The 114461-nt window shown below is 64.0% G+C and carries 102 protein-coding genes and 2 pseudogenes (1 of these 104 running past the window's edge); 39 read left to right on the forward strand and 65 right to left on the reverse strand.

The features are described 5' to 3' along the window. Nucleotides 1–180: 180 nt before the first annotated feature. Nucleotides 181–414, forward strand: coding sequence for a helix-turn-helix transcriptional regulator (locus ACP7B7_RS15995; protein WP_426077372.1), 234 nt, complete (start codon nt 181–183; stop codon nt 412–414). Nucleotides 415–432: 18 nt separating this feature from the next. Here the strand turns inward: ACP7B7_RS15995 and ACP7B7_RS16000 are convergent, their stop codons facing one another. The 8 genes from ACP7B7_RS16000 to ACP7B7_RS16035 form a co-directional block, all read right to left on the reverse strand. After that, entirely contained in the window at nt 433–2400 is a 1968-nt protein-coding gene (locus tag ACP7B7_RS16000) for a MacB family efflux pump subunit (RefSeq protein WP_308924427.1), read from the reverse strand. Beyond that, nucleotides 2397–3602, reverse strand: a complete 1206-nt coding sequence (locus ACP7B7_RS16005; protein WP_308924426.1) for an efflux RND transporter periplasmic adaptor subunit — start codon at nt 3600–3602, stop codon at nt 2397–2399. The genes ACP7B7_RS16000 and ACP7B7_RS16005 overlap by 4 nt, the downstream gene beginning before the upstream one ends. Nucleotides 3603–3622: 20 nt before the next feature. Beyond that, nucleotides 3623–3964 carry a DUF3325 domain-containing protein gene (locus ACP7B7_RS16010; protein WP_308924425.1) on the reverse strand — a complete coding sequence of 114 codons (342 nt, stop codon included), beginning with the start codon at nt 3962–3964 and terminating at the stop codon, nt 3623–3625. Continuing rightward, complete coding sequence (locus ACP7B7_RS16015; RefSeq protein ID WP_308924424.1) at nt 3961–5655, reverse strand: PepSY-associated TM helix domain-containing protein; 1695 nt, start codon at nt 5653–5655, stop codon at nt 3961–3963. The genes ACP7B7_RS16010 and ACP7B7_RS16015 overlap by 4 nt, the downstream gene beginning before the upstream one ends. After that, nucleotides 5652–5930, reverse strand: coding sequence for a DUF3649 domain-containing protein (locus ACP7B7_RS16020; RefSeq protein ID WP_308924423.1), 279 nt, complete (start codon nt 5928–5930; stop codon nt 5652–5654). Before ACP7B7_RS16020 ends, ACP7B7_RS16015 begins: the two co-directional genes overlap by 4 nt. 199 nt (nt 5931–6129) lie before the next feature. Beyond that, a complete protein-coding gene (locus ACP7B7_RS16025) occupies nt 6130–7125 on the reverse strand; it encodes a FecR domain-containing protein (RefSeq protein ID WP_426077293.1) in 996 nt (331 codons plus the stop codon). Beyond that, nucleotides 7122–7631 (reverse strand): sigma-70 family RNA polymerase sigma factor, encoded by a 510-nt coding sequence (locus ACP7B7_RS16030; protein ID WP_426077294.1) that lies wholly within the window; start codon nt 7629–7631, stop codon nt 7122–7124. Before ACP7B7_RS16030 ends, ACP7B7_RS16025 begins: the two co-directional genes overlap by 4 nt. Nucleotides 7632–7657: 26 nt before the next feature. After that, nucleotides 7658–7822 carry a hypothetical protein gene (locus ACP7B7_RS16035; RefSeq protein ID WP_426077295.1) on the reverse strand — a complete coding sequence of 55 codons (165 nt, stop codon included), beginning with the start codon at nt 7820–7822 and terminating at the stop codon, nt 7658–7660. Here ACP7B7_RS16035 and ffh point away from each other — a divergent pair. Both ffh and ACP7B7_RS16045 read left to right on the forward strand, forming a co-directional pair. Further along, nucleotides 7821–9188 carry a signal recognition particle protein gene (ffh, locus tag ACP7B7_RS16040; protein WP_308924421.1) on the forward strand — a complete coding sequence of 456 codons (1368 nt, stop codon included), beginning with the start codon at nt 7821–7823 and terminating at the stop codon, nt 9186–9188. The two genes, ACP7B7_RS16035 and ffh, sit on opposite strands and share 2 nt — an antisense overlap. A 321-nt stretch (nt 9189–9509) precedes the next feature. Further along, complete coding sequence (locus ACP7B7_RS16045) at nt 9510–9935, forward strand: SWIB/MDM2 domain-containing protein (RefSeq protein WP_308924420.1); 426 nt, start codon at nt 9510–9512, stop codon at nt 9933–9935. Nucleotides 9936–10253: 318 nt separating this feature from the next. Here the strand turns inward: ACP7B7_RS16045 and ACP7B7_RS16050 are convergent, their stop codons facing one another. Beyond that, nucleotides 10254–10853 carry a lytic transglycosylase domain-containing protein gene (locus ACP7B7_RS16050; protein WP_426077373.1) on the reverse strand — a complete coding sequence of 200 codons (600 nt, stop codon included), beginning with the start codon at nt 10851–10853 and terminating at the stop codon, nt 10254–10256. A 14-nt stretch (nt 10854–10867) separates the two neighbouring features. Then, nucleotides 10868–12604, reverse strand: a complete 1737-nt coding sequence (locus ACP7B7_RS16055) for a proline--tRNA ligase (protein ID WP_426077296.1) — start codon at nt 12602–12604, stop codon at nt 10868–10870. Between the two features lie 204 nt (nt 12605–12808). Here ACP7B7_RS16055 and ACP7B7_RS16060 point away from each other — a divergent pair, with 204 nt between their 5' ends. Continuing rightward, nucleotides 12809–13441 (forward strand): RNA pyrophosphohydrolase, encoded by a 633-nt coding sequence (locus ACP7B7_RS16060; protein WP_426077297.1) that lies wholly within the window; start codon nt 12809–12811, stop codon nt 13439–13441. Between the two features lie 90 nt (nt 13442–13531). On the opposite strand, the gene mqo is transcribed toward ACP7B7_RS16060, so the two are convergent. From mqo to ACP7B7_RS16075, 3 genes are all read right to left on the reverse strand, one after another. Next, the gene (gene mqo / locus ACP7B7_RS16065; protein ID WP_426077298.1) at nt 13532–15139 is read right to left on the reverse strand and encodes a malate dehydrogenase (quinone); all 1608 of its coding nucleotides are present in this window, start codon (nt 15137–15139) and stop codon (nt 13532–13534) included. Between the two features lie 439 nt (nt 15140–15578). Continuing rightward, nucleotides 15579–15980 carry a VOC family protein gene (locus ACP7B7_RS16070; protein ID WP_426077299.1) on the reverse strand — a complete coding sequence of 134 codons (402 nt, stop codon included), beginning with the start codon at nt 15978–15980 and terminating at the stop codon, nt 15579–15581. Nucleotides 15981–15995: 15 nt separating this feature from the next. Continuing rightward, the gene (locus ACP7B7_RS16075) at nt 15996–16748 is read right to left on the reverse strand and encodes an SDR family NAD(P)-dependent oxidoreductase (RefSeq protein WP_426077300.1); all 753 of its coding nucleotides are present in this window, start codon (nt 16746–16748) and stop codon (nt 15996–15998) included. A 149-nt stretch (nt 16749–16897) separates the two neighbouring features. Between ACP7B7_RS16075 and ACP7B7_RS16080 the strand changes: the two genes are divergently transcribed. From ACP7B7_RS16080 to ACP7B7_RS16105, 6 genes are all read left to right on the forward strand, one after another. Further along, on the forward strand, nt 16898–17797 hold the full coding sequence (locus tag ACP7B7_RS16080; RefSeq protein WP_426077301.1) for an AraC family transcriptional regulator N-terminal domain-containing protein: 900 nt from the start codon (nt 16898–16900) through the stop codon (nt 17795–17797). A gap of 65 nt (nt 17798–17862) precedes the next feature. Then, nucleotides 17863–18330, forward strand: coding sequence for a DUF1203 domain-containing protein (locus ACP7B7_RS16085; RefSeq protein WP_308924413.1), 468 nt, complete (start codon nt 17863–17865; stop codon nt 18328–18330). Nucleotides 18331–18403: 73 nt separating this feature from the next. Beyond that, nucleotides 18404–18826, forward strand: coding sequence for a DUF1841 family protein (locus ACP7B7_RS16090; protein WP_065309705.1), 423 nt, complete (start codon nt 18404–18406; stop codon nt 18824–18826). Nucleotides 18827–18872: 46 nt separating this feature from the next. Continuing rightward, complete coding sequence (locus ACP7B7_RS16095; RefSeq protein ID WP_308924412.1) at nt 18873–19991, forward strand: saccharopine dehydrogenase family protein; 1119 nt, start codon at nt 18873–18875, stop codon at nt 19989–19991. After that, complete coding sequence (locus ACP7B7_RS16100; protein ID WP_308924411.1) at nt 19988–20458, forward strand: DUF2269 family protein; 471 nt, start codon at nt 19988–19990, stop codon at nt 20456–20458. Before ACP7B7_RS16095 ends, ACP7B7_RS16100 begins: the two co-directional genes overlap by 4 nt. Then, nucleotides 20455–20838, forward strand: coding sequence for a DoxX-like family protein (locus ACP7B7_RS16105; RefSeq protein ID WP_308924410.1), 384 nt, complete (start codon nt 20455–20457; stop codon nt 20836–20838). The genes ACP7B7_RS16100 and ACP7B7_RS16105 overlap by 4 nt, the downstream gene beginning before the upstream one ends. A 26-nt stretch (nt 20839–20864) precedes the next feature. Here the strand turns inward: ACP7B7_RS16105 and ACP7B7_RS16110 are convergent, their stop codons facing one another. The 3 genes from ACP7B7_RS16110 to nirK are packed head-to-tail and all read right to left on the reverse strand — an operon-like array spanning nt 20865 to nt 25320. Beyond that, complete coding sequence (locus tag ACP7B7_RS16110) at nt 20865–23138, reverse strand: nitric-oxide reductase large subunit (protein WP_426077374.1); 2274 nt, start codon at nt 23136–23138, stop codon at nt 20865–20867. Nucleotides 23139–23153: 15 nt separating this feature from the next. Continuing rightward, on the reverse strand, nt 23154–23831 hold the full coding sequence (ytfE, locus tag ACP7B7_RS16115; RefSeq protein WP_308924409.1) for an iron-sulfur cluster repair protein YtfE: 678 nt from the start codon (nt 23829–23831) through the stop codon (nt 23154–23156). Nucleotides 23832–23853: 22 nt separating this feature from the next. Continuing rightward, complete coding sequence (gene nirK / locus ACP7B7_RS16120) at nt 23854–25320, reverse strand: copper-containing nitrite reductase (RefSeq protein ID WP_426077303.1); 1467 nt, start codon at nt 25318–25320, stop codon at nt 23854–23856. Between the two features lie 150 nt (nt 25321–25470). Between nirK and norR the strand changes: the two genes are divergently transcribed. Beyond that, entirely contained in the window at nt 25471–27015 is a 1545-nt protein-coding gene (gene norR / locus ACP7B7_RS16125; RefSeq protein WP_426077304.1) for a nitric oxide reductase transcriptional regulator NorR, read from the forward strand. Here norR and ACP7B7_RS16130 read toward each other — a convergent pair. Together ACP7B7_RS16130 and ACP7B7_RS16135 are read right to left on the reverse strand one after the other, a co-directional pair. Then, nucleotides 27012–27353 (reverse strand): c-type cytochrome, encoded by a 342-nt coding sequence (locus ACP7B7_RS16130; protein ID WP_426077305.1) that lies wholly within the window; start codon nt 27351–27353, stop codon nt 27012–27014. The two genes, norR and ACP7B7_RS16130, sit on opposite strands and share 4 nt — an antisense overlap. Nucleotides 27354–27364: 11 nt before the next feature. Beyond that, nucleotides 27365–27694 (reverse strand): c-type cytochrome, encoded by a 330-nt coding sequence (locus ACP7B7_RS16135; protein WP_426077375.1) that lies wholly within the window; start codon nt 27692–27694, stop codon nt 27365–27367. 220 nt (nt 27695–27914) lie between these two features. Here ACP7B7_RS16135 and ACP7B7_RS16140 point away from each other — a divergent pair, with 220 nt between their 5' ends. The 8 genes and pseudogenes from ACP7B7_RS16140 to ACP7B7_RS16175 all read left to right on the forward strand — a co-directional run bounded on the left by ACP7B7_RS16140 (nt 27915) and on the right by ACP7B7_RS16175 (nt 37311). Beyond that, nucleotides 27915–28784, forward strand: coding sequence for an AAA family ATPase (locus ACP7B7_RS16140; RefSeq protein WP_308924404.1), 870 nt, complete (start codon nt 27915–27917; stop codon nt 28782–28784). A 9-nt stretch (nt 28785–28793) separates the two neighbouring features. Continuing rightward, complete coding sequence (locus ACP7B7_RS16145; RefSeq protein WP_426077307.1) at nt 28794–29417, forward strand: GNAT family N-acetyltransferase; 624 nt, start codon at nt 28794–28796, stop codon at nt 29415–29417. Continuing rightward, on the forward strand, nt 29411–30580 hold the full coding sequence (locus tag ACP7B7_RS16150) for a vWA domain-containing protein (protein ID WP_426077308.1): 1170 nt from the start codon (nt 29411–29413) through the stop codon (nt 30578–30580). Before ACP7B7_RS16145 ends, ACP7B7_RS16150 begins: the two co-directional genes overlap by 7 nt. Before the next feature lie 304 nt (nt 30581–30884). After that, nucleotides 30885–32072, forward strand: a complete 1188-nt coding sequence (locus ACP7B7_RS16155) for a cation:proton antiporter (protein WP_426077309.1) — start codon at nt 30885–30887, stop codon at nt 32070–32072. Next, nucleotides 32073–33203: a YbdK family carboxylate-amine ligase gene (locus tag ACP7B7_RS16160; protein ID WP_308924400.1), complete on the forward strand. Its 1131-nt coding sequence runs from the start codon at nt 32073–32075 to the stop codon at nt 33201–33203. It abuts the gene before it with no gap. Nucleotides 33204–33418: 215 nt separating this feature from the next. Next, nucleotides 33419–33895 (forward strand): annotated as a pseudogene (locus ACP7B7_RS16165) (sigma-70 family RNA polymerase sigma factor); the annotation flags it as partial. A 195-nt stretch (nt 33896–34090) separates the two neighbouring features. Next, a complete protein-coding gene (locus ACP7B7_RS16170; protein WP_426077376.1) occupies nt 34091–34735 on the forward strand; it encodes a FecR family protein in 645 nt (214 codons plus the stop codon). A gap of 92 nt (nt 34736–34827) precedes the next feature. Next, nucleotides 34828–37311, forward strand: a complete 2484-nt coding sequence (locus ACP7B7_RS16175; protein WP_426077310.1) for a TonB-dependent siderophore receptor — start codon at nt 34828–34830, stop codon at nt 37309–37311. On the opposite strand, the gene ACP7B7_RS16180 is transcribed toward ACP7B7_RS16175, so the two are convergent. From ACP7B7_RS16180 to ACP7B7_RS16205, 6 genes are read right to left on the reverse strand one after another with little or no spacing between them, the layout of a single operon-like run. Then, nucleotides 37308–37772 (reverse strand): Fur family transcriptional regulator, encoded by a 465-nt coding sequence (locus tag ACP7B7_RS16180; protein ID WP_308924398.1) that lies wholly within the window; start codon nt 37770–37772, stop codon nt 37308–37310. The two genes, ACP7B7_RS16175 and ACP7B7_RS16180, sit on opposite strands and share 4 nt — an antisense overlap. 11 nt (nt 37773–37783) lie before the next feature. Continuing rightward, nucleotides 37784–38542, reverse strand: a complete 759-nt coding sequence (locus tag ACP7B7_RS16185) for an ABC transporter ATP-binding protein (RefSeq protein ID WP_426077312.1) — start codon at nt 38540–38542, stop codon at nt 37784–37786. Then, entirely contained in the window at nt 38539–39501 is a 963-nt protein-coding gene (locus ACP7B7_RS16190; protein WP_426077313.1) for an iron chelate uptake ABC transporter family permease subunit, read from the reverse strand. The genes ACP7B7_RS16185 and ACP7B7_RS16190 overlap by 4 nt, the downstream gene beginning before the upstream one ends. Then, nucleotides 39501–40496 carry an ABC transporter permease gene (locus ACP7B7_RS16195; RefSeq protein ID WP_426077314.1) on the reverse strand — a complete coding sequence of 332 codons (996 nt, stop codon included), beginning with the start codon at nt 40494–40496 and terminating at the stop codon, nt 39501–39503. Before ACP7B7_RS16195 ends, ACP7B7_RS16190 begins: the two co-directional genes overlap by 1 nt. A gap of 14 nt (nt 40497–40510) precedes the next feature. After that, on the reverse strand, nt 40511–41479 hold the full coding sequence (locus ACP7B7_RS16200; protein ID WP_426077315.1) for a siderophore ABC transporter substrate-binding protein: 969 nt from the start codon (nt 41477–41479) through the stop codon (nt 40511–40513). Nucleotides 41480–41502: 23 nt separating this feature from the next. Further along, nucleotides 41503–43533 carry a TonB-dependent receptor domain-containing protein gene (locus ACP7B7_RS16205; RefSeq protein ID WP_426077316.1) on the reverse strand — a complete coding sequence of 677 codons (2031 nt, stop codon included), beginning with the start codon at nt 43531–43533 and terminating at the stop codon, nt 41503–41505. A 115-nt stretch (nt 43534–43648) separates the two neighbouring features. On the opposite strand from ACP7B7_RS16205, the gene ACP7B7_RS16210 reads away from it, so the two are divergent. Together ACP7B7_RS16210 and ACP7B7_RS16215 are read left to right on the forward strand one after the other, a co-directional pair. Then, nucleotides 43649–44386 (forward strand): response regulator, encoded by a 738-nt coding sequence (locus ACP7B7_RS16210; RefSeq protein WP_308924393.1) that lies wholly within the window; start codon nt 43649–43651, stop codon nt 44384–44386. Beyond that, nucleotides 44383–45816, forward strand: coding sequence for a HAMP domain-containing sensor histidine kinase (locus ACP7B7_RS16215; protein ID WP_426077317.1), 1434 nt, complete (start codon nt 44383–44385; stop codon nt 45814–45816). The genes ACP7B7_RS16210 and ACP7B7_RS16215 overlap by 4 nt, the downstream gene beginning before the upstream one ends. A gap of 1 nt (nt 45817) precedes the next feature. Here the strand turns inward: ACP7B7_RS16215 and ACP7B7_RS16220 are convergent, their stop codons facing one another. Both ACP7B7_RS16220 and ACP7B7_RS16225 read right to left on the reverse strand, forming a co-directional pair. Then, nucleotides 45818–46879: an alginate lyase family protein gene (locus tag ACP7B7_RS16220; RefSeq protein ID WP_426077318.1), complete on the reverse strand. Its 1062-nt coding sequence runs from the start codon at nt 46877–46879 to the stop codon at nt 45818–45820. Beyond that, nucleotides 46876–47877 carry a gamma-glutamyl-gamma-aminobutyrate hydrolase family protein gene (locus ACP7B7_RS16225; RefSeq protein ID WP_426077319.1) on the reverse strand — a complete coding sequence of 334 codons (1002 nt, stop codon included), beginning with the start codon at nt 47875–47877 and terminating at the stop codon, nt 46876–46878. The genes ACP7B7_RS16220 and ACP7B7_RS16225 overlap by 4 nt, the downstream gene beginning before the upstream one ends. Before the next feature lie 255 nt (nt 47878–48132). On the opposite strand from ACP7B7_RS16225, the gene ACP7B7_RS16230 reads away from it, so the two are divergent. Both ACP7B7_RS16230 and dapA read left to right on the forward strand, forming a co-directional pair. Continuing rightward, nucleotides 48133–48405 (forward strand): hypothetical protein, encoded by a 273-nt coding sequence (locus ACP7B7_RS16230; protein WP_426077320.1) that lies wholly within the window; start codon nt 48133–48135, stop codon nt 48403–48405. Next, complete coding sequence (gene dapA, locus ACP7B7_RS16235) at nt 48402–49361, forward strand: 4-hydroxy-tetrahydrodipicolinate synthase (protein ID WP_308924388.1); 960 nt, start codon at nt 48402–48404, stop codon at nt 49359–49361. Before ACP7B7_RS16230 ends, dapA begins: the two co-directional genes overlap by 4 nt. On the opposite strand, the gene ACP7B7_RS16240 is transcribed toward dapA, so the two are convergent. The 7 genes from ACP7B7_RS16240 to kdpF all read right to left on the reverse strand — a co-directional run bounded on the left by ACP7B7_RS16240 (nt 49345) and on the right by kdpF (nt 58260). Continuing rightward, a complete protein-coding gene (locus ACP7B7_RS16240; protein WP_308924387.1) occupies nt 49345–50088 on the reverse strand; it encodes a TorF family putative porin in 744 nt (247 codons plus the stop codon). The two genes, dapA and ACP7B7_RS16240, sit on opposite strands and share 17 nt — an antisense overlap. 132 nt (nt 50089–50220) lie before the next feature. After that, the gene (kdpE, locus tag ACP7B7_RS16245; RefSeq protein WP_426077321.1) at nt 50221–50940 is read right to left on the reverse strand and encodes a two-component system response regulator KdpE; all 720 of its coding nucleotides are present in this window, start codon (nt 50938–50940) and stop codon (nt 50221–50223) included. Next, complete coding sequence (locus ACP7B7_RS16250) at nt 50937–53663, reverse strand: DUF4118 domain-containing protein (protein ID WP_426077322.1); 2727 nt, start codon at nt 53661–53663, stop codon at nt 50937–50939. Before ACP7B7_RS16250 ends, kdpE begins: the two co-directional genes overlap by 4 nt. A 41-nt stretch (nt 53664–53704) precedes the next feature. Further along, the gene (gene kdpC, locus ACP7B7_RS16255; protein WP_308924384.1) at nt 53705–54280 is read right to left on the reverse strand and encodes a potassium-transporting ATPase subunit KdpC; all 576 of its coding nucleotides are present in this window, start codon (nt 54278–54280) and stop codon (nt 53705–53707) included. Between the two features lie 10 nt (nt 54281–54290). After that, nucleotides 54291–56357, reverse strand: a complete 2067-nt coding sequence (gene kdpB / locus ACP7B7_RS16260) for a potassium-transporting ATPase subunit KdpB (RefSeq protein ID WP_308924383.1) — start codon at nt 56355–56357, stop codon at nt 54291–54293. Beyond that, nucleotides 56354–58171: a potassium-transporting ATPase subunit KdpA gene (kdpA, locus tag ACP7B7_RS16265; protein WP_426077323.1), complete on the reverse strand. Its 1818-nt coding sequence runs from the start codon at nt 58169–58171 to the stop codon at nt 56354–56356. The genes kdpB and kdpA overlap by 4 nt, the downstream gene beginning before the upstream one ends. After that, nucleotides 58171–58260, reverse strand: a complete 90-nt coding sequence (gene kdpF / locus ACP7B7_RS16270; protein WP_034746483.1) for a K(+)-transporting ATPase subunit F — start codon at nt 58258–58260, stop codon at nt 58171–58173. Before kdpF ends, kdpA begins: the two co-directional genes overlap by 1 nt. Nucleotides 58261–58710: 450 nt before the next feature. Between kdpF and ACP7B7_RS16275 the strand changes: the two genes are divergently transcribed. The 6 genes from ACP7B7_RS16275 (at nt 58711) to ACP7B7_RS16300 (ending at nt 68981) form a co-directional block, all read left to right on the forward strand. Then, complete coding sequence (locus tag ACP7B7_RS16275; RefSeq protein WP_308924381.1) at nt 58711–60708, forward strand: DNA topoisomerase IV subunit B; 1998 nt, start codon at nt 58711–58713, stop codon at nt 60706–60708. After that, on the forward strand, nt 60708–62417 hold the full coding sequence (locus ACP7B7_RS16280) for a molecular chaperone HscC (RefSeq protein ID WP_426077324.1): 1710 nt from the start codon (nt 60708–60710) through the stop codon (nt 62415–62417). Before ACP7B7_RS16275 ends, ACP7B7_RS16280 begins: the two co-directional genes overlap by 1 nt. Further along, nucleotides 62417–64162, forward strand: coding sequence for a hypothetical protein (locus ACP7B7_RS16285; protein WP_426077325.1), 1746 nt, complete (start codon nt 62417–62419; stop codon nt 64160–64162). The genes ACP7B7_RS16280 and ACP7B7_RS16285 overlap by 1 nt, the downstream gene beginning before the upstream one ends. Nucleotides 64163–64315: 153 nt before the next feature. Then, nucleotides 64316–66142, forward strand: coding sequence for a J domain-containing protein (locus tag ACP7B7_RS16290; RefSeq protein ID WP_308924378.1), 1827 nt, complete (start codon nt 64316–64318; stop codon nt 66140–66142). Nucleotides 66143–66204: 62 nt separating this feature from the next. After that, nucleotides 66205–68559, forward strand: coding sequence for a DNA topoisomerase IV subunit A (parC, locus tag ACP7B7_RS16295; RefSeq protein ID WP_308924377.1), 2355 nt, complete (start codon nt 66205–66207; stop codon nt 68557–68559). A gap of 206 nt (nt 68560–68765) precedes the next feature. Then, complete coding sequence (locus ACP7B7_RS16300) at nt 68766–68981, forward strand: helix-turn-helix domain-containing protein (RefSeq protein ID WP_308924376.1); 216 nt, start codon at nt 68766–68768, stop codon at nt 68979–68981. Between the two features lie 19 nt (nt 68982–69000). Here ACP7B7_RS16300 and ACP7B7_RS16305 read toward each other — a convergent pair whose 3' ends face one another. From ACP7B7_RS16305 to ACP7B7_RS16350, 10 genes are all read right to left on the reverse strand, one after another. Next, a complete protein-coding gene (locus ACP7B7_RS16305) occupies nt 69001–69336 on the reverse strand; it encodes a hypothetical protein (protein ID WP_426077326.1) in 336 nt (111 codons plus the stop codon). Between the two features lie 13 nt (nt 69337–69349). Continuing rightward, complete coding sequence (locus ACP7B7_RS16310) at nt 69350–71332, reverse strand: M43 family zinc metalloprotease (protein WP_426077327.1); 1983 nt, start codon at nt 71330–71332, stop codon at nt 69350–69352. A gap of 179 nt (nt 71333–71511) precedes the next feature. Continuing rightward, entirely contained in the window at nt 71512–72036 is a 525-nt protein-coding gene (locus ACP7B7_RS16315; protein ID WP_426077328.1) for a hypothetical protein, read from the reverse strand. A 131-nt stretch (nt 72037–72167) separates the two neighbouring features. Next, entirely contained in the window at nt 72168–73385 is a 1218-nt protein-coding gene (locus ACP7B7_RS16320; protein WP_426077329.1) for an acetate/propionate family kinase, read from the reverse strand. Continuing rightward, complete coding sequence (locus ACP7B7_RS16325; protein ID WP_426077330.1) at nt 73382–74791, reverse strand: bifunctional enoyl-CoA hydratase/phosphate acetyltransferase; 1410 nt, start codon at nt 74789–74791, stop codon at nt 73382–73384. Before ACP7B7_RS16325 ends, ACP7B7_RS16320 begins: the two co-directional genes overlap by 4 nt. A 9-nt stretch (nt 74792–74800) precedes the next feature. Beyond that, nucleotides 74801–77026, reverse strand: a complete 2226-nt coding sequence (locus ACP7B7_RS16330) for a DUF3141 domain-containing protein (protein WP_426077331.1) — start codon at nt 77024–77026, stop codon at nt 74801–74803. A gap of 84 nt (nt 77027–77110) precedes the next feature. Beyond that, nucleotides 77111–77887: an enoyl-ACP reductase FabI gene (fabI, locus tag ACP7B7_RS16335; RefSeq protein ID WP_426077332.1), complete on the reverse strand. Its 777-nt coding sequence runs from the start codon at nt 77885–77887 to the stop codon at nt 77111–77113. A 2-nt stretch (nt 77888–77889) separates the two neighbouring features. Further along, nucleotides 77890–78081, reverse strand: a complete 192-nt coding sequence (locus ACP7B7_RS16340; protein ID WP_426077333.1) for a hypothetical protein — start codon at nt 78079–78081, stop codon at nt 77890–77892. Nucleotides 78082–78288: 207 nt separating this feature from the next. Next, nucleotides 78289–78939 (reverse strand): hypothetical protein, encoded by a 651-nt coding sequence (locus ACP7B7_RS16345; RefSeq protein WP_426077334.1) that lies wholly within the window; start codon nt 78937–78939, stop codon nt 78289–78291. Between the two features lie 6 nt (nt 78940–78945). Next, a complete protein-coding gene (locus ACP7B7_RS16350) occupies nt 78946–80367 on the reverse strand; it encodes a M64 family metallopeptidase (RefSeq protein WP_426077335.1) in 1422 nt (473 codons plus the stop codon). 154 nt (nt 80368–80521) lie between these two features. Here ACP7B7_RS16350 and ACP7B7_RS16355 point away from each other — a divergent pair, with 154 nt between their 5' ends. Further along, nucleotides 80522–82528 carry an ATP-binding protein gene (locus ACP7B7_RS16355; protein WP_426077336.1) on the forward strand — a complete coding sequence of 669 codons (2007 nt, stop codon included), beginning with the start codon at nt 80522–80524 and terminating at the stop codon, nt 82526–82528. Between the two features lie 3 nt (nt 82529–82531). Here ACP7B7_RS16355 and ACP7B7_RS16360 read toward each other — a convergent pair whose 3' ends face one another. From ACP7B7_RS16360 to ACP7B7_RS16370, 3 genes are all read right to left on the reverse strand, one after another. Beyond that, a complete protein-coding gene (locus tag ACP7B7_RS16360; RefSeq protein ID WP_308924366.1) occupies nt 82532–83797 on the reverse strand; it encodes a cyanophycinase in 1266 nt (421 codons plus the stop codon). Between the two features lie 62 nt (nt 83798–83859). Then, on the reverse strand, nt 83860–86640 hold the full coding sequence (locus ACP7B7_RS16365) for a TonB-dependent receptor (RefSeq protein ID WP_426077337.1): 2781 nt from the start codon (nt 86638–86640) through the stop codon (nt 83860–83862). After that, nucleotides 86631–87668, reverse strand: a complete 1038-nt coding sequence (locus ACP7B7_RS16370) for a MurR/RpiR family transcriptional regulator (RefSeq protein WP_426077338.1) — start codon at nt 87666–87668, stop codon at nt 86631–86633. Before ACP7B7_RS16370 ends, ACP7B7_RS16365 begins: the two co-directional genes overlap by 10 nt. 200 nt (nt 87669–87868) lie before the next feature. Between ACP7B7_RS16370 and ACP7B7_RS16375 the strand changes: the two genes are divergently transcribed. The 4 genes from ACP7B7_RS16375 (at nt 87869) to ACP7B7_RS16390 (ending at nt 91827) form a co-directional block, all read left to right on the forward strand. Beyond that, complete coding sequence (locus ACP7B7_RS16375) at nt 87869–89005, forward strand: succinylglutamate desuccinylase/aspartoacylase family protein (RefSeq protein WP_426077339.1); 1137 nt, start codon at nt 87869–87871, stop codon at nt 89003–89005. A gap of 13 nt (nt 89006–89018) precedes the next feature. Beyond that, nucleotides 89019–90410, forward strand: a complete 1392-nt coding sequence (locus ACP7B7_RS16380; RefSeq protein WP_308924362.1) for a YfcC family protein — start codon at nt 89019–89021, stop codon at nt 90408–90410. 109 nt (nt 90411–90519) lie between these two features. Then, nucleotides 90520–91254: a hypothetical protein gene (locus tag ACP7B7_RS16385; RefSeq protein ID WP_426077340.1), complete on the forward strand. Its 735-nt coding sequence runs from the start codon at nt 90520–90522 to the stop codon at nt 91252–91254. Nucleotides 91255–91440: 186 nt separating this feature from the next. Then, nucleotides 91441–91827 carry a hypothetical protein gene (locus ACP7B7_RS16390; RefSeq protein WP_308924360.1) on the forward strand — a complete coding sequence of 129 codons (387 nt, stop codon included), beginning with the start codon at nt 91441–91443 and terminating at the stop codon, nt 91825–91827. 132 nt (nt 91828–91959) lie between these two features. Here the strand turns inward: ACP7B7_RS16390 and ACP7B7_RS16395 are convergent, their stop codons facing one another. The 7 genes from ACP7B7_RS16395 to ACP7B7_RS16425 all read right to left on the reverse strand — a co-directional run bounded on the left by ACP7B7_RS16395 (nt 91960) and on the right by ACP7B7_RS16425 (nt 98192). Beyond that, nucleotides 91960–94008: a M13 family metallopeptidase gene (locus tag ACP7B7_RS16395; RefSeq protein WP_308924359.1), complete on the reverse strand. Its 2049-nt coding sequence runs from the start codon at nt 94006–94008 to the stop codon at nt 91960–91962. A gap of 287 nt (nt 94009–94295) precedes the next feature. Continuing rightward, entirely contained in the window at nt 94296–94493 is a 198-nt protein-coding gene (locus ACP7B7_RS16400; protein WP_308924356.1) for a hypothetical protein, read from the reverse strand. Nucleotides 94494–94784: 291 nt separating this feature from the next. After that, the gene (locus ACP7B7_RS16405; protein ID WP_426077341.1) at nt 94785–95732 is read right to left on the reverse strand and encodes a GSU2403 family nucleotidyltransferase fold protein; all 948 of its coding nucleotides are present in this window, start codon (nt 95730–95732) and stop codon (nt 94785–94787) included. Between the two features lie 118 nt (nt 95733–95850). Further along, a complete protein-coding gene (locus ACP7B7_RS16410; protein WP_308924357.1) occupies nt 95851–96318 on the reverse strand; it encodes a GNAT family N-acetyltransferase in 468 nt (155 codons plus the stop codon). 128 nt (nt 96319–96446) lie between these two features. Beyond that, nucleotides 96447–96644 carry a hypothetical protein gene (locus ACP7B7_RS16415; RefSeq protein WP_308924356.1) on the reverse strand — a complete coding sequence of 66 codons (198 nt, stop codon included), beginning with the start codon at nt 96642–96644 and terminating at the stop codon, nt 96447–96449. A 151-nt stretch (nt 96645–96795) separates the two neighbouring features. Beyond that, complete coding sequence (locus ACP7B7_RS16420) at nt 96796–97683, reverse strand: RNA polymerase sigma-70 factor (RefSeq protein ID WP_308924355.1); 888 nt, start codon at nt 97681–97683, stop codon at nt 96796–96798. 44 nt (nt 97684–97727) lie between these two features. Continuing rightward, nucleotides 97728–98192: a carboxymuconolactone decarboxylase family protein gene (locus ACP7B7_RS16425; RefSeq protein ID WP_308924354.1), complete on the reverse strand. Its 465-nt coding sequence runs from the start codon at nt 98190–98192 to the stop codon at nt 97728–97730. Nucleotides 98193–98396: 204 nt separating this feature from the next. On the opposite strand from ACP7B7_RS16425, the gene ACP7B7_RS16430 reads away from it, so the two are divergent. The 3 genes and pseudogenes from ACP7B7_RS16430 to ACP7B7_RS16440 form a co-directional block, all read left to right on the forward strand. Beyond that, nucleotides 98397–99290, forward strand: a complete 894-nt coding sequence (locus ACP7B7_RS16430) for an alpha/beta fold hydrolase (protein WP_308924353.1) — start codon at nt 98397–98399, stop codon at nt 99288–99290. A gap of 39 nt (nt 99291–99329) precedes the next feature. Further along, the gene (locus tag ACP7B7_RS16435; protein ID WP_308924352.1) at nt 99330–99746 is read left to right on the forward strand and encodes a BlaI/MecI/CopY family transcriptional regulator; all 417 of its coding nucleotides are present in this window, start codon (nt 99330–99332) and stop codon (nt 99744–99746) included. Continuing rightward, nucleotides 99746–101254, forward strand: a pseudogene (locus tag ACP7B7_RS16440) (M56 family metallopeptidase); the annotation flags it as partial. The gene ACP7B7_RS16435 and the pseudogene ACP7B7_RS16440, both read left to right, overlap by 1 nt. A gap of 37 nt (nt 101255–101291) precedes the next feature. On the opposite strand, the gene ACP7B7_RS16445 reads toward ACP7B7_RS16440, so the two are convergent. Both ACP7B7_RS16445 and ACP7B7_RS16450 read right to left on the reverse strand, forming a co-directional pair. Further along, nucleotides 101292–102344, reverse strand: a complete 1053-nt coding sequence (locus ACP7B7_RS16445) for a DUF5694 domain-containing protein (protein WP_426077342.1) — start codon at nt 102342–102344, stop codon at nt 101292–101294. Between the two features lie 131 nt (nt 102345–102475). Next, a complete protein-coding gene (locus ACP7B7_RS16450; RefSeq protein ID WP_308924350.1) occupies nt 102476–102658 on the reverse strand; it encodes a hypothetical protein in 183 nt (60 codons plus the stop codon). Nucleotides 102659–102934: 276 nt separating this feature from the next. Here ACP7B7_RS16450 and argH point away from each other — a divergent pair, with 276 nt between their 5' ends. Both argH and ACP7B7_RS16460 read left to right on the forward strand, forming a co-directional pair. After that, nucleotides 102935–104332 carry an argininosuccinate lyase gene (argH, locus tag ACP7B7_RS16455; RefSeq protein ID WP_308924349.1) on the forward strand — a complete coding sequence of 466 codons (1398 nt, stop codon included), beginning with the start codon at nt 102935–102937 and terminating at the stop codon, nt 104330–104332. An 84-nt stretch (nt 104333–104416) separates the two neighbouring features. Beyond that, nucleotides 104417–105676, forward strand: a complete 1260-nt coding sequence (locus ACP7B7_RS16460; protein WP_426077343.1) for a M24 family metallopeptidase — start codon at nt 104417–104419, stop codon at nt 105674–105676. A gap of 1 nt (nt 105677) precedes the next feature. Here ACP7B7_RS16460 and ACP7B7_RS16465 read toward each other — a convergent pair whose 3' ends face one another. The 10 genes from ACP7B7_RS16465 to pcaF all read right to left on the reverse strand — a co-directional run. Beyond that, entirely contained in the window at nt 105678–105995 is a 318-nt protein-coding gene (locus tag ACP7B7_RS16465) for a type II toxin-antitoxin system RelE/ParE family toxin (RefSeq protein WP_308924348.1), read from the reverse strand. 6 nt (nt 105996–106001) lie between these two features. Next, nucleotides 106002–106256 carry a type II toxin-antitoxin system ParD family antitoxin gene (locus ACP7B7_RS16470; protein WP_308924347.1) on the reverse strand — a complete coding sequence of 85 codons (255 nt, stop codon included), beginning with the start codon at nt 106254–106256 and terminating at the stop codon, nt 106002–106004. A gap of 61 nt (nt 106257–106317) precedes the next feature. Beyond that, the gene (paaZ, locus tag ACP7B7_RS16475) at nt 106318–108369 is read right to left on the reverse strand and encodes a phenylacetic acid degradation bifunctional protein PaaZ (protein ID WP_308924346.1); all 2052 of its coding nucleotides are present in this window, start codon (nt 108367–108369) and stop codon (nt 106318–106320) included. Nucleotides 108370–108389: 20 nt separating this feature from the next. Continuing rightward, complete coding sequence (gene paaY, locus ACP7B7_RS16480; RefSeq protein WP_308924345.1) at nt 108390–109004, reverse strand: phenylacetic acid degradation protein PaaY; 615 nt, start codon at nt 109002–109004, stop codon at nt 108390–108392. A 129-nt stretch (nt 109005–109133) separates the two neighbouring features. Beyond that, entirely contained in the window at nt 109134–109865 is a 732-nt protein-coding gene (locus ACP7B7_RS16485) for an ABC transporter ATP-binding protein (RefSeq protein ID WP_426077344.1), read from the reverse strand. Next, the gene (locus ACP7B7_RS16490) at nt 109862–110617 is read right to left on the reverse strand and encodes an ABC transporter ATP-binding protein (RefSeq protein WP_426077345.1); all 756 of its coding nucleotides are present in this window, start codon (nt 110615–110617) and stop codon (nt 109862–109864) included. The genes ACP7B7_RS16485 and ACP7B7_RS16490 overlap by 4 nt, the downstream gene beginning before the upstream one ends. A 1-nt stretch (nt 110618) precedes the next feature. Continuing rightward, a complete protein-coding gene (locus tag ACP7B7_RS16495; protein ID WP_426077346.1) occupies nt 110619–111623 on the reverse strand; it encodes a branched-chain amino acid ABC transporter permease in 1005 nt (334 codons plus the stop codon). Next, nucleotides 111620–112498, reverse strand: a complete 879-nt coding sequence (locus ACP7B7_RS16500; RefSeq protein ID WP_426077347.1) for a branched-chain amino acid ABC transporter permease — start codon at nt 112496–112498, stop codon at nt 111620–111622. The genes ACP7B7_RS16495 and ACP7B7_RS16500 overlap by 4 nt, the downstream gene beginning before the upstream one ends. Nucleotides 112499–112570: 72 nt before the next feature. Then, complete coding sequence (locus ACP7B7_RS16505) at nt 112571–113722, reverse strand: ABC transporter substrate-binding protein (RefSeq protein WP_426077348.1); 1152 nt, start codon at nt 113720–113722, stop codon at nt 112571–112573. Nucleotides 113723–113801: 79 nt separating this feature from the next. Further along, nucleotides 113802–114461, reverse strand: the 3' portion of a protein-coding gene (pcaF, locus tag ACP7B7_RS16510) for a 3-oxoadipyl-CoA thiolase (RefSeq protein ID WP_426077349.1). 546 nt of this gene lie beyond the right edge of the window; the window shows 660 of its 1206 coding nt (coding positions 547–1206); its start codon lies off the right edge, out of view; it ends in the stop codon at nt 113802–113804.

Below are 114461 nucleotides of genomic sequence, written 5' to 3' on the forward strand. Positions count from 1 at the left end.
ATGCGACCTTGGACAGCAACGCGCTTCAATAGTGCCCGCGGGAGAGGTAAGCAGAATGTGCCGCCCTAGAAAAAAACGACCACGCTTGATCAGCAACTGCGCGCAAAATACGGGCGCGTGCTGGACCGGATCGCAAGCGAGTTCGATCAAGCACTGACCATCGTGCAACTGGCGGCGTCCGTGGACCGGACACCGCTGGCTTTTTTAAGAGAATTTACCAGGATGACAGGGATGACCCCGCACGCCTACATCGTCGAGACGCGCGTGCAGGCAGCGCGCGCCAGCATGCGGCGTGACAAGGCGCCGCTGGCCATCATCGCCGCCGATTGCGGATTTACCCATCAGTCGCACATGGGTGTCGCTTTCCGCAAGGTGCTGGGGCAGACGCCGGGGCGCTACCGCGCAATGCTGTAGAGCATCGCGACGGCGCCGTTACTGCCCCGCCAGCGCCACCACCGGATCGAGTCCCGACGCCTTGCGCGCCGGCATAAAGCCGAACACCAGTCCCGTCACCACGGCGCAGGCAAAGGCGCCGCCGATGGCGCTCAGCGAAAAGATCACCGGCACTTCCCACACCAGCAGCAGCCCCGCGAAGGCGATGCCGACCACGATGCCGGCCACGCCGCCCACCACCGACACCAGCACCGCCTCGGTCAGGAACTGGCGCAGGATGTCGCGCCGGCGCGCGCCGGTGGCCATGCGGATGCCGATTTCGCGCGTGCGCTCGCGCACCGTCATCAGCATCACGTTCATCACGCCGATGCCGCCCACCACCAGCGACACAGCGGCGATCAGGCTGAGCATCATGGTCATGTTGTCCTGCGTTTTCGCTTCCGCCGCGATCGAGGCGGCCGCGTTGCTGATGCCGTAGTCGCGGATGCGGTGGCGCTCGAACAGCACGGCGTCGACCGCCGCCTCGACTTCCGTCACGCGTTTGACGTCCGCCGCCGCCAGCACCGTGTAGGTCGGCTCGCGCTGGCCAAAGACGCGGATGCCGGCCGTGGAAAACGGCAGCAGCAGCACGTCGTCCTCGTCTTTTTCGCCCGTCAGCGCGCCCTTGGAACTCATCACGCCGATCACCTGGAACGGCACGTTGCCGATCAGGATGGTCTGCCCGACCGGATTGGGCACGTCCGGCATCAGTTTTTCAGCCAGGCGCGCGCCCAGCACGGCGACTGTCGCCATCTCGCGCTCGTCCTGTTCGGTAAAGAAGCCGCCCCTGGCCACTGGCCAGGTCTGGATCTGCGGCAGCGCCGGCCCGGTGCCGCGCACATAGGTCTGCACGTCGATATTGCCATGGCGGATCACCTTGTTGCCGGTGACATTCGGCAGCACGTGCGAAATACCCGGCACGTCCTTCAGCGCTTCCAGGTCGCCCAGGGTGATGCTGCGCCCCGGAATGCGCGAGCTTTCGCCGCGCGAGGCCATGTACAGCAGGTTGGAGCCGAACGCGCCCAGCTGCGCCATCACCTGCTGGCGCGTGCCAAGGCCTATGGCCAGCATGACGATCACGGAGGCGACACCGATCACGATGCCGAGCAGGGTCAGCCCGGTGCGGAAGCGGTTGATCCACAGGACGCGCCAGGCGGCGCGCGCGGCGTCCAGCAGTTCGGTGCCCAACGAAGCCCCCGTGTCATGCGCGGCGCGCGACATGTCGAGCGGCGGCAGCGCGGCGGCCGTGGCGGGAATGGCCACCGCGCCCGAGTCTTCGATAAGCTCGCCGTCGCGGATCTCGATCACGCGGCGCGCCTGGGCCGCCACCTTGCGGTCATGGGTAATCAGGATGATGGTGTGGCCGGCGTCGGCCAGCTCGCCCAGCAGAGCCATCACTTCGGCGCCGCTGGTGGTATCCAGGGCGCCGGTCGGTTCATCGGCCAGGATAATGCGCCCGCCGTTCATCAGCGCGCGCGCGATCGACACGCGCTGCTGCTGCCCGCCGGACAATTGATTCGGGCGATGGTCAAACCGCTCGCCCAGTCCCAGGCGTTGCAGCAGCGCGGCGGAACGTGCGTGGCGGGCGGCGGCCGGCATGCCCGCATACAGGGCCGGCACTTCGACGTTTTCGCGCGCCGATTCGGTGGCGATCAGGTGATAACCCTGGAACACGAAGCCGAACGCTTCGCGCCGCAGCCAGGCCAGTTCGTCGGGATTCAAACTGGCCACGTCCTGGCCGGCAAAGTGGTACGTGCCGTCGCTGGGGCGGTCCAGACAACCGAGCAAGTGCATCAGGGTCGACTTGCCGGAGCCGGACGCGCCGACGATGGCGACGAATTCGCCGGCGCCGATGGACAAGGTGACGCCGCGCAGCACCTCGACGGCCGGCGCGCCGTCATGGCCGCCATAGCGCTTGCGGATGCCGTGCAGCTCGATCAAAGGCGCAGTGTTGTCAACCCCGCTCATAACTGGAACCTGCTCGGGCCATTGCCGGCCGGCTGCTCGCCCGTCACCAGCAGTTCGCCTTCCTTCAGGCCTTTCAGCACTTCGGCGCTGAGGCGGTTGCGCACGCCCACCGTCACTTCGCGCTCGCCGACCTTGCCGTCCGCCCCCATCACGCGCGCCGTAAACTCCCCGCTCTTCGCTCCTTCGGCGCTGGACGGTTTCAGGGCCGGCAGCGGCACGGCCAGCACATTATTGGCCGCCGCCGTGACGAACACCACCTGCGCCGTCATCTGCGGCATCAGTTCGCCGTCGGCGTTGTCGACGTCGAACAGCACGGTATACAGGATCACCTTGCTGGTCGACGGCGCCAGGGCCGTGCCGGCGCTGGTGCCGCCCGGCACCGGCGGCGCCGGCAGCACCTGCCGCACCTTGCCGCTCCAGCGCCGCTGGTCGCCGCCGAGCGTGGTGAAATACACCGGCATCTCGGCGCGCACGCGGCGCACGTCGGCCTCCGACACTTCGGTCCATACGGTCATGGCGGAGAGGTCCGCGATGCGCAGGATATTCGGCGTCTGGTAGGTCGCGTTCAGGGTCTGCCCTTCTTTCGCGTCCAGGCCCACCACGCTACCGGCCATCGGCGCGTAGATGCGGGTATAGCCCAGGCGCGCCTCATCGGCCTTCAGGCTGGCCTGGGTCTGGTCTATCTGCGCCTTCAGGTGGTCGATCTTGGCGGCGGCCGAGGCCAAGGTGGCTTCGGCCAGCTCCAGCTCGGCCAGCGGGGTGGAATCGAACTTGGCCATCTGCGTCTGGCGCACATGCTGCCGGCCGGCCAGGCGGTGCTGCGCCTGTTGATCCGCCAGTTGCGCGCGCAGGCCGGCCAGCGCGGCGCGGCCCGCGTCCACGGTGGCCTGCTGCACGCTGGGGTCGATCTCGGCCAGCAGCTGGCCTTTTTCCACCACCGTGCCCGGTTGCACGTGCAGGCGCGTGATCTGGCCCGATACCTGGGCGCCCACGTCGACATAGGTCTGCGGCTGCAGGGTGCCGATGGCCGTCACGCTGGCCTCGATGCTGCCGCGCTTGACGGGGGTGGTCTCGAAGATGGTGGCCGGGCCACGCGTGGCCCACAGGGCGCCGGCGCCAAGCAGCGCCAGCAGGGCCACGGCGCCAAGAATGGCCGCGCGGCGGGAAGTATGAAACGGTGTCGCCTTGGGTGAAACGTGCATCGGTCTGTCCTTGAAGAAGATTACTGCAGCAGGGTTACCAGACCTGCCAGCGCGGCGACGGCTGCCAGCAGGGAACTACGAAACAGCACTGTGGGGGCATAGGGCAGCAGCAGGGCCACGCCCAGCGCGCCGGCCGATAAAAAGCCCAGCCAGGCGACCACGCCGACCGACGCGCTCCAGCCGGCCACGCAAGGCCAGATGGCCAGCGCCAGCAGCAGGCTGCCGGCCAGTTGCAGCGCGCGCCGCACCGAAGGCGCCGCGTCGCGGCCGAACACCTGGCCGTGGTGGCGGTCCATCGCCAGCGACAGGCTGGCCATGCCCGCATACGACAGGCCCAGTGCGCACAGGATGGTATTGATCATGCGTTGTTCTCCATGGTGGTTGATGTGTTGGCACTGGCCGGCAGGTTTTTCCTGGCGGTGGCAGCGGGTTTTTCCTTGCGCGTGGCGACTTTCCAGGCGCCCCAGGCCGCAAGCAGGCCAAAGGCGATGGCGCACAGTTCCACGCCGGCGCTTTCCAGGTCGCCGCGCGCGAGCTGCGCCGCCAGATTGTCGCCCGTGCTCAGCACATTGAGTACCGGCAGCAGCAGGCATAAAGCGGCCAGCACGCCTAGTTGTTCGATCCAGGCGCGTTTTTCCTGGCGCAGGCAGGCGTGCAGCAGGGTCAATAGCCAGACGCCGAAAAAGGCTTTTACTTCCCAGCCGGCGCGCTGTTCCAGCCCGACCGGGATCAGGCGATTCGCCCACAGGAAGCCGATGCAGGCGATCGCCAGGCCGGCGATCGCGGCGATATTCAGGCAGGCCACCAGGCGGTACACGCGCGGCGTGGCGGCGCCGAATTCGCCGAGCGACTTCTGGCGCCGCTTGACCAGGAACAGGACCGCGCCGGTGCCCATCATGGCGGTGCCGGCCAGGCCGCACAGGAAATACAGCCAGCGCATCGGGATGCCGCCAAAACCCACCATATGCAGGTTGGACATGACATTGCGCGTCAGCGCCGCACCACCCGTGTCCGAACCACCAGGCTGGCGCACGGCGGTTTCCAGGCCGGTCGCCAGCGCATAACAGGCGCGGCCCGTATTGGCGCTGATGCGCTCGAGCAGTTCGCTGTCCTCGTTCCAGCCATACATGCACACGCGCATGGAGGCGTCGTTCGGATTGTCCAGCACCACGGCGCGGATTTCCTGGCCGATGGCCTGCTCGGCGCGCAGCGCGAACTGCTCCAGGTCTGGTATGGCCAGCGGCTGGCCGGTGCGCGCCGGTTTGCCGACATCGTTCCAGTCGGCCAGGAACGATTTCTTGGCATGATCCGCGCCGTACTGCGCCACCACCGGCGCCGGCACATAGTCGTCGGCATAAAACACCAGGCCCGTATAGGCGATCATGAACTGGAACGGCAGGGTCAGCACCGCCACCGCATTGTGCGCGTCGAGCCAGGAACGCTGGCCCTTGGCCGGGCGGAAGGTAAAGAAGTCCTTGAAAATGCGCTTGTGCGTGATCACGCCGCTGACCAGCGCCACCAGCATGATCATGGTGGTGATGCCGACGATCCACACGCCGATGCGGCCAGCGTGCAGCTCGTAGTGAAAATCGACGAAATGGTGGCCGCCCTGAGTGGCGCGCTGCACGCCCGCGTGACCATGCTGGATCTCCTTGCCCGTCAACGGATCGAGATCGGCCGAACCATAGCCGCCCTGCGGCTGGAACCAGTAGGCCGACAGGCCCTGCCCGGGGCGCTGCACCGGCCAGATTTCCCACATGTCGGCCTTCGGATGGCTCTTGGCCATGAAGTCGAGCGCCAGCGCCAGGCGCTGCGCGCGGTCGGTCACCTTGGCCGGCGGCGGCTCGCTGGCGTGCGCCGCTTCTTCCAAAGCGTGCTCTGGCTGCATCCAGTGGCCGATCGGTTCCTCGAACACCGACAGGGTGCCGGTCAGGAAGATGGCGAACAGCAGCCACGAAATCCACAGGCCGCTCCAGGTATGCAGCCAGGCCATGGCCTGGCGCAAGCCGCCCGACTGCGGCGACTTGACGGCTTTTTCCAGCCTGGTACTCATGCGGCACCCCGCGACAGCAGCATGCCGATGCCGGCGCACAGTATCGCCGGCAGCAGCATGCCGAGCCAGGCGCGCCGCAGGTCCTGCACCGAAAACACCCAGATCACGGCGCAGGTATACACGGCAAAGGCGCTCAGGGTGGCCGTCTGCACGGCTTCCACGCGCGACAAGGGCAGCATGGCCGACAGCAGCACCGCCACGCCGGAAGTCAAGGCATAGCCGCCGAAGATGGCGGCCAGCACGCGCGACAACAACAGCATGTGGACCGGCTTCATGGCTGTGGTACTCCATGGATTGTTTGTTTCTGTTGCATCACTGCGTCTCTCCGTCAAATGGATAATGGCGGCGGCCGTCCCGGATCGTCCTGTCGGCAAGCCTGTAATTTTGATGAAAACTGCATCCCTCAAAGACAGGTGCCGCGAGAATCCGAAACGGGCAGTCCTGCCGCAAAATATTTTTTTGAGGGGGACGCCGCTATGGCGCCGGCTCGACCGAAACCCAGTAGCGCGTGCGGCTGCGCACCTGCACCGGCAGCGAATTGGGCAGCATGTTGAGGATGCGCTCCGTATCGAACAGCGGAAACACGCCCGACAGGCGCAGCCGGACCACTTCCGGCGCGCAGTGGATCAGGCCGGGGCGGTAGCGCGACAGGTCGGCCAGGAATTCGCCCAGGGTCACGTCGTCGACGATCATCTGCCCGCGCGACCAGGCGTCCGCATAGGCCTCGACGGCCTGCGGCGCAGCGGCGTACTGGCGCGTAAACGTCGCGCTGCGCCCGGCGGGCAGCAGCAAGGGAGCGCCAGCGCCATCGAGCGGCCGGATCTCGACCGCGCTTTCAAACACGGCCACGCGGCTCTCGCCATCGAGCTGGCGCACGGAAAAGCGGGTACCGAGCGCGCGCACCAGGCCTTCGCGGGTGGCCACCACCAGCGGCGCATCGTTGCCAACCCGATCGCTGCCGGCGCCATGGCCGCTGACGATCATGATTTCGCCGGCCAGCAGTTCGATCCGTCGCTGCCGGCCATCGAAGCGCAGGTTGACGGCCGACGCCGTATTCAGGCTGACCATGCCACCGTCGGCCAGCGCAATGTCGCGCCGCTCGCCGGTGGCCGTGCGATAGTCGGCAAGCAGGGTGCGCGCGCCATCGCGGGCGCCGCCCTGCGCGGCCAGCAGGCCGGCGCCGCCGGCCACGCCCAGCCAGGCCAGCAACTGGCGGCGCTTGCCGCTGGCCGGGCGCCTGGCCGCGCCAGCCAGCGCCTGCACGGCGGCGCCCTTGTGCACGCTGCCAAAGCGCTGCGAAAACGCTTCGATATGGGCCCAGGCCCGCGCATGCTCAGGATCCATCTCGCGCCAGCGCAGCCAGTCGCGGCGCTCCTGCTCGCCCGCCTCGTCCGACATCAGCACGGTCAGCCAGTCGGCCGCCTGCTGCGCCACGGCCTCGCTGATGGCTGGCACCTTTGCCCCGCTCACGACGGCAGCGCAAAAAACACGTGCCGGTTGGCGCGCGTCAGATACTGTTTCACCGAGCTGGCTGAAACATTGAGGCGTTCGGCGATCTCGGCGTAGCTCAGGCCTTCGAGCTGGGCCAGCAGGAACGCCGTGCGCACGGGAATCGGCAAGCCGTCGAGGGCCGCATCGATTTCCTGCAGGGCCTCCAGCGCCAGCAGCCGCTCTTCGGGCGCGGGCGCCACGGCCGGCGGCAAACAGGCCAGCGCCGCCAGGTAGGCGTCTTCCAGCACCTGGCGCCGATAGCGGTGCGCCACCAGGCGGCGCGCGATGGTGGCCAGGAACGGCCGCGCCTCGCGGATCTGCGGCGCCGTGCCGCTGGTCAATACGCTGACAAAGGTATCCTGCGCCAGGTCGGCCGCCTCGCCAGCATTGCCCAGCTTATGCCGCAGCCAGCCCTGCAGCCAGCCGTGATGGCTGCTGTAGAGCGCGTGCAGTTCCTGTTGCTGGGCAAAATCGGCGGCCGCCATACTATCCATGTAAATAAGAATTATTCTCATTTTAACCTTGAAATAGCCCTGCATGCAATCATGGCATTGCCATAAATGCCAACGAAACGATCTCTGCGCCAGACCGTCACCGCCACGCGATAGAGTAAAATGGCGGCCATCGTCCGGCCACGCGCCGCCCACTCCCAAGCTTTCCACTGCAGGTTGATCATGCTAGATAATCTTACCCAACGGCTTGCCAAAGTCGTCAAGACCATGCGCGGCGAGGCGCGCCTGACCGAAGCCAATACCGCCGAAATGCTGCGCGAAGTGCGCCTGGCGCTGCTCGAGGCCGACGTCGCGCTGCCCGCCGTGCGCGAATTCATCGCCCGCGTCAAGGAAAAATCCATGGGCGAGGAAGTCATTTCCTCGCTGTCGCCGGGCCAGGCCCTGGTCGGCGTGGTGCAGCGCGAGCTGGCCGCCATCATGGGCGCCGACCTCGGCCCCGAAGCGTCGCAGATCAGTTTTGCGCAGCAGCCGCCCGCCATCATCCTGATGGCCGGTCTGCAGGGTGTGGGTAAAACCACCACCGTCGGCAAGCTGGCGAAATACCTGAAGGAAGAAAAGAAGAAGAAAGTGCTGACCGTCTCGGCCGACGTGTACCGTCCCGCCGCAATCGCCCAGTTGCAATCGGTGACCAGCCAGGTCGGCGCCGACTTCTTCCCGTCCACCGCCACCGACAAGCCGGTCGATATCGCCCTGGCCGCGCTGGACTGGGCGAAAAAGCACTATCACGATGTGCTGATCATCGATACGGCCGGCCGTCTCGGTATCGACGAAGAGATGATGCGCGAAATCGCCGCCGTCCACGCGGCCGTGAAACCGATTGAAACCCTGTTCGTGGTCGACGCCATGCTGGGCCAGGACGCCATCAACACGGCCAAGGCCTTCAACGACGCGCTGCCGCTGACCGGCATCGTGCTGACCAAGCTCGATGGCGATGCGCGCGGCGGTGCGGCCCTGTCGGTACGCCATATCACGGGCAAGCCGATCAAGTTTGCCGGCGTCTCGGAAAAACTGGACGGCCTGGAAGCGTTCGACCCGACCCGCATGGCCAACCGCATCCTGGGCATGGGCGACATCCTGGCGCTGGTCGAAGAAGCGCGCAAGGGCGTCGACAGCAAGGCGGCGGCCGACCTGGCGCAGAAGATGAAGGTCGGCGGCAAGTTCGACATGAACGACTTCAAGGCGCAACTGGGTCAAATGAAGAAAATGGGCGGCATGGCCAACCTGATGGACAAGCTGCCAGCCCAGTTCCAGCAGGCCGCCGGCGGCAAGAACATGGACCAGGCGGACAAGCAGGTGCGCCGCATGTGCGGCATCATCGACTCGATGACGCCGCAGGAGCGCGCCAAGCCTGAACTGATCAAGGCCACCCGCAAGCGCCGCATCGCGGCCGGCGCCGGCGTGCAGGTGCAGGAAGTCAATCGCATGCTGAACCAGTTCGAGCAGATGCAGACGATGATGAAAAAACTGTCGGGCGGCGGCATGATGAAGATGATGCGCAGTATGAAAGGCATGATGCCCGGTCTGAAGTAAGGTATCGAGCCTTCCGGACCGACGGTCCGGAAGGTGTTTTGCGACCGCCAAAAGCAGCAAAACAGTATGTTAAATAATGCCGGGCAGCATTTTCCTCAGCCCGGCATTGTGCCCTCCCCGCATAGCCAGCAACCATGCCGTTTTCAGGCAAAAACACCCTTCCACGCCCTTCCACGCTGCGCCCGGGCGACAGAGGGAGGATTTCGCTGCTTTTTCCTCGTGAAAACGTGAAAATCGCTTGCATACTGTGTAAATCCCCACCAATATTAGCCGTGCGATTAATTGCGCAATTTCCCATGTGTTTGTTAAGGAGGCTCGAAGATGGCAACAGCCAAAAAAACCCCAGTAGCAGCGCCAGCCAAGGCAGCAGCAGCCAAACCTGCAGCCGCCAAGAAAGCAGCACCCGCAGCCAAAGCCGCACCAGCGGCAAAACCCGCAGCCAAGCCGGCTGCGAAACCGGCAGCGGCGAAGAAAGCGGCAGCACCGGCAACACCACGCAAGCCAAACGCAGCCTTCATGAAAGAAATGACGCCGTCCACCGAACTGGCAGCCGTCGTTGGCGCAGCACCTTTGCCGCGCACTGAAGTGACCAAGAAGGTCTGGGATTACATCAAAAAACTCGACCTGCAAGATCCGGCCAACCGCCGCATGATCAATGCCGACGACAAACTGAAAGCCGTTTTTGGCGGCAAGGCCCAAGTCTCCATGTTTGAAATGACGAAGCTCATCTCCGATCATTTGAAATAATCAGCTACCCGCCGGCACTTTCGCCGAGCGAGTGCCCCGCCGCTTTACTGCGAGCGGGGTATTTTTTTGGGGTCAGACCCTGATGCCGTCAAGTTAGCGCCCCTGCTTCACAAGCACACCAGCAAAAGGTCAACAGCCCAGGCGCCCGCACAGGTGCATCGGGCCAAGCGGGCCTGAAAAATGTCGAGGGCAAGGCGCAGCGACGAAGACAGTACGCATGTACGGCGAGGAGCTGCAACGCCGCCATCGGCATTTTCTCGGGCTCGCGTCTCCGGCCCGCCATTTTTAAGCTTTGCGTCTTCCAATACGTCAGACAGCCTATCTGAGCTCCCACTGCACCCACGCCGCCCGCACCGCATTCGGATACTCGGGCCGCCCGCGGCTGCCGTTATACCGCCCCAGCGCCAGATACAAATCGCCTTTTTCCATGTCCAGGTACATGCGCAAAATCGCGCAGCCATAGCGCAGATTGGTCTGCATGTGAAACAGCTTGCTGCGGTCATGGTCGCCGATCACGCCGGTCCAGAAGGGCATGACCTGCATGTAGCCGCGCGCGCCGGCCAGGGACACCGCGTACTTGCGGTAGCTTGACTCCACCTGGATCAGGCCCAGCACCAGCGCCGGCTCCAGGCCCGCGCGGCGCGACTCGTACCAGACGGTTTCCAAAAATTCCGTGCGCAGCTGGGCGTCCGGCAGTTTGCGCTGCAGGCGCTGCGACATCTGCGCCAGCCATTGCCGGTAGCGCTGTAACTGTTCGGGATTGGAAAAAGTGGGTTGCGGCGGACGCTCGTCGCGGATGGCATGCGACAGCGCCAGGCGGACCGAGTCGGCCAGCGCCTCTTCCTTCTGGTTGCCGGCCTGCGCAAGCGGGGCGCAGGCCAGGCAGGCGGCCAGCGCGAGCGCGCCGGCCGTTTTCAGTACAGGCACGCGGATCACTGCGCCATTTTGGCCTGGATAAAGGCGACGATGTCGCTTGGTGCCACGCCGGTGGCTTCCGCATCGCGGCGGCCCTGGTATTCCAGCTTGCCTTCTTTCAGGCCACGCTCGCCGATCACGATGCGGTGCGGCACGCCGATCAGCTCCCAGTCGGCGAACATGGCGCCAGGGCGCTGGCCACGGTCATCGAGGATGACGTCGACGCCAGCGCCTTGCAGGGCTGCGTAGATCTGTTCCGTCTGTTCCTTGACCAGTTCACTGCGGTCCATGCCCATCGGGCACAGCACCACTTCGAATGGCGCAATCGAGGCCGGCCAGATAATGCCCTTGTCATCGAAGTTCTGTTCGATGGCGGCGCCCAGGATGCGCGTGATGCCGATGCCGTAGCAGCCCATCTGCAGCGGTGCAGGCTTGCCATTTTCGTCGAGGAAGGTGGCTTTCATGCTTTCCGAGTAGGCCGTGCCCAGCTGGAACACGTGACCGACTTCGATGCCGCGCTCGATCGCCAGTACGCCCTTGCCGTCCGGCGAGGCGTCGCCGGCGACCACGTTGCGCAGGTCGGCAACAATGCTTGGCTCCGGCAGGTCGCGGCCCCAGTTGGCGCCCGTGTAGTGGAAATCGGCTTCATTCGCGCCGCAGACAAAATCGCTCATCTGGGCGACGGTGCGGTCGGCCACCACGGTGACCGGCAGTTTGGTGCCGATCGGGCCCAGGTAGCCAGGGATCGAGCCATACACTTCCAGCAGCTCTTCTTCCGTCGTGAAGCGGTGCCCGGCCAGGCCGGCGACCTTGCCGACCTTGATCTCGTTCAGTTCATGGTCGCCGCGCAGCAGCAGCACGAAATGCTGTTTCGTGACCTTGCCGTCTTTTTCCGTTTCGGCCGTCAGGGCGATGGTTTTCACGGTCTGCGCCAGGTCCAGGCCCAGCAAGGCGGCCACGGTCTCGCACTTGACGGTGCCCGGGGTCGCCGTTTTCGTCAGTGCCTGGGTGGCGGCCGGGCGCTCGCCCGTCAACGGCAGCGCTTCGGCCGCTTCCATGTTGGCCGCGTAGTCGGAGGTCGGGCAGTACACCAGCGCGTCTTCGCCGGTATGGGCGATCACGTGGAATTCATGCGAACCGGAGCCGCCGATGGCGCCGTTGTCGGCCGCCACCGCGCGGAACTTCAGGCCGAAGCGCGTGAAGATGCGCGTATAGGCGTCGAACATGACCTTGTACGAGGCCTGCATGCCGGCCAGGTCGCGGTCGAACGAGTAGGCGTCCTTCATGGTGAATTCGCGGCCACGCATCAGGCCGAAGCGCGGACGGCGCTCGTCGCGGAACTTGGTCTGGATATGATAAAAATTGAGTGGCAGCTGGCGGTAGGACTTGATTTCCGTGCGCACCACGTCGGTGATGACTTCTTCCGAGGTCGGCTGGATCGCGTATTCGCGGCCATGGCGGTCTTTCACGCGCATCAGTTCGGCGCCCATCTTGTCCCAGCGGCCCGTCTCCTGCCACAGTTCGGCCGGCTGCACGAGCGGCATCAGCAGCTCGATGGCGGCGGCCTGGTTCATCTCCTCGCGCACGATGGCTTCCACTTTGCGGATCACGCGCAGGCCCATCGGCATGTAGGTATAGATGCCGGAACCGAGGCGTTTGATCATGCCTGCACGCATCATCAATTGGTGGCTGACGATTTCCGCGTCAGAAGGGGCATCTTTGAGTGTCGAGATAAAAAAACGGGAGGCGCGCATAACGGTGAATTCTTTTTAAAAAGAGAGGGTTATAATCAACCTAATTTTAAAGGATTAGCTGGCTGATGCGTCCATACTTTATACAAATGCGCTCAATTGGTGCGATTCCAGCCCTTTTCGCACCCCGAAAAGACCACTGGCACGCGGAGTTGTGGGCATTTATGTAAAAAAAGACGCGCTGTCGCAGAAAGTTTGAGGTGTTTTATGCTCGACCGTGAAGGGTTTCGGCCCAACGTCGGCATCATCCTGCTAAACGCCCAGAACGAGGTGTGGTGGGGCAAGCGGGTGCGCGAGCACTCATGGCAGTTTCCGCAAGGCGGTATCAAATATGGCGAAACACCGGAACAAGCCATGTTTCGCGAACTTGAAGAGGAAATCGGACTCAGACAGGAACACGTCAAAATTGTCGGCCGCACCCGCGACTGGCTGCGCTATGAAGTGCCGGATCACTTCATCAAGCGCGAGATTCGTGGCCATTACCGTGGCCAGAAGCAGATTTGGTTTCTGCTGAGAATGTGCGCGCGCGATAACGACGTCAATCTGCGCCTGACCGACCATCCCGAGTTCGACGCCTGGCGCTGGCATGAGTACTGGGTCCCGCTCGATGTCGTGATTGAATTCAAGCGTGATGTCTACCAGCGCGCCTTGCAGGAGCTGTCGCGCTTCCTGACCTGGCCCGTGCATGGCAACACGCAGCAGCCGCACCGCCATACCTCGCGCTATTTGCGCCAGCCCCATGCGCCCCGTGCGCAAGAGGCAGGGGCACCGGCCAAGGCCTGCGAGGACGGTAATAGTGACAACTGCACGCCGGAATTGATTCTGCCCGGCAAAACCTAGCCCGGACATCACTCCACGCAAAAAAGGGGCAGCCTGTGAAGGCTGCCCCTTTTTTATTGCCGGCCAAACTGCGACCGGCCAGTTTCTGACTTAGTTTGCTGCGGCGACCGCTGGCGCGGCAGCAGCGTTTGGTACGTCCAGCGTAAACGCTTTCAGGCCCAGGATGTCGCTGCTGTAATGGCGGATCTTGTTCGCCAGCGCCGGGTCGCTGTTGAGCTTCTGGCCATACGACGGCACCATTTCCAGCATCTTGGCTTGCCATTGCGGCGTGGCCAGGCGGTCCTTGAAGGCCGTTTGCAGCACCTTGATCATGATCGGCGGCGCGGTCGAGGCGCCTGGCGAGGCACCCAGCAGGGCCACGATGCTGCCATCGGCGGCGCCGACGACTTCGGTGCCGAACTGCAGCAAGCCACCTTTTACAGGATCATCCTTGACGATCTGCACGCGCTGGCCGGCGTTCTGCAGGGTCCAGTCTTCCATCTTGGCGTTTGGCAGGTATTCGCGCAAGGTGGCCAGGCGGTCTTCCGGCGAGTTCATCACTTGCTGCACCAGGTATTTGGTCAGCGGGATATTGTCGTAGCCGGCCTGGAACATCGGCTTGATGTTGCCGGTGCCGATAGACGCCGGCAGGTCGATCCACGAACCGTTTTTCAGGAACTTGGTCGAGAAGGTGGCGAACGGGCCAAACAGCAGCGCTTTCTTGCCATCGATAATGCGGGTGTCCAGGTGCGGCACCGACATCGGCGGCGAACCGACCGAGGCTTTGCCGTAGACCTTGGCCGCATGGGCTTCGACCAGGGCCGGATTGGTGGTCACCAGCCATTGGCCGCCGACCGGCACGCCGCCGAAGCCCTTGGCTTCAGGAATACCCGATTTTTCCAGCAATGGCAGCGAACCGCCGCCGGCGCCGATAAACACGAACTTGGCGCGCACATTCTTTTCAGTGCCATCGGCCAGGTTCTTGACGGTGACGTTCCACACGCCATCGGCGCCGCGCTTGATGTCTTCCACCTGGTGACGCAGGTGCAGGGTCATGCCATGGCTGTCGGTCAGGTATTTCACCAGGCCACGTGTCAGGTTGCCGAAATTGACGTCGGTACCGATGTCCATGCGGGTTGCCGCCACTTTCTGGTTCTTGTCACGGCCTTGCATGACCAGCGGCGCCCACTGTTCGATCTGGTTGAAATCTTCCGAGAACAGCATGCCCTTGAACAGGTTTTCCTTTTGCAGCGCGGCATAGCGCTTCTTCAGGAAAGCGATATTGTCGTCGCCCCACACAAAGCTCATGTGCGGCACATTGTTGATGAAGGTCTGCGGCGCGCCCAGGTGCTTGCTGGCGACCTGGTAGGCCCAGAACTGCTTCGACACTTCGAACTGCTCGTTGATGGCAACGGCTTTCCTGGTTTCGATGCTGCCGTCGGCCGCTTCCGGGGTGTAGTTCAGTTCGGCGAATGCCGAGTGGCCGGTGCCCGCATTGTTCATCGCGTCCGAGCTCTCGGCCGACACGGAATCCAGGCGTTCGACCATTTCCATCGTCAGCGACGGATCGAGTTCCTTGAGCATGCTGCCCAGGGTGGCGCTCATGGTGCCGGCGCCCACCAGCAGCACGTCGAGCGGCTTGTCCGTCGACGCCGGCGGCGTCTTGTCACATGCCGCCAGGATCAGGCACGACATCAAAACTAATAGCGATTTACGCATGGGTTACTCCGTTATGAATGGGTTGGCTCTTCCAGGCCACCAGGCGGCAAGCGCAAGACCATCGGAAAACAGCTATCCCTCCAGCGTCAACAGCGGCCGGATAGTCAGATATCGATGGTGATGAAGCAAGCATGCTGCCGCCGCGCCGCAGGTGGCGGCAGCGATCGGGTGGCGATGGTGCGGACAAGGAAAACACGGCGCCGCTGCTGTTTCGGCCCTCGCGCGGGGCCAAAATCACAACAAATAGACGGCGATGTCCATAGCAAATATCAAGAACAGCGATTTTATCACCGTTATTTGCCCTTGCCGGGCCGCCAGGATCGTGGATAACACTTACTTTGAGGTATTAATTTGGGAGTAACAGGACGTTAACAAAGCGAGGTTGAAGAGGCACCGGCAGCGTGTAAACCGCTGCCGGGGAGGGGCGAAAATGCGCAGGCTATTGCGGATGCTGCCAGCTTTTATAGACGATTTCAATGCTGTAGCCATCGGGGTCGAAGAAACTGGCGGCATGGTAGCGCGGGTCGTAATACAGGCGCGCGCCTGGTGCGCCATTGTCGGTGGCGCCCGCTTTCATCGCCGCCGCGTACGCCGCATCGACCTCGGCGCAGCTGTTGGCCACGAAGCCGACATGGGCCGCGCGCGCATCGACCATACCCTGCCGCAGCCAGAAAAAGATGCGGCCGTTGGCGCCGAAACCTTTCAGGTCGGGATGGCCGGGCGGGCCATCCTTGCCGTCGTAGTCGACGCGGGCCGTGATGCCGAGCGGCTGGAACACGGCGCTGTAGAACGCGATGGAACGGTCGAAATCCGCAACACTGATAAAGACATGGTCGAGCATGGCACAGCTCCTTTTTTAAATGTTATAGCCACCGCCGACTTCGATCGTCTGCGCATTGACCCAGCCATTATCGCTTGACAGCAGGCTGGCGATCACCTTGCCCACGTCGTCGGCCGCGCCGATCCGGCCCAGCGCCGTCTGGCCGGCCAGCATGGTGACAAATTCCGGGCTCTGGTCAAACGCCCCGCTGGTCATGTCGGTGCGGATCGCGCCCGGCGAAATGGCGTTGGCGCGGATGCCGCGCGCACCGAATTCCTTCGCCATATACCGCGTCAGCACTTCCAGCCCACCCTTGAAGGCCGCATACGGCGCGGCGCCGGGCGTGGCCACGCGGGTGGTGGCACTGGTCATGTTGACAATATGGCCGCCGTCGGCCAGCAGCGGCAACAAGGCCTGGGTCAGGAAGAACGGCCCTTTCAGGTGCACGTTCAGCAGGCCGTCGAACTCGGCTTCGGTGACGGACTCGATGGCGTTGAAGTTGCCATAGCCGGCATTGTTGACCAGGCCATCGAAGCTGTCGCGGCCCCAGGTCGCGTGCAGTGCGGTAGCCAGCTGGTCGCGAAAGCCGGCGAATGACGCGATATTGCTGACGTCCAGCGCCAGCGCCACGGCCTTGCCGCCCGCAGCGACAATCTGCCGCACCACGGCGTCGGCGCCGGCCGCATGGCTGTTATAGGTCACGACCACGCCCATGCCCTTGCTGGCGCACTGCAGTGCGGTGCTGGCGCCGATGCCGCGGCTGCCGCCGGTAATCACGATGATGTTCATTTGGAGCTCCTTGAGGTGTGAGGTAGTGCCACCATCGTAGGCTTCAGCAGAAGGTCTTGCGTGCCGCTTCCTGCCGCAAACCTGCCCGATCCTGCTTTTCGCTGGTTTCTGTGCTTGTGCACTTGTCCGGTTTGCGATTAGATGGCGCCATGGATACCCAATTGAACGAACTCAGGACCCTGGCCGCCAGGGCGCAGAACCGGCTGACGGAAACCGGCATCCCGCGCGTGGCCATGGTGCAGGGCGCCATCCCCGAACATGAGCTGGCGGCCGTGTATCAACCGATGGTCAACCTGATCCTGCAAGGCAGCAAGTCGATGACGGTCGGCGAAAAAGTGCTGCACTACTGTCCCGCGAATTATTTCGTGATGTCGGTCGATTTGCCGGCCATCGGCACCATCTGGCCGGCCGCCACGGGCGAACCCTACCTGGCCGTGGCGCTGACGCTCGATCCCGCCATCATTGCCGGCCTGCTGGCTGATCTGGCCGAGAACTTGCCTGAACCTGCCCGGACGGAACGCGCGGTGGCCGGATTTTCGGTGGCGGCCGTGACCGAAGAACTGATGGACGCCTGGGTGCGCATGCTGCGCCTGATGGACAAGCCCTTGGATATCGCCGCGCTGGCGCCCGCCTATGAGCGCGAAATCCTGTACCGCGTGCTGCAAGGGCCGCATGGCGCCATGCTGCGCGAGATCGCCACGCCCGACACGGCGATGGCCCGCGTGAGCCGCGCGATTACCGTGATCCGGCGCGACTTCGACCAGCCGCTGCCGGTGGAAACACTGGCCGAACAGGCCATGATGAGCGTGTCGGCCTTCCACCGCCACTTCAAGGCCGTCACCGCCATGAGCCCCTTGCAGTACCAGAAACGCATCCGGCTGCTGCGCGCGCGCACCCTGCTGACGGCCGCCGGCAAGAGCGTCACGGCCGCCGCGTTCGATGTGGGCTATGAAAGCGCGACCCAGTTCAGCCGCGAATATGCGCGGGAGTTTGGCCTGCCGCCGGCGCGCGACGCGGCGCGCATCGTGGCCGGCTTCCGGATTGCATAGCAAGAAGCGGATGGCCGGCATGCCGGGAAAGTGGTCTGATGCGGCTTTCCCCACAGGAGTCCAGCATGCATTTCCGCATCTCCGGCCTGTCGCCGCTGCCATTTCAACACTTGTATGGCCTGCCCGAGGCCGAACTGAAACAACTGGGTGTCATACGGTATCTGGTCGATGCAAAGCCTGGCTTTCCCGACCGTATCACCATGGAGGATGCCGAGCCGGGGCAGACGGTACTGCTGCTCAATCACGTCTGCCAGAGCGCCGACACGCCCTACCGCGCCTCGCACGCGATTTTTATCCGCGAAGGGGCGACGCAGGCCTACGATGCCATCGACCAGGTGCCGGACTCGCTGCGCATCCGCCTGCTGTCGCTGCGCGCCTATGATGACCAGGGCATGATGCTCGACGCCGATGTGGTGGAGGGAATGGCCATCGAAGCCGTGATAGCACGGCTGTTTGACGATCCGGCTGTGCGCTATCTCCACGTGCATAACGCCAGGCGCGGTTGCTACGCGGGCCGCATCGACCGGGCATGAAGGAGGGGCGCAAGTAGGCATTCCAGGTACGCGGTACAATATCGCCTGCCCTTTTCAGCCTCAAGCCAAAACGATGTTCAATCCCTCTTCCGACGATGTGCGCCGCTTCTTTTGCGACACCCTGCGCAAGCACCGCGCCCGTGAAATCCTGTCGCCGATGGAAGCGATCGCGATCGACTGGATCCTCGAGCATCCCGAATATGAAAACGAATTGAGTGACGTCGAAGCGGCGCTGGCGCGCGACTATTCGGTCGAAGGCGGCCAGGCCAATCCGTTTCTGCACCTGTCCATGCATTTGTCGATCACGGAACAGGTGCAGGTCGACCAGCCGCGCGGCATCCGCACGGCCGTGCAGCAGCTGGCCCAGCGCCTCGATTCGGCCCACGCGGCCCAGCACGAAGTGATGGAATGCCTGGGCCAGATGATCTGGGCCTCGCAGCGTTCCGGCCTGCCGCCCGATACGGACGCGTATATCGACTGCGTGCGGCGCCGCTGACCAGGTAGTATCATGTTGCCAAGAAACTCATCCACTGAAGGATATCTTGGCCCATCACACCATACTGGTACTCGGCGGTTACGGTTTTTTCGGCACGCGCATTTGCGCGGCGCTGGCCGGCAACCAGGCTATCCATCTGCTGGTGGCCGGGCGCGACGTGGCCCGTGCCACGGCATTGACGGCGCAACTGGGCTTGCCGCAGCAGCAGGCGCTGGCGCTCGATGCCGCTGTGCCTGATCTGGCGCGGCGCCTGGCCGCACTGGGCGTCGATACGCTGATCCATACCGCCGGCCCGTTCCAGGGCCAGGATTACCGCGTCGCCCGTGCCGCGATCGAGGCCGGCGCCAACTATATCGACCTGGCGGACGGCCGCGATTTTGTCGCCGGCATCGCCAGCCTCGACGACCTGGCGCGCCAGCGCGGCGTCTTCGTCACCAGCGGCGCCAGCTCGCTGCCGGCCCTGTCCTCGGCCGTGGTCGACCGCTACCTGCCACGCTTTCGCCAGCTCACATCGATCCGCCACGGCATCGCCTCGGGCGCCCGCGCACCGGGCATCGCCACCATGACCGGCATCTTCTCGTACTGCGGCAAACCGTTCCAGCGCCTGGTTGGCGGCAGCCAGCAGACCACGCACGGCTGGCTCGACCTGCACCGCCACCGCTTTGCCGCGCCCGTGGGACGGCGCTTGCTGGGCAGCTGCGACGTGCCCGACCTGGCGCTGTTCCCGCAACGCTATCCGGGCCTGGACACCGTCACGTTTCACGCCGGTTTTGCCGGTGCGCCCGGCCATCTGCTTGTCTGGGCCGCCGCGCAACTGGTGCGCCTGGGCCTGTTGCGCAGCCTGCTGCCGCTGGTCAGGCCGCTGCACGCCATCAGCCACCGGGTGGAGCCGCTGGTCAGCGACAAGGGCGCGATGTTCGTGACGCTGCAAGGCACGGGCCTCGATGGCCTGCCGTTGATACTGACATGGCAATTGCTGGCGGCGCAAAACCACGGCCCGCATATCCCGTGCGGCGCGGCGATCGCGCTGGCGAACCGCCTGGCCGGCGCCGGCAGCGATGATGCGCCGCTGCCGCGCGGTGCCATGCCCTGCGTCGGCCTGCTCACGGTGGAAAATTACCTGGCCGCGCTGCAAGGCTACGACGTGACCGAGGTGCCGGCATGAGCTGGTACCTGTTCGTCAAATGGCTGCACATCCTCAGCGCCACGATCCTGTTTGGCACCGGCATCGGCATCGCTTTCTTCAAGTGGATCAACGACCGGGGCGGCGAGGTGCGGGCGATCCGCCTGTCGGCCGAAAAGACCGTGCTGGCCGACTGGCTGTTCACCACGCCGGCCGTCATCATCCAGCCGCTGTCCGGACTGGCGCTGGCGCACCTGGCCGGCTATCCCATCCTGTCCGGCTGGGTCTTCGCCTCGATGCTGCTGTATACGCTGGCCGGCGCCTGCTGGCTGCCCGTGGTGTGGCTGCAGATCCGCATGCGCGACCTGGCCCGCCTGGCGGACGACGCGGGCACGCCTCTGCCGCGCCTGTACTGGACCTATGCGCGCTGCTGGTTCTGGCTCGGCGTGCCGGCATTTGCCGCGCTGATGCTGGTCTACTGGCTGATGGTGGCCAAGCCCGCGCCATGACGCCGGCGCACCTGCAGCGGCTGTACTGGGCCATGCGCCTCGGCATGGCCTTTATCTGGCTATGGACGGCGTTTGTGTCCTGGTATCTGTATCCGCATGCCGAATCGCTCGCTTGGCTGCGCCGCAGCGGCATCACGCTGCATACGGAACAGGTGTTTGCCGCCTCCTGCCTGGCCGACCTGGCCATGGGCATCGCCTCGCTGGTCCATGCCAGGGCCTGGCTCTGGTGGACGCAGTGCGCGCAGGTGGCGGGCTATACGCTGGTGATCGCCGTCTTCCTGCCGGAATTTTTGATCCACCCTTTCGGGCCGCTGACGAAAAACATTCCTCTGGTCGCCGGCCTGGTCTTCCTGGCCCTGCAGGAGAAAAGCCACGGCTAGCGTGGCTTCGGCAGATGGATAACTAGTCAAGCTGGCCTTACCGCCTGCGGCAGCGCGGGCGCCTTCGCCTTGCCCAGCAACCCCAGCACCACCTGCAGCGCCATGGCCACCGCGCCGACGATAAACACCACGTCGCCAAACGTACGCACCCAGCGCAGATTCTGCAGCAAGGGCTGCTGCATGAATGCCTCGCTGCGTGCATACCACAGGCCTTCGGTCACGCTGGCGTGGAACTGGATGATGCCGATCGGCAGCAGGCTGGTAAAGATCATCAGCACCAGGCCCGCGTTCAGGCCCCAGAAGGCCGTCCTCATCAGCCCCTTGCTGTAGCGATAGTCAGGCCGCAGATAGCGCAGCACCAGCAGGGTAAAGCCCAGCGCCAGGAAACCGTACACGCCGAACAGCGCCGCATGGGCGTGCACCGGAGTGGTGTTCAGGCCCTGGATGTAGTACAGCGCCATCGGCGGATTGATCATGAAGCCGAACACGCCCGCGCCCAGCATGTTCCAGAAGGCCACCGCGACAAAGCACATCAATGGCCAGCGCAGGTTTTCCATCCAGGCTGCACGATCCTTGAGGCGCCAGTTTTCCCACGCTTCGTGACCGAGCACGATCAGCGGCACCACTTCGAGCGCACTGAAGCTGGCGCCGATGGCCATCACCGGCGTGGTGGTGCCGGCAAAGTACAGGTGGTGGAAGGTACCCGGTATGCCACCGAGCATGAACAGCGAGGCCGAGGCCAGGCTGGCCGCCGTGGCCATGCGCACCGACACCAGGCCCAGGGTGGAAAAGATAAAGGCCAGCGCCGTGGTGGCGAACACTTCGAAGAAACCCTCGACCCACAGGTGCACCACCCACCAGCGCCAGTACTCCATCACCGACAAATGCGTGCGCTCGCCGTAGAACAGGCCGGCGCCATAAAACAGGCCGATCGCGCCCACCGAAGCGGTCAGCAGCGCCAGCAGGTTCTTGTCACCGCCCTTGACCAGCAGCGCCGGCACCACGCCGCGCAGCATCAGGGCCAGCCACAGCAGGATGCCGACGTATTTGCCGATCTGCCACAAACGGCCCAGGTCCACGTATTCATACCCCTGGTGGCCCAGCCAGAAATTCCATTCGGGCGGCATCACCTGCGCGATCGCCAGGTAGTTGCCAATGAACGAACCGACGACGACGACCACCAGCGCCCAGAACAGCACATCGACCCCAAGCCGCTGCCAAGCCGGATCCTTGCCGCCATTGATCAGCGGCGCCAGGAACAGGCCGGCGGCCAGGAAGCCGGTGGCGATCCAGAACAGCGCAGCCTGGATATGCCAGGTGCGTGTCAGCGCGTACGGGAACCAGCGCGAAACGTCGATGCCATAAAAGGTTTGTCCCTCCACCGTATAGTGGGCCGTGAAGCCGCCGATGAATACCTGGAAGATGAACAACGCCACCACCAGGAACAGGTATTTGCCCAGTCCCCGCTGCGAAGCCGTCAGGGCAAACGTCGTCAAGGGGTCGCGCGCTCCGGGCGCCGGCAAGGGCTCGTCATGGTCGCGCAAGAAGGCCCAGCCCCATACCAGGAAGCCGACGCCGGCCAGCAGCACCACCACGCTGGCGACCGACCACACCACGTTCTCGCCGCTGGGGTGGTTGCCGATCAGCGGTTCGTGCGGCCAGTTGTTGGTATAGGTGACGTCAAGGCCGGGGCGCTCGGTGGCGGCGGCCCACGCGGTCCAGAAAAAGAACTGCGTCATCTGCTGGCGCCGTTCGGCGCTGGGCAGGGTGTTTTCCTTCATGGCGTAGTGTTCGCGGCTGGTGCGCAGCGCGGGCGCGTCCGAGAACAGCTGGTCATAGTAGCTGGCGGTGACGCGGATCGCCTCGACCCGGCGCGCCGACAGATGCAGCGCCTGCGCCGCATCGACGCCATTGCCGCGGTATTCGAGCCTGAGCGCTTCGCGCAGCGCCGCCTGCGCCGGGCCATCCAGCGCCGCGTAGGCCTTGCCGTGCCGGTCCTGCGCGGCCAGTTCCAGCCAGGCCATCAGTTCGCGGTGCAGCCAGTCGGCCGTCCAGTCGGGCGCCTGGTAGGCGCCGTGGCCCCAGATGGAGCCGAGCTGCATGCCGCCCACCGATTGCCAGGCCGTCTGGCCGTCGAGGATGCCTTCGCGGTCGAACAGCAGCTTGCCGCCCGGCGCGGTGACCTGCGCAGGAATCGGCGGCGCCTGCCGGTACACTTCGGCGCCATAGTATCCCAGCAGCGAAAAGGTCACGATCAGCACGCCGATCAAGGTGAACCAGAGTTTTTTATATTGCCCCATCATCGTCTTTCTTCGTCAATGCACCATGGCCGGCGCAAAGCGCTCGAACAGGATATTGTTTTCAGTGTGGATATGCGCCATCAGGTCTTCGCGGAAGGTCCGCAATCCCGTGTACAGCGCGCGCCAGGTGGTGCAGGCGCCGGCTGGCGCCACGATGCCGTTCGTCAGCTGCTCGATCGCGCGCAGGGCCACGCCATGGTCGTCGTGCTCCATGCGCATCACGCTGATCGGCCCGCCCGCCATCGCCCCATGGCCACCGGCGATCATCGGGAACAGCACGTTTTCTTCCTTGCGCATATGGCTTTCCAGCTCCTGCGCCATGCTTGACAATTGATCGGCCAGGCCATGCGGACAGTCGGCCCGGTCGCCATGCACCTGCTCGACCTTGCGCGCCAGCCGTATCAGCTCAGGCAGCTGCTCGCGGTGCACGGCGTGGTAGCGCGCCAGCACATGCGCCACCAGTTCAGCGGCAGAGGCATCCTGCCATTCGCCTTCGCCGGACGCGTCGCCGCGTTCCAGCAGCACTTGCAGTTCGTCGACAATGGGCTGCGTGTCGACACCGGCGGCAGCCGCCGCCGCGCGCAGGGTCTTGTTGCCGCCGCAGCAAAAATCGAGATGGTGGGCGTCGAACAGGCGCGTTGCGCCCGGAATGCGGCGGGCCAGCTGGCCCAGGGACTGGTCGATGAAATCCATGATTGCTCCTTGAAAGTGTAGGTTATTGATGGGCGCCGGCGTGGAATACACCGGGAACGGGTTCGCCGGTGACCTCCAGCACGCCGACCGCGCCCTTGCCGGCGCGCGACAGGGCATGGTCGACCAGCAGGTAGCTGCCCGGGTGCTGGACTTTCAACTCGACGATGGTCGCCCCGCCCGGCGCCACCAGCGTGGTCTGCACGTCGTGTTTCGGACTGCTGATCGAGCCTTCGCTGTAGACCTTGTCGAAGATCTCGCCGATGATGTGGAACGATGAAATCTTGTTCGGGCCGCCGACGCCAAAGTAGATGCGCACGGTCTCGCCGACTTTCGCCTGCAGCTTGTGGGTCTTGCTGAGCGCGCCCACTTCGCCATTGAAGACGTAGTAATCGGGCAGCTCGTTGGCCATTTTTTCCAGGTTCGCTTCCTGGTGCACGGGCGCGCCGTGCGGGCGGCCCGTGTACATCTCGCCCTGCATCACGTAGTACTCGCGGTCGACTTTCGACAGGCCGCCTTCCGGTTCCACCAGGATCATGCCGTACATGCCGGCCGCGATATGCTGCGGCACCAAGGGCGTCGCGCAGTGGTACACATACAGGCCCGGATTGAGCGCCTTGAATGTGATGTTTTTTTCCTGGCCCGGCGCAACTTGCGTGTGCTGGCCGCCGCCATGGCCGCCCGTCACCGCGTGCAGGTCAATCGAGTGGATCATCTTGCTGTCGCTGGCGTTGAACAGGGTCAGCTCCACCGTGTCGCCGACGCGGGCGCGCAGCATGGGGCCGGGCACCTGCCGGTTGAAGGTCCAATAAGTAAACGTGGTGCCGTCATCGAGCTTGCCGGGCAATTCCACCGTCTCCATGCGGTACTTGAGCAGCTGCGGCGCGCGCGCACCGATGGCCGCCGGCACCTGCGCCGGATTGGCCGCCACGCTGACGGCCGCGGGGTCCGGTCCGCGCATCGGCGACGGCGCCGGCGTGTACAGCGCCAGCGCGGCCGAACTGGCGTCGCCGCCGGTGCTGGTGGCCGGCGCGGCAGCGGCACCAGCGTCGGCCAGGGTCGGGCCGCTGACCTGCAATTTGCCTTCCATGCCGATCTGGCGATGGCCGGGAATCGAGCAGTAATAGGTAAAGCTGCCAGCTTTGGTCACCTTGAAGCGCACGGTGATCTTGCCGCTGCCGGTGCTGAACTTGGCGGAGGCGACATTGAGTTCGGGGATCACCAGGTCATGCTCGGCGCCCTCGCCGCTTTTCAGTACCAGCTCGATGGTGTCGCCCGTATTGGCCGTCAACACGGGGTTGACCTGGCCCTTGGCATCGACAAACACCATCTTGCCGTCGACGATATTGGTTTGCAGTTCATGGCGGCGCGTGACGGGCGCGCTGGCGGCGGCCTTGGCGATGGGGGCGGCTGCGGCGGCCAGCGCCGGTGCATCGAGCGACAGCAGGCACAGGGCGGCGGCGATGGCGCAAAGGGGGAGAGTCGGTTTCATGAAACGATCCTTGGTCTTGTATGCCGAGTTGGCAGTTGTAATAACGCAACTCGCATGCCAGGAAAAACCCGTTTCAAATCAAGGAATTGAAAAACACAGGGTCGCAATGACCGTGCCGGTAAACGGTCGGATGTACCCTGCGTGGTGATCATGACCATTACCACGACCCATTTGCTGTTGCTGACCGACCTGGTGGCCGACCTGCCGGTGGCCGTGCGCCTGCAGCGCCTGGTCGTCAGCCTGCGCGCCCACTTCGGCTGCGGCGCGGTGGCCCTCTTGAAACTGGACGGCGAGCATTTGCGGCCGGTGGCCATGGACGGCCTGGTCAGCGACACCCTGGGGCGCCGCTTCCTGGTCAAGGACCATCCGCGCCTGGCGACCATCTTGCGCCGGCGCGGCGTGACCTGCTTTCATCACGACAGCGCCATGCCCGATCCTTACGACGGCCTGATCGCCGACCGGCCAGGTGTGCCGCTGCCGGTGCACGACTGCATGGGCATGGCGCTGCACCTGGAAGGCGAGCGCTGGGGCGTGGTGACCCTCGATGCGCTGCAGGTGGGCGCCTTTGACGGCCAGGCGCAGCGCGAGCTGGGCGAGCTGGCCTGCGCCATCGAGGCCGCCGTGCGCGTGACGCGGCTGGAAGCGGAAATCCGCGCCCTGCGCGTGTCCGGCGCCGCCGCCCAGGCCAGCACCGGAGCGGTACGCGAAGACAGCGATTTCCTGGGCCAGAGCGCGGCCATCATCCAGCTGCTGCATGAACTGGAAGTGGTGGCCGACTCGGAACTGCCGGTGCTGCTGCTGGGCGAAACAGGCGTCGGCAAGGAATTGTGTGCGCACCGGCTGCACCGGCTGTCACGCCGCTCGGCCAAGCCGCTGGTGCACGTCAACTGCGCCGCACTGCCCGAGTCGCTGGCCGAAAGCGAATTATTCGGCCATGCGCGCGGCGCGTTTTCGGGCGCCGTCAGCGACCGGCCGGGCCGTTTCGAGGCGGCCGAAGGCGGTACCCTGTTCCTCGATGAAGTGGGGGAATTGCCGCTGTCGATACAGGCCAAGCTGCTGCGCACCCTGCAGAACGGCGAGATCCAGCGCCTGGGCGCCGACCAGCCGCGGCGCGTGAACGTGCGCGTGATCGCCGCCACCAACCGCAGCCTGCGCGACCATGTGCGCGACGGCACGTTTCGCGCCGACCTGTATCACCGGCTGTCGGTGTATCCGGTGCCGATTCCGCCGCTGCGCGAACGGGGCCACGACGTGCTGCTGCTGGCCGGGCGCTTCCTGGAGCTGAACCGCGCGCGCCTGGGTCTGCGCAGCCTGCGGCTGTCGAACGCCGCCGAAGACGCGCTGCGCCACTACCGCTGGCCCGGCAATGTGCGCGAACTGGAACATGTGATCAGCCGCGCCGCGCTGAAAGCGGTGATACGCGGCGCGGACCGCAAGCAGATCGTGACCCTGGAGCCGGACATGCTGGACCTGGACGGCGTGGAGATGCCTGGCGGCGCAGATGAAGCACCACCGCCGCCGCCGTCAGACGGCCAGCCGGCCACCATGCAGCAGATCGTGGAAGCGAGCCAGCGCCAGGCGATCCGCCAGGCCTTGCGCCAGCATCAGGGCAACTGGGCCGCCAGCGCGCGCCAGCTGGGGCTGGACGCCAGCAATCTGCACAAGCTGGCGCGCAGAGTGGGGATAAAACCTTAGCGGCGCAGCACCAGGCTTTTCGGCAGGCTGTGGAAGTAGGCGGCCAGGTCCTTGATATCCTGGTTGCTCAGCGGCTTGACCTGGCCCGTCATGATGGCGTTGTTGCGGCCATTGGCGCTATCGCCGCGCTTGTAGGCGGTCAGCGCATGTTCCAGGTAGTCGCGGTGCTGGCCGGCCAGCTTGGGATAGGAAGGGTCGATCGGCGAGGCGTAGTCCTTGCCGTGGCAGGTGGCGCAGCTGTATTTTTCGGCCAGGGCCTTGCCCGTATTGATATTGCCGGCGGCGACAGCCGCGCAGGATATTACCGAGCACAACAGGGCGGCGAGTAGTCTTTTCATCTGGCTGGTCCTCAGTTGGGCTTGGCTTGTTGCGAATAATAGGCCGCCACGTCGGCGATATCCTGGTCCGACAGGCTGGCGGCGATGCCCTTCATGGTGGGGTGCTTGCGGTCGCCCTTCTGATACGCTTTCAGCGCGTTTTCGATATATTTGGCGGGTTGCCCGCCTATCATCGGCACCTGGAAGACTTCAGGAAAAGTGGCTTTGTAGCCGGGGATGCCGTGGCATCCGATACACATTTCCACCTTGGCTGTCCCGGCCTTGGCGTTTCCTACGATGTCAGCTGCTGTGACGGCATTGGCGATGCCTGCAAGCAAGAGGAGTGCAATTATTTTTTTCATATTGGCACAAAGTGAACAAAGGTAATCGGAGAAACGCGAAGGCTGGTTTTTTTTGATTTTATGTATTGACGGCTGGTAGTTGCCGATTCTAACCAAGATAATCTTGCAAGTCCACCTACATAAACAGCGCGTGTGCAGCCTGGGTACAGGCCGCCGGCGTGGCAGTCCGCCACAGTTCTGTTTATACTCGAATCCTTTCAACCGTCCGGCAGAACCGCTCATGCAAGCACCGCACCCACAGCAAGGCCACCGCTTCGAAGGCTCCGATAACTACGTCGCCACCGCCGACCTGAAACTGGCCGTGAATGCGGCATTGACCCTGCAGCGCCCGCTGCTGATCAAGGGCGAGCCTGGCACCGGCAAGACCATGCTGGCCGAAGAAGTGGCGGCCGCGCTGAACATGCCCTTGATGCAGTGGCATATCAAATCGACCACCAAGGCCCAGCAGGGCCTGTACGAATACGACGCCGTATCGCGCCTGCGCGACTCGCAGCTGGGCGACGAGCGCGTGCGCGATATCCAGAACTACATCGTCAAGGGCGTGCTGTGGCAGGCCTTCACGGCGCCGGAACCGGTGGTGCTGCTGATCGACGAGATCGACAAGGCCGATATCGAATTTCCCAACGACCTGCTACGCGAACTGGACCGCATGGAATTCTATGTCTATGAAACGCGCGAAATGGTCACCGCGCGCCACCGTCCGCTGGTCATCATCACCTCGAACAACGAGAAGGAACTGCCGGACGCCTTCTTGCGCCGCTGCTTCTTCCACTACATCAAATTCCCGGACAAGGACACGATGGAGCAGATCGTCGCCGTCCACTACCCGAACCTGAAACAGGAATTGCTGGCGCAGGCGCTGCAGACCTTTTACGCCGTGCGCGACGTGCCGGGCCTGAAGAAAAAGCCGTCGACCTCGGAATTTCTCGACTGGCTCAAACTGCTGCTGGCCGAAGATATCCCGGCCGAGGCGCTGCGCAGCGGCGACCAGAAAACCGTGGTGCCGCCGCTGCATGGCGCGCTGCTGAAAAACGAGCAGGACGTGAATCTGTTCGAGCGCCTGATGTTCATGTCGCGCACCAACCGCTAAGGAGTGGCCGTGAAAGATATCGCTCCCGTCAGCCTTGAATTGAACGGCATCCGCCTCGAACCGCTGGCGCCGCACCACGCCGAAGGCTTGCGCGCGGCGGCAAGCGACGGCCAGCTGTGGCAGTTGCGCGTCACCTCGGTACCGGAGCCGGACCAGGTCGAGCAGTACATCTTCAAGGCCATCGAAATGCGCCCCTCGCGCTTCGCCTTTGCGGTGGTCGATATCGCCAGCGGCGAGGTGCTGGGCAGCACCAGCTACCACGACGTGCTGCCCGAGGTGGGCCGGGTGGAGATCGGCTATACCTGGTACGCCAAGCGATGCCAGCGCAGCCATGTCAATACCAGCTGCAAACTGCTGCTGCTCGCGCACGCCTTCGACACGCTCGACTGCGCGCTGGTGGGCCTGCGCACCGACAACTTCAACCATGCGTCGCAGGCCGCCATCGAACGCCTGGGCGCGAAAAAGGACGGCGTGCTGCGCCACCATGCGCTGCGGCGCGACGGCACCGTGCGCGACACCGTCATGTACAGCATCACGCGCGGCGAATGGCCGGAAATCGCGGCGCACCTGCGCTACAAGCTGGCGCAGCGGCCCATCGTGGCGCTGCCCCGCGCGGGAGAGGCGCCGTGCTGATCGACTTCTTTTTCACCCTCAAGGACGCGAAGATTCCCGTCTCGATCAAGGAATTCCTGACACTGCTCGAGGCGCTGCAAAAGAACGTGATCGACGCGTCGATGGACGATTTTTATTATCTGGCGCGCCTGACCCTGGTCAAGGACGAAGCCCATTTCGACAAGTTCGACCGCGCCTTTGCGCAGTACTTCAAGGGCATCAACGCGGCCTTCGAGACGAATGCGGCGATTCCGCTCGACTGGCTGCTCAAACGCATGCAGCGCGAGCTGACGGATGAACAGAAGGCCCAGCTGGAAAAATTCGGCTACGACAAGCTGATGGACCGCCTCAATGAACTGCTGAAGGAGCAGAAGGAGCGCCACGAAGGCGGCAGCAAATGGATAGGCACGGGCGGCACTTCGCCGTTCGGCAATGGCGGCACCAACCCGGAAGGCATCCGCATCGGCGGCAAGGGCGGCAACCGCACGGCGGTGAAAGTGTGGGAGGCGCGCAGCTACAAGGATTACGACGGCGAGCGCGAACTGGGCACGCGCAACCTGAAGGTGGCATTGCGGCGCTTGCGCAAGTTCGCGCGCGAGGGCGCACAGGTCGAACTGGCGCTGGACGCCACCATCGCCGCCACCGCCAACAACGCCGGCTACCTCGACATCCGCATGCGGGCCGAGCGCAAGAACCGCATCAAGGTGCTGATGCTGTTCGACGTGGGCGGCAGCATGGACGACCATATCGAGCGCACCGAGGAACTGTTCTCGGCGGCGAAGACGGAATTCAAGAACATGGAGTTCTACTACTTCCATAATTGCGTCTACGATTATCTGTGGAAGAACAACCGGCGCCGCAATGCCGAGCGTTTCCCCACCTGGGACGTGCTGCGCAAATACCCGGCCGACACCAAGCTCATTTTCGTCGGCGACGCCACCATGAGCCCTTATGAAATCCTGCACCCGGGCGGCTCGGTCGAGTACAACAACGAGGAAGCGGGTTCCACCTGGCTGGCGCGATTCACGGCCGCGTTCCCGAAATTCATCTGGCTCAATCCGGAGCAGGAAGGCCTGTGGCAGTACCGCCAGTCGATCGGCGTGATGCGCCAGCTGATGAACGACCGCATGTTCCCGCTGTCGATCGACGGCCTGGAACGGGGCATGCGATTGCTCAGTAAATAAACAAGTCACCAAAGCCGTATAACAAAAAGTCCATGGCGGTAGCGGGCCGCCATGCCGTACACTGCTGCACGACATCACCGGGCGGACCTGTTTCCGCCCCCATGCAGCACCCCGTGCGCGGCCGCCATGGCCGCCTCACCGTTCGATTGCGAACATCGCGCGCGCTTCCTGCTCCGGTAGAATCGGCGCATCAGGAAGTACGCATTAACGTCTGCGCAACACATGCACTACCGCTGCACCATGTTTTTGCCGCGCCAGCCTTGACGCTGCCGGCCGGTGACGGCGCTACTACAAAGGAATCAGCATGCAAAGTCTTCTCGCTATCGCCGCCGACCTGTCCTGGCCGTTCGCCATCACGGTGGCCTGGGTCATCGGCGAATTCGGCCACCGCTGGACCGGCCTGCCGCGCATCAGCTTTTATGGCGTGATCGGCTTTATCCTGGCCCAGGCGCAGGTCGGCATCCTGCCACAGACGGACGCCGGCCCGATGCTGGTGCTGGCCGACGTGGCCTTTGGCCTGATCCTGTTCGAGGTCGGCTACCGCATCAATTTGCGCTGGCTGAAGAACAATCCCTGGATCGCCGTGGCCGGCCTGGTCGAAGCGCTGGGCACCTTCGCCATCGTGTATTTCATCGCGCTCGAATTCGACACCTCGCGCATGACGGCGCTGCTGCTGGCCTCCCTGTCGATGTCGACCTCGCCGGCCACCATCATGCGCGTAATTAACGAGGAACGCAGCTCGGGTCAGGTGACGGAGCGCCTGGTGCACCTGACGGCGCTCAACTGCGTGCTGGCCGTGTTCACCTTCAATATCATCGTTGGCTTCTGGATGTTCCACAGCTCGACCGACCTGATCGAGGCGACCAGCAGCAGCGCCGCCGTGCTGGCCGCCTCGGTGGCCGCCGGCACCGTGTTCGGCATCGTGGTGCCGGCCATGCTGCGCCGCCTGGGCAATATGGCGCAGGACGCCACCGTGGCGTTTGCCTTGTCCGTGATGCTGCTGGTCGCGCTGACCTACACCACCAGCCTGTCGCCGCTGCTGGCCACCCTCACCTTCGGCCTGGTGGCGCGCCACCGCCGCGTGGCCTTCAGCCAGGCGCAGCGCAATTTCGGCGCGCTGGGCGAACTGCTGACCGTGCTGCTGTTCGTGTACGCCGCCTCGACTCTGGAATGGTCCAGCGTGACGGCCGGCGCGGCGCTGGCCGGCGCCGTGATCGCAGGCCGCCTGCTGACCAAGGTGGTGGGCGTGGCGGCGTTCTCGCATGTCAGCGGCATCTCGTGGCGCAAGGGCATCCTGACCGGCGTGGCGCTGACACCCGTCTCGGTCTTCATCATCCTGCTGCTGGAACACGCACGCCAGCTGGGCGTGAACTTCGGCGACGAATTGAATGCGCTGGCCGCCATCACGCTGATGCTCGAACTGCTCGGCCCCGTGCTGGTGCAGCGCGTGCTGATGGTGGCAAAAGAAACCCATGAAATCAAGGAGCGCTAAATGCCGCTGGAACCCTTTGGCCAATCGGCCGCGCTGACCTTCGGCGTCGAACTCGAACTGCAACTGGTCAACCTGTCGGATTACGACCTGACGGCGGCCAGCCCCGACCTGCTGCATTTGCTGGGAAAAAAACCGTTTCCCGGCAATGTGACGCCCGAAATCACCGAAAGCATGATCGAGATTAATTCGAGCGTGCACACCCACCATGAACCGCTGCTGGCGCAGCTGCAGGAAATCCGCGACACCCTGATCACGGCCGGCGACAAGCTCAATATCGGCATCGCCGGCGGCGGCACCCACCCGTTCCAGCAATGGTCGTCGCAAAAGATCTTTTCCAAGGCGCGCTTCCAGGAGATCTCGGAACTGTACGGCTACCTGGCCAAGCAGTTCACCATCTTCGGCCAGCACGTGCATATCGGCTGCGCCTCGGGCGACGACGCCATGTTTTTGCTGCACTCGCTGAACCGCTACATCCCGCACTTTATCGCCCTGTCGGCGTCTTCGCCGTATGTGCAGGGACGCGACACGCTGTTCGATTCGGCCCGTCTGAATTCCGTGTTCGCGTTTCCGATGAGCGGACGCGCGCCGTTCACCTTGAGCTGGGACCAGTTCTCGAACGAGTACTTCGCCAAGATGGAAAACACCGGCATCATCAAGAGCATGAAGGACTTTTACTGGGACATCCGTCCCAAGCCGGAATTCGGCACCATCGAACTGCGCGTATGCGACACCCCGCTGACGGTGGAACGGGCCGCCGCGCTGGCCGCCTACCTGCAGGCGCTGTGCCGCTACCTGCTCGAGCGCAAAGAAACGCCACCGGTGGAAGACGATTACCTGGTGTACAACTACAACCGCTTCCAGGCCTGCCGCTTCGGCCTGGACGGCGCCATCACGCACCCGAAGACCTACGAGACCATGTCGCTGCGCGAAGACATCATGACCACCCTGCGCAAGATGGAACCGCACGGCGAAGCGCTGGGCAGCACGCAGGCCTTGAAACACCTGTCCGATGTGGCCAAGCAGTGGAGCGACGCGCAGTACCTGCGCAAGCAGTACAACCTGCAGGGCAGCGCCGAGGGCATGGTCGATTCGGCGATCAGATGTTTTCGCGGTGAGCCCATGAATTACTGAAGGCCGGCTTTACCCTTTGACCCTGGAACGGCTGGGGTCGGACCCGGCGGTTCTGACCCCGGATCTTGCTTTTGGGGTTCAATCGAACGCCAACAACACGCCAAAAAACCACACCCCACATTTACACCCCCTCCCCCGCTTGCTACAATAGTTGAGAATGATTCCTATTAACTAAATCGATCCGGCTGGTCGGTCGCGCTTGCAAGGGGAACGCGATGCCGCTGGCAGAGCCGCTGGAACGCCAGGAAATCGCGACACTGTATGCCGACCACCACGGCTGGCTGCAGGGCTGGCTGCGCAAGAAGATGGGCAGCCCGGCCGGCGCGGCGGACGTGGCCCACGATACCTTTGTGCGCCTGCTGGACCGCGACGATGCGGTGGCCGCACGCGAACCGCGCGCGTTTCTCGTCACCGTCGCCCAACGCGTGCTGTTCAACCACTACCGCCGCGAAAAGCTGGAACGCGCCTACCTGGACCTGCTGGCCCAGCTGCCGCCCCTGCATGCGCCCTCGCCCGAGGAACAGACACTGCTGCTGGCGACCCTGCTGGACCTGGACCGCGCGCTCGACGCCCTGCCGCCCACCGTCAAGCGCGCCTTTTTATTGCGCCAGCTCGATGAACTGCCACAGGAAGATATCGCGCGCCAGCTCGGCATCTCGCTGGCCACCGTCAAGCGCCATCTGCTGCGCGCGGCCACTGCGGCGCAGGCCTGGCGGCAGCTGCAAACGCAGCACGCCGGCGTCGATCCCGCCATGCGCGCGGCCCTGCTGCGCGCATGCGCCCAGCCGCGCGCGGCACGGCGCCAGGCCCTGGCCTCGCTATGTTTGCTGCTGGCCGGTGGCGCCGGCTTCTGCATGATCGAGCGCGGCACGGCCTGGCGCGGCTGGATGGCCGACTACAGTACTGGCGTCAACCGGCGCCGCCTGATCACGCTGGCCGATGGCACCGAGCTCACGCTCAATACCGCCAGCGCCGTGAATATCGATTACAGCGGCGCGCACCGCCGCATCACGCTGCTGGCCGGTGAAATCTTTATCGCCACCGCCAGGGACGCGGCACAGCGGCCGTTCTTCGTCACCACGCCATATGGCGACCTGCAGGCGCTGGGCACGCGCTTTACGGTGCGCGTGCACGACCGGTACGCCAGCGCCGGCGTGCTCGAAGGCGCGGTGGCCGTGCTGGACGAAGCCGGCGGCCAGCGCCTGGTGCTGCGCCCCGGCGAAGCGGCCCACTTCACGCCGGCGAGCCTGCACCGCGTGGCGCTAACGCCGTATGGCGGCGCCTGGATGAACGGCATGCTGGTGGCGCGCGACATGCGCCTCGACGCCTTCCTGGCCGAGCTGTCGCGCTACAGCGAGCATCCGCTGGCCTGTACGCCGGCGGTGGCCGGCCTGCGCGTGTCCGGTTCCTACCCGCTGGCCGACCTGGACGCCATCCTCGACGCCGTCTGCGCCAGCCTGCAATTGCGGCGCGACACCGTCACGCGTTTCTGGGGACGGCAGGTGGCCAAGGTCCAACTGGCGGCCCGTTAAAAAATATTTTCATGAAAGTGAGCTGTTCAAGCGTGTTCGCGTGACCTGGAGTACAGGCAGTCTCCATCTTGCGCATCCACGAAAGGTTTTACATGTTTCCAGCATCTCGTCACGCCCCACGCTCACTCCTGGTCCGCACCGTCCTCGCCTGCGCCCTGTCGCAGATCGGCATGGCGCTGGTTCTTCCCGCCCACGCGCAAGCCCAGGCGCAGCAGCTGCGCAGCTACAGCATTCCCGCCGGGGCGCTGGGCGACGTGCTGACGCGCTTCGGCAGCGACAGCGCGATTTTATTGTCGTTCTCCGGAGAGGCCACGCAGGGCTTGCGCAGCGCCGGTTTGCAGGGCAGTCACAGCCTGCAGGACGGTTTCCGTATTCTGCTCGCCGGCAGCGGCCTGCAGGCGGTGGCGCAGCCCAATGGCGGCTATCTGCTGCAAAAGATCCCGGCCGGCACGCCGGCAGCCGGCGCCGACAGCCGTGGCATGGCCGTGATGAGCGGCGTGACGGTGGTGGCGGCGCAGGAACGCAGCGCCGTCACCGGCGGCACCGGCAGCTACTCCGGTGGCCCGGCCAGCGGCGCCACCGGCCTGGCCCTGACGCAGCGCGAAACGCCGCAGTCGCTGACCATCGTCACGCGCCAGCAGATGGATGACCAGAACAGCAATGCGGTGTCCGACGTCATGAAAAACGTCAACGGCGTCAATGTGCAGAACTACGACAGCGACCGATGGAGCTTCTGGGCGCGCGGCTTTGCCGTCACCAATTTCCAGTACGACGGCGTGTCGGCCATCTACGACGGCGTGTACGACTGGGGCACCACCAACAGCGACATGGCGATCTACGACCGCATCGAAGTGCTGAAAGGCGCCACCGGCCTGATGAGCGGCGCGGGCGACCCGTCGGCCACCGTCAACATGGTGCGCAAGCGCCCCACCGCCGACTTCACCGGTTCGGCCACGGTGGGCGCCGGCTCGTGGGACAACTACCGCGCCGAAGCCGATGTATCGGGCGCGCTGAACGAAAGCCGCACGGTGCGCGCGCGCCTGGTCGGCGCGTACCAGGACAAGCATTCCTACCTGGACCGCTACCAGCAGCGGAAATCGGTCGCCTACGGCGTCATCGAAGCGGACCTCACGCCCCTCACCTTGCTCACGGCCGGTTTCACCCACCAGGACTACAAGCCGCGCGGCTCGACCTGGACCGGCTTTCCGGTGCTGCTGGCAAACGGCACGCGCACCGACTTCCCCACCTCGTGGAATCCGGCCACCGGCTGGAGCCGGCGCGACATGAAAAATACCACCTTGTTCAGCGCGCTGGAACACACTTTTGCCAGCGAGTGGAAGCTCAAGTTCAGCGCCAATATGCTGCGCAGCGAGCATGACAGCGTGCTCGGGTCGGCCAGCGGCGGCAATCCCGACCCCGTCACCGGCGAAGGCGCCTATTTCTTCATGGGACAGTATGCGGGCAAGCGCCGCCAGGGCACCGTCAACCTCGACCTCAATGGCCCGTTCACGGCCTTTGGCCGCCAGCATGAGGCGATGTTCGGCTATTCGTCCTCGACGGCGAAACAGCACGGCCCCGTCCATGAATCGGTCTACCCGCCCGTCGCGGGCAGCTACTTTGACTGGCGCGGCCAGTATGCGCAGCCGGCCTTTACGCGCCTGGGCAACGACAACGACAGCACGCGCCAGAGCGGCCTGTATGGCGCCGCGCGCCTGCGTCCCGCCGACGCCCTGTCGGTGATTGTTGGCGCGCGCGTCAGCCGCTACCGGCAGGACCAGCAGCGCACCTTTATCGACGCAGCCACCGCCCCCATCGTCGCGCGCATCGAGGAAAACAATGTCGTCACGCCGTATGCGGGCGTGGTATATGACCTCGACCGGACGTACTCCGTATTCGGCAGTTACACCAGCATCTTTGCGCCGCAGAGCAACCGCGATATCAACCGCAACTTCCTGGCGCCCGTGCGCGGCAAGGGCTTTGAAGCCGGTGTCAAAGCCGAATACCTGCAGGGCAGGGTCAACGCCAGCGCCGCGCTGTTCCAGATCCGCCAGGGCAATGTGGCCAATTACGTGGGCGCCGTCAACGGCGAGGAAGCGTACGAGGCGATCGACGGCATCACCAGCCGCGGCCTGGAAATGGAAGTGACGGGGGAAGTGGCAAAGGACGTGAAACTGAGCGCCGGCTACACCTACACGCACAGCCGCGACAAGGATGGCGAGGACGTGTTTTCCACCATGCTGCAAACCACGCAGCCGGCCCATCTGCTGCGCGTGCAGGGCAGCTGGCGCTTGCCGGCCGGGCTGGAAAAAATCACCGTCGGCGGCGGCGTGAACTGGCAAAGCAGCTACTACGGCAAGCTGTGGAACCCGGCGGCCGCAGACTATGTGCGCATCGCCCAGGGCAGCTACGCGCTGGTCAACCTGATGGCGCGCTACGAGATCGGCAAGCACGTCACGGCCAGCCTGAATGTGAACAACCTGCTGGACAAACAATACCTGACGGGCCTGGGCCTGTTCGAAACAGGCTTCTACGGCGAGCCGCGCAATATCATGCTGACCTTGCGCACGAAGTTTTAGGGTATGACATCGGCCGGCTGCACCGCCAGCGCCGCATGGCTGCTGGCGCAGCCGCCGCACAGGCCATACAGCAGCGGCGACTGGCGGTACAGCACGAATCCGTGTTCGGCCGCCACCACCCGCTGCTGCTGTTCGATGGCGGCGTCGACGAATTCCGTCACCTTGCCGCAGCCCTTGCACACCAGGTGGCCGTGGCGCTCGCCGCTGCCCAGTTCAAAGATCGCCGCGCCATTGTCGAAATGGCTGCGCTCGAGCAAACCCGCATCGGCAAACTGCATCAGCGCGCGGTAGATGGTGGCCACGCTGGCGTTTTTCTCGCCCGTCATCAGGCGCCGGAACACATCTTCCGCCGTCAGATGCTTTTCATGCGACTCATGAAACAGCTGCAAGATCAGCAGCCGCGGCGGCGTCGCCTTCAGGCCGGCCTGCACCAGCGCGCCGGCCATTTCATCGGTGGTCATGGACCGCTCCTTCACGTATAAAAAACGCTGATGCGCTGGCCGTCGATCTGGTGCACCTTCACCTCGACCTGGTAGAGATCGCGCAGCACCTCGGGCTGGATCAGCTCCTGCGGCGTGCCCTGCGCCGCCAGTTTGCCGTCGCGCATGGCGATGATATGGTCGGCATAGCAGGAGGCGAAATTGATATCGTGCAGCACCAGCACCACCGTCTTGTGCAACTCGTCGGCGGCGCGCCGCAGCAGCTTCATCATCGCCACCGCGTGGCGCATGTCGAGGCTGTTGAGCGGTTCGTCCAGCAGCACGTAATCGGTGTCCTGGCACAGCACCATCGCGACAAAGGCCCGTTGCCGCTGCCCGCCCGACAATTCATCGAGGAAGCGTTCGGCCAGCGCCTCCAGGCCCAGGTAGCCCAGCGCCTGCTCCACATGCACGCGGTCGTTCTCCGTCAGCCGCCCGGCCGAATGGGGGTAGCGGCCAAAGGCGACCAGTTCGCGCACCGTCAGGCGCAGGGTCAAATGATTGTCCTGGCGCAGGATGGCCAGGCGCCTGGCCAGCACCTCGCCCGGCGTGGTTGTCACATCGAGCCCATCGACCGTCACGCTGCCGGCCGACATGGGAGACAAGCGGCTGATCATGGCCAGCATGGTCGATTTGCCGGCGCCGTTCGGGCCGATAATGGCCGTCACGCCGCCGGCCGGAATCGCCAGCGTGACATTGTCGACCACCAGCGTGTCGCCGTAGCGTTTGGATACCGCATCGGCGGCGATCATGCGGCCTTCCGGCGCAGCAGAATAAAGATGAACATCAGTCCTCCCAAAAATTCAATCACCACCGACAGCGCGGTGGCAAAGCCGAACACGCGCTCGAGGATCACCTGGCCGCCGACCAGCATGGTGGCGCCCAGCAGAATGGCCGCCGGCAGCACCAGGCGGTGCTTGTCGCTGCCCATCAGCTGGTAGGCCAGGTTGGCCACCAGCAGGCCAAAGAAGGTCACCGGCCCGACCAGCGCGGTCGATACCGACACCAGCACGGCCACCAGCACCAGCACGCGCATCACCAGCTTGCGGTAATCGAGTCCCAGGTTGATGGCCAGTTCGCGCCCCAGCGCCAGGGTGTCGAGCGCGCGCCACATGCGCCAGCCGGCCACGCTGGCGGCCAGCACCACCAGCGCGGAGACGGCCAGCAGGTCCTGCGCCACCAGGTTGAAGCTGGCGAACATGCGGTCCTGCAGCACCACGAATTCGTTCGGATCGATGATGCGCACCATGAAACTGGTCACGCTGCGAAACAGCAGGCCGAAGACGATCCCGACCAGCATCATCAGGTGCAGGCTGCGCTGGGTACCGCCCAAAAACAGCCAGCGAAACAGCAGGCAAGCCAGGCCCACCATCAGCAGCAGTTCCAGGCCGAATTTCAGGCGCACGTCGACCCCGCCCAGCCGTTCCAGCCCCAGCGTGAACACCAGGATGGTCTGGATCAGCACATACAGGGCGTCGAAACCCATCACGGCCGGCGTCAGGATGCGGTTGTGGGTAATCGTCTGGAACAGCACCGTGGCCACGCCGATGGCATACGCCACCAGCAGCATGGCGGCCAGCCTGGCGCCCCGGTGCGGCAGCACGAAGGCCCAGTTGCCGTTGGCGCCGATGGTCATAAAGGCTACCATCGACAGCACGGCCAGTGCCAGCAAAAGCGACAATCGCGCGGCGGGAGACAATGAAAAAACCATCAACCCACCCTCGCCCGCGTGCGCAGCAGCAAAAACAAAAACAGCGCGCTGCCGACGATGCCGACCACGGTGCCGATCGGGACTTCATACGGATGCAGCAGCAGGCGCCCGGCGATATCGCAGGCCAGCACGAACGCCGCGCCCAGCAGCCCCACCCAAGGCACGGCGCGGCGCACATTGTCGCCCAACATCAGGCTGACCAGGTTGGGAACGATCAGCCCCAGGAAGGGCACCATGCCCGAGGTGACCACCACCACCGCCGTGACGGTGGCGACGATCAACAGCCCCAGCGCCACCATGCGGCCATGCCGCAGGCCCAGGTTGGCGCTGAAATCGCGGCCCATGCCGGCCACCGTGAAGCGGTGCGCGGTATGCCAGGCCAGCAGGGTCAGGCCAAAGCCGATCCACAGCAGCTCGTAGCGGCCGCGCAGCACGGCCGAGAAGTCGCCGGTCGACCAGGCGTGCAGCGATTGCAGCATGTCGTGGCGGTGCGCAAAAAAAGTGGTGACGGCGCTGATCACGCCGCCCAGCACCAGGCCCACCAGCGGCACGATCAGCGACGAGCGCTGCGGAATGCGGCGCAGGATCGCCAGGAACAGCAGGCTGCCGGCCAGCGCGAATCCGGCGCTGACGACCATCTTGCCGAACAGGGGCAGCTCCGGCGCGAACAGGGCCACGGCCAGCACGCCCAGGCTGGCCGATTCGACCGTGCCGGCCGTCGACGGTTCGACAAAGCGGTTACGCGCCAGCATCTGCATGATCATGCCGGCCACCGCCATCGCCATGCCCGACAGGATCAAGGCCACGGTGCGCGGCACCCGGCTGGCGAACAGCAGTTGCGAGGCCATCGGGTCGGCCGGTGCGCCGCCGATGCCCAGCAGGGCCAGCATCGACACATCGCTGGCGCCCACCAGCACGCTGGCGACAGCCAGCACAAGCACCAGCAGCGCCAGCAACACCAGCCAGCCGGCGCCGCCCGACTTCGGACTACTCAACACCATCTATCGACTCACTTGGCGGCAGTGGCGGGAGCAGCGGGAGCGGCGGCACCCATGGCCTTGCTGATCTGCGCGATATTGGCGCGCAGCGCACCCTGGCCGGCGCTGCCGAGCAAATACCAGTTGGCGGCGTCCAGGTAGACCACCTGCTTCTTGTTCCAGGCGGTGGTCTTGCGCACCAGTTCATTGTCCAGCAGGCGCTGGGCGGCCGATCCCTCGCGGCCGATGGCGGCGTCGCGGTCCAGCACGAACAGCCAGTCCGGATTGGTCTGCAGCAGGAACTCGAACGAGATCGCCTGGCCGTGGTTCGATTGCGCCAGATTGGTTTGCGCCGGCACGATGCCGAAGCCGTCATGCAGCACGCCGAAGCGCGAGCCGGGGCCGTAGGCGCTCATCTTGCCGCCGTTGGTCAGTATCATCAGCCCCTTGCCGCCTTTCGCCGCCACCGTTTTCAGGGCGGCGATGGCGTCCTGGTTCTGCCTGACCAGCGCCTGGGCCTGGGCTGGCTTGCCGAAGATGGTGCCCAGGGTCTCGGCGTTGCGGTACACGCTGGGCAGGAAATTCTTCGCGTCGACGGTCAGGTCGATGGTCGGCGCGATCTTTGCCAGTTCCGCATACTTGGCCGCCGAGCGCCCGCCGGTGATGATCAGATCCGGTTTGGCGCCGTGTACCGCTTCCAGGTCGGGTTCGAACAGGCTGCCGATCTTGACGTATTTCGCGTCCGCATACTGCGCCAGGTGGGCCGGCATTTTCACGGTCGGCACGCCTTTCACGTCCACGCCCAGCGCCTGTAGCGTGTCGAGCGTGGCCAGGTCGAATACCAGCACGCTTTTCGGCGCGGCCGGGATCACCGTTTCACCCTTGGCGTGGCTGATCTTCCGGGTCTCCTGGGCCTGGGCCGGCAGGACGGCCAGCGCCAGCGCGCCGGCCAGCAGCATGCCGAGCGAGCGGCGTTTGGTGTGTGCAGAAAAATTCATCATGATGGTATCCAGTCCAGTTCAGTTTAAAAACGCGCGGTCAGGCCGGCGAAGAAGCGGCGGCCCTGCACATAGTTGTCGGCCACGCCCACGGTTTCCGGGCCTTCCTCGAACAGGTTCTGCACGCCGCCGCGCACGGTCAGCTTGTCGTTCATGCGGTAGGAAACCGTCGCATCGGTGATCGTGTATTTCTTGGTGTAGATGGCGCCGCCGCCCAGCTGCTTGCCCGTGTGCTGGGCCGACAGTTCGGCATAGACCTTGTCATTGGCCTGCCAGCCCAGGGCCGAGAACAGCGACACCTTCGGCGTGTTCAGCAAGCTCGCGCCGGTGGACAGGTTCTTCGCCTCGATCATGTAGGTCAGGTTGTTGCGCAAGGTGAGGCTTTTGCTGAGCGGGATGGCCAAGTTACCCTCCAGGCCGCGCGTGCGCGCCTTCTGGATGTTTTCCATCATGGTCCACCACAGACCCTGGTAAAAGCCCAGCGGCGCGTAGTCGATCTTGTTCTTGAAATCGGTGTGGAAGAAGGTCAGCCCCGCATCCCAGCCGGCGCGCTCGAACGCCACGCCCAGTTCCGCGCTGGTGCTCGTTTCCGGTTTCAGGTCCGGGTTGCCGGCCATGTAGCACACGCCGGTGACATAGCCGAACGGACGCAGCCCCGCGCAGCCGTTGCCGCGCGAACTGGTTACCGCGTTCGGCGCATTTTCCTTCAGGCTCGGCGCGCGAAATCCCTTCGAGATACCGCCGCGCACCGTCCACGCTTCGGCCGGGCGATACACCAGGTACAGCCGCGGGCTGGTGTTATTGCCGAATTTTTCATGGTGATCGAGGCGCGCGCCGACGGTGGCCGTCAGGTCTTCGCGCAGGAAGATCTGGTCTTCGGCAAACACGGCGGCGGTGGTCACCGACAGGGTCGAGCCGTTCGCCACATTGCCCAGGTAATCGGTGGGCACGGTGCCGATGGTGCGGGTATTGGTCAGCTCTTCGTCCTTCCACTGGCCGCCCAGGGTCAGCAGATGGTCGACGCCGAACTTGAACGGTTTTTCCAAAGTCGCGTCGAGCAAGGTATCTTTCGATTTCGCCGTGTGGCCGCTGATCTTGCTGTCGTAGGCATTGTGATACAAGTTGACCTTGGTCTTGCCGAAGCCCCAGCGCCCTTCATGGCCGATGCCGGCGCTCTTGCGCGTCAGTTCGCTGGCGCCGAAGGCCTCGATCACCGGCACGCCGGTGGCGCCCAGGCCACCGCCGCCGCTGGCTTGCTGTTTGCCGTAGGCGACATCGACCGACATGCTCTGGCGCTCGGCGATCTTCCAGTTCAGCTGGCCCGTGAAATTGTCATTGCGCTCGCCGCCCACGCCGCCGAATGCGCGGTTGCCGGTGCTGACGGAATCGGCGACCTGGCGCGTCTTGCTGGCGCCCAGGCGGATACCGACAGCCTGCGACAGCGGGCCGGCCAGGTTGACGCTGGCCTGGTGCGCGTCGCCACGGCCCGATTCCTCGGCGGCGGTATAGTTCAGGGTGGCCGAACCGCCCCACTGGCGCGGCACCTTGCGCGTGATGATGTTGATCACGCCGCCCATCGCGTCGGAACCGTACAGCGACGACATCGGGCCGCGCACCACTTCGATGCGTTCGATCATGTCGGGCGTGATCCAGTTCAGGTCCTGCCGGCTCTGGTCGGGACGGTAGGCGGTGTCGGTGGAACTGCCCTGGCGCTTGCCATCGACCAGGATCAGGGTGTATTTTTCGGGCAAGCCGCGCAGCTTGATCTTCGACTGCTCGCCGGTGGCGCTGGTGCCGCCGGTCACGCCGGGGATGCGGCGCAGCAGGGTATTGAGGTCGTACACGGGCTGGCGCTCGATCTCTTCGCGCGTGATGACGCTGATGCTGGCCGGCGCATCCTTGATGTCGACCGGCGCGCCGGAGGCCGTCACCACCACGGTCGGCACGGCCGCCGCTGCGGTTGCGGCAGGCGCTTGCGCCCAGGCGGCGCCGACGGCGGCGCTCAAGGCGCAGGGCAACAGGAAACGGGCGCACGGCGCCACGGAGAGCTTTTTCATGGGGACTTTCAGGTAGTCGGCGCAGCGGCAAGCGCCCTGTTACACAATTGAGAATAAGAACGATTCGCATTATAATCAGCGATTTTTGCGTATCGGCAACGTTAAAGGCAGTCTTATGAATTCTTTGCATTTCTCGGTGCTGCTGGTCGACGACGACGTCAAGATGGCGCGCATGCTGGAGGAATACCTGACGGCCGAGCATATCCATCTGCAGGTCGCGCATGACGGCTGGCAGGCGCACCAGCTGCTGCAGGCGGCCGGCCATGGCCTGGACTTGGTAATCCTCGACGTCACCCTGCCGGGCCAGAACGGCTTCGAGATCCTCCGGCGGCTGCGCCAGGAATCGAACCTGCCGGTGATCATGCTGACGGCGCGCGGCAGCGAGAGCGACCGCATCCTGGGGCTGGAACTGGGCGCCGACGACTACCTGCCCAAGCCCTTCAATCCGCGCGAACTGACGGCCCGCATCCGCGCCGTGCTGCGCCGCCGCGACGACGGCCCGGCCACACCCGTCGCGCCACCGCCCGACCCCGCCCTGTGCGTGGGCACCCTGCGCTACCTGCCGCGCAGCCTGGAGGCCAGCGTCGGCGGCGGCATGGTGCGCCTGACGGGCACCGAGGCGCGCATCCTGGAAATCCTGATGCGCTCGGAAGGGCGCATGATAGGCCGTGAACAGCTGACGCAATGGGCGCTGGGGCGCAAGCTGCAGGCGGACGACCGCAGCCTCGATACGCATGCCAGCAATTTGCGGCGCAAACTGGGCCTGGGGCCATCGCCTGACGGCCGGCCCGAACTGCGCAGCGTGCGTGGCCAGGGCTATCTGCTGGCCATGAGCGCGGGCGACGCCGCTTGAGCCGCGCCGCGCCAGGCAGCTCGCTGTTCCTGCGCATCTTCATCTGGTTCTGGCTGGCCACCTGCATGATCGTGGCGGCCGGCATGGTGATCACCACGGTGGTCGGCGCGGCGCGCCACAATGCGCTCGACGGCGTCGAGCCGGCCGCGCTGGTGCGCGAAGCGCGCGCGCAGATGGCGCTGGGCGGCGTGGGCGCGCTGCGGCAATGGATACGCGCCAGCGAAGCGCGGTACGCCACCTTGAAGATCTATGTGGTCGACCATGGCGTGCAAGACATCCTGGGGCGCCGCCTGCAGCCGCGGCTGGAAGACCGCCTGGGCGCGCATATCGAGGAAGGCGATTTCGCCGCCGCCAACGGCACGCCGCTGCCCGGCCCCCTGCCTGGCAAGCCGGTGTCATGGTGGGACATACACGATCTGGTCTCGCCAGACGGCGACCATTATGAACTGGGCTTTTTGCCCTTCGATCCACCGCACCTGGAAGCGCTGGGCGACTCCGACCTGCCCCTGCTGCTGCTGGCCGCGTTTGCCCTCAGCGCCCCCATCTGCTGGCTGCTGGCGCGCCATATCAGCCGACCCGTGCGCGAGCTGGAACGGGGCGCGCAGGCGTTTGGCGACGGTGACGCCAAGCTGCGCCTCGATGGCGCGCTGCTGGCGCGGCGCGACGAATTCGGCGCCCTGGCGCGCGCCTTCGACGACATGGCCGAAAACGTGGCCGAGCTGCTGGCATCGAAGGAAAACCTGCTGCGCGACGTGTCGCACGAACTGCGCTCGCCGCTGGCGCGCCTGCGCCTGGGACTGGAACTGGCGCGGCGCGACGCCGGCGCCGGGCTGGCGCTGGACAAGCGCTTTGACCGCATCGAGCAGGAATGCGCCCACCTGGACCAGATGGTGGGCCAACTGCTGCACCTGGCGCGGCTGCGCGGCGCGCCCAGCGACATGCCCGAGCCGCTGGACCTGGCCGTGATCATCAGCCAGGTGGTGGGCGACGCGCGCTTCGAGGCGCAGGCGGCCAGGCGCCGCGTGGCGTGGACGGCGCCGCCGCTGCCCCTGACGATGCTGGGCGTGCCGCTGCTGCTGCGCAGCGTGCTGGAAAACGTGCTGAGGAATGCCTTGCGCCACGCGCCCGAAGACTCGGCCATCAGGCTGCGCGCCTGGCGCGAGGACGGCGACATCGTGGTGGAAATCGGCGACCATGGCCGTGGCGTGCAGGAAGACGAACTGGCGCGGCTGTTCCAGCCGTTTTACCGCGCCGGCGGCGACGCCCAGCAGGATGGCGACGGCGCGGGCCTGGGCCTGACGATCGCCGCCACCATGGTGGCGCGCCACGGCGGCGGCATGGCCGCGCGCAACCGTGGCGAAGGTGATGATATGGATGAAAACGGCCGGCGCAGCGGACTGATTGTCAGCATCCGGCTGCCGGGACTGTAGCTCAGGCCGAGAACAGCGCCAGCGCCCAGGCCGGCGGCTGCAGTTCCTGCGCCAGCGGCGCATAGGCGGGATCGAAGCGCGACGCCAGCAGATACACATTGGCCGCGCCCGCGCGTTCCCAGTTGCCCGTAAAACCCTTCTGGCCGGCGGCCACGCGCTTGCGGTCGAACGGCACCGCGCTTTTCGCGAACTCCACGTGGGTCTGCTTGCCCTGGGCGTACGGCGCCAGCCAGGCCAGCGCTTCTTTCAAGCGCCGCGCTTCCGGCGCGCCATACCAGTCGTCGCCATGCTGTTGCGCCATCAGCGCGGCGGTGAGCAAGGGCTCCAGGCTGTAGGTGGTGTAATGCAGGGCGTCGCGCTGTTCGAAGTCGAACGGCACGCCGCCTGCACCGATATTGCGCGGCACATGGGACATAAAGCGCTCTTTTGCACGCGCGACCAGCGCCGCGTCGCCCGACAGATAGGCGGCTGCCGTGCCAATCTTGATGCGGTGGCTATGCCAGTTATTGCGCGCCGTCGACGGCCCGCCCACCTTGATCCGATCGCTCAGGTAGCCGCTGGCCAGGGTGCGGCAGAATGCCTGCAACTGCTTGCGTTCACTGGTACCGAGCCGCTCCTGGATCAGGTCCACGCCCATCAACAGGCTGGCCAGTTCCGTTTCGTCGACGGGGCTGAACGAGGGCTGGTAGCCGCGGCTCCAGGCCAGCGCCAGCTTGCGCGCATTGTCCAGGAAAGCCGCCTCGCCAGACAGCCGCCATGCCAGCGCCTGCAGCCGCGCCTGGCGCCAGTCTTCCTGCGCCTGCTGGCTTTGCGCACGCCCGCCTTCGCCGTCGAGCAGGCCACCCGTGCGCACTTCGGCCATCAGATGCACGGGCCGGCCCACGGCTTTTTGCGCCGCGCGGATCACTTGCGCGGCCACCCTGGCCGGCACCCGCGTTTTCAGGCCAGCCGCATGCGACGGCGATGTCAGCGCAAACGGCAGCGTGGTGGCAGCAGAGGCCGCGCGCACGCCGGCAAACGGCAAGGCCAGCAAACCGGTCAGCACCGCGCGCCGGGTAATCAAAAGCGGGTCTCGCGCGCGGCGCGCAAAAAATTATCGAGGATGGGCGTGCAATCGAGCAGCTCGACGCCACCGGCCGAATGGAATTCCGGGTGCCACTGCAAGCCCATCACGAAGCGCGCGCGCTGGTAGCGGATCGCCTCGACGATATTGTCGCCATGCGAATACGCTTCCACCGTGATATCGCGCCCCAGGTCCTTCACCGACTGATGGTGGATCGAATTGACCAGCGACTCTCCCGCCTTCGGAAACAGGCCGGCCAGGGTCGAGCCTTTCGGGAACACGATGGTGTGGCGGTGGCGGTCATACAGGTCATTGACGTGGGACGAAGCCCCTTCCACGTCCGAGGCGATATCCTGGTACAAGGTGCCACCGAAGCCCACGTTGATCAGCTGGCAGCCGCGGCAGATGCCCAGCACCGGTTTGCCCGCGTCGACGAATTCGTGCAGCAGTTCCAGCTCATACAGGTCGCGCGCGCGGTCGCCGCTCCATTCAGGCCGCGTGGCCGCCTCCGAATACGTCTGCGGCGACACGTCCGCCCCGCCCTGCAGCACCAGGCCATCGAGGTGGCGCGCATAGTGGCGCAAGGTGATGTTACTCGGGTGTAGCAGGCCGCTGGTATTGACCGTCGGGATCATGAACACCAGCACATCGCGCGACATGACCCACTGCGCGATCGACTCCTCCAGGTATTGCAGATTCTTGCTGCGCAGGCCCGTGGCGCCGGGTTCCGGATGAAAAATGCGCGCCGAAATACCGATGCGCAAAGTGCGCCGCATGAAGTCGCGCCCCGCCTTGTCGCGCATCGAGCGGTAGCGCGACGTCAGCACGCGCCAGGCCAGCGCGAACGGCGTGTCGTTATCCTTCAGGTAGCGCGGCGGTGCCTCGCGCGAGCGGCGGTCGCGCTCATCGGCGTCGGAGGCGCGGCCGACGCGGTCGGGACGGACCGGCGCAGCAGGCGGGGCGGGAGAAACACTGGGCGGGATTTTTTCGTCTGACATGGCGTGACTTGCTGGATGGCGGAGACGGTTTCAATATAAACCTCCGTTCCCGAAAGCACGATTCAATTTTGTAACAAAAGCATACGCATGCCCGGCTTACGGGGCAAAAACGCAACAGGCCGGGCCTGGCGCGCATGGCGGCGCCTGCCAAAAATACGCCGCGTTTACGTCCGCCACCGCGCTTTTTAGACCATCTTTACATGCTCGCTGCTAATCTCGATTGCATCTCAACCACCGCTGCAAAGCACCATCGCCATGGACACTTCCTTGCGCCAAGCCACTTTTCTTATCCATATCACGGTCGATAAAGACTGCCTGTCGGCGCTGCGCCAGCTGGTGTTCAGGACCTGCGGCGCGATGCTGTCGTTCATGCGGATCGAGGCGGTCGACCATGCCGAACGCATGAGGGTGGACCTGTGCGTGACCGAACCGGCGCTGCGCCTGACGATGGACGCCGTGATGCGCTGGCTGCCGGCGGAGTTTGGCCGGATTTGCCAGGATCATCCACGCCACGGTGGTACACGATGAACCAGTACGCGTGCGAACACGCGATGTCCTGCGAGCGCATCACGGCCCACTTCCAGGGCATCTGGGTGCCGATGGTCACGCCGTTTCGCGACGGCGCGATCGACTTCGGCGCCGCACAGCGGCTGGCTGTCGAATTGGCCGGCAGCGGCGTCAATGGCCTGGTGGTGTGCGGCACCACCGGCGAGGCGGCCATGCTGAGCGAGGCCGAACAGGGCATGCTGTTGGCTAGCGTGCTGGAAGCGGCCGGCCCGCGCTTTCCCGTCGTGATGGGCATAGCCGGCAGCGACACGCGCGCCGTCACGGCCGCCGTGCAACGCTATCACGACCACCCGCTGGCCGGCCTGCTGATCTCCGCGCCCGCCTATGTGCGGCCGTCGCAGGAGGGCATCGTGCGCCATTTCCAGGCGATTGCCGCCGCCACAGATCACTCCATCGTGCTGTACAACGTGCCGGCCCGCACCGGCGTGCACATCACGACGGCGACGGCGGCGCTGCTGGCGCGCGACTCGCACTTTGTCGCCATCAAGGAGGCGGGCGGGCAGCTGGACCAGTTCGGCCAGCTGCTGCGCGACACCCACCTCGACGTGCTGTGCGGCGACGATGCGCTGCTGCTGGCCAGCCTGGCGCTGGGCGCACATGGCGCCATGTCGGCCGCCGCCCAGGTGCGACCCGACCTGTATGCCCAGCTGTTCGACCTGGTGCAATCGAATCGCCACGCCGACGCCGGCGCCCTGTTCGAGACCATGCTGCCTGCCATACGGCTGCTGTTCGCCGAACCGAACCCCGGCCCCATCAAGGCGGCGCTGGCCATGCAGGGCAAGCTGCGCGATGAACTGCGCTTGCCGATGACGCCCATGTCCGGCGCCGGCCAGCAAAAACTGGCGCTGGCGCTGGAATCATTGCTGGCGCTGCCGCGCTACCGCGCTGGCGGCGCGTCGTTTAAAACACCTTGCTGACTGTCAGGATCAAGGCCGTCTTGCCCATGAATTTGCCATTCACGGGCGAGGCGTAGGCGGTCTTGCTGCCATTGGTGCCGATCACGGCCAGTGCGCCGGTGAGCACGCCAAAGTCGCGCGTCACGCCCACTTTCCAGTCGGTGTAGCTCGACGCATCGTTGTTGCGCACCTTCTGGTGGCCCGCATGCAGGTTGCCGGTCCAGCCATTTGTCAAGTCGATATTCGCGCCGATGTCGAGGTAGCCGCTGTTCTTGCTGTTGACGATGCCGAACAGGTTGGAGACGGCGTGCGCATACTTGATATACGCCGGGCCGTACGACAGCTGGCCGTAGACTTCCTGGGTATCCGCATCGGCAAAGCCGGCCAGGTGTTTCAGGCCGTTGTCGGCATACACATAGGCCAGCACGCCGGCGTCGTAGCCGATATCGTCAGTCAACTGGCCGCGCTTGCCCGCATACAGGTCCACTTCCACGTCGCCACCGCCGCCCGCGTCCTTGGTCCACTTGATGGTCGAGGCCCAGGCGCCCGCGTACAGGCCGGTGGGGTTATTGACATAGTCGGCACCGCCCTGCAGCGCCGGTTTCAAGCGCGTTTGCGACATGCCGCGGTAGCGGTAGTCGGAAACACCGGCAACGTTGAAGCTGACTTCATTGTCCGGTTTCGCTTCCTGCGCGTGCAATACGCCCGAGGCAAGAATGGCGGCGATGGCAAATACGATTTTGTTCATGGTATGTACTTCTTCATTGGTGGGTTGGGCCTTTGCCGGGATGGCGCAGCTGGCCCCTTGCTGCAAAATTTCGGGTAAAACGCTCCCCTGGCGCGCGCGGCGCCTGTTTTCAAAACCGGGGGATAGAAAGACTTAGAGTGGCAGCAGCAATCGGTAGCCGACCGCCGTTTCCGTCAGCAGGTATTGCGGCTGGGCCGGATCGGCTTCCAGCTTCTGGCGCAAGTGGCCCATGTAGATGCGCAGGTAGTGGCCGTTCTCCAGGTTCGACGGCCCCCACACTTCGCGCAGCAGCTGCGGATTGGTGACCACCCTGCCGGCGTTTTTCACCAGCACCGACAGCAAGCGGAATTCGGTCGGCGTCACATGCACCAGCTGCTTGTCGCGCATCACCAGGCGGTTCTGCACGTCGACCGACACATCGCCGAAGCGCACCACGCCATCATCAGGTGCGGCCGGCTGGCGCTGGCGGCGCAAGGTGGCGCGCACGCGGGCCAGCAGTTCGCCCACGCCGAACGGCTTGGTCAAATAGTCGTCGGCGCCGGCGTCGAGCGCGCGGATTTTTTCGTCTTCGCCGACGCGCGCCGACAGCACGATCACGGGCACGGCCGACCATTTGCGCAGGTCGCCCAGAAAATCGATGCCGTCGCCGTCGGGCAGGCCCAGATCCAGCACCACCAGGTCGGGGCGGCGCGTGCCGGCGTCGATCAGGCCGCGCTGCAGGGTGGCCGATTCGTGCACCTGCCAGCCTTCGGCTTCCAGCGCGGCGCGCACGAAGCGGCGGATCTGCGGTTCGTCCTCGACCAGCAGTGCGGTCGGGGAAGTGGTGTTGCCGGTGGCATTAGCGTCATTCATGATGGTGTTCCAGTGTCAGTCAATTCGCTGTCCAGTTCTTCAGGCGGCACCGGCGGCGTCCCCAGAGGCAGCGTCAATACAAAGGCGGCGCCATGCGCGGGCAGCGGCACTTGCGCGGCGATGGTGCCGCCATGCGCTTCGACGATGGCGCGGCAGATCGCCAGCCCCAGGCCCACGCCGGGCAGGTTCGACTCGCGTTCGCCGCGCGTGAATTTTTCAAAGATCGCTTCTTCGCGCCCGGGCGGCAGGCCCGGACCGTCGTCGCTCACCGTCACCCGCAGCCACTGGCCATGCACGCCGGCGGCAATCGTGATGGTGCTGCCAGGCGGCGTGTATTTGGCGGCGTTTTCCAGCAGGTTGCACAGCACGCGCTCGATCAGCACGGCGTCGTAGCGCACCAACGGCAGGCCGGGCGCGAGCTGGGTGCGCAGTGCATGCCGCACCAGTTGCGGGGCGCTTACGCGCAGGGAACTGCCCACCACCTCTTCCAGCGCCTGCCATTGCAGGTTCAGCCGCACATGGCCGCTTTCGATGCGCGCCATGTCGAGCAGGTTGGCCACCAGCGCGCTCATGCGTACCGTCTCGGACTGCAGCGAGCGCGCCATCTCCAGCTGCGCGCCGGACAAGGCCGGGGTTGAGCGCGCCAGCGATTCGGCCAGGCCCACCAGCGAGGTCAATGGCGTGCGCAGGTCGTGCGACAGCGCCGCCAGCAGCGAATTGCGCAGCCGTTCCGACTCCATCTGCACCAGCGCGCCCTGCGCCACGTCGATATAGTGCACGCGTTCCAGCGCAATCGCCGCCAGCGCGGCAAAGGTGTCGAGCTGCTGGCGCTGTTCCGGCACCAGCAGCCAGTGCCGGTGCTGGGGCGAATCGAGCGGCAGCAGCGCCAGCAGGCCGCGCGTGCGCATCGGCGCGATCAGCGGCAAATAAAAAATATCGGAGCCGGGCAAGGTGTCGGTACCGGTGCCGGCCGCCTGCGCGCGGTCGAAGGCCCATTGCGCGATGCCCAGGTCCAGCTGGCCGCCATCAACCGGCGCCTTCAGGCGGCCCTCGTCATCGGGCAGCAGCAAGGTGGCGCGGGCGCGGAAGGCCCGCTCGATGGCGCGCCGCGTGATGTCGAAAATCTCTTCGGTCTGCAGCACGCCCGACAGCTCGCGCGAAAATTCGTACAGGGCGCGGGCACGCGCTTCGCGGTGCGTGGCGACCCGCGCCTGGAAGCGCAGGCCGGCCGTCAGGTGGCCGGTGATCAGGCCCACGGCCAGCATCACGCCAAACGTGATCACATATTGAAAGTCGCCCACCGCAAACGAAAAACGCGGCGGCACGAAGGCAAAATCAAAGCTGGCCACGCCCACCAGGCTGGCCAGCGCGGCCGGCCCGCGCCCCAGCCGCACGGCCACCAGCACCACCGTCAACAAGGAGAGCATGGCGATATTGGCCAGGTCGATATACGGCAGCAGCGGCACCGAGGCGCAGGCCGTGGCCAGGCTGGCGGCGGCCGCCAGCAGATAGCGCCAGGGGCGCCCAGGCCGGTGCACGATGGCCTCTTCGGCCGCCTTGCGCGGCGCGGCGTCCAGCGCCGGCTGGCCCACTTCGATCAGGTCGATATCGGGCGCCAGGCCGGCGATGCGCGCGGCGCTGGCCGCATGCCACAGCCGCGCCAGCGCTCCGCCCTGGCGGCGTCCCATCACCAGCCTGGCGATATTGGCGCCGCGCGCATGGGCGACGATGGCGGCGGCGATATCGCTGGCGGCCACGATGGCGGTGCGCGCGCCCAGGTCCTGCGCCAGTTTCAGGGTGTTCAGAATGCGTTCGCGCTCGCGCGCCGGCAGGCGCTGCAGCCTTGGCGTTTCCACGTACAGCGCATGCCATTCGGCGTTCAGCTGGCTGGCCAGGCGGGCCGTGCTGCGCACCACCTGTTCGCCGCCCGCGTGCGGCCCCACGCAGGCCAGCAGCGCCGCGCCCGTCTTCCACACCGGGTTGATCGATTTTTCAAGGCGGTAGGCCTGCACATCGTCCTGCACCCGGTCGGCCGTGCGGCGCAGCGCCAGCTCGCGCAGGGCGATCAGATTACCCTTGCGGAAAAAATGCTGCGACGCGCGCTGCGCCTGCTGCGGCTGGTAGACCTTGCCCGCTTTCAGGCGCAGCAGCAGTTCGTCGGCGGGTATGTCGACCAGCACCACTTCGTCGGCACGGTCGAACACCGTGTCGGGCAAGGTCTCGGCCACGCGCACGCCGGTAATCCCGCCCACCACATCGTTGAGGCTTTCCAGGTGCTGCACGTTGACGGTGGTCAGCACGTCGATGCCGGCGGCCAGCAGTTCCTCGACATCGTGCCAGCGCTTCGGATGGCGCGAACCGGCCACGTTCGAATGCGCCAGTTCGTCGATCAGGATCACGGCAGGGTGACGCAGCAGCGCCGCGTCCAGGTCGAATTCGGGCAAGGTCTTGCCGCGGTATTCCAGGTTTTTTGCCGGCAGCCACGGCAAGCCGTCGAGCATGGCCGCCGTCTCCGAGCGGCCATGCGTTTCCACCACGCCCGCCAGCACGTCGACACCTTCGGCCAGCAGCTTGCGCGCCGCGGCCAGCATGGCATAGGTCTTGCCGACGCCGGCCGAAGCGCCGAAATAAATGCGCAAGCGGCCACGCGTGGCTTTGTGTTCCTGCGCCTGGACCTGGGCCAGCAGGGCGTCGGGGTCGGGGCGTTGGTCGTTGGAGGGCATGGTGGTTTTCAATGAAAGGCTGGGGTCAGACCCCGATCATCTTACTTCTGCATCGCATCGAGCGCCAGATTCAGTTCCAGCACATTCACGCGCGCCTCGCCGAAAAAGCCGATATACGCGGTTTTCTGCGCCTTGGCGATGGCGTTTTCCACTTGCGCCAAAGGCAGGCCGCGCACGCGGGCCACGCGCGGCGCCTGGTAGATGGCGGCGGCCAGGCTGATTTCCGGGTCCAGGCCGCTGCCGGACGCCGTGACCAGGTCGACCGGAATCGCGCGCGTATTGCCTGGGTCGGCATCTTTCAAGGCGGCGATGCGCGCCTTGACGGCCTCGACCAAGGCCGGATTGGTCGGCCCCTGGTTCGAGCCGCCCGAGCCGACGCCGTTATTGGCCATCGGCGCCGTGGCCGACGGGCGGCCCCAGAAGTATTTCGGCGAGGTAAACGACTGGCCGATCAGGGTCGAGCCGACCGGCTTGCCACCGTGCTCGACGATGCTGCCGTTGACTTCATGGTTGAAAGCCAGTTGCCCGATGCCGGCCGTGGCCAGCGGATAGGCCACGCCGCAAATCACGGTCAGCGCGGCAAACAGGACCAGGGCGGGACGTACGATGGTGTTCATGCTATTTCCTTTAGATGAAGTTCAGTGCCGACAGCGCCATGTCGATCAGCTTGATGCCGACAAACGGCAGCACGATGCCGCCCAGGCCATACACCAGCAGGTTGCGGCGCAGCAGACTGGCCGCGCCGATGGCGCGGTACTGCACGCCCTTCAGGGCCAGCGGGATCAGCACGACGATGATCAGCGCATTGAAGATCACGGCCGACATGATGGCCGACGACGGGCTGGCCAGGTGCATGATGTCGAGCGCCTTCAGTTGCGGATAGGTGCCGACAAACGCCGCCGGGATGATGGCGAAATACTTGGCGATATCGTTCGAGATCGAGAACGTGGTGAGCGAACCGCGCGTCATCAGCATCTGCTTGCCGATTTCGACGATTTCCAGCAGCTTGGTGGGGTTCGAATCGAGATCGACCATATTGCCCGCCTCTTTCGCCGCCTGCGTGCCAGAGTTCATGGCAACCGCCACGTCGGCCTGGGCCAGCGCCGGCGCGTCGTTGGTGCCGTCGCCCGTCATCGCCACCAGCCGGCCTTCGGACTGGTAGCTGCGGATCAGTTTGAGCTTGTCTTCCGGCGTCGCCTCGGCCAGGAAGTCGTCGACGCCCGCTTCGGCCGCAATCGCCGCCGCCGTCAGCTTGTTGTCGCCCGTGATCATCACCGTCTTGATGCCCATGCGGCGCAGTTCGGCAAAGCGCTCCTTGATGCCGCCCTTGACGATATCCTTCAGTTCCACCACGCCCATCACCCGGCCCGCATCGACCACCACCAGCGGCGTGCTGCCGCGGCGCGCGATATCGTCGACGGCGCGCGCCACGTCGGCCGGATACGGCTGGCCCAGCGCTTCCACGTATTTTTTGACGGAATCGGCCGCGCCCTTGCGCACCTGTCTATCGGCGATATCGACGCCGCTCATGCGCGTCTGCGCCGTAAACGGGACAAACGTCGCGTTCAGGCTGGCCATCTCGCGTTCGCGGATATTGAACTGCTGCTTGGCCAGCACCACGATGCTGCGCCCTTCCGGGGTTTCGTCGGCCAGGGAGGCCAGTTGCGCCGCATCGGCCAGCTGCTGTTCCGTCACGCCCGGCGCCGGCACAAAGCTGGACGCCTGGCGGTTGCCCAGCGTGATGGTGCCGGTTTTATCGAGCAGCAGCACGTCGACGTCGCCGGCCGCTTCCACCGCGCGGCCCGAGGTGGCAATCACATTGGCCTGCATCATGCGGCTCATGCCGGCCACGCCGATGGCGGACAGCAGGCCGCCGATGGTGGTCGGGATCAGGCACACCAGCAGCGCGATCAGCACGGTAATCGTCACCGGCGTGCCGCTGCCGGCGGCCGCCACCGCAAACAGCGAATACGGCAACAGCGTGACGGTGACGATCAGGAACACGATCGACAGGGCCACCAGCAAAATGGTGAGCGCGATTTCATTCGGCGTCTTCTGGCGCTTGGCGCCTTCGACCATGGCGATCATGCGGTCGATAAAGGCCTCGCCGGGATTGACGGAAACGCGCACCAGCAGCCAGTCCGACAGCACGCGGGTGCCGCCGGTGACAGCTGAAAAGTCGCCGCCCGACTCGCGTATCACGGGCGCCGATTCGCCGGTGATCGCGCTCTCGTCGACCGAGGCCACGCCAGCCGTCACTTCGCCGTCGGCCGGGATCACGTCGCCCGCCTCGACCAGCACCGTCATGCCACGGCGCAGGTCGGTGGCCGGTGTCGGCAGCCAGGAGGTGCCGTATTTCGGCACCTGCATTTTCTTGGCCATCACGGTCTGCTTCAGGGCGCGCAGCGAGGCCGCCTGCGCCTTGCTGCGTCCTTCGGCCAGCGCTTCGGCAAAGTTCGCGAACAGCACGGTGAACCACAACCACACCGCAATCGCCAGAATGAAGCCGAACGGCGCTTCGCCCTGGCCATTCAGGGCCTGGATCGCCAGCAGGGTCGTGATGATGCTGCCCACATAGACGACGAACATCACGGGGCTGCGCCACTGCGTGCGCGGGTCGAGTTTCTTGAAGGCGTCGCCGATGGCGGGCAGCAGCAAGGCGGGGTCGAACAGGGTCAATGTCTTGGTTTTCATGGCAGTTGGGTAAAGAGTTGCAGGTGTTCGATGACGGGGCCCAGGGCCAGCGCAGGAACGTAGTTCAGTACACCCACCAGTATCACCACGCCGACCAGTAAGCCAATGAACATGGGGCCATGCGTGGGCATGGTGCCGGCGTTGGCCGACAGGCGCTGCTTGGCGGCCAGCGAACCGGCGACGGCCAGCACCGGCACGATCACGGCAAAGCGCCCGAACCACATGGCAATCGCCAGCATCACGTTATAGAACGGCGTGTTGGCCGACAGCCCCGCGAACGCGCTGCCGTTGTTGTTGGCGGCCGACGTAAAGGCATACAGGATTTCCGAGAAACCGTGGGCGCCCGGATTGGCCACGCCCACCGTGCCCTGTTCCAGCATGACGGCGATCGCCGTACCGACCAGCACCAGGGTGGGCGTGACCAGGATGGCCAGGGACACCATCTTCATTTCATGCGCCTGGATTTTCTTGCCCAGGTATTCGGGCGTGCGCCCTATCATCAGGCCGGCGATAAAGACGGCCAGGATGGCAAACATCAGCATGCCGTACAGGCCCGTGCCCACGCCGCCGAACACCACTTCGCCGAACTGCATCAACAGCAGCGGCACCATGCCGCCCAGGGGAATGTAGGAGTCGTGCATGGAGTTGACGGCGCCGCACGAGGCGGCAGTCGTCACGGCCGCGAACAGGGCCGACGAACTGATGCCGAAGCGCGTTTCCTTGCCTTCCATATTGCCGCCCGCCTGCAAGGTACTCATCTGCTGGTCGACGCCCAGCGCCTGCAAGGCCGGATTGGCCTGCTGCTCGGCCTGGAATACGCCGGCCGTCATGACCACAAAGATCAGCGTCATCGCGGCCAGCACTGCCCAGCCCTGGCGCATGTCGCCCGCCATGCGGCCAAACGTGAAGCACAGACCTGCGGGAATGATGAAGATGGCCAGCATCTGCAGGAAGTTCGACAGCACCGTCGGGTTTTCATACGGGTGGGCGGAATTGGCATTGAAAAAGCCGCCGCCATTCGTGCCCAGCAGCTTGATCGCTTCCTGAGATGCCACCGGGCCCATGGCGATGGTCTGCGTGGCGGCCACTTGCGCTTCCATCACCGGCTTGCCGGCCGCGTCCAGCACGGCCTGGCCGGCGGCGTCGGTTTTCGGTGTTTCATAATGTACCTGGTCGAGCAGGGTCACTTCCTTGTATGGCGAAAAATTCTGGATCACGCCTTCGCCCATGAACACCACCGACAGGGCCAGCGACAGCGGCAGCAGGATGTACAGGGTGGAGCGCACCAGGTCGACCCAGAAATTGCCGATCGATTTGCTCGAGCGCGCCGAAAAGCCGCGCACCAGCGCAAAGATCACGGCAATGCCGGTGGCGGCCGAAAAGAAGTTCTGGCAGGCCAGGCCCAGCATCTGCGTCAGGTAGCTCATGGTCTGCTCGCCAGAATAGCCCTGCCAGTTGGTGTTGGCGACAAAGCTCACCGCCGTATTGAACGAGGAATCGGGACCCACGTTACCGAGGCCTTGCGGGTTGAATGGCAAAAAGCCCTGCAGGCGCTGCAGGCCATACACAAAAAAGGCGCCGACGGTATTGAACACCAGCAGCGCGATGGCGTAGTGCTTCCAGCCCATGGAGCGCTCGGCACCCGCTTTCACGCCCGCCAGGCGGTAAAGAACATTTTCACCGCGTTGCAGCCAGCCCAGGCCACGGATCGGGGCATCGCCCGCCACCCTGGCCATGTACAGGCCCAGCGGATAGCCGGCGGCCAGCAGCACGGCCAGGAACAGCACCAGCAATAAAATCGATTGCGTCGTCATCACAGCTCCTCGGCTTTCAGCAGCGCCACCAGCAGATATACCAGCAGGCCGGCCGACACCACGGCGCCCAGCACATAAAAGGCGTTCATTGCGCGCCCCCAAGCTTGTCACAGGCGCCGGCAAAGCCAGCCACCACGACATAAAAGACGGCCATCAGGCCCAGGTATACGAGATCCATTCCCACCCTCATTCAGGTTTGTTTTGATAGAGGGAAGCTTAGCCAGAAGGGTCTAAAAAATTCGTAAAGACTGGAGCGGGCGGTGTAAACAAGCTGTAAAAATCATGCACTACCATCTAGCCGTCACATGACGGGCGCACCATAGTTGCCAAGGAGTAGCGCCATTGCGCGCCGATCACGATAGAATGCGCGAGCGTCCGCACAAGGACGCCCGGCCTGCCGCAATGCGCTCCCAGAGTGACGCGAGGCGCGATATACTGTATATTTATACAGTTATCGCCACCGCTGTCACTCTGTCAAATCGCCGCACAGCAAGCGCGCCTGGCGTTCCCACCACTGTCTTTACTTAGCTTGAACACGTATGGCCACTAAAAAACCAGCATCCGACTACAGCGAATCATCCATCCGTGTCCTGAAAGGACTGGAACCCGTCAAGCAGCGCCCGGGGATGTACACCCGCACTGAAAATCCGCTGCACATCATCCAGGAAGTGATCGACAATGCCTCCGACGAGGCGCTGGGCGGCCATTGCACGCATATCGCCGTCACGCAAAACGTCGACGGCAGCATCACGGTCGAAGACAATGGCCGCGGCATTCCCGTCGGCATGCACCCGGAAGAAGGCGTGCCGACCGTGGAAATCGTGTTTACGCGGCTGCACGCGGGCGGCAAGTTCGACAAGGGTTCGGGCGGCGCCTACGCGTTCTCGGGCGGCTTGCATGGCGTCGGCGTGTCCGTCACCAATGCGCTGTCCTCGCGCCTGGAAATCACCGTCTGGCGCAAGGAAAGCGACGGCAATGGCCTGCACCACATGGTGTTTGCCGATGGCGACGTGATCGAACCGTTGAACTCGCGCCCGGCGCCGCGCGACGGCAAGAAATCGGGCACGCGCGTGACCGCCTGGCCGAACGCCAAATACTTTGACTCACCGAATATCTCGCAGCCCGAGCTGCAGCGTTTGCTGCGCTCGAAGGCCGTGCTGCTGCCTGGCGTGACGGTCACGCTGACCAACGCGAAAACCGGCGACACCCAGACCTGGCTGTACGCGGAAGGCCTGCGCGGCTACCTGACCGAATCGCTGGCGCAGGTATCGAATGGCGAAACCCTGATCCCCCTGTTCGAAGGCGCGCAGTATGCAAGCTCCGAATCGGAAGGCTTTGCCGAAGGCGAAGGCGCGGCCTGGGTGGTGGCGTGGACGGAAGAAGGCGCCATCGTGCGCGAATCGTATGTCAACCTGATTCCCACCTCGAATGGCGGCACGCACGAATCGGGCTTGCGCGAAGGCCTGTTCGGCGCCGTGAAAAACTTCGTCGAGATGCATTCGCTGCTGCCGAAAGGCGTGAAGCTGCTGCCGGAAGACGTGTTTGCGCGCGCCTCGTTCGTGCTGTCGGCGAAAGTGCTGGACCCGCAATTCCAGGGCCAGATCAAGGAGCGCTTGAATTCGCGCGACGCCGTCAAGCTGGTCTCGACCTATACCAAGCCGCCGCTGGAACTGTGGCTGAACCAGCACGTCGACTACGGCAAGAAGCTGGCCGAACTGGTGATCAAGCAGGCGCAGTCGCGCCAGCGCTCGCTGCAGAAAGTGGAAAAGAAAAAATCGTCGGGCGTGGCCGTCCTGCCGGGCAAGCTGACCGACTGCGAATCGTCGGACATCACGCGCAATGAACTGTTCCTGGTCGAGGGCGACTCGGCCGGCGGCTCGGCCAAGATGGGCCGCGACAAGGAGTTCCAGGCCATCCTGCCGCTGCGCGGCAAGGTGCTCAATTCCTGGGAGACCGACCGCGACCGCCTGTTCGCCAATAACGAGATCCATGACATTTCGGTGGCCATCGGCGTTGATCCGCACAGCGCCGGCGACAACCCCGACCTGTCGGGTCTGCGCTATGGCAAGATCTGCATCCTGTCCGATGCGGACGTCGACGGCTCGCACATCCAGGTACTGCTGCTGACCCTGTTCTTCCGCCACTTCCCCTCGCTGATTACCAAGGGCCATATCTGCATCGCCCGCCCGCCTTTGTACCGCGTGGACGCGCCGGCGCGCGGCAAGAAGCCGATCCAGAAAATCTATGCGCTCGACGACGGCGAACTGGTGGCCATCGAAGACAAGCTGCGCAAGGAAGGCGTGAAGCAAGGCGCGTGGGCGATCTCGCGCTTCAAGGGCCTGGGCGAGATGAATGCCGAGCAGCTGTGGGAAACCACCATGAATCCGGACACGCGCCGCCTGCTGCCGGTGATGCTGGGTGCGGTCGACCATATGGATTCGAGCGCGCGTTTCAATATGTTGATGGGCAAAGGCGAAGCAGCCGGCCGCCGCGCCTGGATCGAAGAACACGGCAATGAAGCGGAGGCGGACATCTGATGATCATCGGCATCGACCTGGGCACCACCAACAGCCTGGTCGCCATCTGGCGCGACGGCAAGGCTTCCATCATCCCCAATGCGCTGGGCGAGCACCTGACGCCGTCGTGCGTCAGCATCGACGACGACGGCACCGTGCTGGTGGGCCGCGCCGCGCGCGAGCGCCTGCAGACGCACCCGCAATTGACGGCATCGGTCTTCAAGCGCTACATGGGCAGCGAAAAGAAGATCACCCTCGGCACGCAGCAGTTCCGTCCCGAGGAACTGTCATCGATGGTGCTGCGCGCCCTGAAGGAAGATGCCGAAGCGTTTTTGGGCGAAAAGGTCGAGGAAGCCATCATCACCGTGCCTGCCTACTTCAGCGATGCACAGCGCAAGGCAACCCGTATCGCCGGCCAGCTGGCGGGCCTGCGCGTGGAGCGCCTGCTGAACGAGCCGACGGCCGCCGCGCTGGCCTACGGCATCCGCGACAAGGAACAGGAAAGCAAATTCCTCGTCTTCGACCTGGGCGGCGGCACGTTTGACGTGTCGATCCTGGAGCTGTTCGAAGGCGTGATGGAAGTGCGCGCCTCGGCCGGCGACAATTTCCTCGGTGGCGAGGATTTTGTCACGGTGCTGGTCGACGCCTTTGTGGAGCACAGCGGCTTGCGCACTGCGCTGGGCAGCCGCCAGTTCGACCCGCGCCAGCAGCAGTTGCTGCGCGACGAGGCAGAACGGGTCAAGCGCCTGCTGTCGGATCAATCCCCGGTGCGCATGAACACGCGCTTCGAGAACACCGACTACAGCTGGGAAATCGGCGAAGACAGGCTGGCGCAATTGTGCGAGCCGCTGCTGGCGCGCCTGCGCCTGCCGGTCGAGCGCGCGCTGCGCGACGCCACCATCCGCGCCGCCGAACTGAACGAAGTTGTCCTGGCCGGCGGCGCCACGCGCATGCCGCTGGTACGCAAACTGGTGTCGCGCATGTTCGGCCGCTTCCCCGCCATCCACCTCGATCCGGACGAAGCGATCGCGCTGGGCGCGGCCGTGCAGGCGGGCCTGAAAATGCGCGACGCGGCGCTGGACGAAGTGGTGATGACGGACGTCGCGCCGTATTCGCTGGGCATCGGCATTTCACGCCAGGTGGGCCCCAACCAGTATGAGGGCGGCCATTACCTGCCGATTATCGAGCGCAACTCGGTGGTGCCGGTGTCGCGCACGGAAAACATCGTCACCATCCACGACAACCAGAAGGAAATCAATGTGGCGATCTACCAGGGCGAATCGCGCCTGGTGGCCGACAATGTCTTCCTCGGCAAGATCAACTTCCCGATCCCCGTCAAGAAGGCCGGCGAAGTGGGCATCGACGTGCGCTTTACCTACGATATCAGCGGCGTGCTGGAAGCCGAAGTGACGGTGCTGGCCACCCAGGAACGCCACAAGATGGTCATCAGCGACAACGCCGGCGTGATGACACCGGAGCAGATCGAACAGCGCTTCGCGGAACTGGCCGACCTGAAGATCCACCCGCGCGACCAGATTGAAAACCGCACCCTGGTCACGCGCGCCGACCGCCTGTACGAACAGTCGCTGGGCGACGTGCGCCAGTACCTGGCCGCCCATACGGCCAACTTCCAGGCCGCGCTGGAGTCGCAAGACCCGTCCACCATCCGCAAGGCGCGCACGGCTTTTTCAGCGGTACTCGAAGAAATAGAAAGCAACAGTTTTCTCTGATGAACAGTACTGCCCCGGACACCTGGCATATCCTGAATATCGCGCGCACCGGCGACGAGCGCGAGATCAAGCGCGCCTACGCGCGTCAGTTGAAGCTGAACCGTCCCGAGGATGATCCGGCGGCATTCCAGCGCCTGCGCGACGCCTACGAAGAGGCATTGCGGATGGCGGCGCATGACCAGCACGCGGCATCGACACCGTCTGCCGTCGCCGCACCTGCCGCCGATGCGGCATCGATGATCGCGTTGCGGAAAAAAGATGCGGTTCCCGCGGTCAACATGGACGGCCGTCGGTCAGCCACGGCGCCTGATGACAGCGGGTTTGCCGTCCCCGATCCGCTGAAAGAAGCAGCCAGCCTCTGGCAAGAGTGGCTCAACGCCGCTGGCGGGCTGCATTTGAAGACGCTGGAAGCGCGGCCGGTCATGGCCAATTTTTCCGTCCGCGAGGAGTTCGAGCGCATGGCCTTGCGCCACTGCGCCACTGCGGCCTGCCATGACCAGACGCGTGTCAAGTTCATGGCCCACTTTCAATGGGGTGAGCGGGTGGCGCAGCTGCATGCAATCGATGCACAGGCCGCCAGAGAGATGTTGGCACGCCATCACGCTACCTGCTCCTTGCATCATTTGGAGGACAGCGGGCGCTTCAACACCGCGCTTGCGCTGTTGATGGCCCCACCACCGGCATCGAGCCGCCTTCTGGCGAATGCCGGATTGACGCACCAGTTGCTGGAACTGATCCATCTCATCCGCTGGCAGCACCCGGATCTGCTGGCCTACAAGATCAACGCCGAGGCCTACACCTGGTGGGAACGGCAGGCGCGCGCAAAAAAATATTTTACCAGGACAGCCAAGATGTCCGCACTGGGCGGACTCGCTCTCTACGCGTCATGCCTGTTCATGCACCAGCTCGGCGAGTTTCAATTTGCCTTTCCGCATCTGAACGCCTTCCTGCTGGCACAAGCGATTTCCTTCGCCCTGTTCGGCGCCTATGCCTTCCATCGCCCCAGCGCCCTGCTCGATCACATGGAGCGGTTCAAGGAAGCGCGCTTCGGCAACTGGCTACGGCATGAGCGCCATCAGAAGAAATGGCAATTCGGCTGGCTGGCTCTGTACGCCGCCGCATCGCTGCTGCTATTTGTCCCGCACCCTGCTCCATTCGTGGTGTACACGGAGACCTTGGCATTTGCCGCATGTGCCCTGCTGGCATTACTTTCGGCATCGGTGCAGCTCAAGCCGGAGGCTTATGTCCTGCTGCTTCCGCTGTCGCTGCTGCTGGCCTATGGCATGCAAGAGCTGGGTTTTGAAGATTTCCACTTCGCTGCACGCCTGGCCTTCAGCCTGTGCCTTGTGCTGATGCTGGTGCGCAGCGGACCGCAGCTCTACGCGGCAACAGCATTGCCGGAACCATGGCGCGCCAGCTTGCGCACCGTATGGCTGCTCGGCGGAACAGCCGTGTTTTTTATCACTGCCACCACCATCCTGCCATCGAGCGTGGCAGTGATCGCCGCATGGCTGTGGTGTCTGGCCGCCATGCCTTTATACGAGTTCAAGATGGCAGGCCTGTCCAGGCACTTGATCTGGCCGGCCCTGATCCTGGGGAAATTCGCCCTTTTTTCTGGCGTGTCTTTTTTCAAGGAATTGCCTGACGCACGCATGGTACTACCGGAAGCGTTGTTGCTGTTTATTGCCATTCTGATCCTGGGCAATCTCTATCACGCGGCACAGCAAAAAAATATCTATACCTGAGTGGCGGTTCCAACGAGCGTCAAACCCGAAAACTTACTTATCATGCCCATCTACCGCCATTCATTGATTGATCACCAGCCTGTCTTTGCCAAACGCAATGCGCGCCTGGCCGGCAACGCAGCGCGGCCGTCCGAGAACGAAGGTTTGCTGTAGATGGATGGCGACCTGCATAACGGCCAGCGCAGCCTGTGGGCGATCCTGGGCACGGCGCCCACCGGCGACGAGCGCGCCATCAAGCGCGCCTATGCCAAACGCCTGAAGCTCACGCGCCCGGAAGACGATCCGGAGGCGTTCCAGGAGCTGCGCGAGGCCTATGAATATGCGCTGCACCATGCGCCGCGCTTTGCCGAGGAACTGGCGGAGTTACGGGAAGATGCGGAAGTAGCGACACCAGCTGCGCCGCTTGTAGTGCCCGAGCCGGCGGCCGAGGTACAGGCGCCGCCAGCCGAATTGTGGGGCATCGTCGACCCCGTGACGGAACAGGCGCCAATCGAACTGTGGGGCGTGATCGACACGCCGCCACCGCCGCCTGCCGAACTATGGGGCATCATCGAGATCGACCCGGCCGAGGAAGCGGCCAGTATCTGGCAGGCCTGCCTGGACCAACTGCAGCAGGCCGACGCCGAAGCAGTCCTCGCCGGCACACTGCAGGACCAGGCCCTGCTGAAACTCGACGTGCGCGAGGAATTCGAATTGTGCGCCTTGCGCTACTGCGCCAGCGAAGGTTACGACATCGCGCTGCGCGACGCCGTGTTTGCCGCGCTGGGCTGGAATCACGACTTTTCCTACCTGGCGCGCAGCCATGGCGATCTGGTACGCAGCGCCGTGCAGCGTTTTCGGGCCGACCAGTCGTTCATGCATTTCGTCGACTTCGGCCAGAACTATCCTGGCCTGGACTGCATCATGTCGCAAAAGCCGCCATCGGCCTATGCGCGCCAGCTGTTCGATGAAAAATTCACCAGGCAGTTGCGCGAACTGCTGTACACCATACGCTGGCATCACGGTGAAATGCTGGCCTACAAGCTCGACACCGAACAGTTCGAACGCTGGGAGCATGCGGTCTTTTCCAAGCGCTATTTCCAGCAGACGGCCTTGCAGTCGGCCGGCCTGGGTTTCGTGCTGCACTTTATGCTGGCCGGCGTGGTCAGCGTGGCCGGTATGCAGCTCGACGACGTTGGCAGCAAGATCAGCCTGTTCGGCTTCCAGGCGCTGGCGTTTGCGCTGATGGCCCTGCTGGCCTTCCGCTGGCCGGCGCCGCTGTTCGACAGGCTGCAGGCAGTCAAGGAGTGGGCCGACCAGCGCATGCTGCAGGCGCGCCCCGGCCTGCCTCAACTGGGCTGGATCGTCCCGTTCATGCTGGTGTCGCTGCTGTTGTTCCTGCCTGCTCCTGATCCGACGCTGCGCATCGCCACCGCCGGCGCGCTGTGCGTGCTGGCCTTGCTGGCGTTCGCCGCCAACCGCACGCTGCTGCAAGGCCTGCTCGGCTACGCGGTGGGAGGGTCGCTGTTTGCCAGCATCTTCATGAGCGGCAAAGGGACGCACGGGCTGGCGATCAGCGACAGCATGATGCTGGTGTTCTGCCTGCTGGTGCTGGCGCTGCGCACGGCCAACGGCCTGTATGCGCAATGCGGCTGGCCGGAAGCCATGCTGCCGCGTTTGCGCGCGGCGTGGGTCATCGCCTGCGCCATCGGATTGACGGCGCTCCAGGTACAGCCGGCGAACGCGAACGTGCTGGGCGCCCTGCTGTTCGCCTGGGCCTGCGTGGGCATGCTGTTCGCCCCCGTCGACCTGCGCTGGAGGTTTTCCTGGCCGCTGGTGCTGGCGCCGGCGATCGCCAGCTTGCTGCTGGCGGGCCAGCCCTCGGGCGCGCTATCGCACGCCTCGCACACCATGACCAGGCTGGGCGCCGTGCTGGCGCTGGCCGTGCTGTATTTCACCATGCTGCACCTGTATCGCCTGCACAGGATCTCCAAATCTTAAAACGGGCTGTCATAATCAGCCCATGAATTCAACCGCAATCACTCAATACTGAAGCCCGCACCATGTCCACACAAACGAATTTATTTGACGATGCCCAGCCCGAGCCGACCGTGCCCGATGAACCGGTGTTCGACGGCGAGGCGCTGACCCTGTCCACCTTTGCCGAGCGCGCCTACCTCGATTACGCCATCTCGGTGGTCAAGGGCCGCGCCCTGCCCGACGTGTGCGACGGCCAGAAGCCGGTGCAGCGCCGCATCCTGTATGCGATGAACGAGCTGGGTCTCAATTCCACCGCGAAGCCGCGCAAGTCGGCCGCCGTGGTCGGCGATGTGCTGGGCAAGCTGCACCCGCACGGCGACCAGTCGGTGTACGACGCGCTGGTGCGCATGGCGCAGGACTTTTCGCTGCGCTATCCGCTGATCGACGGCCAGGGCAATTTCGGCTCGCGCGACGGCGACGGCGCCGCGGCCATGCGCTACACGGAGGCGCGATTGACGCCGATCGCCAAGCTGCTGATGGATGAAATCGGCATGGGCACGGTCGACTTCCAGCCCAACTACGATGGCTCGACGGAAGAACCGAAGCTGCTGCCGGCGCGCCTGCCGATGGTGCTGCTCAATGGCGCTTCCGGCATTGCCGTGGGCCTGGCCACCGAGATCCCGTCGCACAACCTGGCGGAAGTGGCGAAAGCGGCGGTGGCCCTGATCCGCGATCCGAAGATGACGCACGCCGAACTGATGGCCATCATTCCGGGCCCGGACTTTCCCGGCGGCGGCCAGATCATCACACCGGCCACGCAGATCCAGGATATGTATGCGAGCGGGCGTGGCAGCATGAAGGTGCGCGCGCGCTGGAAGATCGAAGAACTGGCGCGCGGCCAGTGGCAGGCCGTGGTGACGGAACTGCCGCCGGGTACCTCGTCGCAAAAAGTGCTGGAAGAGATCGAGGAGCTGACCAATCCGAAAGTCAAGCTGGGCAAGAAGGCCTTGTCGCCGGAGCAGATCTCGCTGAAGGCCCTGATCCTCAATTCGCTCGACACCATCCGCGACGAATCGGGCCGCGCCGCGCCCGTGCGCCTGGTGTTCGAGCCGAAATCGAAGAACCAGGACCAGGCCGAGTTCATGCTGATGCTGCTGGCCCATACCTCGCTCGAATCGTCGACCTCGATCAACCTGGTGATGATAGGCGGCGATGGCCGTCCGCGCCAAAAAGGGCTGGGCGACATCCTGCGCGAATGGATCGCCTTCCGCTTCGAGACCGTCACGCGCCGCACCGGCTACAAGCTGGGCAAGGTGCGCGACCGCATCCATATCCTGGAAGGACGCGAAGCGATCCTGCTCAATATCGACAAGGTCATTTCCATCATCCGCAATTCGGACGAGCCGAAAGCGGCCCTGATCGAAGCGTTCAAGCTGTCCGAACGCCAGGCCGACGATATCCTGGAAATCCGCCTGCGCCAGCTGGCGCGCCTGGAAACCATCAAGATCCAGCAGGAACTGGCCGAGCTGCGCAAGGAAGAAAAATCCTTGCAGGACCTGCTCGACAACCCGGGTTCGATGAAGCGCGCCATCATCCGCGAAATCGAAGCGGACGCCAAGCAGTTCGGCGACGCGCGCCGCACCCTGATCGAGGAAGCCCAGAAAGCCGTGGCCGAACAGAAGGTGGTCGACGAGCCCGTCACCGTGATCATTTCCGAAAAAGGCTGGGTGCGCGCGCGTACCGGCATCGGCCACGACGCGGCCCAGTTCACCTTCAAGGCCGGCGACGCCCTGCATGGCGCGTTCGAGTGCCGTACGGTCGATACCCTGCTCGGCTTCGGCAACAACGGCAAGATCTACTCGGTGCCGGTGTCGGCGCTGCCCAACGCGCGCGGCGACGGCGTGCCGATCACGACCTTGTGCGACATGAGCGGCGGCACGCCCGGCAATGCCGTGCGCATCCTGCATTACTTTGCGGGCAATGGCGCCACCAACCTGCTGCTGGCCACCAGCGCCGGCTACGGCTTCGTGGCCAAGGCGGGCGACATGGCCAGCCGCCTGAAAGGCGGCAAGTCCTTTATCACCCTGGACGATGGCGACGTGCCGCTCGAACCAAAAATCATTCCGGCGGCGGCCAGCGCCGTGGCCTGCCTGACCGAAGGCACGCGCTTGCTGGTGTTCGGCCTCGATGAAATGAAGACCCTGACCAAGGGCGGCACCGGCGTCAAGCTGATCGAACTGGAAGGCAAGGACAAGCTGCTGGCCGTGCAGCCGATCACCCAGCGCGGCGTGGTGGTGTCCGGCATCGGCCGTGGTGCCAAGCCGCAGGATGTGTCGCTGGGCGCCACCGGCCTGGCGGACCACTTCGGCAAGCGTTCGAGGAAGGGCAAGGCGCTGGCATCGAAGTTGAAGCCGGTCAAAATGACGGCGATCGGGTGATTGTTACCGCGCAGGTCGGATTAGCGCTCCGCGCTAATCCGACACCACCGTTGGCGGCGTCAACAATGTTGTCGGATTACGCGCGGCTGTGCCGCGCTAATCCGACCTACGGTCTTTGCACAAATAGTTTTGCATAATCCCAGCCGTTCCCCGTTATCCCTGCAAGGCATACATCGGCATGCCTGCAGATCGACAGGAGAACCGGCATGGCCATCGCAGTTTCCAGCACTTCCCCATCCAGCCTGACGCCGGCCGAACGGCAGGTGGCCGTCATGGCGGCCGAAGGCGCAGCGTATAAAACCATCGCCAAAGTGCTGGGCAAGTCGCCCGCCACCGTGCGCAACCAGTTGCACGCCGTGTATCGGAAGCTCGACGTGGCGAACCGCACGGCGCTGGCCTGCAAGCTGCGCGGGGAAAGCTGAACTGGCGGGTGTCGATGCGTCATTGCCTGGCCAGTTTCAGTACTTCGGGCGTGGCTTCGATCACTTCGATCACGCGCTGCGGCACCTTGACCACCTCGTCCATCAGGGCATAGCGGTTGCCGCCCATCGCTTTCAGTTGCGCCACCGGCCTGGCCAGCGGCCTGTCATCGGGCCCGGCCATCAGCGTCGTCAACTGGCCGTCTTCGCCAAACTCCAGGGTTTCGCGGCCGCGCCGCGCCGGCGGGAAAGGGTAGCCATGCGTAGGACGATAAACGAGCACGCCAGCTTCATCTTCTTCGAAGGAATGGGTCCAGCTGCCCGCAACCGGCAGCGCTTGTTGCGTCGTTATGTTCATCTTGTTCTCCACTTTAAAACCGTGTGATGACGCCACCCAGGTCCTCGAAACCGTCGGCGGCGGGCTGCCAGGCGCCGCCGGCCCAGGCCTTGTGGCACAGCGCGCCGTTCGTGCCCGTCACAAAAACGTCGAGGCGGTCCGGACCCCAGCTTGCCGCGCGCGGGCGCGAGGTGCAGGCGCCGCCCAGGCTGTCAAAACCATCGCCCGATGGCGTCCACGCCGTGCCATTCCAGGCCTTGTGGTACAGGGCGCTGTCGGTGCCGATGACGAACACGTCGAGCCGGTTGCCGGCCCACGAGACGGCTTCCACCTCGCCCACGCAGACGCCGCCGAGACGCTCGAAGCCGTCGATGGACGGCCCCCACTGCGCGCCATCCCACCATTTGTGATACAGCGCGCCATCGGTGCCGGTGACAAACACGTCGAGGCGGTCCGGGCCCCAGCTGACGGCGCGTGGCGACGACAGGCAGACGCCGCCCAGCCGTTCATAGCCGGTGAGCGATGGCCCCCAGGCGGCGCCGTCCCACCACTTGTGGTACAGCGCATGGTCCACGCCGATGACAAAGATGTCGAGCCGGTTTTCGCCCCATGACACCACTTCGGGCTGGCCCAGGCAGACGCCGCCCATGGCTTCGTAGCCGCTCAGGGATGGCCCCCAGGCCGTGCCGTCCCACCACTTGTGGTACAGCGCACGGTCGGTGCCGACGACGAACACGTCGAGGCGATTCGGTGCCCGGCTGACCGCGCGCGGGTCGCCCACGCACAGGCCACCCAAGGACTCGAAACCGTCCGGCGACGGCCCCCAGGCCGAACCGTTCCACCATTTGTGATACAGCGCGCTGTCGGTGCCGGTAACGAAAATATCGAGGCGGTCGGCGCCCCAGGACACCGCCTGCGGCGCGCCCAGGCAGATGCCGCCTTGCGCTTCGAAGCCGGTGACGGACGGCTGCCAGGCCGCGCCATCCCAGGCCTTGTGGTACAACGCATGGTCGGTGCCAGGCACGAAAACGTCGAGCCGATTGCTGCCCCAGGCCACCACCGGCGAGGAACTGTGGCGCGGCGCCAGCGCGCCGCCACCGACGGTGCCGATGGCGGCGCGCGGACCGTCGAGGCAAGCCTGCATGCGCGTCACCTGGCCGGCCGTGAACATGAACATGGCCGGGTCGTCGACATAGTCCATATAGTTCATGAACATGTCGCCGTGCGGCCCGTTATTGCATGACAGTTGAGGAAACGGCGGCTGGCCCGTGTGCGCGCCGCCCTGGTTGGGCGTGTCGTCGACATTGTCGGTGCCGCTGCAGCCGGTGCCGTCGTCGCCCCAGATATGGTTCAGGTTCAGCCAGTGCCCCACTTCATGCGTGGCCGTGCGGCCCAGGTGGAATGGCGGCGCGGCCGTGCCGACGGTGCCGAAGGCCGACTGCAGGATCACCACGCCGTCGGTCTCGTCCGGGCCACCGGGAAACTGCGCATAGCCGAGCAGGCCGCCACCCAGCTGGCAGACCCAGATATTCAGGTAGGACACGGCCGGCCACGCATCGAGCCCGCCCGATGCGTTCGATTTGACGGCATCGTCGGCGCCGAACGCGCTCACGCTGGTCTGGCGCCGCTCGATGCCGGTGGTGGCGGCGCCATGCGGATCGACGGTGGCCAGCGCGAATTCCACGCGCGCGTCGGCCGTGAACGGCAGGAACGGCGCCGGCGTGGCCTCGACATCGGGATTGGCGCGGCGGAAATCGCGGTTCAGCACATCGATCTGGCTGGCGATCTGCGCATCCGAGATATTCTGCGCGGCCGTATTCCACACCACGTGCACCACCACGGGAATGTGTGTCACGCCCGCGCGCCCGGCCATGCCGCGGCCCTCCTGGTACAGCAAGGTCATGTTTTCGATATCGTCGCGCACCAGGGCGTAGGCCGGACTCTCATTGAGCAGGCGGCGGTGCACGTCCATGGTGGCGCAGCGGCGTACTTGCGGAGTGGGGTTCGAGGTGGCCATGATGTTTCCCTTTCAGTGTGTCCGGAAAAACACTATGGCATGGCGAAAACGAGAGGATTTGATGCGGATCAAAGCTGGCAGGCAGCCGGGAAAAATGTCCAGACGAAAAAAAAAGACAGCCGAAGCTGTCTTTCTTTCCTTACATACCGCAGGAGTGGCCTGCGGACGTATGCTGCCAATTACTTGGCTGCCGCGGCTTTCACGTCAGCGTCGGCCTTGGCTTTCACTTCCGCGGTCTTGGTGGCGGCAACGGCTTTGTCAGCGTTGGCTTCCACTTTTTCCTTGGCCAGTTTTTCGTCGGCTTTGACGGAAGCCTTGTGGGCTTTGGCGTCAGCTTTGGCGTCTTTCTTGTCGGCCTTGGCTTGTGCTTTCAGCTTGTCTTCCGGATCGGCGTCAACGACATTGTCGTGTGCCTTGGCTTTGGTCTTGGCGGCCTTGTTATGGGCGTCGGCTTTCTTTTCATCAGCCTTGGCTTGTGCCTTGGCGACGTCTTCGTTAGCGTCGGCAGCGACCTTGGCTTCCTTGTTCACAGCCTTGTTGACGTCTTTTTGCGCCGAATTCTGGGCATTGGCCACTGGCGTGGTGGTTTGAGCGATGGCTGCGGTAGCAAATACGGTAGCGATCAGGGCGGCGAGTAATTTGTTCATGATGTGACCTTTCAAGTGGTTTAAATTATTCTGACTAAAGGCGGGCAAAATGTTCAAAATTTGCCAGCACTGCGCTGGTTTCTGGTGAAACACCGCAGTGGCATGACTTCATAGTAGAGAACAATCAAAAACCACACAGTGCGCTAGCGCACTCATGAGGGTAAACACTGCAAACAGGCAATACCCTCTCAGGACAACACCGCCCTTGCCGCATGGCGGGCCGCCACCCATTCCTCGTTCGCCGGCTCGACGCCCACCACGATGCGGCTGTCCGCCGTCGAGATCACGCTGGCGTTGCGCGCATTCGCTTCGCCATCGAGCACCGGGCCGACAAACTTCAGCTCGTCGCAGATGCGCTGGCGCAGCACTGCGCTGTGCTCGCCGATACCGGCCGTAAATACCAGCATGTCCAGCCCGCCCAGCACCGCCGTCAGCGCGCCGATCTCGCGCACGATGCGGCGCACGTACAGCGCCAGCGCCGCGCAGATGCGCTCGCCCGTGGCATCTTGCCGGTCCTCCTGCGCCAGCAGTACCGGCGGATCGGCCGACACGCCCGAGATGCCCAGCAAACCCGACTCGTGGTACAGCACATGGGCCACTTTTTCCAGCGACAGCTTTTCGATCTCCATCAGGTAGATCACGGCGCCCGGATCGAGCGCGCCGCAGCGCGTGCCCATCATCAGGCCGTCGAGCGCCGAAAAGCCCATGGTGGTGCCGACGCTGGCCAGGTTCTCCATCGCGCACAGGCTGGCGCCGCTGCCCAAATGCGCGACGATCACCTTGCCGCGCGCGACGCTGCCGAAGCGCTGCTCCAGCACCAGCGACTGGTATTCGTAGGACAGGCCATGAAAGCCATAGCGGCGCAGACCACGTTCCCAGGCATCGTAGGGCAGCGCCAGCATCTGTTCGACCTGCGGCACCGTGTGGTGGAAGGCCGTGTCGAAGCACGCCACCTGTGCGATATCGGGCCTCGATTCGAGCAGCACCTCGATCGCCTCCAGCGCGAACGGCTGGTGCAGCGGCGCCAGCGGCACATAGGCCTTCAGGTCGGCCAGCACGGCCGCGTCGATCCGCACCGGCGCAAAATACTTGCTGCCGCCGTGGACCACGCGGTGGGCCACGGCGTGCAAGCGCCGCCCCGCCAGCTGTTCGACCACCTTTTCACGGATATGCGCCAGCGCCTCGTGGTGCGCCTGTTCCGGTTCAAACACCAGTGTTTCAGCCGGCAGGCCGCCGGCGCGGTACAGCGTTTTTTCACGGCCGATGCCTTCGACCTTGCCGCTCCATTCGGGCTGCTGCGCCACGCCACTGTGGCTGGCCGCGAACAGCGCGAACTTGATGCTGGACGAGCCGCAATTGAGTACCAGGATCAGCGCGCCGTCAGTTGAGTTGATGGCTGCGTTCATGGTGGCGTGCTCCGGTAATGGCTGGCCAGCATCACGGCCAGCGCGCACGACGCGATGCGGCTGGCGCGCGAGTCGGCGCGGCTGGTGAGGATGATGGGAATCTTGGCGCCCAGCACGATGCCGGCCGTGTCCGCGTCACCCATGTATTCGAGCTGCTTGGCCAGCATATTGCCGCTTTCCAGGTCCGGCACCAGCAAAATGTCGGCGCGCCCCGCCACTTCCGAGACGATGCCCTTGACGGTGGCCGCCGCGATCGAGACGGCGTTATCGAACGCCAGCGGGCCGTCCAGGATGGCGCCGGTGATCTGGCCACGGTCGGCCATCTTGCACAGGGCCGCCGCATCGACCGTGGCCGGCATGGCGGGGTTGACGGTTTCCACCGCCGCCAGGATCGCCACGCGCGGGCAGGCCACGCCGATCACGTGCGCCAGGTCGATCGCGTTGCGCACGATGTCGGCCTTGATTTCCAGGGTCGGCACGATATTGACGGCGGCGTCGGTGATGATGAACGGGCGTGGATAGGCCGGCGTCTGCATCAGGAAGCAGTGGCTGACGCGGCGCTTGGTGCGCAGGCCGGCGCTGGACGCCAGCACGGCCGACATCAGTTCGTCCGTATGCAGGCTGCCCTTCATCAGCGCTTCGACTTCGCCCTTGCCTGCCAGTTCGGCGCCGCGCGCGGCCGCCGCATGGCTGTGTTCCACGTCGTCGATGGCGATGCCGGCCAGGCTCAGGCCAGCAGCCGCCGCCACCGCTTCCAGGCGCGCGCGCGGCGCCACCAGGATGGGCGTGATCAGGCCGGCCGCATGCGCATCGAGAGCGCCGGCCAGGCTCAGTTCATCGCAAGGGTGGATCACCGCCACCTTGATCGGACCCTTGCTGCGCGCCTGCTCCACCAGGCGGCGCGTGCCGTCGCCATTGTGCAGACGCACTTCGGGCAGGGTGGCGCGCGTGCGTGCGATCTGTTCGTTCGGTGCAATCACTTCGGCCACGCCGTCGAGCACGATCTCGCCATGCTGGTTGACGCAGCGGCAGGCCAGGGTCACCTTGCGCGTGGCCGCTTCGCGCGCGGTCACGGTCACGCCGATATCGAGCGTGTCGCCGACGCGCACCGGCAGCAGGAAGCGCAGGGTCTGGCCCGTATAGACGGTGCCGGCGCCGGGCAGGCGCGTGCCCAGCACGGCCGAAATCAGGGCCGCGCCCCACATGCCATGGGCAATCACGCCCTGATAGCGCGACGAGGCGCCGAATTCGGCGTCCAGGTGCTGCGGATTGTCGTCGCCGGACATCACGGCAAACAGCGCGATATCGTCGGCGCTCAGGGTGCGCTGGATGCTGGCGCTGTCGCCGATGGCGATCTGTTCGAACGTGCGGTTGCGCACGATATTCAATTCATCATGAGGATTCATCTGGGGCCTTTACGCGATGGTCGCTGATTTGGCGGACGTCTTTCCGGACGCCGCGTGTTTCGTTGCGGTGGCTTGTTGCGTGACCTGGCCGAAGACGTCCAGCATCTGCGCCAGGCTGGCTTTTTCGTCAGGCGTGGGCGCGTCGAGCATCAGCACCACCTGTTCCAGGCCGGCGGCCATCTCGCGCACCGCCTCGGGATGGGCGCGCGACAGCAGCACCGGCAGGGCCGCCATGCTGGCCTCGAAATCGTGCTGCATCAATTTCGCCTGGCGGCGCACGATGATGCGGAAGTCATCCATGCGCAGGCCCTGCTCGAACAGGGGCTGCAGCAATTTGAGGGTCAGGTTGAAGCGGCGCTCGTCGGCGGCGGTGCGCAGGCGGTGGACGTAGAACAGCGCGCGCACGCCGGCGTCCACCAGCCCCCCCTGATACACCTCGTCGTCCAGGCTGGCGCCATCGTCGTTGTGTTCATGCGTGACGCCGGGATGCGGACGGGGCACGGCACCGGCGCCCTGGCCTGCCAGCGCCTGCACCAGCGGGTTGCCATACACCAGGTCAAAGGTCTGCTCGGTGGCGGCGTCGCGCAGGTCGCGCCAGCTGTTCAGGCCCGCCGTGATGGCGCTGGAGAACGCTTCCTGCATCGCCAGCAGCGGATTGCCGGCAGCCACCGGAGTACGGTGGGCACGCACCTTGTCGGCTTCTTTTGCGACCATTCTGGCCAGCGGATTATGGTCATTCCAGCGCTCGTAGGACACGCGCAGCGGGTGCATCAGTTCCAGCATGCGCGCCGATTGCGGCGTCACCACGGCACGCACCCACGGCTGCACGAAGCTGCGGTACAGCGACAGGTTGACTTCCGAAACACGCGCCGCGGCGGCGAACTTGCGGTCGTTTTCCACGCTTGGTTGCACGATGGCGCGCACATCGTCGATGCGGCGCTGCTCGACCGACAGTACATAGTCGCCGCTGGCCAGGTCGGCGTTGGGGGTGTCGAGCGTCTTGTCGACGATCTTCGCTTCGTACAGGCCGGCCGGCAGCAGGTTGATCAGGTCGATATTGCTGGCGAACTTCTGGTGTTCCTTGTGGCCCACCTTGCCGGACACGAAAATGCCCAGGTGCCCGATGCTGTCATGCACCGAGTAGACGATGGTCTGGTCGTGCGCCCGCAGGTCTGCGTCGTCGCGGTACAGGTCGGTGATCCAGCCCAGCGCCTGCGGCGGCGGCGTGATGTTGTCGCCGTTGGAGCAGAACACGACGATCGGCGAGCGGATATTGCGCAGGTCCAGGCGCACGCCGTCGGACGTGATCAGTTGCGCGGTCGCCAGGCGGTTGCCGATAAACAGATTGTCGACGATGTACTGCATCTCGACGGCGTTCAGGAACACGTGGCCGCCCCAGTATTTTTCAAATTCCAGGTAGCGCGGCGCTTCCGTGTCGATGTTCGCGTACAGGTTGTACTGCTTGCTCCAATGGGTGTTGGCCGGATTGAGCTTCTCGAAATTCTGCACCAGGTTGGCGCCGTCGAAACGGCCGTTGCCCAGGTCGCCCGCCAGCGCCGTGGCCCAGCTGCCGCCCATCATGCCGCCCGAATAGCGCATCGGATTGCGGCCATGCCAGCCGGCCCAGTACGACACGGGCGCGCCGGCGACAATGATGGGGCCGAACAGGTCGGGGCGCATGGCGGCCGTCATCAGGATCTGCCAGCCGGCCTGGCAATTGCCGATCACGGTGGGCTTGCCTTCGCTGTGCGGATGCAGGGAAATCACTTTTTCCAGGAACGCCACTTCCGCATGCATCACGTCTTCCACCGTCTGGCCCGGCACGGGATTGGGCAGGAAGCCGATGAAGTAGCAGGGGTGGCCGGCGCGCAGGGCCACGCCCACTTCGCTTTCGGCCTTGAAGCCGCCGATGCCGGGGCCGTGGCCGGCGCGCGGGTCGACCACCACGAACGGGCGCTTGGAGGGATCCGGTTGCGGCAGGTCGGGCGCCAGGATGCGCACCAGGCCATAGTTGACGGGGCGCGGCAGGTCCACGCCCGTCATCACGATTTCGGCCGGGAAATCGAGCACGTTCGGCACGTCTTCGACCAGGTGTTCCTGGTACTGGTTGCCGCGCTTGCGCATCACGTCCGCGTACAGCACGATGCGCTGCCACGAGTCGCGCGCGTAGTCTCCCAGCATGCCCAGCGATGGCACGCCGCCGGTCGAGAAAATGGCTGCGGATGGTGTCTTCATGGGGTTCCTTGTGTGTGCTTTCCAGCGTGTTGGACGGCATTGCCGCACCCGGCACCATGGCCAGGCGCAGGCTGCCGCCATCGATTAATTAAGGATGTTGTAGCCGCCGTCGACATACAGCGTGCCGCCCGTGATCGAGCGCGCGCCGTCGCCGGCCAGAAAGGCGCACAAGGCGCCCACGTCATCGATGCTGGCCAGGCGGCGCATCGGCGAGCGCGTTTCGGCATCGGCCAGCAGGCGGTCGAAATGGGCGATGCCCGAAGCGGCACGGGTGGCCAGCGGCCCCGGCGAAATCGCATTGACGCGGATGCCGGCCGGGCCCAGTTCGGCCGCCAGGTAGCGCACCGACGCTTCCAGCGCGGCTTTTACAGGACCCATCAGGCCGTAGTCGGCGATCACTTCTTCGGCGCCGAGATAGGTCATGGCCATCAGGCTGCCGCCCTGCCCCATCAGCGGCTCGGCCAGTTTCGCCATGCGCATGAAGGAGTGGCACGAGACATCCATCGCCTGCGCAAAACCGGCGGCCGAGCTGTCCGTCACGCGGCCATGCAAGTCCTGCTTGGGCGCAAAGGCGATCGAATGGACGAGGAAATCGAGGCCGCCCCATTGCCGTTCGATCTGGCCGAACAGCGCTTCGAGCTGGCCCGGCACCGACACGTCGAGCGGCGCCGTGATGCTCGCGTCCAGCTGCTGCGCCAGCGGTTCCACGTGCGGACGCGCCTTGTCATTCAACCAGGTCAGCGCCAGTTCCGCGCCGGCCGCGCTCAGCGCGCGCGCACAGCCCCAGGCGATGCTCTGGTCATTGGCGATGCCGACCACCAGTCCGCGTTTTCCCTGCAAACCGAATAATGGGCGTGTCATGCTCACGCTCGCGGCTGCGGTGGCAGCAGGTCGGGCCAGGGCGTGGCGGCGCTGATGCAGCGCGCCGCGCCCGTATTGAGCCGGCGCGCGCAGGTGGCCAGGGTGACGCTGCCGATGCGGGCATACGGCAGCAAAATGGGGATGTGGGGATTGAGTTGGTCGAACGCGCCAGGCGCGCTGTCGTGCATCTTCATGTCTGTGGCTTTTCCGTCTGGGTTCCAATAAATGGCAACAGCTTGACGGTGCGTCCGGAAGGCATGGTGCGCACGGTCAAGACACCTTGATACGGGGCAACTATAACGGCGTTTGCGGCAATGCAACATTGATCTGAATCAAATTCTACCGCAATACCATGACCATGCAATGACAGTGCGCCTATTGTGCGGCGCACTGTCCAAGGATTAATTCAGTATCAGATCGATCTTTTCCGGATCATTGGACAATTCGGGTTCCGGACTGTTATTCAGTATCCATGCCACCAGCCTGCCATGTTCAATGATTTCTTTTTTTGAATACACCAGGGTGAAATACTCCATGCGCTCCATATGATCGTCCGGTATCGGACGATTCCTTTTATTCTCGGGCACATCCTCGAAATAATAGCGCGATGTGTTCAGTGCCGGATATTTCTCCAGCAAGTAAGCATCGAGTTTATAGGGGCTGCCATCGCGGCTGCGATTGCGGCTGAACAAATCGTCGCGCGATATGCCCGTGATCAGGAGGCTCCTGACCGTGCCCTTCAACTCCGCATAGCCCTCTTTGGTGGTCGAAAACTCGCCAGTGACAATCTCCTTACCCTGCTGCATTTGCCGGATCACGGCCAGCCGCACATGGTCGCCATGGAGCTCGGTGACCTTGAAAACGAAATACTGGTTTTCCATGCTCTGGCTGCCGTTATGCCCGCGGCGCTTGCTGAAAACAAAGCTCCCCAGTTTCAATGCATGTTCGGGCGTGACGATAGCCTTTTTCCATAAGTACGGGTCCACCACCATGCGCTTGACGACATAGACAGCGATCAGGGCGATGACAATGATGAGGAGGGTCTTTTTCATGGCGGGTCAACGTTTCGGCGTGCCGGCATACAGGTCGATAATGGTGCTGATGCCATCCTGGCAGACCGAACAGAAGGTCTCGCTGCGGTCAAACATGATGCACTGCATCTCGGGGCGATAGAACCCGGTCGATTCGTAATTGGCGCCCTCGAACGCACCCACCGCGTGGCGCTGCGGCGCTTTGGAAAACAGCTGCTCGGTATGCGCCAGGTCGGCCTTGAACAGGGCGCTCATCTCGCTCTCCGGACGATTCGCGGCACGCAGGGCCGCGCGTTCTTTCTGGTATTCGCGCGCATGGGCGTCATACACTTCCTTGGGCCAGGGCGTGGGCAGCGGCGTGCCCGCCTTCACATGGCTTTTCCATTTCAGCTTGGCCGGGTCGCGCAGCGCCGTGGCGTTCGGCTCCCACGGTTCCTGGCGTTCGCCATTCGACTGGTAGGCCACGGGCGAGGTGTAGTACTCGTCGGCCAGGCCGGCGAAATGGTGGCCGAATTCATGCACGAACAGGTAGTTGGCCCAGTCGTTATTGGCCGCCGCCGTGCTGAACTGGCCGAAGATGCCGCCACCGCCATAGGTGTCGTTATTGACGAGGATTTCGATGAATTCATACGGCGCATACTGGGCCAGGTCGCGCAGGGCGCGGTTGTCGGTGGTCAGCACATAGCGTTCGCTGCCGAAAATATCGTAGCGCGTGCCCAGCGGCGACGCATGGTGCACGCCGGTCGACGGACGCGACACGCCCGACTCCTGGGTCGGCGCGGCCATGGCCCAGACATTGAAGTCCTTGGCGCGCTCGCGAAACGGCGAGACGGTAAACAGATGCTCGGCCAGCTTGCGCGCGGTCGCCTCGAACTTGCCCATCTCGGCCGCCGTATAGCCGTCGCCCAAAATCAGCAGGTCGACCTTGTCGGCGGAAGCCCCGCTGACGCGGATGGGAATCGGCTTGACGGGCGATGCAGGCTGCTGGCGGATCACGTCCTGCGCCTTCGGGTCGACATCGGTGGACCAGACGATGGAAAACAGGCCGCGCTCGTCGCGCTTCAGGATGCGCACGCGCACCGGCTGCTCGGGCTGGGGAAAACGCACCGACTCCTGAAAGGCGCGCGTGGTGGTTTTCGCTTCGTCGGTGCTGCTCCATTCGCCGAAGATGGTGGAAAAGCCGCGCGAGTACAGCACCTTGCCGGTCTTGATGTCGACCACTTCCACCATATTGACGCCACGGTTGCTGTCGTCGAGGGTGCGCGCCATGCTGCCCGGCCAGGGCAAGGGCTCGACCAGCACGCGTTCGACCGCGTAATGCTCGCCCAGTGCGTTGCCGCTGTGCTGGTAGTCGAGGCGCATGGTGGCCGGCTGCGCTGCCTGCACGACGGGCGCGGCGGCGGCCAGCGCCAGCGCGGAAAGAAAAGATCGGATAAAAATGGGCTGCATGGCATTCCTGGAAGTGGACAAGGCAAACGGCGACTATCGCACGGTTCGCTGCGACACATTGTAGCGACAAAGGCGGCGGCTTTGATTGAAGAGCTTGCTACAATCGCAGCGCGATGGCCCGGTTTCAGGCCGTTTGAAACTGAAAGGTACGCAAGTGAAGCAAACGGACTTGTTGAATGCGGCGCCCCTGCCCGGCTTTCTCGACGGCGGCGGCGAGATGGGCGCCCTGATGCGCAGCCATGACTGGGCCGCGCATCCGATGGGCGCGCCGCAGCACTGGCCGGCCCTGTTGAAATCCACGCTGCGCCTGCTGTTGACCAGCAATCACCCGATGTTCATCTGGTGGGGCGACGAGCTGTACCAGTTCTACAACGATGCCTACCAGCGCACGCTGGGACCCGAGCGCCGGCAGGCAGCGCTGGGCCAGCGCGGGCGCGACTGCTGGACCGAAGCCTGGCATATCATTGGCCCCGAGATCGACCATGTCATGGCCGGCCGCGGCGCCACCTGGCATGAAAATGCGCTGGTGCCCGTGATCCGCCACGGCAAGCACGAAGACGTGTACTGGACCTACGGCTACAGCCCGATCCAGGACGAAGACCGGGTGCAGGGCGTGCTGGTCGTCTGCACCGACGTCACCGAGGAAATCCGCATCCGCGAAGGCCTCAAGCAATCGTACGTGACGGTGATCGACTCGATGGATGAAGGGCTGGCGGTGATCCAGATCATCGTCGACGACGCCGGCGTGCCGGTCGACTACCGCTTCCTGGAGGCCAATCCGGCGTTCGAGCGGCAGACCGGCCTGGTCGACGCCATCGGCAAGACCGCCAGGCAGATGGTGCCGGACCTGGAACAGCGCTGGTTCGATATCTACGGCAAGGTGGGGCTGACGGGCGAATCGATCCGCTTCATGGAAGGCTCGGAGCCGATGAACCGCTGGTTCGATGTGTATGCGATCCGGGTCGGGCAGCCCGAGGAAAAAAAGGTGGCGCTGATGTTCCGCGACGTCAGCGAGCGCACGCGTACCGAGCAGGCCTTGCGCGAGGCGGACCGGCGCAAGGATGAATTCCTGGCCATGCTGGCGCATGAGCTGCGCAATCCGCTGGCGCCGATTTCGGCGGCGGCCAATTTGCTGCAGCTGGCCAGCACCGACCCGGCCCGCGTGCGGCAGGCCAGCGCCGTAATCGGCCGCCAGGTGCGCCATATCAGCGGCCTGATCGACGATTTGCTCGATGTGTCGCGCGTCACGCGCGGCATGATCCCGCTGGTGAAGGTGCGCACCGACGTCAAGCGCGTGGTGGCCGACGCGATCGAGCAGGTGCGCCCGCTGATCGAAAGCCGCGGCCACCGCCTGACGGTGCAGACCCCGGCCGCCTCGGCGCAGGTGGCCGGTGACCCGAAACGGATGGTACAGGTGGTGGCCAACCTGCTCAACAACGCGGCCAAGTACACGCCGCATGGCGGCGATATCGCGCTGCAGCTCGACGTGGCGGATGGCCGGGTGACGCTCGCCATCATCGACAACGGCATCGGCATGACGGCCAGGGTGCTGGAACATGCATTCGAACTGTTTGTCCAGGCCGAACGCGAAACCGACCGCGCGCAAGGCGGCCTGGGCATCGGCCTGGCGCTGGTGAAAAGCCTGGTCGAGCTGCATGGCGGCGAGGTGGCCGCCGGCAGCGACGGCCTGGGCCTGGGCAGCCGTTTCACGATTTGCCTGCCGCATCTGCAGGAAGAGGAAGAGCGCCCACCCGTGCCTGCGGCGGCCGGACAGGGGCGCGCGGCCGGCTGGACGGCGCTGCAGGTGATGGTAGTCGACGATAACGTCGATGCGGCCGAGATGCTGGCCATGTTTTTGGAAACCACGGGCCACCGGGTGGCCATCGAACACCATGCGCTGCAGGTGGTCAACCGCGCGCAAGCGCTGGTACCCGATGTGTTCCTGCTCGATATCGGCCTGCCCGACCTGGACGGCTATGCGCTGGCGCGCCAGATCCGCGCCGTGCCAAAGCTGGCCGGCGCGGTGCTGGTGGCCGTCACCGGCTACGGCGACGAACAGGCCAGGCAGGAAGCCAGCGCGGCCGGCTTCGACCACCATTTCGTCAAGCCGATCGAGACCGCCAGGCTGATGGAGCTGCTCGACACCCTCGCTATCTCTTGAGTCTTATTTGTAGCGGTACAAAGGCTGGCGCAGCTGGATCGGGCGGATATCGAGCCGCAGTTTCAATACCGAATACGCTTCCGCCTCGGTCGAGCTGTAACCGACGCTGTTGACGGTCTTGCTGAACCTGAATTCGAAACCGAGGTCCGGGTACGGATCGCGCGGGTTGCCGAAAGCGATGCCGATCGCTTCCTGCTGGGCGTTGTCGATCAGGTTGCCCATCAGGTCCAGCACCGCGTTGTTGCCGAGGATATCGTTGGTAAACACCGGTTCGCGCATGTCGGGCTGGTTCGGATCGAGCTTGTTGTCGGCCTTGTCCGGCGATGGGGTAAACACCTTGGTGATCAGGTTGAACTTGTCGCCCCGGTCCAGGTAGCTGATGGCGGCATTGCTGATATTGAAGTTCTTCACGCCCCGGTCGCTGATGGCGCCCGACAGGTCGATCAGCAGCGCGCCACTGTAGCCGATCACCTCCACGTCGCGCTTGGCGTCGACGATCATGGCGCTGTTTTCATCGATGCCCAGGCCGATGTGATAGCCCTTTTTCAGCATCACGGGAATCATGCGCGCAAAGCGGCCGCGCACCAGCAGGTGCTGGTCGACAAACACATCGCTGCCGATAAAGCCCAGGCCAGGGGCGATTTCGCGGCCATCGGTGACGCCCATTTTCAGCATGTCGAGCACCGGGCGCGCATCGTAGAACATGGTGGTGCTCATGATGGCCGCGCCGGCGCTGGAACCGGCGATCACGCCGCCGTTGCGATAAACCGACCAGATGGCCTCCAGCGCCGCCGTGCGGCTGCCGTCCGGGCGCAGCAGCGCCTGGGTGATGCGGCCCTGGTCGCCGCCGGCAAAATAGATGCCGCTGGCCGACTTGATCTGGGTCACGATGGCCGGGTCTTCGGCCGCCTTGCGATAGTCGCTATTGGCCAGTTTCACGCCCAGCGGCACAAAAAAGGCGTCGGCGCCATATTGATTGAGCTTGGCCATGATGCTGGCGCCCGATTTTTCAGGGTTGATGGAGGCGGACGCCATCACGGCGATGCGCGCGCCCTTGCCGCCGGCCAGGTCGACGATGCGCTGCCACACTTCCGCATTGTCGGCCCGCAGGCCGCCGCCGATGATCACCAGCGTGCCTTGCGGCGCATTGGCCGGCACGGCTGGCGTGGCGGGGGCGGCAAACACGGCCTGCATGCCCATGATGGCCAGCGCCGCCGTCAGCACGAAGGCGGTGCACAATTTTTGAAGCCGGATGGTGGTTGATTTCATGATGCCTTTCAAATGCGATGAAAACGGCGCGCGCAACACGCGCGCCGCAGACGACAACTGCCTTATTTGAAACTATAGTTCGCGCTGGCATAAAAGCGCCGGCCGCGCGGGTCCGTATAGGTTGGATCATACCCGGACAGGAAGTAATAGGCCTGGTTCGAATACGGCGGGCTGGTATTGAACAGATTCTGGATGCCGGCGCGCAGCTTGAACTGCTTGCTGACGGCATACGCGCCCGACATGTCCCAGATCGTGTAGGCCTTGACCCGGTTGGCCGCCACCACGCTGCCATCGTCGATATTGATGGCCGAGTTCTGGTCCTTGTAACCGGTCGAATAAGTGTTCGACAGGCTGGCCGAGTACGGGCCCAGGTCCCAGTCCAGGGTGATCGTATGGCGCCAGCGCTGCACCACGCCGTCGGTGACGAAGGCGTTCAGGTTGCTGATATAAGCGTCGCCGGGACTGGTCTGGATTTTCGACGCCAGCACATAGGTGCCGCTCAGGTGGCCGCCGAAACGTCCCCATGCCGTTTTCACGCCGTGCAGGTCGGCCGTCAGGTCAATGCCCGAGGCTTTTTGCCCGCCGCGGTTTTCCTTGCGCAGTTCGATGTAATCGATCAGGCCATCTTCGTCGCGGTGCACCAGATCGCCGTACTTGGCCAGGTTGCCCAGGATGATGTCGTCGCCGATCTCGCTGATCAGATTGGTGCGCTTGATGTTCCAGTAGTCCGCACTGAAGGTCCAGTGCTTGCTTGGCTCCAGCACCAGGCCGGCCGAGAACTGGCGGCTGCGTTCCGGTTTCAGTTTGTCGTTGCTGTAACGGCGCGTATCCCAGTTGTCGGCGCAGACGGAATAATCATTGCCTTCGCCGGCGCAGTAGACGGGATCGGGCAGGGTCGCCGTGCTGCTGTAGACGGTCGGGCGGTGCAGGTCCGACATCGACGGCGCGCGGAAGCCCTTGCCGGCCGAAGCGCGCATCAGCAGCTGCTTGTTCGGCATGAAGGTGAGACCGATCTTGGGACTGAGCGCCCCGCCCACCTGCTGGTAATGGTCGTAGCGGCCCGACAATTGCGCCTGCCACTGCTTGGTGAACGGCAGCAGCAGTTCGCCGTAGATGGCTTGCACGTTGCGGCTGTCGCTGGTGGCCACGCCGCCTTCGGGCGCCGCATCGTTGTTGATATTGTCGCTCATCAGCAGGGCCGAGGGACGGAAGTCGGTGCGCTCGCGCCGCACTTCGCCACCGACCGCCAGCGCCAGGTCGCCGCCGCCCATCGCCATCAATGCGCGCGAGACCTTGAAGTCCAGCGCGTCCATGGTGCCGCGCGCATGGCGCACTTCGTCGTTGACCTGGATGCTGTCGAGCAGCGCACGGCCAGCCGCACTCGATGGACCGAAGGGGTTGATGCGGCCGTCCGCGATGCCTTCGAGCAGCTGGTCGTACAGCACATAGCCATGCGTGTCGCGGTCCTTGACCACGTTGACGCTGTGATTGAGGCCCACGTCGTAATCCCAGCCGGCCAAGGTGCCGGTGGCGCCCACCACGTAGCGCTGGCTTTCGCTGGTCAACTGGCTGGTGCGCATGCCCGCTTCATTGAGGCGCATGCGCAGTTCCAGTTCGCGCCCCGTCTGATTACCCTCTTCATCGACGATGCTATCGAGGCCCGTATTGGCCAGCTGCGGTACCTTGCTGTAATCAAGATAGCCGATCACGCGCGCCGACGAGCCCACGTAATAGCTGCGCGAACGGCTCAGTGCCGCTTCCGCATACAGCTGGTGGTCGTTATTGATCTTGAAGACGCCGCGCGTGAGCAGGTTCTGCTTGTCCGTCTTCGGATACAGCTCGGTGTCGCCCATGTAGTCATAGGTACAGGCATCGACGCCGCCGGTACCGTTCGGCAGGTACAGATTGGCCGCCGGCGCGCAGTTCGGGATCGCGAAATTGATCTGGCGATTCGTGATCGGCTGGCCGTTGAGCAGGAAGCCGTTCGCCTGTAAATGGTCGCGCTGCTCGCCCGACAGGCGGATATTCGCCGGGCTGGTAAAGCTCGACAGCAAATGCCCGAGGCGCTGCGGGATCTGCAGATTGGGAATGAACTTGCGCTGCGAGGTGCTGAGGCGGTCGGTCTTCTGCACGTCCAGCACGGCAAACACGTTGTAGCGGTCGGTGGCCAGGTCGCCGAAACCGGCCGTGATGCTGGCCGTGCGCTTGCCGGCGCCGCCTTCATCGGTACGACTGCCATACACGTTCAGGTCCAGGCCCTGGTAATCCTTGCGTGTAATGAAGTTGATCACGCCGCCGATGGCGTCGGTGCCATACAGGGCCGAGGCGCCGTCGAGCAGCACTTCCACGCGCTGCAGCGCGGCGGCCGGGATATTGTTCAGGTCCACGCCGGTGTCGTCGCCAGGCGAAGCGAAGTTGGCCATGCGCCGGCCATTGAGCAGCACCAGGGTCGACGAGGTGCCCACGCCGCGCAGGTTGGCGCTGTTGAAGCCGCGCTGGTCGCCGCCCACGTTGATGCTGGCGCCATCCGTCAGGCCGCCGACGTTGGCCGACACGCGCGCCATCAGTTCGGCCGCCGTCGTCACGCCGGCCTTTTCGATGTCGGCGCGCGTGATGACCTGCACCGGCAGCGCCGTTTCCGATTCGAGCCGCTTGATGGCCGAACCGGTGATTTCCACGCGGCGCAAGGCCGGGTCAATCTCGCCGTCCGCCGTTTGCGCCAGCGCGCCGTGGCCCATGCCCAGCGCCGCCGTCATGCCGATTGCCCCCAGCGCCAGGCGCACCGAACGCGCCAGCTCGGATTCACGCGGCACACCGCGCCCGCTTCGATTTTCTACTTGCATTTGTATGCTCCTGATGGTGTTGACCCTGAATTTTTATGTGGACTGCTTTTTTGTTTTACTACTGCCTTGCGCTGCTTGACTGCGGATTTTCTCGGGCCCTGCACGCCATGTTCGCCGCCATACAGATAGGCCGCGATGACATCGCTCAGGCGCGCGGCCTTTTCGACATTGCCCTTGTTCGATACCATCAGCGCCACGGCCAGCGCCTCGATCATGGCCAGCGCCGTGCTGGCGCTGCTGGGCAATACGGGATGGGTGCTTTGCGCATACAGCGCATGGTCGGCCAGCTCGGCCAGCGGCGAAGCCGGCGAATCGGTCAGCGCCACGATATGGGCGCCCCGGTCGCGCGCGAAGCTGGCCAGTCCAATGCAATCGAGCGTATAGCGCGGGAACGAGATCACCACCAGCACATCGTGCGACGTCAGGTTGACCAGGTGGCCGGCCGCCACTTCCGAGCCGCCGATGCCCACCACTTCCACCACGTGCGGGCAGAACGGCTGCAAGTGCTGCACCAGCATGCCGGCCAGGTTGGCCGACAGCCCGAAGCCCATCACGTAGACGACTTTGGCGCGCGTCAGGCGCCGCACCACGGCCTGCATCTGCGCCAGCGACAGGCCATCGGCCGTGGCGGCGATATTGGCGGCCGCGTATTCCAGGCTTTGCGTGACGGGCGAGGTGGCGCGCGCGCGATGTTCGATGGTGTGGCGCAGCTTGTCGACCGGCTGCAACAGCGACTGCAAGGTTTCGGCCATGGCGCCGCGCATGGCCGAATAATTCTTCTGGCCGATGTCGCGCGCAAAGCGGCTGATGGTGGCGGTCGATACCTGGCAACTGTCGGCCAGTTCCTCGATGCCGAGCGCCGTGACGCGCATCTGGTTGCGTAATAAATAGTCGGCGATCTGCCGGTGCGAAGCGGAGCCCGTGGCCAGCACGCGCATCAGGGTCTGGCCCAGCGCAGACTGCGCAAACGCGGCATCCGGCGCATGGACGCCGGCGACGCTGGAGGCAGGACTGGCGGTTGACTTCATGGTGCTGGCGGCCTGTGTTTGACATGCGAAAGACATGCAGCGTCGTTCAGAAAACGGCTGCTGGAATCCACTGTACTCATATCAAAAACAAAACTCAATCAATATCTGTAAAAGGATTTTCATTTATTTACTTAGTGAAAATAATGCTACATAATCGACGCAAAACCCGCCCACCATGCCCCGTTTTGGAGCGCCTCATCATGCAAGTTCGCCAGCACACCATCTCCACGCCGCATGCCAGCGTTGCCTATCAATTAAGCAGTTTCCATTTCGGTAGCGTTGCCGCCGACAGCCGCAGCGGCAAGAAAGTCTATATCCAGGCGGCCCTGCATGCGGATGAAGTACCGGGCATGCTGGTCGCGCAATTCCTGCGCCGCGAACTGCTGGCGCTGGAAGCGGCCGGCAAGCTGCTGGGCGAAGTCATCCTGGTACCGGCGGCCAATCCGATCGGCCTGGCGCAAGCCATCCACGGCGCGCCGTTCGGCCGTTTTGACTTGTCGACCGGCATCAACTTCAACCGCGCCTACCGCCATGTGGCCGACGAGCTGAAAACCACGCTCGACGGGCAACTGGGGCCGGACACGGGCGCCAACGTGGCGCTGATCCGCGAGCAGGCGCGCGCGTCCGTCGCCAGCTGGGAACCGCGCACCGATGCGGAAACCCTGAAAAAAACCCTGCTCGGCATGGCGATCGACGCCGACATCGTGCTCGACCTGCACTGCGACAATGAGGCGGCACTGCACCTGTACACGGGTACGCCGCTGGCCGCGCAGCTGGCGCCCCTCACCGCCCTGCTGGGCGCGCGCGCCGTGCTGCTGGAACTGGCGGCCGGCGAGGAACCGTTCGACGAAGCGTGCAGCCGCTTGTGGTGGGACCTGGACAGCCACTTCCAGGGCCGCTACCCGATCCCCGCCGCCTGCCTGTCGGTGACGGTGGAGCTGCGCGGCGAAGTGGAGGTGAACTACGCGCTGGCCGAGCATGACGCCCGGGCCCTGCTGCGCTTCCTGGCCATCGAAGGCGTGCTCGATATGCCAGGCGCGGCCGACGACCTGCCGGCGCCGCAATGCGTGCCGACGCCGCTGGCCGGCGTGGAACCGATCCTGGCGCCACATGCGGGGGTGCTGGTGTATTTGCGCGAAATGGGCGATGTGCTGGCGGCCGGCGACGCGGTGGCCGACGTGATCGACCCCGTCAGCGGCGACACCACCACCCTGCGCTGCACGGTGGCCGGCGTGTTCTTTGCCCGCAGCGCGCACCGCCACGTTTTACGCGGCATGAACGTCGGCAAGGTGGCCGGCGCCGTCGCCTACCGCGGCGGCAGCCTGCTGAGCCAATAAGAAGACCACACCCATGAAAAAATCGTTCAAGCTGCCCAATACCTTCGTCCTCCTGTGCGGCATCCTGGCCATGATCGCGCTGGCCACCTGGCTGGTTCCCGGCGGCAAATTCGACACCCAGCTGGTGAACGGCAAGCAGCTGATCATTCCCGGCACCTTTCACTACGTGGACAACAAGCCGCAGGGACTGGCCGCCTTGATGATGTCGCCCATCAAGGGCTTTGTCGACGCCAGCCTGATCATCGGTTTTGTCCTGATCGTCGGCGGCGCCTTTGCGGTGCTGCAGAAAACCGAAGCGTTCGACTCGCTGATCAAGGCCATCGCCAAGGCCCACACCAGCTCGCGCTTCGTGCGCGCCGCCATCATTCCCGTCTTCTTCACCATGTTTTCCCTCGGCGGCGCCACCTTCGGCATGAACGAGGAGGCGATCCCCTTCATCTTGATCTTCGTGCCGCTGGCGCTCGCGCTGGGCTATGACACCATCACCGGCGTCTCGATCCCGTTTCTCGGTTCGCAGGTGGGCTTTTCCGCCGCCTTCCTGAACCCCTTCAATGTCGGCATCGCGCAGGGCATCGCCGGCGTGCCGATCTTTTCCGGCATCGGCTACCGCCTGATCGTGTGGAGCATCGCCACCGCCGTCAGCATCCTGTTCCTGATGTGGTACGCGGCGCGCATCAAGCGCCACCCCGAGAAAAGCCCCACCTATTTGCTCGACATCGAAAAACGCAGCGAGCACACGATGGACCTGGACAGCTTCGCCGGCATGACGCGCACCCACCGCGCCGTGCTGTGGATCTTCCTCGGCACCCTTTTGACCATGGTGGTTGGCGTGGTCAAGTACGACTGGTTCATCGACGAAATCGCCGCCCTGTTTCTGGTCATGGCCATCGTGGTGGGCCTGGTCGGGCGCCTGGACGCCGACAGCCTGGTCGCCTCGTTCGTGCAAGGCGCGCGCGACATGGTCGGCGTGGCGCTGGTGATCGCGCTGGCCCGCGCCACCATGATCCTGGCGCGCGACGCGCAGATCATCGACACCATGCTGCATGCGCTGACACCGCTGGTGGCGTCATCGAGCCCCGTGTTCGCCGCGCAGAAAATGTTCTTCATGCAGACCGTGATCAACTTCTTTATCCACTCCGGCAGCGGCCAGGCGGCGCTGACCATGCCCATCATGGCGCCGCTGGCGGATCTGGTCGGCGTGACGCGCCAGACCGCCATCCTGGCATTCCAGTTCGGCGAATTCACCACGCCGATGATCCCCACCTCCGGCATTACCGTCGGCGTCCTGGCGCTGGCGCGCGTGCCATGGATTACCTGGGCCAAGTGGATGATTCCGCTGCAGCTGATTTACCTGGTGCTGGCGCTGCTGCTGCTGATACCGCCTTGTTTGATGCATTGGCAGTGAAAATCATCGTTCTGAGATTATTTTATTTCCATCAAAAACTTCACCGCCACAAAGATAAAATTAGACAAATAAAAAATAATTTTAATTACTTAAAAAAATATAAGAATAGATGAAAAAAATAAAAATTAAATTAGTTTCAATTGGTCAACTACCAATTGATTTTCAAGAAAAAAATATCCTCAAATGGAAATCATCTGCATTTGAAGTATCAAAAGAAATAGAAAATTTTTCACTTACATGCGATTCCGACGGACCGGACTGGGCCTTTTCAGATGAACTTGTGAGGAAGCAAATCCCAAGAGATTTCGATGCGGATTTCATTGTGGCGATTGTAAACGCCCCGATTGAAGACAACTATTACTCACGTAGACTAGGAAATAATCAAATTGTTTTTACGTTTTATGAGACGAAAGACATTCTTGAACATTACAATATTCCAATTGAAAATATCGTCTATAGAATGCTTTATGCATATACCCTGATATATAAACGAGCAGGAAATCGCATTCCTGGAATCGATGAGATGCAAGGACTTACACACGATGAAACAAGGGCATGTTTGTTTGACATGAACGGGATTAAGACAGACCTTGCGGCTTCATGCAGCAACGCTAAGATTTGCGGTCAATGCCAAGAACAACTACGACGAGATAGGGTATCAAATCATTTGATTGACGCCGTGAAGAGCGAGATCAAAAAAATACGCAAAGATTTATATTATCGAGCTTTTGACTTTATAAAAAAGCATCCTCTATGGTCGCTCGCACTCTCAAGCTTATTCGCAATTACACTTGGAGTTACTGGATCAGTTACGGCATCATTTCTTTATGACGCCATTAAATAAAAATAGTAATTTACCGAAGATAAATTATTTAAATTTATTGAAATAAAGAATCAGTAGGAATACACTCACAAAAACAATAAAAATATTTCAATACCAATCGAGAAGGTCAGAACTTTATTTTACCTACACAAATATGTACGCTAAGACGATTGTAATTGTGTCAGCTTTCAGATGTTTAACTAGCCAATGACCCATATAAAACCTCGCAATCCCGCCCTGCTGAGCGACAGCGACGTGGAATACGCCAACTTCAGCTGCTGCGGCGATGAAGACCTGGTTTTCCTGCGCTGCCCCGCCTGCGGCCATATTTCGGTGCAGTGCTACGAGTGCGAGACGTGGTATGTCGATCTGGCGGACACCAGCCGAATGGAGAGCAGCTTTTTGTCTGGTGGTGATGAGCGGCTGGCGTGTTCGAGCTGCGGCGTGCCGTTCGAGGACTTCTGTTATCTGATGGAAGGGGTGGTGGACAAGTACCTGCCGACCGCCGCGCAGGTGATCGCTGCCGGCCATGGCCGGCACCTGGTACGCCATCTGCGGGAGCAGCGTGGGGTGGTCTTGACGCCGCCAAGTTAGTGTCCTTTTCACCCCTAACGCAGATACTGGGGTCGGACCCTCAGGGACTCGGCGTCCCCGTCCGACCCAGGCACTTTCGCCGTTCGAGTTGAGCCAGCTTAAGTTGACGGCATTGCAGCCATCATTACAGCCTTACCACATGATCACGCGCTGTTCCGGCGGCAGATACATCGCGTCACCCGGCTTGATGCCGAAGGCTTCATAGAAACCTGGCTGGTTCATGACGGTGCCCTTGGCGCGGAATTCGCCGGGCGAATGCGGATCGCTCTTGATCTGCGCGATGGCCGCTTCAGGGCGCAGCTTGGCGCGCCATTTTTGCGCAAAGCCGATATACAAACGCTGTTCGCCGGTCAGGCCGTCGATCACCGGCGACGGCTTGCCGCCGAGCGAGCGGCGATAGGCGTTATAGGTCAGCGACAGGCCGGAGTTGTCGCCGATGTTTTCACCGAGGGTCAGCTCGCCGTTGATGTGATAGCCGGGCACCGGGCTGTAGGCGCCGTACTGCTTGACCAGGCCTGCGGCGCGCGCCTTGAAGGCGGTGCGGTCCTCGGCCGTCCACCAGTTGCGCAGGCGACCGTGGGCGTCGTACTGGCTGCCGGAATCGTCGAAAGCATGGCTGATCTCATGGCCGAAGGTGATGCCGAGCAGGCCGTAGTTGACCGCGTCTTCGGCCTTCACGTTGAAGAACGGCGGCTGCAGGATGGCGGCCGGGATCGTGATCGAATTGAGGGCCGGGCTGTAGCTGGCGTTGACGGTTTGCGGCGTCATCGACCATTCGTCGCGGTCGACCGGTTTGCCCAGTTTGTCCAGGTTGTTCTGGCGGCCCCAGGCGCGTGCGGCGCGCACGTTGGCGATCAGGTCGTTCGGCTGGGTTTTCATGCTGCTGTAGTCGCGCCATTTTTCAGGATAGGCGATCTTCGGCTTCAGGCCCGCCAGCTTGAGCTGGGCTTCCTTCTTGGTCTCGGGGCTCATCCAGTCCAGATTGTCGATGCCTTCCTTGAACGAGGCCACGAAATTGTCGAACATGGCCATCACGCGCGGCTTGGTTTCAGGCGGCAAATACATTTCCACATAGCGCTTGCCAACGGCGTCGCTGATGGCGTTGTCGGTGAAGCGCAGCGCCAGCTGCCACTGCGGTTCGCTTTGCGGCACGCCGCGCAGCACCGTGCCTTCGAAGGCGAAGCGCTCCTTGACGGTGGCGCTGTCCAGGTAGGACGCATAGCTTTCGACGATGCGCCAGTTCAGGTAGCTCTTCCAGGATTCCAGCGGCATCTCGGCCACGGCTGCCGAGAAGCCGGTGAAAAAGCTGGGCTGGCGCACCACGGCCATGGACGCTTTCGGCGCCAGGCCGGCGGCGGCAAAGTAGGCCTTCCAGTCAAACGCCGGCGCCAGTTCGCCGAACTGGTCGAAGGCGACGCGGTTGTACGACTTGACCGGATCGCGCATCTGCACGCGGGTCCATTGCGCTGCGGCCAGGCGCGTTTCGATCTCGAGTACCTGGGCGGCATGCGCGGCGGCGGCCTTGTCGCCGCTCATGGCCAGCATGGTCTCGACATGCTTCTGGTATTTGGCGCGCACGGCCGCCAGCTTGGCGTCGTCGTCCTTCAGGTAGTAGTCGCGGTCGGGCAGGCCCAGGCCGGACTGGCTGATGTTGACGGTGTAGTTTTCCGGGTCTTGCGCATCGGGCGCGACACCGGCCGAAAACGGCGTCTGGATGCCGCTGCGTTGCAGGAAAGCGAACAGCGCCGGCAGGTCCTTCTTGTCCTTGACGGCCGCCACGCGCGCCAGTTCGACGCGCAGGGGCTTGAAGCCGGCGGCGTCGCGCGCCTTGTCGTTCATGAAGCTGGTGTACAGGTCGGCGATCTTGTGCGTCTCGCTGCCGGCCTTGCCGGGATTCTTGACGGTGGCGTCGATCAGGGCGCGCAGCTGGCCCTGGGCGATTTCACGCAATTCGATATACGTGCCCCAGACCGATTTGTCGGCCGGGATCTCGGTGTTGCGGGTCCAGATGCCGTTGACGTAGGCATAGAAATCGTCTTGCGGACGCACTGCCGTATCGAGCGTTTTCATGTCGATGCCCGAGACGGGCGCCAGGGCATTGGGGGCTTGCTGGGCATGCAGCGAGGGTGTGGCGAGAGCGAACAGGGCGCAGCAGGCGGCGCTGATAAGCGAACGATGCACGAAGATTCCTTTGGTTGTGAGTGAGACTTCCTGTTGAAGAACATGCTGGGTACAGACATGCAAGCGCAGGATTATACTCACAGACGGGTGCTGCAATGCAGCAAGATCAAAGGCTGGATTACCACTCTTTTTCGCTGGCGATTTGCGCGGGCGAAGATGACTGGCATTGCTGTCAACAGGGCTGGAAAGAACCGGGGGCGCCGCCCGTCCTGACTGCCTGTGATGGGGTCTTGCGATGTACTGCGGATGCTGTTGCGGGTGCTGCGTGCTGCATGGTGCTGCAGCGCTTACAGCACGGCTTTTTCCGCGGCGCTCAGACGCTTGGCGCTGACATACACGGTGTGCGTAACGGTGGCGTCGGCGCTGGCAACCACGCTCGCCGGCGCGGCGCGGAACGTCGGTACCGAGGCGGTGGCGATGCTGGTGGCGGCGGCGATGGCGATGATGGCGACGAAGATGGCTTCCATGTTTTTGGCGATGTTCATGATGGTGTCCTTTGGGTGGTGGGTTGTGTGCTGCGATGATTGAACTTTAGGCGCATCGCCCCACAAGCACCACCGGATTGCGACCAACTGCGCAAAACGCGGGACAGAATACTCACTGGAAGGATGGAAAGCTAAGTAATCGTCAGGAAATTATTGTGAAGTTATGACGAACAGGACCGGATGCTATGCAAGGCGCCGACTGCGACGCAGTGCGAGCACTGCTAGCAGTTGGCAACACAGCAGAGCGCCGGTGATGGAAGTCAGAAATCACAAGAATTTATTGGGGGTTACTTAGCGCGCCCAGTGCGGCAAATACTCTTGAACCACTTCTTCGACGGCCTTTGCTTGCAAGGCATCCCGCCGGCGCTTGAGAGGATCGCGCTCAGGCAAAGCACTCATCCATTGTTTGAAGCGGACAAAGGCCGTGGGATCGAGTGTATTCATCCGAGCCATATCGCCATTGGTGGCGACGATGACTGCCGAGAAGGGAGGCGAGTCCAGCAGTTCCTGGGCACGTGGTGCTTGAGCCACCCAGAAGTCCTCGTCGTCATTGCTCAACCGGATAGGATGCGGGTCGCCAATCGCCTGCTCGCGGCGGATAATATCAACCTCGAAACCGTCCTTGTTAACAGCCGTGTATTTTTTAGAATTTCGGATACGAAACGTTGGATCTACTTTTTGAAGCACACCCAGCATTGAGATGTCGACCTTGCTCAAGGCAGTGGCAAATGCAACTCTTTTTCTGACATCCCAAAGCAAGTCAATGTCGCGTGTCGCCACCGCATCGTCTTCAAAGATAATGCCCGCCGCCGATTCGTAAGCGTAGAGTGCGTGGGTGCCGACCACGCGAAAGTGTTCGCCCAATTTGGTGACTGCCAGACGATTCAGAATGTCCACGATGATAGGCGCAACCCTTCCAACACGCAGCGCACGGTTCATTCTTTTATGTTTGGATAACGACGCCTTCAGCCCGTCTCTGCGCAACTCGGCTAACTCTTTTCTCTGACGAAAACTGGCATACATTGCCTCTGTTTCAGGCGACCGGCGGCCCAAACTCTTTTCACTGCCGGAAGCGGTGGTACGCACCAGATAGGCATCATCAGGAGCGGCCATGGGCCCCCTGTGCCAATACATACCGCCACGTACCTTGGCGGCCTCCGCCAGCGCCTCTTCATAAGCTTCAAAAGTGGCAACCGCATCAATGTACTGCCGTGTGGCATCGGCTGGCAGTTCCAACATAGCAAGCTCCTCGGTATATTTTCATTATTTTTCAAATTATACCGAAAAACTTTTAAAATCAATATCTTGAATCATAAAAACAAGACAAAAATGTTTTCTACTGATCAGCGCCGATAACTCACTGCCGGTAAATATCGGGCACATACTTCTCCATCAGCGACTCAGGCCGCAGCGGCGCCGTGAACCCGTGGCGCGCATACAGGCCGTGCGCGGTGCTGGTGGCCAGCATGAAGCGGCGCAGGCCCTGCAGGCCGGGATGCGCCATGACGGCGTCCATCAGCTGCTTGCTGTAGCCCCTGCCGCGATATTCTTCCAGCACATACACGTCGACCAGGTAGGCGAAGGTGGCGTGATCCGTGACCACGCGGGCGAACGCCACCTGGCGGCCGTCAAGCAGGCCGCCAAAGCACAGGGAATGGTCGATCGCGCGCTGTACGGTGGCCAGCGGAATGCCGATGGCCCAGGTCGATTGCGTGCCGAGAAAATGGTGGATCGCCGGAACGTCGAGTTCCGTCTTGTCGGTGGTGATCTTGAAGGATGACATTGCGCTGGCCCGGTTGTCGTTGAAAACACGATCATCGGCCATTCTGGCGCTGCTGTCACCAGGGCTGGAAAGAACCGGGGGCGCCGCCCGTCCTGACTGCCTGTGATGGGGTCTTGCGATGTACTGCCGATGCTGTTGCGGGTGCTGCGTGCTGCATGGTCGAGCAGCGCTTACAGCACGGCTTTTTCCGCAGCGCTCAGACGCTTGGCGCTGACATACACGGTGTGCGTGACGGTGGCGTCGGCGCTGGCAACCACGCTCGCCGGCGCGGCGCGGAAGGTCGGCACCGAGGCGGTGGCGATGCTGGTGGCGGCGGCGATGGCGATGATGGCGACGAAGATGGCTTCCATGTTTTTGGCGATGTTCATGATGGTGTCCTTTGAGCGAGTGGTTCGGTAGGTTGTGTGCTGCGATGATTGAACTTTAGGCGCATCGCCCTGACAACACCACCGGATTGCGACCAACTGCGCAAAAGGCGGGACAGAATACAGACAGCTGCGATGAAACGCGTCACGGCCCTCAGAAGGTTTGCGGAACCGAGCGCAGCTTGTCGGGATTCCGCATGATGAACACCGCCACCACCTTTTCACCATCGACGATAAAGGACTGCGCCGATTCGAGCTTGCCGGCCACATAGCGCAGCAGCCCCGGTTCGCCATTGATCAGGGCCACGCGATAGCGCACTTGCGCCGGGAACTGGTGCTCCAGCGACCAGTAGACGCCGGCAACCCGCCCTGCTCCCTTGAGCACATGCAGGAAGGAGTTCACCTTGCCGCCGCCATCGGCCACCAGTTGCACGTCGTCGGACATCAGGGCGCGCATCGCCGCGCGGTCGCCCTTGCTGGCGGCCTCGGTAAATTTCGCCAGCAAATCGCGGTGCGCATCCCTGGGTACCGTGAAACGGGGACGCTCCTGCCGCACCCGCACTTGAGCGCGATGGGCCAGCTGGCGGCAGGCGACTTCGGACTTGCCCAGCACTTCGGCGATTTCCGCATAGTCGGCATCGAACACATGGCGCATCAGGAATGCCGCGCGCTCGTCGGCGGACAGCCTCTCCAGCGCCCACATGAAGGCGAACGACACATCGCTGGCCAGTTCCACCGCGCTTTCCGGCGTGTTCTCGTCCAGCTCGACCAGCGGTTCGGGCAGCCACCAGCCAACATAGGTTTCGCGGTCTGCCTTGCTGGTGCGCAGCCGGTCGATGGCCAGCCGGGTCACCACCGACACCAGCCACGCCTCGCAGGACTGGATCTGCGTTTTGTCACCGGCGTGCCAGCGCAGCCAGGCGTCCTGCAGCACATCCTCGGCATCGGCGCGCACGCCCAGCATGCGATAGGCGATCGAAAACAGCCTTGGGCGCAGCGCCGTAAAGAGGGCCAGATAGTCGGTGTCGGTGCGATGGTTCATCGTTATGCTCTTGTTCCCCAATACTACATCGATCGGCGGGGGTGTTAGAAACCTGGCGCCGGTTCTTCCGGGATCTGGTTGCGCAGCGAGAGGTTCAGCACGTTCCAACCACGAATAGCGGCGATGGCGTAGCTCAGTTCGACCACCTCGTTTTCATCGAAATGCTCGCGCAGTTCGGCATAAGCGGCGTCGGTATCGTCGCGCTGCGGCAGCGCATTGACGGCTTCGGCCCAGGCCAGCGCGGCGCGTTCGCGGGGGCTGAAGAACGGCGCTTCGCGCCAGCCGGCGATGGCATTGAGGTGACGCGGCTCGGCGCCCTGCTTGAGCAGGAAGCGCCAATGCATGTCGACGCACACGCCGCAACCGTTGATTTGCGACACGCGCAGGTTGACCAGCTCGAAAAGGCGCTCGCCGATCGCGCTCTGGCTGACCGACTTCGACAGGTTGATCATCGCCTTGAGCGAATTGGGAGCGAGGGAAAAGAAAGGCAGGCGGGCGGTATTGGACATGATGACCTCATTGGTTGGTTGGCGACCGCGCACCATGCGCTGGTCACAGTGATTAGACGTGCGACGCAAGCGCGTTGTGACAGATCCCGTGATTTATTTTCAAAACAGGCGAAAACTATCGCTTGTCACGCCTGCTACAAATGTGGCATGCTACAAATGTTACATGCTACAAATGTAGCCAAACTCATCGCCCAAGGAAAAAACATGCTGTCATTCGCACGCAAATGGATACTGGCCGGCCTGCTGTCCACTGCCGCCCTCACGCTACCGGCGACGGCCGCCGCCACCGATTTCGACAGCATGGTCACGGTCGGCCAGCACCAGCTGCAAGTGGCGCAGATGGGCCAAGGGCCTTATACCGTCGTGTTCGAAGCGGGCTTCGCCAGCGACCAGTCGGTATGGCGCAAGGTGGCGCCGGAAGTGGCAAAAAAAGCGGCGGTGCTGGTCTATTCGCGCGCCGGCTACGGCAAGTCGCCGGCGCGCACGACGCCGCTGACGATGGAGCAAAGCGTGGCCGAACTGGCCGCCGTGCTGGAAGCGCGCCAAGTGCAAGGCCCGCTGATCCTGGTCGGCCATTCGTATGGCGGTTTCTTGATCCGCCATTTCGCCGCCACCCATCCGCGGCAGGTCGCCGGCATGGTGTTCGTCGACCCGGCCGATGAAGGCTTCGAATCCGTCCTCAAGGGCATCGATGCGGCGCGCGTACGGCAGGACCAGCAGATGCTTGCCTCCAGCATCCCGCCCAAATGGCAGGGCGAGCTGCAGACGATCCAGGCCATCCTCGATGCAGGCAAGCTGCCGGCGGCGCCGGCGCTGCCCGACGTGCCGGCGGTGCTGATCACGTCGGTGCAGGCGCGCGCCGGTTCCGACTTTTTCCAGGAAACCCCGGACGTCATCAAGCTCAAGCGCCAGCGCCACGCCGCCTTCCTCAGCCAGTTTTCCAGCGGCGCCCATGTCTTCACGCCCAACAGCGGCCATGGCATCCAGCGGCAGGAGCCGGAGCTGGTGATCAATGCGATCGAGCAGGTGATGACGCTGGCCACGCAGAACGCGGCGCGCCTGGCCAAAGAGAAAGCAGCCGGTGCTGGCGTACAATAGCCAGCATCTTTTACCAGCAGAACCAGCGTTGAAACCATCATGAAAAAAGCCCCCGCATCGACCAGCGTCACCGAGACGCAAGGACTGGACAACCTGGCGCCGCGCGAGCGCCAGGTGGTCGAATGCGTGTACCAGCTGCGGGAAGCCACCGCGGCGCAGATCCAGGAGGCGCTGGGGCCGGACCTGAGCAATTCGGCGGTGCGCGCCATGCTGGGGCGGCTGGAAACGAAAGGCTTGCTGCGGCACAGAGTCGACGGCCAGCGCTATCTGTACAGCGCCGTGGCGCCACAGGCGCAGGTGCGCGAATCGGCCTTGAAAAAACTGGTCGGCACCTTCTTCAACAATTCCAAGGCCAGCGCGGCGACGGCTTTGCTCGGCATGTCGGGCAAACTCAGTCCGGAAGAACTCGACGACCTCGAAGCGATGATTGCAAAGGCGCGCAAGGAAGGCCGCTGATGGCGGGAACCGATCTCGCCCAGCTTCTGCTGAAGCATGGCGTGACGGTCCTGCTGCTGTTATGCCTGCTGCGGCTGCTGGCGCATGCCTCGGCGGCGCGCCGCGTGTTTGCCGCCCGCTGCGGCCTGGTGGCGCTGCTGCTGATGCCGCTTTTCTGGCTGTCGCTGCCGCCGATGCCGCTCACCATGCCGCTGGCCTTGTCGGCCCTGCTTGACCCGCCGCTGGTGATCCCCGCCAGCGTGACGCAGGCCGACGTCCCCGTACTGCGTGAGGCCATTTCCCTGCCCTTGCGCGCGGCCAGCCTCGGACGCTGGCTGCTGGCCGTCTACGTCATCGGCGTGCTGTGCCATCTGCTGCGCCTGGCGCTGAACCTGCGGCAGTTGCGCCGGTCCGCCGCTGCCGCGCGGGCAGTCGACGCCCCCGCATGGAGCGCCGCGCTGGCAAGGCTGCACCGCTCGCTGGGGCTGCGCCGCAAAGTAGCGCTGCTGGTGTCCGATGCGGCGCATTCGCCCTATAGCTGGGGCTGGCGGCATCCCGTCATCGTGCTGGACCGGCACAGCCTGGACAGCGCAGATCCGGGCGCCGTGCTGGCCCACGAACTGGCCCATGTGCGCGCGCATGACTGGATTATGTTGATTCTGGGGCGTGTGCTGCTGGCCCTGTATTGGTGGCACCCGCTGATGTATCCACTGCTGCGCACCCTCGAACACGATACCGAGTGCGCGGCCGACGATGCGGTGCTGGCGGCAGGCAGCAAGCCATCGCACTATGCGCACACGCTGCTGGCGGTGTCGCGCCATGCCTTCGGTGGCGATGCCGCAGGTACGGTGGAAAACCATATCGCCAGTCGTGGCGCCATGCTGCGCAAGCGTATCGCTGCGCTGCTGGAAGCGCATCGCCCGCGCGGGCGCGTCACGGCCCTGCAATGGTGGAGCGGAACGCTGGCGACAGTGGCGCTGCTGTATGTGCTCGGCAGCCTGCAGCTGCGCGGCGAACAGGTGCTGTGGCCGGACCAGCTGGTATCCGTGCCGATGACGAGTCTGGAGCCGCTCGGCTTCCTTGAAACGCTGGACAACCCGAATTTCACCCAGCTGGCCGCCGCCATGCGCGCCGGGGATTTTTCGCTGCGCCATGCGGAGAAAGTGGCATCGTTCCGCCAGCGCGCCGCCATCCCCTCAGTCCTGCAACTGCTGCGCTATCCCTCACCAGTAACGCGGCGCCTTGCCGTCTGGTCCCTGGGCGAGATGCGTTTTCCTGAAACGGCGGCCGCCGTGGCGGCGCTGCTGGCCGACCCCGATGCCTCGGTACGCGCCGAAGCGGCCGGCGCCCTGGGCGACATGGAAGAGACACGCTGGCTGGCGCCCATGATCGCGATGCTGAACGACCCGCATGCCGTAGTGCGCGCCCGCGTCGCGCATGCATTGGGCGATCTGCAGGCCACCGCCGCCATCCCCATGCTGCGCCAGCACCTCGATGACGCGAATGCCGAAGTGGCCGGCGAGGCGCACTGGGCGCTGGCGGAAATGCCCCAGTATTGGTGCGGTGTTATTTCAGCACCGGCCCCACATCGACCACATCGACGCCCTGCAACTGCCCCAGCCAGCCATCGAACCACGGCTTGTGCGACACGCCGACGATGGACAGCACGCGCGCGCCCGGCTGTTCGCGGAAGGTTTCGCGGATATTGGCGACCATGCGCAGGTTGCGGACTTCCCAGCCGGCCACCCACATTTGCGGATAGCCTTGCGGTGACCGCGCGCGCATGGCGGCGCTGACGTTGGCCTCGGCATACATCCGCAGGCTGGCCGCCGTATTGAGCTCGCGGTACAAGGGCAGCAGGTCCGGTGCCCGCATCATCGCTTCCTGCCGCTGTTCGCTTTCCTTCAATGCGGCACCACCTGCCGCCCATGCCGCTTCGATCGCCTGCACGAAGGGCTTGATATCGGGCAGATCGATGCGGTCGCCCGTATGGTTGTCGATGGCATGCACGCGCTGCAGCTTCAGGCGCGCGGCCAGGCGGGCCGCCAGCTGGTAGTTCTCGTTATTGCGCCTGGCCAGTTGCGCGAGTTTGTCCACCAGTGCCTGGTCCAAGCTGTCGCTCGCGCGCCGCTCCGGCGCCGGCAGTTGCAGCCACTGGACATAGGCCGAAGCGACATCGTTCGCCGCGAGGAAAAGCGCCGCCAGTCGCCGCCGCTGCGCCGGTGCCGCGTCCGCCGGCCAGGCCTTCAGGGTCCTGTCCACTTCGGCGAGGGCAGCGGGGACATCGAGCCCGGTGGCGGCCTTTGCCAGCGCGGTCGAGGCGCAATAGTCGGCGCCATATTTTGCGGGATGGCGCGCCGCCAGGTCGCATTCTTCGCCGGACTCGGTTTCAATCGTGATGATGCCCGGCTTGAATGCCGCCAGCCGGTCCAGCACGCCGTCCAGCGCTGCCGGATCGAAACCGTCCGGCATGGCGTTCAGGTGCATGGTGCCCAGCACCAGTACCTGGGCCCGCGGACCGGTCATGTCGCGATCGAGCGACGCCAGGTTGACCTGCGCCTGTGAGAAATAAGGCCAGGCCGCCGCCAGGCATACCATCGCCGTTGTCCATTTTTTCATGTGCCCCTCCCCTGCCTGTCATTAAAGATAGGGCAACTCTAGGAAAAACAGGGTACAGCCACAAGGCCGGTGCGGGCAGAATGCGTTTTGCGGGGGGCAGGCTGCCGAAACAGGGGGCCAGGCGTTGTCGCTTAAAGCGCGGCTTTTTCTTCGGCGCTCAGGCGCTTGGCGCTGACATAGACCACGTGGGTGGTGACGGCATCGGCGCTGGCATTGGCGACCGTTTTCGGCACCGAAGCGGTGGCCATGCTGGCTGCGGCGGCAACGGCGATGATAGCGATAACGATGGCTTCGATGTGTTTGGCGATGGTCATGGTCAAGTCCTTGGGATCAGTGGTGGTGTGCTGCGATGATTGAACTGTAGACGCAGCGCCCGCTACTTGCCACCGGATTGCGACCAAACGCGCAAATCGCGGAACAGAATACAAACAGCTCTGACGAAACGCAGAAACAGCGGAAAAACCGGCTACAGGCCGCATTTTGATGCGTGCAAGCCCCATTTCCGGCCCTCTCGACCCTGTCTGCGCCCCTAAAAGCCCTGATGCGGGTCAACCTTGTTTATAATCGCCGTACACTAAAGGACCTCTTTCATGACTGATCAATTCTCCAAAAAGGGCGAAGCCTGGTCGGCCCGGTTTTCCGAACCGGTCTCGGACCTCGTCAAGCGCTATACCGCATCCGTATTTTTCGACAAGCGCCTGGCGCTGTTCGATATCGAAGGTTCGCTGGCCCATGCGGAAATGCTGCATGCGCAAGCCATCATCAGCCCGGCCGATTACGCTGAAATCCAGCGCGGCATGGCGCAGATTTCGCAGGAAATCGCCGCCGGCCAGTTCGAATGGCTGCTGGACCTGGAAGACGTCCACCTGAATATTGAAAAACGCCTGACCGAACTGGTGGGCGACGCCGGCAAGCGCCTGCACACGGGCCGTTCGCGCAACGACCAGGTGGCCACCGACATCCGCCTGTACGTGCGTTCCGCCATCGACGACATCACCGCCCTGCTGGCCACCCTGCGCGGCGCCCTGACCGACCTGGCCGAGCAGCACGCCGACACCATCATGCCGGGCTTTACCCACATGCAGGTAGCGCAGCCGATCACCTTCGGCCACCATATGCTGGCGTATGTCGAGATGTTCGGCCGCGACGCCGAGCGCATGGCGGACACGCGCAAGCGCGTCAACCGCCTGCCGCTGGGCGCCGCCGCCCTGGCCGGCACCACCTTTCCGATCGACCGCCTGCGCGTGGCGAAAACCCTGGGTTTTGACGACGTCTGCCACAACTCGCTCGACGCCGTGTCGGACCGCGATTTCGCCATCGAATTCTGCGCCGCTTCGGCCGTGCTGATGATGCACGTGTCGCGCATGGCCGAAGAACTGGTGATCTGGATGAGCCCGCGCATCGGCTTCATCGACATCGCCGACCGCTTCTGCACCGGCTCGTCGATCATGCCGCAAAAGAAAAACCCGGACGTGCCGGAACTGGCGCGTGGCAAGACCGGCCGCGTCTACGGCCACCTGATCGGCCTGCTGACCCTGATGAAAGGCCAGCCGCTGGCCTACAACAAGGACAACCAGGAAGACAAGGAACCGCTGTTCGACACCGTCGACACCGTCATCGACACCCTGCGCATCTTCGCCGACATGGCCGGCGGCATCACGGTCAAACCGGAAGCGATGCGCGCGGCGGCCCTGCAAGGCTACGCCACCGCCACCGACCTGGCCGACTACCTGGTCAAGAAGGGCCTGCCGTTCCGCGACGCCCACGAAGCGGTGGCGCTGGCCGTGCGCGCCTGCGTCGACGCCGGCTGCGACCTGGCCGATTTGTCTTTGGCCCAGCTGCAGGCATTCTCGCCATTGACAGGCGAAGATGTGTTCGAGGTACTGACCCTGGAAGGTTCGGTCGCCGCACGCGATCACGTGGGCGGCACCGCGCCACGCCAGGTACGTGAAGCGATTGCGCGCGTGCGCACGCAGCTGGAAAAGTAAGCACCCTCGTAAGCATCACCTGCGCCCTGTCCGGGGCGCGGCTGCTATCATGCCTGCCTTCAGAATGATCTTTTGGGAGCAGGCATGAACAGCGTCAGCAACGCCATCGCACACACTGGCATCGGTATCGGCGGCACATCCATCGAAGCAGCACTGTCCACCTTGAGCGACATGACGGCCGGCATGGCCGCCATCGGCAAGGACGAACACGCGCAGCGCATCGCCACCGCGCAAGCGTACATGCGCGAGCAGGGCATCGCCGCCATCTACCTGAACGCAGGCGCCAACCTCGTCTATTTCACGGGCACCAGATGGTATGCCAGCGAACGCATGGTGGGCGCCATCCTGCCCGCCAGCGGCAGCCTGGAATATATCGCCCCCGCGTTCGAAGAAAGCACCTTGCAAGGCTTTATGCAGATCGAGGGCAAGGTCAACTGCTGGGAAGAGCATGAAAGCCCGTACCAGCTGTTCGTCGATGTGCTGGCGCGCATGGGCGTGGTACAGGATGCAGTCGCGCCGCCGCGCGTGGGCATCTGCGAAAGCGCCGCCTTCTTTATCTATGACGGCATACGGCCGCTGGCTCCCGGCTACGCGCTGGAAAACGCGCGTGCCGTCACGGCGTACTGCCGCAGCCGCAAGTCGCCAGCCGAAATCGCCCTGATGCAGCGCGTGATGGACATGACCCTGGCCGTGCACGTGGCCACCGCCAGCATGCTATACGAAGGCATCACGACGGTGGAAGTGGAGGAATTCATCAGCCGCGCGCACCGCAAGGTGGGTGCGCCGCGATCGTACTTCTGCATCGTGCTGTTCGGCGAGGCGACCGCCTACCCGCATGGCGTGAACTATGTGCAGACATTAAAGGCGGGCGACACGGTGCTGATCGACACGGGCTGCCAGGTGATGAACTATATCTCCGACATCACGCGCACCTATGTGTTTGGCGCCATCAGCGAACGCCAGCGCAGCGTGTGGAACAGCGAGAAAAAAGCACAGGCGGCGGCGTTTGCGGCGGCGCAACTGGGCGTGCCCTGCGGCGACGTCGACCGCGCCGCGCGCGTGGCGCTGGAAGCCGATGGATTCGGCCCCGGCTACAAGCTGCCCGGCCTGCCCCACCGTACCGGCCACGGCATCGGCATTGATATCCACGAGTGGCCCTACCTGGTCGGCAGCGACACCACGCCACTGGACGTCGGCATGTGCTTTTCAAACGAGCCGATGATCTGCATCCCCGGCGAATTCGGCATCCGCCATGAAGACCATTTTTATATGACGGAAAATGGCCCGCGCTGGTTCACCCAGCCGGCGCACAGCATTGATGATCCGTTTGGATTGGCCTGCTGATCTAGCGCACTGATAGCGTTTTCTGCCAGTTCCGGGCGGCGTGCAGTACCCTAACGATGCTCACGCCGCTCTTTACTGGCAGATAAAAAATCAGAAAATGATCGAAGTTCTTGACTCGCCACTTGCGCATGCCTTGCAGTGAAGGCTGAAGCGTTGACAACGGTGCACCCAGCTTGGGCTGCGCGGCAAGTTCAATAAAACTGGCCTCTGCATTGGACAAAAATTTCTCGGCAAGGCTGATGCCTGCATGCTCAGCCAAATAGACATAGTTATCCACCAGATCGCGCTGCGCTAATGCCCGCTTGTAAATGGTGGACATCTGGTTTTATTTCTTCAAGGAACTCATCCTTGCCTGTCCCTGTCGCCGGATGTCAGCCCAATCTGCCGCTGTCATCGGCGTTTCATCACTGGCCAAGCCCTCTATCAGGAGCGCTTCCAGTTCGCTTTCTGCAGCGCGCTCCTGGTCCGCCTGTATCAGCTGACGCACATATTCACTGACGCTGCCGTAACGGCCACCGGCAACCTGATCATCGACGAATCGTTTCAGGTTCTCCGGTATCGATATTTCCATATTGTCCATGACAGACCTCGCCAACTATTGAAATCTCAATATAGCCGAGAACAGCGGCAGGTCAAACACTTCATTCGCGCTTCGACACCAAGGTCAGGATGTCATAGCTGGCCACCAGCTCATCGTTCTGGTTGGTCACCTGCACGTCCCACGCCACCACGCCCTGGCCGACGCCAAACACGTCCTTGCGGTTGCGGTCGACCTTGCGCTTGCAGGTCAGGCGGGCGCGGATGGTGTCGCCGATGGCCACCGGCGCCACGAAGCGCAGGTTGTCCAGGCCATAGTTGGCCAGCACCGGGCCGACGCCAGGCGAGACGAACAGGCCGGCGGCGGCCGACAGCACGAAATAGCCGTGGGCGATGCGCTTGCCGAACTGCGATTCCTTCGCCGCGATTTCGTCGAAGTGCATGTAGAAGAAGTCGCCCGAGATGCCGCCAAAGGCGACAATATCGGCTTCGCTGACGGTGCGGCGGTGGGTCAGCAGCGAGTCGCCGGTTTTCAGGTCTTCGAAATGCTTGCGGAACGGGTGGATCGGGCTTTCGTTGACGGCCGCGCCACGCACGTATTCACCGGTCACGGCCGCCAGCATGGTCGGCGAGCCCTGTACCGCCGCGCGCTGCAGGTAGTGGCGCACGGCGCGCACGCCGCCCAGCTCTTCGCCGCCGCCCGCGCGGCCAGGGCCGCCGTGTTTCAGCTGCGGCAAAGGCGAGCCGTGGCCGGTCGAATCGACCGAGGCCTCGCGCTCGAGGATATGCACGCGGCCGTGGGTCGCCGCCACCAACGGCACCACGCGCGCCGCCAGTTTCGGATCGCGCGTCACCAGGGTGCTCACCAGGCTGCCCTTGCCGCGTGCGGCCAGCGCCAGCGCTTCATCGATATCGTGATAGCCCATCATGGTGCTGACGGGGCCGAACGCTTCCACGTCATGCACGGCGTCGTTGCCGAACGCATCGCGGCACATCAGCAGGGTCGGCGAGAAGAAGCTGCCATCCTGCGCGCCATCGCCCAGCGGATTGAAACCGTCGGCCGCGCCAAACACTACCTCGTTGCCCTTGGACAGGGTGGCGACGCGCTCGGCCACGTCGTTCTGCTGCTCTTTCGAGGCCAGCGCCCCCATGCGCACGCCGTCGATCGACGGGTCGCCCACCACCACCTTGGCCAGGCGTTCGCGCAGGCGCGTGCCAACGGCGTCCAGCAGATGATCGGGCACGATCACGCGGCGGATCGCCGTGCACTTCTGGCCCGACTTGCCCGTCATTTCACGTACCACTTCCTTGACGAACAGGTCGAATTCCACGTCGTCCGGCGTGACGTCCGGCGCCAGGATGGCGCAGTTGAGCGAATCGGCTTCGCCGTTGAACGGCACCGAATTGGCGATCAGGTTCGGGTTGGTGCGCAGCTTGGCGGCGGTGGCGGCCGAGCCGGTAAACGTGACGAAATCCTGGCCGTTCAAACGGTCCAGCAGGTCGCCGGTGGAGCCGATCACCAGCTGCAGGCTGCCTTCGGGCAGCAAGCCCGATTCATGCATCATGCGCACCACGGCCTGGGTCAGGTAGCTGGTGGCGGTGGCCGGCTTGGCGATGCAGGGCATGGCCGCCAGAAAGCTCGGCGCGAACTTTTCCAGCAGGCCCCAGATCGGGAAGTTGAAGGCGTTGATATGCACGGCCAGCCCGCCGCGCGGCACCAGGATGTGGGTGCCGGCGAAGCCGCCTTTTTTACCCAATGCGATGGCCGGGCCTTCGTGCAGCACGTTCGACGACGGCAGCTCGTTGCTGCCCATGCTGGCGTAGGCGAACAGGGTGCCCGTGCCGCCTTCGATATCGACCCAGCTGTCGGCGCGCGTGGCGCCCGACAGGTGAGAGATCACATACAGCTCTTCCTTGCGCTCGACCAGGTACAGCGCCAGCGCTTTCAGGCGCGCGGCGCGCTGCTGGAAGTCCAGCGCCATCAGGCCCGGCACGCCCGTCTTGCGGGCATAGGTGACGGCTTCCTCGAAATCGATCTTCTCGGCGTGCGTGTGATAAATCACGTTGTTGTTCAGGGCGCTGTGCAGCGGCACGGCGGCCGATTCGCCCAGCCAGCGGCCGGCGATCAGGCTTTGCAACGTTGAAATGTGAGCCATAGTTCGTATTCCTATATAGTTTATTGCGCGGCGGCGTTCTTGTGCAGATGCAGCGGCAGCGCCGATTCAAAATTGAGTCGCTGGCGGTTCGCTTCCACTTCCGTCAGCGCCTCGACTTCGCGCATGGTGTGCATGGAGCGCACGGCCAGTTCGTGGTACTGGCTGGTGCCCGAGGTTTTCCATTTGATTTCATCGTCAGTCAGGCTGCGGATGATTTTCGCGGGCGTGCCGACCACCATGCTGCGCGGCGCCACGATCATGCCGGCTTTCACGAAACTCATGGCGGCGACGATGGACTCGGCGCCGATGACCGCGTTGTCCATCACCACCGCGTTCATGCCGACCAGCGCATTGCGGCCGATGCGGCAGCCGTGCAGCACGGCGCCGTGGCCCACATGGCCGTCGACTTCGACCACCGTGTCGCAGCCGGGAAAGCCGTGCATGACGCAGGTGTCCTGCAGGTTGGCGCCCTCTTCCAGTATCAATCGCCCGAAGTCGCCGCGGATCGAGGCCAGCGGCCCGATATAGCAGCGCGGGCCGACGATCACGTCGCCGATCAGCACCGCGCTCGGATGCACATAGGCGGACGGGTGGACCACGGGGGTAACGCCGTTGATTTCGTAGACTTTGACCATGGTATTTTCCTTTTAACTATCGTGCCATGTGCGTAGGTCGGATTAGCCGGAACGGCGTAATCCGACAAACACCTGTAGCGCCAACAATGTTGTCGGATTACGCGCTACGCGCTAATCCGACCTACGTCCTCACATGCCCAGGTAGGCGCTCTGCACCTGCTCGTTATGCAGCAATTCCGGCCCTGGCCCGGACAGGGTGATGGCGCCCGTCTCGATCACATAGCCGACATCGGCGATCGACAGCGCCGCGTGGGCGTTCTGCTCGACCAGGAAAATCGTGATGCCGCGGTCGCGCAGTTCGGCCACGATGCGGAAGATTTCGGCGATCAACAGCGGCGCCAGGCCCATGCTCGGCTCGTCGAGCAGCAGCAGTTGCGGGCGGCCCATCAGCGCGCGCGCCATGGCCAGCATCTGCTGCTGTCCGCCGGACAGGGTACCAGCGAGTAAAAGACGCTTTTCCTTGAGGATCGGGAACAAACCGTACATGCGCTCGATCTCGCCGGCCACTTCCTGCTGCGGGCGGGTAAAGGCGCCCAGGCGCAGATTGTCCTCCACCGTCATCGGGCCGAACACCTGACGCCCTTCCGGCACCTGGCAGATGCCGGCGCGCACGCGCTTGTCGGCGCTGCTGCGGCTGATGTCCTGGCCGGCAAAGGTGATCGTGCCGGCGCTGATCGGCTGCACGCCTGAAATCGCGCGCAGCAAGGTGGTCTTGCCGGCGCCGTTGGCGCCCACCAGCGCCACCAATTGGCCCTGGCGCACCTGCAGGTCGATGCCGTGCAGCGCCTGGATGCGGCCGTAGTGGCTGGTGAGGCCGGCGATATCGAGCACCAGCGGTGTTTGTACTTTTTCCTGCATCATGCCGCCACTCCCAGATACGCCGCCACCACGTCGGGATTCGCGCGCACTTCGGCGGCGGTCCCTTCGGCCAGCTTCTTGCCATAGTCGAGCACCAGGATATGGTCCGACAGATTCATCACCAGCTTCATGTCATGCTCGACCAGCACCACCGTCACGCCCGATTGCGCCACCTTGCGGATCAAGGCTTCGATCTCGCCCGTCTCCGTGTGATTCAGGCCTGCGGCCGGTTCGTCCAGCAGCAGTACCTTCGGCTTGGCCGCCAGCGCGCGCGCAATCTCCAGACGCTTCAGGGCGCCATACGACATCTGGCCCGCCTCGTCATCGACATGGCGGCCCACGCCCACAAATTCCATCAGCTGGGCAGCTTCATCGCGGCAGGCGGCGTCCGCGCGGCGCACCGATGGCAGGCGCAGCATGGAGGCGAACAGGTTCTGGTTCAGCCGCAGGTGCGCGCCCACCATCACATTGTCGATCGCCGTCATGTTCATGCACACCTGCAGGTTCTGGAAGGTGCGGCTCATGCCGCGCCGCGCCAGCGCATCGGGCGACATGGCGGCCACGTTCTCGCCATTGAGCAAAATCTCGCCCTTGGTCGGCGTGTAGACACCGGTGATCAGGTTGAACAAGGTCGTCTTGCCGGCGCCGTTCGGGCCGATCACCGAGTGGATATTGCCCTCCTTGACCGTAAAGCTGACATCCTGCACCGCGTGCACGCCGCCAAAGCTCTTGCTCAGGTTGTTAATCGTCAGCATCTCATACCTCCTGTGCCGGTTTGGCCAGCGCCTTGGGCGCGGTTGGCGTGCTTGCCCGCTTGCGCGAACGGCTGGCCAGACTCGGCACCAGCCCCTTGGGCATAAAGATCATGGTCGCCATCAGGATCACGCCGAACACCACCGTCTCCCAGCCTTCAAAACTGGACAGCAGCTGCGGCAAAATCGTCAGCAGCGCCGCGCCGATAATCGAACCGAAGACCGACGCCATGCCGCCCACCACCACCATCGTCACCAGCTCGATCGAGTGGAAGAAACCGGCCAGGTTGGGCGTGATGAAACCGATGTAGTGGGCGCTGATGCTGCCCGCAATGCTGGCGATCACCGCCGACAGCACGAACACGCGCACCTTGAAACGCGTGGTGTCGACACCGACCACGCGCGCCGCCACTTCCGAGCCGTGGATCGCCTGCAGCGCGCGGCCGACGGGCGAATCGATCAGGTTCAGCGCCAGCCACGTCACCAGCAACAGCAATACGGCACACACCAGGTACCACGATTTTTCGCCGGCGATTTCAAGGCCAGCTACGCTGAAGGCGGAGACGCCGATGCCGTCCGGGCCACCGGTCCATTGCGTCTCGTTGTTGATCACGATGGAGATGATGATGCCCAGTCCCAGCGTGGCCATCGCCAGCGTATGGCCCTTGAGTTTCAGGACCGGACGGGCCAGCAGCAGGGCCAGCAGGCCGGTGGCGACAGCGCCGGCACCCAAGGCGGCCAGCGGCGGCCAGTTGTAGTGCGTGGTCAGCACGGCCGAGGCATAGGCGCCCAGGCCATAGAAGCCCGCGTGGCCCAGGCTGATCTGGCCCGTATAGCCCATCAACAGGTTGAGACCGATGACGACGATGGCGTTCAGCGCGATGCGGATCGCCACGTCATAGTAGAACGCGTTGGTGAGGAACAGCGGCAAAATGCCCAGCACCAGCGCCAGCACCAGCAAGCCGCCATGGCGCGAGCGTGTGAAGAAACGTGTGAAGAAGTTGGTCATACACGCTCCGAATTTTTAGCGCCGAACAGGCCTTGCGGCAGGAAGAACAGGATCAAGAGGATCAGCACGAACGGTACCGCGTCCTTGTACGCCGACGAGATATAGCCGGCCGTCATGGCTTCGGCGATGCCGAGGATCAGGCCACCGGCGATCGCGCCGGCGCCGCCACCGAGGCCACCCAATACGGCCGCCACAAAGCCTTTCAGGCCCAGCATGATGCCCGCGTCATACGAGGTGTAGGTAATGGGAGCGACCAGGATGCCGCCGGCCGCGCCCAGGAGCGCCGACAGGCCGAACGAGAACAGCAGTACCTTGCGCGTGTTGATGCCGACCAGTTGCGCGGCCAGCTTGTTGTGCGAGGTGGCCAGCATGGCCTTGCCCATCAGGGTGCGGCCGAAGAACCAGCCCAGCACCAGCACGATGACGACGGTGACGCCCAGCACCCACAGGCTTTGCGGCAGCAGGCTGGCGCCGAGGAATTCGATCGAGGCGTCGCCGGAAAACGCCGGCAGCGAATGCGTGTCCTTGCCCAGCCAGATCTGCACCAGGCCGCGCAGCACCAGGGAGGCACCGATGGTGATGATCAACAGGGTGATGACCTGCGCGTTCTGCGCCGGTTCGATCACGGTTTTTTCCATCAGCAGGCCCACCAGGCCGGTGGCGACGACGGCCAGGAAAATGGCCAGCGGCAGCGGCACGCCGGCGGCCGACATCACGGCGGCCAGCATTCCGCCCAGCATGATGAATTCGCCCTGCGCGAAGTTGATCACGCCACTGGTGTTGTAGATGATGGTAAAGCCCAGCGCCGCCAGCGCATAGGCGGAACCGACCGTCATCCCGGAATACAGAAATTGTAGAAATTGTGCGACTTCCATGGTGTCTCCAATATGTTCGGCTGCACGCGGGCCGCCCTCGAGAGCGGCCCGCGCGGATACTTCCGGCTTACCTTATTTCGACAATTGCCATTCGCCGTTCTTCACTTCGACCATGCGGAAAGCCGACAGGTCCAGGCCCATATGGTCTTTCGCCGACATATTGAAGACGCCGGTGGTGCCCACAAAACCCTTGGTCGTTTCCAGCGCCGCCCGCACTTTTTCGCGGTCGGTGCCGCCGGCGCGCTTGATGGCGTCGACCGACAGGTTCAGCGCGTCCAGCGCATAGCCGCCGAAGGTCGACGGATCGATCTTGTAGCGGTCCTTGTAGGTCTTGTCATAGCCGACCACGATGGCTTTCTGCGCGTCCGCGTCCGGCAGCATGGCGCCGATCAAGAGGGCCGGCGTCGGCAGGCGCACGCCTTCTGCCGCCTTGCCCGACAGTTTCAGATACTCGTCCGACGCCACGCCATGCGACTGGTACAGCGGCAGTGCCGTCATGCCCAGCTGGCCGTAGTTCTTGGTGACGACTGCAGGACCCTGGCCCAGGCCGAACACGAACACGGCCTGCACACCGGCCGTGTTCTTGATGCGGGTCAGCTGCGCCGTGATGTCGGTGTCTTTCGGGCCGTAGGTTTCATCGGAAACCAGCGTGATGCCGTACTTGGAGGCGACGATCTGCGACTCCTTGCGTCCCGACGCGCCAAAGCCGCTGGTTTCCGACAGCAGGCCCACCTTGGTGATGCCGCGCTTCTTCATGTCTTCGAATACCTTTTCGGCCGCCATGCGGTCGGTATGCGGCGTCTTGAAGACCCATTTCTTGACCGGATCGATCACCACCACGGCGCCGGCCAGCGAGATGAACGGCAGGCTGGCGCGCTCCACCAGCGGCGCCATCGCCATCGTCGCGCCGGTGGTGGTGCCGCCGATCAGCACGTCGACCTTGTCCGACTCGATCAGCCGCTTGGTAAAGCCGTTGGCCTTGGCCGCGTCGCTGCCGTCGTCGTAGTGCACCAGTTCCAGCTTGCGGCCCAGGACGCCGCCGGCCGCGTTGATTTTCTCGATATACAGCTGCAGGGTTTTCAGTTCCGGGTCGCCCAGGAAGGCGGCCGGGCCCGTGACGGACAGCACGGAACCGATCTTGATATTGTCGGCCGCATAAGCGCCAACGGCGGACATGGCCAGTACGCCGGCAATCAGGGTCTTCTTGAAGATATTCGCAATCATTGTGGTCTCCACCAGGTTGGCACTACGGTCAATTGTTGGTCGGCGCTTTTGCAATCGTGCGCCTTTTTGTTTTTACTTTTTATACACGTTCAATCACGACGGCAATCCCCTGCCCCACGCCGATGCACATGGTGCACAGCGCATAGCGCCCACCGGTACGTTCCAGCTGGTTCAGGGCGGCCATCACCAGGCGCGCACCGGAAGCGCCCAGCGGGTGGCCGATGGCGATCGCGCCGCCGTTCGGGTTCACGTGCGCGGCGTCGTCGGCCAGGCCCAGGTCGCGCGTGACGGCCAGCGCCTGCGCGGCAAATGCTTCATTGAGTTCAATCACGTCCATCTGTTCGATGGTGAGGCCGGTCTGCGCCAGCACCTTGCGCGTGGCCGGCGACGGGCCAAAACCCATGATGCGCGGCGCCAGGCCGGCGGTCGCCATGCCCAGCACTTTTGCGCGCGGCGTCAGCTTGTACTTGTCAACAGCCGCGCCCGAGGCCAGCAAAATGGCGCAGGCGCCATCGTTCAGTCCCGAGGCATTGCCGGCCGTGACAGTGCCGTCAACCTTGACCACGCCCTTCAGTTTCGCCAGCATTTCCAGCGAAGTATCGGGACGCGGATGCTCGTCGGTGGTGACCATTTTCGGATCGCCCTTTTTCTGCGGCACGGCCACCGGCACGATCTCGCGCTCGAATACGCCGGCCGCGTGGGCGGCCGCCCAGCGCTGCTGGCTGCGCAGCGCCAGCGC

The sequence above is a fragment of the Janthinobacterium sp. PSPC3-1 genome (assembly GCF_049896105.1).
Taxonomy (GTDB): Bacteria; Pseudomonadota; Gammaproteobacteria; order Burkholderiales; family Burkholderiaceae_D; genus Janthinobacterium.

Bases quoted from the DNA above. Each gene is read 5' to 3' on its own strand.
- ACP7B7_RS16250 (WP_426077322.1), bottom strand. From the start codon at position 53,663: ATGCCCTCCAACGACCAACGCCCCGACCCCGACGCCCTGCTGGCCCAG.
- ACP7B7_RS16185 (WP_426077312.1), bottom strand. From the start codon at position 38,542: ATGATCGCCGCCGATGCGGTATCCAAACGCTACGGCGACACGCTGGTG.
- ACP7B7_RS16160 (WP_308924400.1), top strand. From the start codon at position 32,073: ATGCCGCTGGAACCCTTTGGCCAATCGGCCGCGCTGACCTTCGGCGTC.
- ACP7B7_RS16240 (WP_308924387.1), bottom strand. From the start codon at position 50,088: ATGAACAAAATCGTATTTGCCATCGCCGCCATTCTTGCCTCGGGCGTA.
- ACP7B7_RS16130 (WP_426077305.1), bottom strand. From the start codon at position 27,353: ATGAAAAGACTACTCGCCGCCCTGTTGTGCTCGGTAATATCCTGCGCG.
- ACP7B7_RS16485 (WP_426077344.1), bottom strand. From the start codon at position 109,865: ATGATGCAGGAAAAAGTACAAACACCGCTGGTGCTCGATATCGCCGGC.
- ACP7B7_RS16055 (WP_426077296.1), bottom strand. From the start codon at position 12,604: ATGCGCGCCTCCCGTTTTTTTATCTCGACACTCAAAGATGCCCCTTCT.
- norR (WP_426077304.1), top strand. From the start codon at position 25,471: ATGACCATTACCACGACCCATTTGCTGTTGCTGACCGACCTGGTGGCC.
- ACP7B7_RS16330 (WP_426077331.1), bottom strand. From the start codon at position 77,026: ATGAAGACACCATCCGCAGCCATTTTCTCGACCGGCGGCGTGCCATCG.
- ACP7B7_RS16465 (WP_308924348.1), bottom strand. From the start codon at position 105,995: ATGTCCACCATTTACAAGCGGGCATTAGCGCAGCGCGATCTGGTGGAT.
- fabI (WP_426077332.1), bottom strand. From the start codon at position 77,887: ATGACACGCCCATTATTCGGTTTGCAGGGAAAACGCGGACTGGTGGTC.
- mqo (WP_426077298.1), bottom strand. From the start codon at position 15,139: ATGCGTAAATCGCTATTAGTTTTGATGTCGTGCCTGATCCTGGCGGCA.
- ACP7B7_RS16205 (WP_426077316.1), bottom strand. From the start codon at position 43,533: ATGAAAAAGCTCTCCGTGGCGCCGTGCGCCCGTTTCCTGTTGCCCTGC.
- ACP7B7_RS16035 (WP_426077295.1), bottom strand. From the start codon at position 7,822: ATGATCAACCTGCAGTGGAAAGCTTGGGAGTGGGCGGCGCGTGGCCGG.
- argH (WP_308924349.1), top strand. From the start codon at position 102,935: ATGACTGATCAATTCTCCAAAAAGGGCGAAGCCTGGTCGGCCCGGTTT.
- ACP7B7_RS16200 (WP_426077315.1), bottom strand. From the start codon at position 41,479: ATGATGAATTTTTCTGCACACACCAAACGCCGCTCGCTCGGCATGCTG.
- ACP7B7_RS16290 (WP_308924378.1), top strand. From the start codon at position 64,316: ATGGATGGCGACCTGCATAACGGCCAGCGCAGCCTGTGGGCGATCCTG.
- paaZ (WP_308924346.1), bottom strand. From the start codon at position 108,369: ATGGCTCACATTTCAACGTTGCAAAGCCTGATCGCCGGCCGCTGGCTG.
- ACP7B7_RS16225 (WP_426077319.1), bottom strand. From the start codon at position 47,877: ATGTCAGACGAAAAAATCCCGCCCAGTGTTTCTCCCGCCCCGCCTGCT.
- ACP7B7_RS16045 (WP_308924420.1), top strand. From the start codon at position 9,510: ATGGCAACAGCCAAAAAAACCCCAGTAGCAGCGCCAGCCAAGGCAGCA.
- kdpC (WP_308924384.1), bottom strand. From the start codon at position 54,280: ATGAACACCATCGTACGTCCCGCCCTGGTCCTGTTTGCCGCGCTGACC.
- kdpE (WP_426077321.1), bottom strand. From the start codon at position 50,940: ATGAATGACGCTAATGCCACCGGCAACACCACTTCCCCGACCGCACTG.
- ACP7B7_RS16450 (WP_308924350.1), bottom strand. From the start codon at position 102,658: ATGACCATCGCCAAACACATCGAAGCCATCGTTATCGCTATCATCGCC.
- ACP7B7_RS16500 (WP_426077347.1), bottom strand. From the start codon at position 112,498: ATGGAAGTCGCACAATTTCTACAATTTCTGTATTCCGGGATGACGGTC.
- ACP7B7_RS16460 (WP_426077343.1), top strand. From the start codon at position 104,417: ATGAACAGCGTCAGCAACGCCATCGCACACACTGGCATCGGTATCGGC.
- ACP7B7_RS16495 (WP_426077346.1), bottom strand. From the start codon at position 111,623: ATGACCAACTTCTTCACACGTTTCTTCACACGCTCGCGCCATGGCGGC.
- ACP7B7_RS16470 (WP_308924347.1), bottom strand. From the start codon at position 106,256: ATGGACAATATGGAAATATCGATACCGGAGAACCTGAAACGATTCGTC.
- ACP7B7_RS16420 (WP_308924355.1), bottom strand. From the start codon at position 97,683: ATGAACCATCGCACCGACACCGACTATCTGGCCCTCTTTACGGCGCTG.
- ACP7B7_RS16285 (WP_426077325.1), top strand. From the start codon at position 62,417: ATGAACAGTACTGCCCCGGACACCTGGCATATCCTGAATATCGCGCGC.
- ACP7B7_RS16410 (WP_308924357.1), bottom strand. From the start codon at position 96,318: ATGGCCGATGATCGTGTTTTCAACGACAACCGGGCCAGCGCAATGTCA.
- ACP7B7_RS16305 (WP_426077326.1), bottom strand. From the start codon at position 69,336: ATGAACATAACGACGCAACAAGCGCTGCCGGTTGCGGGCAGCTGGACC.
- ACP7B7_RS16015 (WP_308924424.1), bottom strand. From the start codon at position 5,655: ATGAGTACCAGGCTGGAAAAAGCCGTCAAGTCGCCGCAGTCGGGCGGC.
- ACP7B7_RS16275 (WP_308924381.1), top strand. From the start codon at position 58,711: ATGGCCACTAAAAAACCAGCATCCGACTACAGCGAATCATCCATCCGT.
- ACP7B7_RS16425 (WP_308924354.1), bottom strand. From the start codon at position 98,192: ATGTCCAATACCGCCCGCCTGCCTTTCTTTTCCCTCGCTCCCAATTCG.
- ACP7B7_RS16415 (WP_308924356.1), bottom strand. From the start codon at position 96,644: ATGAACATCGCCAAAAACATGGAAGCCATCTTCGTCGCCATCATCGCC.
- ACP7B7_RS16435 (WP_308924352.1), top strand. From the start codon at position 99,330: ATGAAAAAAGCCCCCGCATCGACCAGCGTCACCGAGACGCAAGGACTG.
- ACP7B7_RS16140 (WP_308924404.1), top strand. From the start codon at position 27,915: ATGCAAGCACCGCACCCACAGCAAGGCCACCGCTTCGAAGGCTCCGAT.
- ACP7B7_RS16135 (WP_426077375.1), bottom strand. From the start codon at position 27,694: ATGAAAAAAATAATTGCACTCCTCTTGCTTGCAGGCATCGCCAATGCC.
- ACP7B7_RS16390 (WP_308924360.1), top strand. From the start codon at position 91,441: ATGACCCATATAAAACCTCGCAATCCCGCCCTGCTGAGCGACAGCGAC.
- dapA (WP_308924388.1), top strand. From the start codon at position 48,402: ATGAACCAGTACGCGTGCGAACACGCGATGTCCTGCGAGCGCATCACG.
- kdpA (WP_426077323.1), bottom strand. From the start codon at position 58,171: ATGACGACGCAATCGATTTTATTGCTGGTGCTGTTCCTGGCCGTGCTG.
- ACP7B7_RS16230 (WP_426077320.1), top strand. From the start codon at position 48,133: ATGGACACTTCCTTGCGCCAAGCCACTTTTCTTATCCATATCACGGTC.
- kdpB (WP_308924383.1), bottom strand. From the start codon at position 56,357: ATGAAAACCAAGACATTGACCCTGTTCGACCCCGCCTTGCTGCTGCCC.
- ACP7B7_RS16350 (WP_426077335.1), bottom strand. From the start codon at position 80,367: ATGCAGCCCATTTTTATCCGATCTTTTCTTTCCGCGCTGGCGCTGGCC.
- ACP7B7_RS16380 (WP_308924362.1), top strand. From the start codon at position 89,019: ATGAAAAAATCGTTCAAGCTGCCCAATACCTTCGTCCTCCTGTGCGGC.
- ACP7B7_RS16030 (WP_426077294.1), bottom strand. From the start codon at position 7,631: ATGGCGGCCGCCGATTTTGCCCAGCAACAGGAACTGCACGCGCTCTAC.
- ACP7B7_RS16385 (WP_426077340.1), top strand. From the start codon at position 90,520: ATGAAAAAAATAAAAATTAAATTAGTTTCAATTGGTCAACTACCAATT.
- ACP7B7_RS16180 (WP_308924398.1), bottom strand. From the start codon at position 37,772: ATGACCACCGATGAAATGGCCGGCGCGCTGGTGCAGGCCGGCCTGAAG.
- ytfE (WP_308924409.1), bottom strand. From the start codon at position 23,831: ATGGATTTCATCGACCAGTCCCTGGGCCAGCTGGCCCGCCGCATTCCG.
- ACP7B7_RS16005 (WP_308924426.1), bottom strand. From the start codon at position 3,602: ATGCACGTTTCACCCAAGGCGACACCGTTTCATACTTCCCGCCGCGCG.
- ACP7B7_RS16070 (WP_426077299.1), bottom strand. From the start codon at position 15,980: ATGCTCGACCATGTCTTTATCAGTGTTGCGGATTTCGACCGTTCCATC.
- ACP7B7_RS16010 (WP_308924425.1), bottom strand. From the start codon at position 3,964: ATGATCAATACCATCCTGTGCGCACTGGGCCTGTCGTATGCGGGCATG.
- ACP7B7_RS16060 (WP_426077297.1), top strand. From the start codon at position 12,809: ATGCTCGACCGTGAAGGGTTTCGGCCCAACGTCGGCATCATCCTGCTA.
- ACP7B7_RS16190 (WP_426077313.1), bottom strand. From the start codon at position 39,501: ATGGTTTTTTCATTGTCTCCCGCCGCGCGATTGTCGCTTTTGCTGGCA.
- ACP7B7_RS16340 (WP_426077333.1), bottom strand. From the start codon at position 78,081: ATGAAGATGCACGACAGCGCGCCTGGCGCGTTCGACCAACTCAATCCC.
- ACP7B7_RS16280 (WP_426077324.1), top strand. From the start codon at position 60,708: ATGATCATCGGCATCGACCTGGGCACCACCAACAGCCTGGTCGCCATC.
- ffh (WP_308924421.1), top strand. From the start codon at position 7,821: ATGCTAGATAATCTTACCCAACGGCTTGCCAAAGTCGTCAAGACCATG.
- ACP7B7_RS16405 (WP_426077341.1), bottom strand. From the start codon at position 95,732: ATGTTGGAACTGCCAGCCGATGCCACACGGCAGTACATTGATGCGGTT.
- kdpF (WP_034746483.1), bottom strand. From the start codon at position 58,260: ATGAACGCCTTTTATGTGCTGGGCGCCGTGGTGTCGGCCGGCCTGCTG.
- ACP7B7_RS16000 (WP_308924427.1), bottom strand. From the start codon at position 2,400: ATGAGCGGGGTTGACAACACTGCGCCTTTGATCGAGCTGCACGGCATC.
- ACP7B7_RS16155 (WP_426077309.1), top strand. From the start codon at position 30,885: ATGCAAAGTCTTCTCGCTATCGCCGCCGACCTGTCCTGGCCGTTCGCC.
- ACP7B7_RS16375 (WP_426077339.1), top strand. From the start codon at position 87,869: ATGCAAGTTCGCCAGCACACCATCTCCACGCCGCATGCCAGCGTTGCC.
- ACP7B7_RS16345 (WP_426077334.1), bottom strand. From the start codon at position 78,939: ATGAAAAAGACCCTCCTCATCATTGTCATCGCCCTGATCGCTGTCTAT.
- ACP7B7_RS16325 (WP_426077330.1), bottom strand. From the start codon at position 74,791: ATGAATCCTCATGATGAATTGAATATCGTGCGCAACCGCACGTTCGAA.
- ACP7B7_RS16365 (WP_426077337.1), bottom strand. From the start codon at position 86,640: ATGCAAGTAGAAAATCGAAGCGGGCGCGGTGTGCCGCGTGAATCCGAG.
- ACP7B7_RS16360 (WP_308924366.1), bottom strand. From the start codon at position 83,797: ATGAAATCAACCACCATCCGGCTTCAAAAATTGTGCACCGCCTTCGTG.
- ACP7B7_RS16090 (WP_065309705.1), top strand. From the start codon at position 18,404: ATGTTCAATCCCTCTTCCGACGATGTGCGCCGCTTCTTTTGCGACACC.
- ACP7B7_RS16310 (WP_426077327.1), bottom strand. From the start codon at position 71,332: ATGGCCACCTCGAACCCCACTCCGCAAGTACGCCGCTGCGCCACCATG.
- ACP7B7_RS16210 (WP_308924393.1), top strand. From the start codon at position 43,649: ATGAATTCTTTGCATTTCTCGGTGCTGCTGGTCGACGACGACGTCAAG.
- ACP7B7_RS16075 (WP_426077300.1), bottom strand. From the start codon at position 16,748: ATGAACATCATCGTGATTACCGGCGGCAGCCGCGGCATCGGCGCCAGC.
- ACP7B7_RS16490 (WP_426077345.1), bottom strand. From the start codon at position 110,617: ATGCTGACGATTAACAACCTGAGCAAGAGCTTTGGCGGCGTGCACGCG.
- ACP7B7_RS16300 (WP_308924376.1), top strand. From the start codon at position 68,766: ATGGCCATCGCAGTTTCCAGCACTTCCCCATCCAGCCTGACGCCGGCC.
- ACP7B7_RS16400 (WP_308924356.1), bottom strand. From the start codon at position 94,493: ATGAACATCGCCAAAAACATGGAAGCCATCTTCGTCGCCATCATCGCC.
- ACP7B7_RS16020 (WP_308924423.1), bottom strand. From the start codon at position 5,930: ATGAAGCCGGTCCACATGCTGTTGTTGTCGCGCGTGCTGGCCGCCATC.
- ACP7B7_RS16105 (WP_308924410.1), top strand. From the start codon at position 20,455: ATGACGCCGGCGCACCTGCAGCGGCTGTACTGGGCCATGCGCCTCGGC.
- ACP7B7_RS16370 (WP_426077338.1), bottom strand. From the start codon at position 87,668: ATGAAGTCAACCGCCAGTCCTGCCTCCAGCGTCGCCGGCGTCCATGCG.
- ACP7B7_RS16170 (WP_426077376.1), top strand. From the start codon at position 34,091: ATGGCCGACTACAGTACTGGCGTCAACCGGCGCCGCCTGATCACGCTG.
- paaY (WP_308924345.1), bottom strand. From the start codon at position 109,004: ATGGTCAAAGTCTACGAAATCAACGGCGTTACCCCCGTGGTCCACCCG.
- ACP7B7_RS16445 (WP_426077342.1), bottom strand. From the start codon at position 102,344: ATGAAAAAATGGACAACGGCGATGGTATGCCTGGCGGCGGCCTGGCCT.
- ACP7B7_RS16080 (WP_426077301.1), top strand. From the start codon at position 16,898: ATGGATACCCAATTGAACGAACTCAGGACCCTGGCCGCCAGGGCGCAG.
- ACP7B7_RS16320 (WP_426077329.1), bottom strand. From the start codon at position 73,385: ATGAACGCAGCCATCAACTCAACTGACGGCGCGCTGATCCTGGTACTC.
- ACP7B7_RS16430 (WP_308924353.1), top strand. From the start codon at position 98,397: ATGCTGTCATTCGCACGCAAATGGATACTGGCCGGCCTGCTGTCCACT.
- nirK (WP_426077303.1), bottom strand. From the start codon at position 25,320: ATGAAACCGACTCTCCCCCTTTGCGCCATCGCCGCCGCCCTGTGCCTG.
- ACP7B7_RS16085 (WP_308924413.1), top strand. From the start codon at position 17,863: ATGCATTTCCGCATCTCCGGCCTGTCGCCGCTGCCATTTCAACACTTG.
- ACP7B7_RS16110 (WP_426077374.1), bottom strand. From the start codon at position 23,138: ATGGGGCAATATAAAAAACTCTGGTTCACCTTGATCGGCGTGCTGATC.
- parC (WP_308924377.1), top strand. From the start codon at position 66,205: ATGTCCACACAAACGAATTTATTTGACGATGCCCAGCCCGAGCCGACC.
- ACP7B7_RS16100 (WP_308924411.1), top strand. From the start codon at position 19,988: ATGAGCTGGTACCTGTTCGTCAAATGGCTGCACATCCTCAGCGCCACG.
- ACP7B7_RS16175 (WP_426077310.1), top strand. From the start codon at position 34,828: ATGTTTCCAGCATCTCGTCACGCCCCACGCTCACTCCTGGTCCGCACC.
- ACP7B7_RS16505 (WP_426077348.1), bottom strand. From the start codon at position 113,722: ATGATTGCGAATATCTTCAAGAAGACCCTGATTGCCGGCGTACTGGCC.